The organism is Mesorhizobium sp. B2-4-1 (assembly GCF_006442185.1).
Taxonomy (GTDB): Bacteria; Pseudomonadota; Alphaproteobacteria; order Rhizobiales; family Rhizobiaceae; genus Mesorhizobium.
Genome location: NZ_VFVN01000009.1, coordinates 56014 through 165225, shown reverse-complemented (window position 1 = coordinate 165225; position 109212 = coordinate 56014). Strand labels below are relative to the sequence as shown.

Genomic DNA, 109212 nt, shown 5'->3' with positions numbered 1-109212 from the left:
CAAGCGCCTCGACGCCATAAGGTTTGAGGCCGAACGGCGCGCCTGCTTCGATGAGACGGCTCCAGGCCTGTTCGCCGGCGCTGGCGCCGACATAGATCTCGTAGGCGCGCTCGCCGGAATAGCTGAGGCGAATAACGCGCAGGGCCCGTCCGTCGAACCCGGCTTCGATGACGCCCATATGCGGCAGCGTCTCGTTGGAGACATCGAGCGTCGGAAAGGCGGCGGCAAGGACATCGCGGCTTCGTGGCCCGGCGGTCGACATCGCCGCCCACTCGTCGCTTACCGAAGAGACCGCGACACGCAAATCCGGCCAGGCGGTGTCGAGCAGGAATTCCAGCCGCGACAGGACATCGGCGGCCCTGGCGGTAGAGGTGGTCATGAAGAAGCGATTTTGCGACAAGCGCGTGGTGGTGCCGTCGTCGAAGACGACGCCGTCGTCGCGCAGCATGACGCCGTAGCGCGCGCGGCCAACCGGAAGCTTGGCGAAACCGTTGGCGTAGACACGGTCGAGGAATATGGCCGCGTCCGGCCCCTGCACGTCGATCTTGCCGAGGGTGGAAATGTCCATCAGCCCGGCGCCGCCGCGCACGATCCGCATCTCCGCGACATAGGCTTCATTCACGTCGCGTCCGGCATCGCGATAGAAATACGGACGCATCCAGAGACCGACCTCGAGCATCTCGGCACCGTTTGCCAGGTGCCAGTCGTGCATCGGCGTGCGACGGACCGGCTTGAAGTGATGACCGACGGCGCGACCGGCCAGCGCGCCGATCGCGACCGCCGCGTAGGGTGGGCGAAAGGTCGTGGTTCCGGTTTGCGCAATCGTTGCCCGGCGCAGCGCCGCCATGGCCGAAAGTGCTGCGAAATTGCTGGTTTTGCCCTGGTCGGTCCCCATGCCGAGCGTGGTGTAGCGCTTCAGGTGTTCGACCGATTCATAGCCCTCGCGATGGGCGAGCTCGACGTCCTTGGTGGTCACATCCATCTGTAGATCGACGAAGGCCTTGCCGCGCCCCGCGGAAGAGATCGCACGAAAGGGAGCGGCCGGGGCCCCTTCGAGATCGAGTTCATCCGGCGCCGGCATGGCCGCCGGTTTTCCACAGAAGCATGCCGCTTCGACGCCGGCGCGGTGGCCGTCCTCGATCGCGTCGGCGGTCGAGAAGCGCCCCATCATCGCGCCGGCGCCGAACTGGCCTGCCGGAAAGCCGCCCGAAACGAAGCCGTCGATGTCGTCGCGATAGACGGGCCTGACGCCAAGATGCGAGGTGAGATGCACGGTCGGCGACCAGCCGCCGGAGACGCAGACGAAATCGCAGGCGATTTCCGATTTGGCGCTCGGGCCGGCAAGCCGTACGGCCTTCACCGCATGGCTGCCGCGCAGATCGGCGATCCGGGTTCCGGAGCGGATCTCTACGTTCAGGCGTCCGGCTTCCGCCGCCAGATCGGCGGGCGGAGCGCCGCGCTGGTCCGCGACCGTCACTCGCGCGCCGGCGGCGGCGAGGTCGAAAGCAGCGCGATAGGCGCCGTCGTTCATCGTGGCCACGAGGATATTCTTTCCCGGCAGCACGGCGAAGCGGTTGAGATAGGTCCGGGCGGCGGACGCCAGCATGATGCCTGGCCGGTCGTTGTTGGAGAACACCAGCGGCCGTTCGATAGCACCGGCCGCAAAGATGATCGAGCCGGCGCGAAGCACGGTGAAAACCTGCCGCGCAGCGCCTTGCGCGACCTGGCCGTCATGCCGCTCGATCAGCCCCAGCGTGTTGCCGTCATAGGTGCCGAAGGCCATCGTCTTGCGCATCAGGGTGACGTTGGGCTGGCCTGCAAGCTCCGCCTCGATCTTTGTCAGCCAGGCTGCCGCCTTGCCATCGGTGCGCTCGGCAAGAAGTTGGCCACCGAGCAGAAAGTCCTGTTCGACGAGGACGACCCTGGCGCCGCTGGCTGCCGCGGCGCGCGCCGCCGACAGGCCGGCAGGGCCGCCGCCGACGACTGCAACATCGGCAAATGCATGCCGGGTCTCGTAACGGTCGGGATCGGGTTCGGTGCCGGCCCGGCCCAATCCCGCGGCTTTACGGATGAAATGCTCGTAGAACATCCAGGCGCGGCGGGTCGGACCCATGAAGGTCTTGTAGTAGAAGCCGGCAGAAAGAAGGGGCGCAAACAGGCCGTTGACGCTCTGCACGTCGAAGGCAAGGGACGGCCAGCGATTCTGGCTTTCGGCAGTCATACCTTCAGCCAGTTCCAGTGTCGTGGCCGGAAGGTTCGGTTCGCGCCGTCCACCGCTACCGAGCGTAACCAGCGCGTTGGGTTCTTCCGGGCCGGCCGAGAAGATGCCGCGCGGCCGATGGTATTTGAAGCTGCGGCCTGTCAGCATGAGCCGATTGGCAAGCAGCGCGGAAGCAAGCGTATCGCCTCGATAGCCGCCCAGCTCGCGGCCGTCGAATGTGAAGCGGAGCGGCTGCGTGCGGTCGATGCGGCCGCCGGCGGCCAGACGATTTCCAATCATTTTCATGCTGGCATTTTCCTGGCGAAGCCGACCGATGCGATAGCGTGGTTCCTCGTGTCGCGCTCGATGACCAGCCATTGCCGGCAGCCGGTCACATGCTGCCAGAATTCACGGTGCGGTCCCGCCGGGTTCTTGCGCACGTAGACATAGCGATACCACGCCTCCGGATCGGGATCGTCATGCGCCGGACGCACCGCGGAAGCGTCGCCGCCATAGCGGAACTCGTCATGGTCGCGCAGGCCGCAGCATGGGCAGTCGATGCGAAGCATTTCTCTCGTTCTCTATTGCAGCCAGGCCGAGGGGCCGGCGCCGGCTTCGTCGAGCGTGTGGCCGGTCCGGAAACGGTCGAGCGCGTAGGCGGCGGTCAGCGGATGCGGCTTGCCGGTGGCCAGCATATGGGCAAAGCACCAGCCGGAGGCCGGCGTCGCCTTGAAGCCGCCATAGCACCAGCCGCCATTGAGATAGAGCCCTTCTATCGGGGTCGGGCAGATGATCGGACTGGCGTCCGGCGTCATGTCCATGACGCCGCCCCAATGGCGCAGCAGCCTGACACGCGAGATGCAGGGCATCAGGGCTATCGCCGCCTCCGCCACTTCGCCCACGACGCCGAGATTGCCGCGCTGGGCGTAGGAATTGTAGCCGTCGAGATTGCCACCGAAGACCAGCCCGCCCTTGTCCGACTGGCTGACATAGAAATGGTCTGCGCCATAAGCGACGACGTGATCTACCAGCGGCTTGAGCGGCTCGGTGACGAAAGCCTGGAGCACGTGGCTTTCGATCGGCAGTTCCAGGCCGGCCCTGGCGGCGAGGAGCGAAGTATGGCCTGCGACGGCGAGGCCGACCTTGCCGGCGCCGATGCGGCCCTTGCTGGTCTCGACACCGACGATCCTTTCGCCGTCGCGGACAAAGCCGGTCACCTCGCAATTCTGGATGATGTCGACCCCGTGGCCGTCGGCAACGCGCGCATAGCCCCAGGCGACGGCATCATGGCGGGCGGTGCCTGCGCGGCCTTGCAAGATCGCACCATGGATCGGAAATCGCGCGGTTTCGGAGAAATCGAGATAGGGTACCAGCCGGCGCACAGCGTCGCGGTCGAGTATGTCGGCGTCGATGCCGTTCAGACGCATGATGTTGGCGCGATGGCTGAATGTGTCGAGTTGATCGACCGAATGGGCAGTGACGATCTGGCCGCGCTGCGAAAACATCACGTTGAAGTTCAGCGCCCGCGACAAGCCTTCCCACAGCTTGACCGAGAATTCGTAGAACTGGGTGTTGCCGTCGAGCAGGTAGTTGGAGCGGATGACGGTGGTGTTGCGGCCGACATTGCCGCCGCCGACATAGCCCTTTTCCAGAACGGCGACATTGCGGATGCCGTGGTTCTCGGCGAGGTAGAAAGCCGTCGCAAGGCCATGCCCGCCCCCACCGACGACGATCACGTCATAGGCGGGCTTCGGCTCGGCCGCGCGCCAGGCGCGCCGCCAGTTCTTCTGGCCGGAAAGGGCATTGCGGAAAATCGAAAACGCCGAATAGCGCGCCATGTTCATGGTCTAGCGGACGATCGGGCCGGCCGGGGTGCGGGTCAGCACTTCGGCCCCCGCATCGGTCAGCAGCACGGTGTTGGAGATGAAATGGTCGCCGCGGCCGGTGCCCATCAGCCAGGACAGGATGTGGAAGCTCATCCCGGTCTCGATTTCGAGATCGGAATCGTGCCTGAGGCCCGTCACCGAATTGCCGCCGGTCCATGAGGGCGGCTGGCCGATGCCGACGAGATAGCCGCAATGATGGCGGCGATAATGCGACAGGCCGGCCTCGTCGGCGACGCCTTGCCAGGCGGCGTAGACATCGCGCGCCCTGGCACCTGGCTCGAGCGCCCTGACGACGGCCTCGAATGCCTTGGCCGTGACCTCGGCCATGGCGGCATCTTCGTCCTTGATGTTGCCGATGCGGATCAGCCGGCCAAGCGGCGCGTGATAGCGCGAGACACAGCCCGACAGTTCGACGAAGACCGGCTCGCCGCTGCGATAGATGCCGTCGCCCCAGGTCGTGTGCTCCTCGCCGAGCCGGGCGGCGGGCCGGATGAACGGGCCGAAGCCCGGCGCGTGGCCGCCGGCGCGCACCATCGCCGCCACGCATTGGGCGGCAACCTCCTGCTCGGCGGCGCCGTCGGAGATGGCAGCGATGGCGGCACCTGCCGCAGCATCCGTGACCTTGGCGGCGCGGCGCATCAGCACCTGTTCCTCGGCGCTCTTCACCAACCGCATCTTGTCGACCAGTCCCGAGACGTCGCTCCACTTGGCGTCGGCCTGCGCCTCAAGCTTCAGGGCGAGGCCGTGGCTGAGGCCGGACGTCCAGTTTTCGATGCCGATCCGTTTGCCGGCCAGGCCGAGTTCGGAAATGACGCGCGCGGCGAGGTCGGCCGCGGTCTCGCTGTCGGAGTGACCGCGGAATTCTGCTGCCTTCACCTGATTCTCGATCGTCACCTTCTCCATCGACCGGGTGACCAGGATAGGACGCCGGTCGAGCGTGACGATCAGGAGGTGCGGCGCGAAATAACCCCAATGGTCGAGGCCGGTGAGATAGAAAACAGTCTCCGGCGAGGCGAAGACGGCGGCGTCGAGCTTGCGCTCTGCCAATGCCGTGCGAACTTTCGACAAGCGGCCGGCGATCTCGGCTTCGGAAAAGGGATTGCGGTCCATTGAGGTGTCCTTGAGTTGCCGGTCCTGGGCTGATGGTCAGTCGATGAAGATGGGATCGCGGGTCACGTCGCAGAGCCGCTCGCCGCCGCCTTCGCTGGCGCTGGGATCCTGGCAGATGATTGAGATCGAAGCCGGCCTTTGCCATGCGTTGCTTCACGTCGGCCAGGCGCCGCGCGTATTCCGCCTTGGTGGGCCCGCCCGACGCGTCCAAAGCCGTTTTCCTTCCTGCCCTCATCCAAAGGCGGTTCGTATCGCATCGAGAAAGCACACCTTAATTGTGCACAACTTGCGCATCACAAAGCCGCACAATCAAGCCCAATGGCGATTTTTCCAGATTCGTACAGTGCGTCTTGCGATATGTCCAGATGAGTTGTATACGTCTTAGTGCGCTTGACGCGATGGTGGAGAAACATCGTTCGAGCCCGATAATTATCGAAGAAGAAAAGGGGAAAGCATGTTCACGTCACAGATATCCCGCCGCGCGCTCGTGAAGGCCGCCGCCTGTCTTGCGCTCGCCGCGACCGCATTCACGTCACTGCCGGCCCATGCCGAAACGACGCTCGAACGCGCCAAGAAGGACGGCTATATCCGCGTCGGCTTCGCCAATGAGGCGCCGTTCGGTTTCGCCACGCCTGACGGCAAATTGACCGGCGAAGCGCCGGAAGTCGCCAAGGCGGTGCTCGCCAAGATGGGCATTGCGCAGGTCGACGGCGTGCTGACCGAATTCGGCTCGCTCATTCCGGGTCTCAAGGCCGGCCGCTTCGACATCATCGCCGCCGGCATGTTCATCAATCCCAAGCGCTGCGCCGAGATCAATTTTTCCGAACCGTCCTATGGCATCGGCCAGGCCATGCTGGTCGCGAAGGGCAATCCGAAAGGCGTGAAGGACTATTCGAGCATCAAGGACAATCCCGATCTCAAGCTCGCCGTGATGGCGGGCGCCGTCGAGGGGGGATATGCGAAGGACGCCGGCGTTGCCCAAGGACAAGTCGTTTCCTTGCCCGACCAATCCAGCCTGGTCGCCGCGGTCCAGTCTGGCCGTGCCGATGCTGCCGCGCTAACCGCGCTCTCGATCGCCGACATGGCCAAGAAGGCCGATGGCGTCGAATCGACCAAGCCCTTCGGTGAAGTTGCCGGCAAGTCGGTGAAGGGCCATGGCGGCTTCGGCTTCCGCAAGGAGGACACCGATCTGCAGGAAGCGTTCAACGCCGAACTGAAGAAGTTCCTCGGTACGCCGGAGCATATCGCGCTGGTCGAGCCGCTCGGCTTCGGCAAGGACTATCTGCCGAACAAGACGACTGCAGAGCTCTGCAAGGGCGAATAAATTCCCAACTGCTGGGCGGCGTGAAAACGCCGCCCTCTTTTTTCCTCGGAGAAGCAGATGGGTATCCGCACGCTCGTTGCCATGCTGGTCGTTTCGCTGGCCGTGATCGCGGTGCTGGCGACGCAGGAAACATACAGGCTGTTCCTACCGGGACTATTGCAGGGTGCCGTCCTGACGATCGAGATCGCCGTCCTCGGCAGCCTGCTGGCGGTCGTGATGGGGGTGCTCGCCGCGCTGGCGCGCATGTATGGTCCAGCGCCCCTCAGATGGCTGGCGACGGTCTATGTCGAAATCTTTCGCGGCACCTCGGCGCTGGTGCAATTGTTCTGGCTGTTTTTCGTGCTGCCGCAATTCGGGGTCACGCTCGACGCGTTTCCCGTCGCGGTGCTGGCGCTTGGCTTGAATGTCGGCGCCTATGGATCCGAATGCGTGCGCGGCGCAATCCAGTCGGTCGCGCGCGGCCAATGGGAGGCGGGAACGGCGCTCAACATGAGCCGCGCGCAAATGCTGCGCCGGATCATCCTGCCCCAAGCCTTCGTAGCCATGATCCCGCCCTGGGGCAATCTGTTCATCGAGCTTTTGAAATCGACGGCGCTGGTTTCGCTGATCACGCTCACGGACCTCGCCTTCAAGGCGCAGCAGATGAACCAGAACACCTTCAAGACCATTCCTATCTTCACGCTGGTGCTTTTGATGTATCTCGCCATGTCGCTCACCGTTTCTATCGGCATGCGGCTTCTCGAAAGGCGGGCCTCGCTCGGTCTGGCGCGGGGGAGGGCGGCGTGATCTGGGATTGGAGTTTTGCCGCCGAGATCCTGCCGGTGCTCGCACGCGCCGCCGTCGTCTCGATCGAGGCGACGCTGCTCGGCTTCGTCATCGCGGCTTTGCTCGGGCTGGTCCTCGCGGTAATCCGTATCGCGGTGCCCTGGACCGGCTGGACGATCTCGGTGCTGGTCGAACTGATCCGCTCGACGCCGCTGCTCATCCAGATCTTCTTCCTCTATTTCGTCTTTCCGAAATTCGGCGTCGTGCTCGACGCATTCACGGCCGGCGTTCTGGCCATCGGCATTCACTACGCCGCCTATTGCTCGGAAGTCTACCGCGCGGGCTTCGACAACATCCATCGCGGCCAGTGGGAAGCCTCGATCGCACTCAACCTCTCCTCCTGGACGACCTTTCGCGACATCATCATCCCGCAGGCGATACCGCCGATCGTGCCGGCGCTCGGCAACTATCTCGTCGCGCTGTTCAAGGAGACGCCGCTGCTGTCGGCCATCGCCGTGCTGGAACTCATGCAGACGGCCAAGATCATCGGCTCCGAGACTTTCCGCTACACCGAACCGATCACGCTGGTCGGCCTGTTCTTCCTGGCCATGAGCCTGGTTTCGGCCGCGCTCATCCGTGCCCTCGAACGCCTGCTCAACCGAAGGACCGCGCGATGACCGAACAACCGATGGTCCGTTTCGACAATGTCTCGAAGCGTTATGGCGCGCTCACCGTGCTCGACGGGCTGAACCTTGAAATCGCGCGCGGCGAGAAGGTTTCCGTCATCGGACCGTCCGGTTCCGGCAAGACCACGGTCTTGCGCATGCTGATGACGCTGGAGACGATCAATGACGGCGTCATCTGGGTCGAAGGCGAGCCACTGACGCATATGAAGCAAGGCGGAAAGCTGGTGCCCGCCAATCTTGCCCATATCCGCCGCATCCGGGCGAAGATCGGCATGGTGTTCCAGTCTTTCAACCTGTTTCCACACATGACGGCGATGGCCAATTGCATCGAGGCGCCGATGACCGTGCTTGGCATGAAGCGGGCCGATGCCGAGGCACGGGCGGCCGAGCTTCTCGACATGGTCGGGCTGTCGCAGAAGAAGGATCATTATCCTTCCCAGCTTTCCGGCGGCCAGCAACAGCGCGTCGCCATTGCCAGGGCGCTGGCGATGCGGCCCAAGATAATGCTGTTCGACGAGGTGACGTCCGCGCTCGATCCGGAACTTGTCGGCGAAGTGCTGCAAGTGATAAGGCAAATCGGCCGCGAGCATGATCTGACGATGCTCATGGTCACCCACCAGATGGGCTTCGCCAAGGAATTTTCCGATCGCGTCTGCTTCTTCTACCAGGGCAAAATTTGCGAGCAGGGGCCGCCAGCAGAGCTTTTCGGCGCACCCAAGAATGAGCGGACGCGGCAGTTCCTGCACGCTGTCCTGGAGGCTGGATGACGCTTGATACGGATGCCTCGGCCAAGACAGTGCCGCCTTCGCGTCCGCTTTCGGCGCGCGAACGGTTCGAACGCATCTACCTAATCCTGCGCGACCGTATCTGCCTGCTCGATTATCCGCCGGGGAGCCGGCTCTCCGAAGAAGAACTCGCCCAGGAATTCGAGATCAGCCGCACACCGGTCCGACGCGTGCTGGCGCGGCTCGAGGCCGAAGGCCTTGTGCAATCGGTTCACGGCGTCGGTACGATCGTCACCGACGTCGACATCGAGGAGTTGCAGCAGGTCTATCATCTGCGACTGGAACTCGCGCTGCTTGTCGGCAAGCTTTCGCCAATTCCCCGAACGGCGGTCGACCTCGATCGCATCCGAGCGCTCATCGCGCGCTGCGATTCCGATATGCTCAACCCGGATCAGCGTGCCTTTCTGCAGCTGAACATGGACTTCTTCACTGAACTATCCGGCATGACCGGGAACCAGCCCCTGCGCGAAATAAGCGAAAGACTGTATTTTCAGGTTGCGCGCGTAGTCCTCAAGATGATGCCGCAACTCGGCCTTGTGGAGGAGTTCACGGCCTTCCGGCGCGAAATGGAGGAAGTGCTGGCCGCCGCGGAAATCGGAGACTGGGAATCGATCGGGCACATCAGGCGAGCCCATATCTCGATGAGCTTTCGGCGCATGGTGCGCCATGCCGGCCGACATGATGAATTTGACGGCAAGACCTGACGGTCGTCCTTTGTCATGGTGACGTAGCTTGCGGCGCCGAGAAGCGCTGCTGCTCCGTCCTCTTATTTAGGGTGCCGCCGTTCAGCCACGGCATCAGGCACCACCACCAGCTTGCCGACGAAATCCTTGGCGATGAAATCGGCTTGGGCGCGGTGGAAATCGGAAAGCCTGTAGACGCCGCCGACCAGCGGCCGGATCTTGTCTTCCTCGATATAGCGCACGATACGGCGGAAATCCGCACGTGTGCCCTGGCTCGAGCCGTGGAGCTGAAGCTGCTTGAGATACATGGTCCTGAGATCGAGCTGGACGACCGGGCCGGCGATGGCGCCTGCGGTGGTGTAGCGGCCCTCGGGCCTCAGGATGCGCAACAGATCGTTGAAGATCGCGCCGCCGACAAGGTCGGCCACGACGTCGATGGGCTGGCCGCCGGTCACCTTGGCCACGGCTTGCGGCAGGTCGGCCACGCCACGGGTGATCACGGCTTCGGCGCCGATGTCGAGCACCGCCTGCTCCTTGCCCTTGCCGACGACGGCATAGGGAATGGCTCCGCGCGCCCGCGCCAATTGCACGATGCCGGAGCCGACGCCGCCCGAGGCGCCGGTGACCAGCACGCGTTCGCCGGCCTTGAGCCCTGCACGTTCCAGCATCTGCTCGCCGGTGAGATAGGCGCAGCAGAAGGTGGCGAGTTCGACATCGCTCAAGTCAGTGTCGACGACATGGGCGTTCTCGGCCGGTACAGCCTGGTATTCGGCGTAACCGCCGTCGCGGCCGTGACCCATATAGTCAATGTCGGCGAGCGAATCGTCGTCGCGATTGTAGATCGAGAAATCGACCATCACTCGTTCGCCGATGCGTTCCGGCGAGACCCCTGCGCCAACGGCAGCGACGGTGCCGACCGTGTCGGTGCCCTGGATACGCGGAAAGGTCAGGGTGTTGCCCTGGCGCCGCCATGTCGACACGGCCCCTGCGTCCTCCTCCGTGCCATAGGCGCCCTGGCGAACCCAGACGTCGGTGTTGTTCATGCCGCAGGCGCTGACCTTGACCAGCACTTCGCCGGCGGCGGGCACAGGCACTTTCACGTCGGTGCGGTAGACGAGCTTTTCCGGGCCGCCGTGGCCGGTAAGCTGCACGGCCGCCATGGTGGCGGGGAGGGTGGGATGAGAGGTCATCGCGTTCACTTCCGAATACTTTGTAGGTGGCGCTGCCCCTCACCTTTACCCTCTCTCCGTGAACGACGAGAAGGTGCCGGCAGGCGGATGAGGGGCAGCGCCGATCTCGGCAATTAGAGATTGGCGAACACGCTCTTCACGGCATCGGCGGTCTTGGCCACCACGGTGTCAGCCTCCTCGCGCGTCAGGCAAAGCGGCGGGGCGAAGCCCAAAATGTCGCCCTGCGGCATGGCGCGGCCGATGACCCCGCTTGCGGCGAGGGTCGTGGCGATCTGCGGTCCGATCTTCTGCGCCGGATCGAAGAACACACGGTCGTCCTTGTCGGCGACGAACTCGACCGCCGCCAGCATGCCGTCGCCGCGCACCTCGCCGACGTTTTTGTGGCCGCCGACGGCCTTGGTTAATTCGGCGCGGAAATAGGCGCCGGTCTCGCCGGCATTCCTCACCAGATCCATCTCATCGATCAGTTCGAGGTTGGCCACACCCGCGGCGACGCAGATCGGATGCGCCGAATAGGTCCAGCCGTGCCCCAGCGAGCCGAGCTTGTCGGAGCCCTGCACCAGAACCTGCCACATCTTGTCGGCGACGATGACGCCCGACAGCGGCGCGTAGGCGGAGGTCAGGCCCTTGGCAATGGTGATCAGGTCCGGCTTGATGCCGTAATGGTCGGAGCCGAACATGGTGCCCAGCCGGCCGAAGCCCGTCACCACTTCGTCGGCGACCAGGAGCACGTCGTACTTCTTCAGCACCGCCTGGATTTTCTCCCAGTAGCCGGCGGGCGGCGGCACGATGCCGCCAGTGCCGAGGATCGGCTCGCCGATGAAGGCGGCGACGGTCTCGGGGCCCTCGGCCAGGATCATCTCCTCGAGCTTGTCGGCGCAATGCTGCGAAAATTGCTCCTCGCTCATCGAACGGTCGGCGCGGCGGAAATAGTAGGGCGCCTCGGTGTGCAGGATCGGCGCGCGCGGCAGGTCGAAGGCATTGTGGAAGAGATCGAGCCCGGTCAGCGACCCCGTCATGATGCCGGAGCCGTGATAGCCGCGCCAGCGCGAGATGATCTTCTTCTTCTCCGGGCGGCCAAGCACGTTGTTGTAGTACCAGATCAGCTTGATGTTGGTTTCGTTGGCATCCGAACCGGAGAGGCCGAAATAGACCCTCGACATGCCCTTCGGCGCACGGTCGATGATCATCTTCGACAGCGTGATCGAGGCCTCGGTGCCGTGGCCGACATAGGCGTGGTAATAGGCGAGGTTCGTGGCCTGGGCGGCGATGGCGTCAGCGATCTTCTGGCGGCCATAGCCGACATTGACGCAGTAAAGGCCGGCGAAGGCATCGATACTTTTTCTGCCGTTGCTGTCCCAGACGGTGACGCCTTCACCGCCGGCCATGATGCGCGTCGGCGATTCACCGCGCGCGTGGGTGCCCATATGCGTCGAGGGATGGAAGAAGTGATCACGATCCCAGGCGGCGAGTTCATTGGACTGGTCGAGCATTCTTTTGACTCCTTGAGGAACGTGGACGCGGCTTAAGCGACGTCCAGGCAAAGATATTTGAGATCGGTGAAAGCTTCGAGCCCCTGACGCGAACCCTCGCGGCCAATGCCGGACTGCTTGACGCCGCCGAACGGGATCGGCGCACCGGTGATCTTGACGCGGTTGATGGCGACCATGCCGTAGTCCAGCGCCCGGCCCAGGCGCTGCTGGCGGGCGCCGTTCTCGGTCACGACATAGGCGACCAGACCATATTCAGTGGCGTTGGCGCGCGCGGTCACCTCGTCCTCGCTGTCGAACGGCGTCACGGCTGCGACCGGACCAAACGTTTCTTCGCGCATGATCAGCGCCTCGTCAGGCACGTCGGCCAGCAGCGTCGGCTGGTAAAACAACGGGCCGGCCTGGTGCCTTATGCCGCCAACGAGGCAGCGGGCGCCATGGGCGAGCGCGTCGGTGACCTGCTCCTCGACCTTCTTGACGGCGCGCTCATGCATCAGCGGGCCGATGTCGCTTTCGTCGGCAAGGCCATTGCCGGTCCGCAGCGCCTCGATGCGCTTGGCGAAGGCGGCGCAGAAACGATCATAGATCGGCCGCTGGACATAGATGCGGTTGGCCGCGAGGCAGTCCTGGCCGGACGTGGCGAATTTGGCGTCGACGGCGATGCGCACGGCCTTGTCGAGATCGGCATCGGCAAAGACGATCAGCGGCGCGTGGCCGCCAAGTTCCATAACCAGCCGCTTCATCGTCGGCGCGCTCTGGGCCGCGATCAGCCTGCCGATCTCGGTCGAACCGGTGAAGCTCATGGCGCGCACGCGAGGGTCCTCGCACATTCGCCCGACAATGATCGACGCTTTGCCTGTGACGACATTGAAGACGCCGGCGGGCAGGCCGGCGCGCTCGCCGAGTTCGGCCAGCGCCAGCGCCGAGAGCGGCGTTTCCGAAGAAGGGTGGGCGACGATGGTGCAACCGGCGGCAAGGGCCGCAGCCGCCTTGCGGGTCAGCATGGCGGACGGGAAGTTCCACGGCGTCACGACGCCGACGACGCCGAGCGGCTCGCGCCGCACCGTCATTTCCGCGTTCGCCAGATGGCTGGTTACGCTTTCGGCGTTGAGGCGCTTTGCTTCCTCGGCATACCATTCGACGAAGGAGGCGGCATAATCGATCTCGCCGAGCGATTCCTTCAAGGGCTTGCCCTGTTCCAGCGTCATCAGCAGAGCGAGGTCATCCTTCGCGGCGGTGATGAGGTCGAACCATTTGCGCAGGATTTTCGAGCGCTCCTGCGGCAACAGCGCCCGCCAGGCAGGGAAAGCGCGCGCCGCCGCGTCGATCGCACTTGCCGTCTGGCGGCCATCGAGCGCGGCGACGAAGGCCACCGTGGCGCCGGTCGCGGGATCGGTGACCTCGAAGCTCTCCGCCGCCTCGCTTGCCGTCCAGTGCCCGTCGACATAGGCAAGCTCGCGCAGCAGCCGGCGGTCGGCGAGGCGGTCGAGCGCCTCATGGCGGTGCGAACGGGCAAAGTGCGCGGACATCATCGATTGCTCCCGATTGGGGTGACGCCGCAAGACTAGGGGCGTCGGCGCGAAGGATGAGGCTGTTTAGGTGCAGCTATATAGAGAGATTCTCTCTATTCGGCCGGAGAGCAGGACGATCTGTCTAGCCGCAGGGGTGGGGCGGGTGCTTTCGCGCGTTCTCCGAGCGTACGGTGCCAGATGAACGCTGGTTTCGATCTCAGGACTGCACCGGCAACAGATCGGCAAGCGGTAGCACGGTCTCGTCCTTCACCGTCTTGATGACGATGTAGGTGAAGTAGCGATCGATGCCGATTTCGCGTTCGAGCAAGGCATCGACCAGCCGCTGATAGGTATCGATATCGCGCGCCATCACCTTAAGAACGTAGTCGACGCCGCCGCCCACCGACCAGCAGGCTACAATCTCAGGTATGTCGCGGATGACACGCTCAAAGCGGTCGAAATCGGCTTGGCGGTGGCTAGCCAGCGTCACCTCCATCAGCACGGTGGCGACGGGTGCGACGACGCGCATGGCAATCGAGGCATGATAGCCGGAGATGATGCCGGCCTTTTCCAGCTTGCGCAGCCGCATCCAGCACGGCGTCGGTGACAGGCCGACCTTGTCGGCCAGCGCCAGCTTGGTGATGCGCCCGTCACGCTGGATCGCGTCGAGGATTCTGAGGTCGATCGGGTCGAGTTTCGCGGCGGCCATCTGTATCCACTTTTTGGTCCCGCCGTACCATGACGGCGCATTATTTCGATTGTCAATTGCACTGATTTCGATCTCTAATAAGTCATGACATTATGGCAACCTGATCCCGCGCTCATCCGGCGGCCCGCCTACCAGTCGCTGGCCGACCAGTTCGCACGCGCCATTCATGATGGGCGGCTCGCCAACGGCGCGCGGCTGCCGACGCATCGCCGGCTGGCCGACGAGTTGAAACTATCGGTGCAGACGGTCAGTCGCGCCTATGAGGAACTGATTCGCCGCGGCCTGATCTCGGGCGAGATCGGCCGCGGCAGCTTCGTCCAGACGCAGCGGCGCGAGCCGGAGCCGCCCTATCTGCCGGAGCGGCTGGGCGAAGTAATCGATCTTTCGATCCTGAAGCCGGTCTGCGAGCCGATGCATCTGGAGCGGCTGAAGCAGGCTCTGGGCTGGCTGGCCGACAACCTGCCGTCGAGCTCGGCGCTGTCGTTCCGGCCCAACATGGTGTTTCCCCGTCACCGCGCCGTGGCGGTCGAGTGGCTGAAACTGTGCGGTCTTGATGCGTCGCCGCAGAATATCAGCCTTACCAATGGCGCTACCGCCGGCATGACGGTGGCGCTGATGAGCGTGGCGCCGCCCGGCTCGACCGTCGCCACCGAGGCGATCGGCCACCATACGCTGGTGCCGCTCGCCCGCTATCTCGGCTTCAACCTCGAAGGCCTGCCGATAGACGGCAATGGCCTTATCCCGGAAGCGCTGGACGAGGCCTGCCGGATCTCCGACATCCGCGCCGTGTTCGTGCAGCCTTCGGTGATCAACCCGACGGCGACGCTGATGGATGCGGCGCGGCGCGAGCAGATTGCGGCGGTTGCGCGCAGGCACGACATAGCCATCATCGAGAACGATGTGCTGGGGCCGCTGGTCGAGGACCGGCCGCCGCCGGTCGCCGCCTTCGCGCCTGAACGCACGCTCTACGTCACGTCCTTCACCAAGATCGTGGTGCCGGGCCTGCGCATCGGCTATCTCGCCGCCCCCGACCGCTATGTCGCCGCGGTCGCCAACCGGCATCTGGTTTCCAACTGGATGGCGACGCCGCTGGTGGCGGAAATCGCCACCAAATGGGTGACCGACGGCACCGCGATGGAACTGGTGCGCTGGCAACGCACAGCATTGCGGCGACGCCAGGACATCGTCGCCGAGGTGCTGGCCGGCGTCGACTATCGCACCCGGCGCGACGGACTGCATGTCTGGTTGCAGTTGCCGGCCGACCGTGCCGAGGAGAGCTTCGTCGCCCAGGCGCGCCTGCAAGGCGTGGCGATCGCGCCCGGCGCTTCCTTCCGCATCTCGCAAGCGCCCTGGCAACCGGCGGTGCGCATCTCGCTGGGTTCGACCACCGAGGGGGAACTGCGCGCCGGCCTCGGCGTTGTCACCAAGCTGCTGCTTGGCGACCCCGAGCATCTGCTGCTCGCAATCTAGCGAGATGTGCCGCTATCCAGACGATGCCGACCGCCAAAGGTGTCCCCGGTGCTTGATTTCGATCTCGGCACATTGCTAGGCACTGAATGTCCAAGAATTGTGCGGGATCAGAATAATTGTCATGATATTATTTTCCCAATTGACATGATTTGGCGGGTTCCGCATCGTTAAGGGCATAGGCTTCTCCAGCACGGGAAATTCGTTTGTCCGCATCCGCGCCTATCATCAAGGTCGATGGCATTTCGAAAAGCTTCGGCACTTTCAAGGTGCTGGACGGCCTGTCCATGCAGGTCATGCCCGGCGAGAAGCTGGCGCTGATCGGTCCGTCCGGCTCGGGCAAGACGACGATCCTGCGCATCCTGATGACGCTGGAGCGCATCGATGGCGGCCACATCCAGATCGACGGCGAGCATCTCTATCACATGGAGCGAAACGGCCAGCTGCTGGCCGCCGACGAGCGGCATCTGGCCAGGATGCGCCAGAAGATCGGCATGGTCTTCCAGCTGTTCAATCTCTTCCCGCACAAATGCGTCATCGACAATGTCACGCTGGCGCCGATGCTGACCAAGGGCACGCCGCGCGCTGCCGCCGAGAAGCGGGCGATGGAATTGCTCGACATGGTCGGCATGGCCGACAAGGCCAAGGCCATGCCGGCACAGCTTTCGGGCGGCCAGAAGCAGCGCGTCGCGATTGCCCGCGCGCTGGCGCTGTCGCCCCGGATCATGCTGTTCGACGAGGTCACCTCGGCGCTCGATCCCGAACTGGTCGAGGAGGTGCTCAACGTGATGCGCAAGCTCGCGGCCGAAACCGACATGACGATGCTGCTCGTCACCCATGAAATGGGCTTTGCCCACGACTTCGCCGACCGGGTGCTGTTCTTCGACCGCGGCCGCATCGTCGAGGAGGGCAAACCCGATGAGATTTTCCGCCATCCCAAACAGGAGCGCACGCAAGGTTTCCTGAAGAAGATCATCGCGGCCGGACATCGCGTCTGACCGCCATGCCAGAGGCGGCGACACCGTCCGCAAGGGCGGTATTGCCGTCCTGAAATGACTGCAACCAAGAACACAAACATGGAGTTGGGAACAATGAAAAAACTTGGCATTCTGGCCGGCGTCGCCGGTCTTGCGCTGACCGCGGTGCTCGCGGCCTCGAACATCGGATCGGCCGACGACAGCAAGCTCGAGCAGCTGAAGGCGCAAGGCTTCGCCCGCCTCGCCATCGCCAACGAGCCGCCCTACACGGCGGTCGCCGCCGACGGCAAGGTTTCGGGCGCCGCGCCCGACGTGGCACGGGAAATCTTCAAGCGGCTGGGCGTCGCCGACGTCGCCGCGTCGATCTCGGAATATGGTGCCATGATCCCCGGCCTGCAGGCCGGCCGTTTCGATGTCGTCACCGCCGGCCTGTTCATGAAGCCGGAGCGTTGTGCGGCGGTTGCCTATTCCGAGCCGGTGCTGTGCGACGCCGAGGCGATGCTGGTGAAGAAAGGCAATCCGAAGGGCTTCAAGAGCTACGAGGATGTCGCCAAGGACACCTCCGCCACCATCGGCGCGCCCGGCGGCGGCACCGAGGAGAAGCTCGCGCTCAACGCCGGCGTGCCGCGTGACCGCGTCATCGTCGTGCCCGACGGCCAGAGCGGGCTGAAGATGGTGCAGGACGGCCGCATCGACGCCTATTCGCTCCCCGTCCTGTCGATCAACGATCTGATGAAGAAGGCCAATGACCCGAGCCTCGAAGTCATAGCACCCGTGCAGGGCGCGCCCGTCTATTGCGACGGCGCCGCGTTCAAGAAGGGTGACGAGGCGCTGCGCGACGCCTTCGACGTCGAGCTCGCCAAGATGAAGAAGTCGGGCGAGTTCGCCAAGATCATCGAGCCCTACGGCTTCTCGGCGGCGGCGGCGATGTCGACGACGCGCGACAAGCTCTGCGCGGCGAAATAAGCTCTTTTCCTTCTCCCCGTCCACGGAGAGAAGGTGGCCCGAAGGGCCGGATGAGGGGCAGCGCGCGTTTCTCCGAGCTTGGAGCCGCCTCTCATCCGCCTGCCCGTCCTTAGCGGCAGCTGCGCTGCAGCTAAGGAGGGTGAACCTGCATCTTCTCCCCGTGAGAGGGGAGAAGTTACTAAAACCAAACGTTGGAAGCCTCTGATACATGACCCAGTGGTCCGGCTATCTCGGCCTGATATTGCAGGGAGCGCTTGTCACCATCGAGCTGACGCTGATGGGGTCGGTGCTGGCCCTCGTGATGGCCTTCCTGGCCGGCATGGGGCGGCTGTCGCGCTTCTTCGCGTTGCGGGCGCTCGCCACCGCCTATATCGAATTCTTCCGCGGCACATCGATTTTCGTACAGCTGTTCTGGGCCTATTTCGTGTTGCCCCTGGCGGGCGTCGAACTCACTCCGCTGCAAGCCGGCGTGCTGGCGCTGGGCCTCAATGTCGGTGCCTATGCGGCGGAAGTGGTGCGCGGCGCCATCCAGTCGGTCGGCGCCGAGCAATACGAGGCCTGCACGGCTCTCAATCTCGGCCGCTGGCAAGGCATGCGCCATGTCATCCTGCCGCAGGCGCTTCTGGTGATGCTGCCGACCTTCGGCAACAACGCCATCGAACTGCTCAAGGCGACATCCGTCGTCTCGCTGATTTCGCTCGCCGATCTCACCTTCCAGGCGCAGGTGGTGCGCTCGCAGACCGGCAGCACGCTGATGCCGTTCACCACCATCCTGGTGATCTATTTCGCGCTCGCGCTCGTCATCTCCTGGGGCGTGCGGTCGCTGGAGCGGCGCATGGCGCGCGGCCTCGACGGAGTGCGCGTCTGATGGATTGGGCCCTGTAATGGATTGGGACTGGGATTTCGTCCGGCAGACCCTGCCGACGCTGATCGAGGGGGTGAAGATCACCATCCTGGCGACGGTGCTCGGCTCGGTGCTGGCGGCAACCGTCGGGCTGGGCATCGCACTGGCCCGCCGCTCGCCGAACAAGATGATGTCGCGCACGGTCGGCTGGGCGGCCGAATTCATCCGCGGCACGCCGCTGCTGGTGCAGCTCTACTTCATCTTCTACGTGCTGCCCGATTTCGGCATCCTGCTGCCGCCGCTGGTGGCCGGCGTCATCGGGCTTGGGCTGCACTACGGCACTTATACGGCGGAGGTCTATCGCGCCGGCATCGAGAACGTGCCGCGCGGCCAGTGGGAGGCGGCCAAAGCCTGCAATCTCAGCGCTCGGCAGACCTGGACCCACATCGTCATACCGCAGGCAATCCCGCCGATGATCCCGGCGCTGGCCAATTATTTCATCGCCATGTTCAAGGAGACGCCGCTGCTGTCGGCGATCACCGTGCTGGAGCTGATGAACCAGGCCAAGAGCGTCGCCAACACCTATTACCGCTATGTCGAGCCGATGACGCTGGTCGGCGCCTTCTTCCTGATCATCAGCCTTTTCTCGGTTATGCTGCTGCGCTGGCTGGAACATCGCTACGGCAAGATCGAAAGGTAGTTCCCATGAAGCCGCTTCCCGAAATCAGGCTGATGCCGACAAGGCCCGCACTCGAGGTGCGCCCGTTGGAAAAGCGCGTCGGCCTGATCATCCTGGCCACCGACCACACCAGCGAGCCGGACTTCCGTCGCATGGTGGCGAGTGAGAGGATCGGCATCTATGTCGCCCGCATCCCCTATAAGAATCCGACCACGCCTCAGAATCTGCGCAAGATGCAGCCCGAACTGACGGCTGGCGCGGCGCTGATCCTGCCGGACGAACCGCTCGATGCCATCTGCTACTCCTGCACGTCGGCCTCCGTGGTGATCGGCGATGCCGAGATCGAGGCGGCGGTCCAGGCGGCCAAGCCTGGCGTGCCCGTGGTCACGCCGCCGATGGCGGGCGTGCGCGGACTGAGGGCTCTGGGCGCGAAGAGGATCAGTATTCTCACCCCCTACACCGTCGAGACGAGCCGGCCGATGGCGGCCTATTTCGCCGAACGCGGCTTCGAGATCGCCGGCTTCACCTGTCTCGGCTTCGAGGATGACCGCGAGATGGCGCGCATTGCGCCGGCAGCCCTCGTGGATCTGGCGCGCGAGGCGACTGACCCGCAGGCCGAGGCGTTGTTCGTGTCCTGCACGGCGCTGCGCTCGGCGCTGGCGGTTGCCGCGATGGAACAGGCTATCGGCCGCCCGGTCGTCACCAGCAACCAGGCGAGCGCGTGGAATTGCCTGCGACTGTGTGGCGATGATGTGCCGCGTCCGGAGTTCGGGCGGCTGACGACCTTGCCGCTTGGACAGTAAGGTCATGTCCTGCATGCACGAGCGACCCATGACGCACGCCGTCGCCCTTTCAGACATCCGCGCCGCGCGCCAACGCATCACCAGCAAGGTCGAGCCGACACCGGTCGTGCCGTCCGAGAGCCTGTCGGAGCGGCTCGGCCTTCCCGTTCACCTCAAGCTGGAGCACCGCCAGACCACGGGCAGCTTTAAGCTGCGTGGCGCCTCGAACGCCATTGCTTCGCTCAATGCCGAGCAGCGGGCACGCGGTGTTGTCGCGGCCTCGACCGGCAATCACGGCCGCGCACTCGCCCATGCCGCCAGGCTCGAAGGCATGCGCGCGGTGATCTGCATGTCGCGGCTGGTGCCTCGGAACAAGCTCGATGCCATCCGCCGCCTCGGCGCGGAAATCCGCATTGTCGGCGACAGCCAGGACGACGCGCAGCAGGAGGTCGAGCGGCTGGTGGCGCAAGAGGGTCTGGTGATGCTGCCACCCTTCGACCATCCCGACATCATCGCCGGGCAGGGCACGCTCGGGCTGGAGATCATGGAGCAGATTCCTGACGCCGCTCTGGTGCTGGTGCAGCTCTCCGGCGGCGGGTTGGCCTCCGGGATTGCCGCAGCGGTCAAGGGCGTCAGGCCGAGCACAAAGGTCGTCGGCATCTCGATGGCGCGCGGCGCGGCGATGAAAGCCAGCCTCGAGGCGGGGCGCCCGGTGCAGCTGGAGGAACTGCCGACGCTGGCGGATTCGCTCGGCGGCGGCATTGGCCTCGACAACCGGCTGACCTTTTCCATGTGCCGAGACCTGCTCGACGACGTCGTGCTGCTTTCCGAAGACGAGATCGCCGCCGGCATCCGCCATGCCTATGAACAGGAGCGCGAGATCGTCGAGGGCGCCGGCGCGGTCGGTATCGCTGCGCTGCTTGCCGGCAAGGTGAAGCCAAACGGACCGGTGGTCGTTCTGCTTTCCGGTCGCAATATCGATATGAGCCTGCACAGAAAGATCGTTTGCGGCGAAGTAGTTGCGGAGCGCGCCTGATGAGCCGGATGACCATCCTTACCGAGAAACAACTACGCGAGATCGTAGCTCTCGATCTCGACGCCGTCGCCTGCGTCGAAAACGCCTTCCGGGCGCTCGCTACCCTGCCGGTGGCGATGCCGCCCATCCTGCGGCTCGACATCCCCGAGCATCGCGGCGAGGTCGACGTGAAGACCGCCTATGTGCCTGGCATCGACGGCTTCGCCATCAAGATCAGCCCCGGCTTCTTCGACAATCCCAAGCTCGGCCTGCCCAGCGTCAACGGCATGATGGTGCTGCTGTCGGCAAAAACCGGTTTGGTCGAGGCGTTGCTGCTCGACAATGGCTATCTCACCGACGTCCGCACCGCAGCCGCCGGGGCGGTCGCCGCAAAACATCTGTCGCGGCCGGATTCATCCATTGCCGCGATCTTCGGCGCCGGCGTGCAGGCCGGATTGCAGCTCGAGGCGCTGCGCCTGGTGCGGCCGATCGAAGAAGCTCGCATCTGGGCGCGCGACGCGGCCAAGGCGCAAGCCGCGGCCGGCGCCTTGAGCGAAAAACTGGGCATCGTGGTGCGCGCAGAACCGGATGCGGCCAAGGCGGCCGCCGGCGCCGACATCATCGTCACCACCACGCCCTCGACAGAACCATTGATCAAGGCCGGCTTCGTCTCGGCCGGCCAGCACATCACCGCCATGGGCTCGGACGCCGAGCACAAGAACGAGATCGCACCGGCAATCCTGCGCATGGCCGATCTCTATGTCGCCGACAGTGCAAGGCAGACGCGCCGGCTCGGTGAATTGCACCATGCCATCTCCGCCGGCGTGATGGCGGCGGACACGGAGGTGGCCGAACTCGGTCAGATCATCGCCGGCGAACGGCATGGCCGGCGTGCGGCGGACGACATCACCATCGCCGACCTGACCGGCACCGGCGTGCAGGACACCGCGATCGCCACGCTAGCCCGTGACCGGGCCCGGGTCGCGAAAGCCGGAACCATTTTTGAAAGTTGATGCTGGCCGCAAGAGCATGATCCGGAAAAGTGGGAACCGGTTTTCCGAGGAGATCATGCTCAAACAAAAAATTACCTGGAGCCAGATTCAACGGAAGTTGAAGCGGGTTCCAGGGCCCAACAAACGAGGACCAACAAAATGCAACCGAATTTGAAATTCTCGCGAAGCGAGTATGCGGATCGCCTCGCCAAAACGCGGAAAGCCATGGCGGCGAAAGGCGTCGATCTGCTTATTGTCAGCGACCCCTCCAACATGGCCTGGCTCACCGGCTATGACGGCTGGTCCTTCTACGTGCATCAGGCCGTCATCGTGCCGCCGTCGGGCGAGCCGGTCTGGTATGGCCGCGGTCAGGACGCCAACGGCGCCAAGCGCACCGCCTATCTCGCGCATGACAACATCGTCGGCTATGCCGATCACTATGTGCAGTCGACCGAGCGCCATCCGATGGATTTCCTGTCGAGCGTGCTTGCCGATCGCGGCTGGGGCAAGCTGACCGTCGGCGTCGAGATGGACAATTACTGGTTCTCGGCCGCCGCCTTCGCCTCTTTGCAGAAGCACCTGCCCAATGCCCGTTTCGTCGACGCCACCGCGCTGGTCAACTGGCAGCGCGCTGTGAAGAGCCCGACCGAGATCGACTATATGCGCAAGGCCGCCCGCATCGTCGAGGCGATGCACCAGCGCATCGTCGACAAGATAGAGGTCGGCATGCGCAAATGCGATCTCGTCGCCGAGATCTATGATGCCGGCACGCGTGGCGTCGACGGCATCGGCGGCGACTATCCAGCGATCGTGCCGCTGCTGCCGTCGGGCGCCGACGCCTCGGCGCCGCACCTGACCTGGGACGACAAGCCGATGAAGTCGGGCGAGGGCACGTTCTTCGAAATCGCCGGGTGCTACAACAGGTACCATTGCCCGTTGTCGCGAACAGTGTTCCTCGGCAAGCCGACACAGGAATTCCTAGATGCGGAGAAGGCGACGCTCGAAGGCATGGACGCGGGGCTCGCGGCAGCCAAGCCCGGCAACACGTGCGAAGACATCGCCAACGCCTTCTTCGCGGTGTTGAAGAAATATGGCATCGTCAAGGACAACCGCACCGGCTACCCGATCGGCCTTTCCTATCCGCCGGACTGGGGCGAACGCACGATGAGCCTGCGCCCCGGGGACCGCACCGAGCTGAAGCCCGGCATGACCTTCCATTTTATGACCGGCCTGTGGCTGGAGACGATGGGGCTGGAAATCACCGAATCCATCCTGATCACTGAGACGGGCGTCGAGTGCCTGGCCAATGTGCCGCGCAAGCTGGTGGTGAAGAATTGAAACCGATGTCCGACCTTCGTCCGTCGCCGGTCTCGCCCTCGGTCGATTTCGATCGCGACGGCGCACAGCACGGTTTCCTGCGCCTGCCCTACAGCCGCGACGATTCGGCGTGGGGCTCGGTGATGATCCCGATCTGCGTCCTGCGCAACGGCAAGGGGCCGACGGCCCTTCTGACCGGCGGCAATCATGGCGACGAATATGAAGGGCCGCTGGCGCTCTATGATCTGGCGCGCACGCTCGATCCCGCCCAGGTCAGCGGCACGGTCATCATCGTGCCGGCGATGAACTATCCGGCCTTCCGCGCCGGCACACGCACCTCGCCGATCGACAAGGGCAACATGAACCGCAGCTTTCCAGGCCGGCCAGACGGTACGGTGACGGAAAAGATCGCCGATTATTTCCAGCGGGAGCTGCTTCCCCGCGCGGATATCGTGTTCGACTTCCATTCCGGCGGCAAGACGCTGGACTTCGTGCCGTTCTGCGCCGCCCATACGCTGCCGAACAAGGCCCTGGAGCAGAGGGCCTTCGCGGCGGTCGAAGCCTTCGCGGCGCCGTTCTCGATGCGCATGATCGAGATCGATGCCGTCGGCATGTACGATACCGCCGCCGAGGACATGGGCAAGGTGTTCGTCACCACCGAGCTCGGCGGTGGAGGTACGTCGAGAGCCGAGACGGTGCGGATCGCCCGGCGCGGCATGCTCAACGTGCTGAGGCATGCCGGCATCGTTGCCGGTGCGGTCGAAAAGACGCCAACCCAATGGCTCGACATGCCGTCCGGCGATTGCTTTGCCTTCGCGGAGGAAGACGGCATGGTCGAGACGATGGTCGATCTCGGCGAGCCTGTCGAGAAGGGCGCGGTGCTGGCGCGCATCCATTCCACCGGCCGAACCGGCATCGCCCCCCAGGAGATCCGGGCAAAAATGTCGGGCATGTTGGCGGCGCGGCATTTCCCCGGCCTGGTCAAGGCCGGGGACTGCGTCTCGGTGGTTGCCGCATTGGTCGACTAACGGAAGGGTCGGCCTGCACGGCGGGCAGGCTTGGACCTATCTCGCATTCTTCCACCCTGGATCCAGATAGCGGCCGGCGAGCCAGCCCGGCCGCGCTCACGGCTCCGGCCGGCGCGTCGCGGCGGCACGTGCCTTGCCATCGCCTCAGACATCCAAAGCCACCGTCATCGAAGAGGCGCCGGCGCGACGACTTGTTCCGGCGCGAACTCGGGTATCAAAGAGTATGACTTTGCTGCCATACTCGCGATAAAGAGGGTGTCGGAATGCAACAAAAATGGGATTTCTGGATCGACCGCGGCGGCACGTTCACCGATGTCATCGGCCGTGATCCCGAGGGCGGCCTGCATTCGCGCAAGCTTCTGTCCGAAAATCCCGAGGCCTATGCCGACGCGGCCATCCAGGGCATTCGCGACCTTCTCGGCCTGCGCCCCGGCGAGCCTATGCCCGCCGGGCTGATAGGCGACGTAAAGATGGGCACAACGGTCGCCACCAATGCGCTGCTGGAGCGCAAGGGCGACCGCGTGCTTTTGCTCATCACCAAGGGATTTCGCGATGCGCTGAGGATCGCCTATCAGGCGCGGCCCGACATCTTCGCCAAGGAGATCATCCTCCCCGAACAGCTCTACGAGCGCGTCATCGAGGTCAACGAGCGCGTGCTTGCCGACGGCTGTGTCGAACGGCTGCTCGACATCGCTGCCTGTCGCCCGGCGATCGAACAGGCAAAGGCGGACGGCATCGACGCGGTCGCCATTGTCTTCATGCACGCCTGGAAATATCCCGATCACGAAAAGGCAGTCGCAAAGGTCTGCCGCAAGCTCGGTTTCGGCCAGGTTTCGGTCAGCCACGAGGTGTCGCCGCTGATCAAGCTGGTCGGCCGCGGGGACACCACCGTGGTCGACGCCTATCTGTCTCCGATCCTGTCGAGATATGTGCAAAGGGTAGGCCAGGAACTCGGCGTTCTCTCCCCCCTCGAGGGGGAGATGTCAGCGAAGCCGGCAGAGGGGATCGCCGCAGAAGGCACCACCAAGACGTCGAACCCCGTCGATCCGACCCGACCCGGCGGCTTCGCCGCCACCCTCCCCTCGAGGGGAAGGGAAAATCCCCGCCTGATGTTCATGATGTCTTCTGGCGGGCTGACCGCCGCGGACCTGTTCCAGGGCAAGGATGCGCTGCTGTCTGGCCCGGCCGGCGGGGTCGTCGGCATGGTCGAGACGGCAAAGATCGCCGGCTTCGAAAAGGTGATCGGTTTCGACATGGGGGGCACCTCCACCGATGTCGCCCATTATGACGGCGAATATGAGCGCGCCTTCGATACCGAGGTCGCAGGCGTGCGCGTGCGCGCGCCGATGATGCGCATCCACACCGTGGCGGCCGGCGGCGGCTCGGTCCTGCACTACGAAGCAGGCCGCTTTCGCACCGGCCCGGACTCCGCCGGCGCCAATCCAGGCCCCGCCGCCTACAGGCGCGGCGGCCCGCTCGCCGTCACCGACGCCAACGTCATGCTCGGCAAGCTGCAGCCGGATTTTTTCCCGACCATCTTCGGCCCCGGCCAGAACGAGCCGCTCGATGTGGGCACCGTTCGCCAGAAATTCACCGCGCTCGCCGCCGAAATCGGCGACGGCCGCTCGGCCGAAGCGGTCGCCGAAGGTTTCGTCACCATCGCGGTCGAAAACATGGCGAACGCCATCAAAAAGATCTCGGTGCAGCGCGGCTACGATGTCACCGAATATCTCCTGAACTGTTTTGGCGGCGCAGGCGGCCAGCACGCCTGCCTGGTCGCCGACGCACTCGGCATGGAGGCGGTGCTGATCCATCCGTTTTCCGGCCTGCTGTCGGCCTACGGCATCGGCCTGTCTTCGGTCTTTGCCTCACGCCAGCAGGCCTTGCTTGCACCGCTGGCGGAAGAATCCAGACGGGCAATCGAAGGCCTGATCGCGGCCTTGCAAACCGCCGTTGTCGCGGAACTCGCCGCACAAGGCATCGCCGAGGACGCGGTGATCGCCAGACCGGCGCTGCAGATCCGTTATGACGGCACCGACACCGCACTTCCGGTGCATTTCGACCATGGCTCGATGTTGCGGGCGAGGGCCGATTTCGAGGCTGCCCACAAGGCGCAATTCGGTTTCGTCTATGAGGACAAGCCGATGATCGTCGAAGCTGTGAGCGTCGAGGGGACGGAGGCGGGCGGCGAGCAGAATACCGAAGCCTATGCGCAGGCGGGGCAGCCATCAAAAGCCAGGGCCGAGGAGGTCCGACGGATCTATACGGAAGGAAAATGGCACCAAGCCGACGTCTGTCGGCGCGAGGCGTTGCGGCCGTCCGATCGGGTCGCTGGCCCCGCACTGATCATCGAGCCCAACCAGACTATCGTCGTCGAGCCGGGCTGGCAGGCCGAGATCACGGCCAGGAATCATGTGCTGATGCGGCGCACCAGCAAGAAACGCCGGCAGGCGGCACTTGGCACCGAGGCCGATCCGGTGATGCTGGAAGTGTTCAACAATTTGTTCATGTCGATAGCCGAGCAGATGGGCGTGACGCTGCAGAACACCGCCTATTCCGTCAACATCAAGGAAAGGCTGGATTTCTCCTGCGCCGTTTTCGACCGGAACGGCGCGCTGGTCGCCAACGCGCCGCATATGCCGGTGCATCTGGGCTCGATGGACCGCTCGGTCGAGACCATCATCCGGCTGAACTCCGGCGACATTCATCCCGGCGACGTCTTTGCGCTCAATGCTCCCTATAATGGCGGCACGCATCTGCCCGATATCACGGTGGTGACGCCGGTTTTCGAGGAAGAGCAGCCGATTTCCCCGACAAGAGGGGAGATTGGCCAATCGCCCAAGATCCTCTTCTGGGTGGCCTCGCGCGGCCACCACGCAGACATCGGCGGCACCGCGCCGGGCTCGATGACGCCACTTGCCACCACGGTCGACGAGGAAGGCGTGCTGTTCGACAATTTCCGGATCGTCGATCGCGGAAAATTCCGCGAGACCGAGCTGCAGACGCTGCTCACCGATCACCGCTATCCGGCCCGCAATCCGCACCAGAATATCGCCGATCTCAAGGCGCAACTCGCTGCCAACGAAAAGGGCGTGGCGGAGCTGCGCAAGATGGTGGCGCATTTCGGGCTCGATGTCGTGGAGGCCTATATGGGCCATGTGCAGGACAATGCGGCCGAGAGCGTGCGGCGCGTGATCGAGCGGCTGCCGGATACATCGGCCTATGAATATCCCACCGACACCGGCCAGGTGATCAAGGTGAAGATATCGGTCGACCGGCAAAAGCGCGAGGCGACGGTCAATTTCACCGGCACGTCGCCGGTGATGAAGAACAATTTCAACGCGCCAGAGCCTGTCGCCCGGGCCGCGGTGCTCTATGCCTTCCGCGTCATGGTCGAGGACATGATCCCGATGAATGCCGGTTGCCTGAGGCCGATCAACATCATCATCCCGGACGGCTCGATGCTGAAACCCGCCTATCCCGCCGCCGTCGTCGCGGGCAACGTCGAGACCTCGCAGCACGTCACCAACGCGCTGTTCGGCGCCATGGGCGCCATGGCCAATGCGCAAGGCACCATGAACAATCTGACCTTCGGCAACAGCAAGTACCAGTATTACGAGACGATCTGTTCCGGTTCGCCCGCCGGCGAGATGAATTCCGGCCGCGGCTTTGCCGGCACGTCGGGCGTTCACACCCATATGACCAATTCGCGCCTTACCGATCCGGAAATACTGGAGCTGCGGTTTCCGGTGATGCTGGAGGATTTCCACATCCGCGAAGGCTCCGGCGGCAAGGGCAGGTGGAATGCCGGCGACGGCACGAAGCGCACCATCCGTTTCCTGGAGAAGATGGAATGCGCCATCCTGTCCTCGCATCGCAACCGGCCGCCGCAAGGGCTTGACGGCGGTGGCGATGGCGAGGCCGGCTCGACCAAGGTGCGCCGCAAGGACGGCAAGGTCGAGGTGCTGAAAGCCTGCGACCAGACGGTGCTTCAGGCCGGCGACGCCGTCATCGTGACGACGCCGACGCCCGGAGCGTTTGGAAGGCCGGAGCCAGGGCCGTCCAACGTTTGATAGAATCGCGGAACCGCTCTATCCATTTTTTGGAATCCGGATTTCCCTTGCCTTTCACACCGGGCCTTCGCCATGCCAAGCAAATCCCCATTGAAGACACTGGCGCCCGATGGACTCGGGCCGACCGTCACCGTCGGCGAGATCCTGGTGGAGATCATGGCCACAAGCCGTGGCAATGGCTTTCTCGAGCCCATCGAGCTGACCGGACCTTATCCGAGCGGGGCGCCGGCGATCTTCATCGACCAATGCGCCAGGCTTGGCGGGCGGGCCGGCATCATCGCCTGTGTCGGCGACGATGATTTCGGCAGGATCAATGTCGAGCGCCTGCGCCGGGACGGTGCGGATGTCACGGCCATCGCCGTCAGCCCCGACTATCCGACGGGCAGCGCCTTCGTGCGCTACCGCGAGGACGGTTCGCGCGACTTCGTCTACAATATCGGCAAATCGGCCGCGGCGCTGGTCGGCTTGACCCCTGAGGCCAGGGCGCTGCTGGCGCGTTCAGGCCACCTGCACGTCATGGGCACCGCACTCAGCATTCCCGCCATTTGGCAGGTGCTCGACCATGCCATCGATGTGGTCAAGGCGCGTGGCGGAAGCATCTCGCTCGATCCCAATCTTCGCAAGGAACTGCTCGGCCATGGCCAGACGCGCGAGCGCTTCGCGCGGCTTCTCGACATTGCGGATCTGATCCTGCCGTCGGGTGAGGAACTCCACACCGCTTCGGGCAACGACAATGAAGCCGACGCGCTCGCCTCGCTGTTTGCCCGCGGCGCCGGCGAGGTCGTCGTCAAGCGCGGCGCGTTGGGCGCGTCCCTGTTCGGCGCCGACGGCAGCCGCGTCGAGTCGCCCGGCTTCCTGGTCGAGGAGATCGATCCGACCGGCGCGGGCGACTGTTTTGGCGGTGCCTACATCGCCTGCCGCAGGCTCGGCATGCCTGCCGTGACCGCGCTCGATTACGCGAATGCGGCAGGCGCGCGCAACGTCACGCGGCAAGGCCCGATGGAAGGAGCCGGTACGCGCGCCGAACTCGATCTGTTCATTGCCAACACGCCGAGGCGACGCCCGTGACCGATCCATTGCTGAAACTTGCAAATTCCCGGCGGCGGGGCGCGGCGGAAGGCATCACCTCCGTCTGCTCGTCCCATCCGGTCGTGATCCGGGCCGCAGTGCGCGACGCCGCGCTGTTCTCGCGGCCGCTGCTGATCGAGGCGACCTGCAACCAGGTCAACCAGTTCGGCGGCTATACCGGCATGCAGCCCGCTGACTTCGTCGCGGCGGTGACCGCTATTGCAGGCTCCGAAGGCCTTGCCCCCGAGCGGGTCATCTTCGGCGGGGATCATCTCGGTCCCAATCCATGGCGAAAGGAAGATGCCGGCGCGGCGATGGCGAAGGCCGAGGACATGGTGTCCGCCTATGTCCGGGCCGGTTTCCGCAAGATCCATCTCGATGCCTCCATGGGATGTGCGGGCGAGCCGGCGGCGCTGGATGACGCTACGATTGCCAGGCGCGCCGCCCGCCTGGCGCGCAAGGCCGAGGACGCCGCCAGCGGGACCGACCGGCCACTCTACGTGATCGGCACCGAGGTTCCGCCGCCGGGCGGAGCGGATCATCTCATCGGCGAAATCAGCCCCACAAGCCTGTCCGCGGTCCAGCACACACTGGCGGTGCATCGGCAGATATTCCACGAGAACGGCCTCGCAGACGCCTTCTCGCGGGTCATCGCCGTGGTGGTGCAGCCGGGCGTGGAGTTCGGCAACGAGAACGTGGTCTTCTACGATCGCGCCAAGGCGCTGCATCTGCGCGAATTGCTCGAACAGGAAGCGGGCCTGGTCTACGAGGCCCATTCCACCGACTATCAGACGCAAGCGGCCCTGCGCGAACTGGTCGAGGACGGCTTTGCCATCCTCAAGGTGGGGCCGCAGCTGACCTTCGTCCTGCGCGAAGCGCTCTACGGGCTGGACCTGATCGCCTCCGATCTGTTGCCCGACTACGGCGCGCGCCCGCTTTATCAGACCATGGAAACGCTGATGACGGCCGATGCCAAGGACTGGCACAGCCACTACCACGGCTCTGCGGCGCAACAGCGCGTGCAGCGGCACTATTCGCTGTCGGACCGCATACGTTACTACTGGAACCATCAGGAGGCGATGGAAGCTGTCCAGCGATTGATGGCCGCTTTGTCCGGCAAGGCCGTGCCGGTGACGCTGTTCCATCAGCATCTGCCCGCGCTCGACCGCTTTGCCAGGCAGCCGCTCGATCCGGAGGCGGTGTTGGTGGCCGCGGTTCAGCAGGCGCTGGAGGGCTACCGCTTCGCCTCCAGCGGTTGAGGCGGACGATATCCGGGAGCGTGCAAACGGGGTCTGCGTCCGATCGTTCCGACGACTTGTCGGCTTCCTGCTTGAGGTGTGCCGGCGCCGGAGTAATAGTCGCGGCGGAATGGCGAGGAGGAGAAGATGACGCTGAACTTCGACCCGAGGGCGAAGGCCGCGACGCTCTACCATGGCGAATTCCGGCCGATGTTCATCGGCGGCAAGTGGGTCGCGGCGCAGTCCGGACAGGAGATGCAGGCGCTGAACCCGGCGACAGGGCAGGTGTTGGCGACGGTACCTCGCGGAGGCGTCGCCGACATCGACGCGGCGGTGGCGGCTGCGCGCACCGCTTTCGAAGGCCCGTGGTCGGGATTTTCTCCTTACGAGCGGCAGTGCGTACTGCTCAGGATTGCCGATCTCTTCGAGAAGAACTGGGAGGAGCTCTGCGTCTCCGACACGCTCGACATGGGCCTGCCGATCACGCGCACGCTCGCCAACCGGCGCCGCGTCATCGGCATGCTGCGCTTCTATGCCGGGATGGCGACCGTGCTGCATGGCGAATCAATCGACAATTCGATCCCGGGCGAGATCGTCACCTTCACAAGGCGCGAACCGGTGGGCGTGGTCGGCGCCATCATTCCCTGGAACGCGCCGACCGCCGCGTCGATCTGGAAGATCGCGCCGGCGCTGGCTACTGGCTGCACGATCGTGCTGAAACCTTCCGAGGATGCATCGCTGACGCCGCTTTTGATCGCGCGGCTGATGCAGGAAGCGGGCGTTCCCGACGGCGTTGTCAACATCGTCACCGGAACCGGGGCCGAAGCCGGCGCGCGGCTTGCCGAACATCCCGACGTCAACAAGATCGTCTTCACCGGCTCGACGCTCACCGGCCAGGCGATCGCCCGGGCGGGTGTTGCCAATCTAAAGCGCGTTTCATTAGAACTCGGCGGCAAGTCGCCGCTCATCGTGTGCCGCGACGCCGATATCGACAAGGCCGTTCCGATCGCGGCGATGGCCGTCTTCGTGCATTCGGGCCAGGTCTGCATCGCCGGTTCGCGACTGTTCGTGGCACGCGAAATCCATGACGAGTTCGTGCGCCGGCTCGCTGACTTCGCCGGCAGGCTGCGCATCGGCCACGGCATCGAAGCCGAAACCGAAATGGGGCCGCTCATCAATGCGCGGCAGGCCGGCAAGGTTGAGGGTTACATCAAGGCGGGCAGCGAGGAGGGCGCGGAACTGGTCGCCGGCGGATCGCGGCTGACCGGCGGCCTCTATGACGGCGGCAATTTCATCGCCCCAACCGTCTTCGGCGCGGTGTCCGACACGATGACCATAGCGCGCGAAGAGATCTTCGGGCCCGTTATCTCGGCAATGCCCTTCGATACGCTTGACGAAGCCGTCGCCCGCGCCAATGCGACGCCCTATGGGCTGGCCGCCGGCATCTTCACCACCCATCTCGGCACGGCGCACAAGCTTGCCCGCCGGGTCAAGGCGGGTTCCGTCTGGGTCAACATGTACCACGCCATCGACCCCGCCGTGCCGTTCGGCGGCATGAAAATGTCCGGGTATGGCCGCGAGGGCGGCATCGAACATCTGCACGAATATCTGGAGACCAAGTCGGTGTGGATCCAGACCGACTAAGGCTTTTGTCGGTTTGTCAGGCGAGCCGGCCTGCGCCGCCGGTTCTCACGCTGCCGCTCATGCACGCCGGCTGCAAATCAACCGGCGCCCGTTCTCAGGAACTTTTCTTTATCCGGCGATTTTTGGATATAAGATGAAATCCGGTTGGCCAGGAAGGTGTTGTCGATGACGACGAAACGCTTCGCGATCTGCGCTCTCGCCCTTGTGATGGGCTGCGGCATCGTCTCTTCGGCGTCCGCCGGGGCCAGGCACCGCCACCACCAGGGCGAACCCGAACGCTATGTTCCCGCTGACGGCGATATTATCGACATACTGTTCAGCGGCCCGCGCTACTATGACCGGCAGCTTGTCACGACGGCCGCCGGCGCCTGTTCCTACCACCGGGTGGGGCCGGATGCGAATGCGCTGAACAAGATCAACGATCACCATTGCGGAAAATAGCGGGCCGACCGCTCCGCAAGCAGGCTCATGACGCTTCCCATCCGGGAAAGCGGTCCGGCCGCAGCCATGTCTGGGCTGGGCTGCCATTGCCGGAAAACACGGCGTCAACCAGCCAGCGCGCGGTGGCGGGGGCGGCATGCATGCCGATGGAACCCATGCCGCCATGCACGAACAGGCCCTCGACGGCCGTCCTGCCAGCGACCGGCAAGCCATCGGACAGCATCGGGCGGTTGCCGGGATAGACGTTCCTGACCTGCGGCGCGCCGAGGCCCGGCAGCATGCGCAGCGTGCGGCTGGCGATGCGGCTCGCCATGTCGGTGTTGCGGACGAGATCGCGGAAGGCCGGCTGGACGGAGGCGCCAAGCCTGGCATCGCCGCCGCCCATCGGGTTGAGGCAGATGGCTTCCACCGCCGGCTGGTCGTCGCGCTGCGCGGCGACATCGGCAAGGCCGTCGAGCCTCATGCGCCGGCCGAGCTCTTCCTGATCCGGCCAGGTCAATTCCTCGACGATCCAGGGCAGCTCGAAGTCGAGTTTTCCCAACTGGATCAACCAGCCGCGGCCGGCGGTGAAGGCAGGCCGGGCAGCGGTCCGTCGCCGACGGTGCGGCGCAGAAGATCCGACATCCATAGACCGTTGGCGATGAAGATGAGATCGGCGGGAACGATGCCCTGGTCGGTCAAGATACCCTGGACCTTGCCGCCCCTGGAGAGATCTGGGCGACGCGCAGGCCAGTACGGATCGTCGCGCCGGCCTCACGGGCGGCGTGGGCGAAGGCATGTGTCGCGCCCATGGGTTCCAGCGTCCATGCACGGCCGACGGAATAGGCGCCTGCCACGTTGAAGCCGACACGCGGGTGGTCGCGCGCCAGTTCCTTGCCCGTGATCTTTTCCATTGCCACGCCGACTTCCCTGTAGCGGTCGGCCACGGCGGCAGCCGCCTCGAAACTCGCCTCGTCTTCGGAAATCAGCAGATGTGCGATGGAGGCGAATTCGAAGGGAACGGGTCCGTCGGCAAGCTCGGCATAGATCGCGACGCTGGCGTCCAGCAGTTCGACGACCTCTTTCTGCGGGCCGGTGAGCAAGGTGCCGGTGTTTCGTCCTGAGGACTCGGCGGCGATCATGCTCTGCTCGAGGATCGTCGTCTTGAGACCGTGGCGGGCCAGTTCATAGGCGAGCGTGCAGCCGGCGATGCCGCCGCCGATGACCACGGCATCCATTGGTGTCTGGACGCGAGTCGAGTTGAAGGACATGGAGCGCAGCCTCCTCCCGTATACTCGTATACGAGATGCTTTTCAAGTATGCCGCCCACGACTGCCGCAAGTGCCGCCACGATATCGTCTTCGGTCCGAGCCGGGCGCAGGCCAGTCGGCGATTTCCTCAGCAAAGGCGGGTAGCCTATTCAACGACTTGCGGCTGGATCCGCAAGTTCGGCACGAATCTCCGCACCATGTTCGTCGCGTGCCGGACTTTTCGCCGGTGCCTTTGCCGTCCGTTTGGAAAAACGGGGGGCGGAGGCAGCTTGGAGCGCGCCATTCTCGACCAACCAGGAGCCGCGTGCGGCCATGTGCGGATGCAGCGCCGCCTCATGCGGGCTGAGCACAGGCCCGACGCAGGCATCCGTTCCTTCGAACAATTTCATCCACTCGTCTCGGGATTTTTCGGCAAAGATCGCTTCCAGCCGGCTGCCGAGCTCAGGCCAGAGGCCGCGGTCGAACTGAGCGGCGAACTGCGGATCGCCGCCCAGACCAAGCCTGTCGAGGAACAGCGCATAGAATTTCGGCTCGACGCACTGGACGCTGATGAAGCCGCCATCAGACGTGCGGTAGACGCGGCACCAATGCGGTCCGTCCAGAAGGCTCCGGCCACGCTCGGCGGCAAGCCCGCCGGATGGTGCGAGCGACATCAACAGGTTCATCATATGGGCCGAGCCGTCGACGATCGCCGCGTCGACGACCGTGCCTTCACCACCGGCGCGGGCGTTCATGATGGCGGCCAGCATGCCGGTCACCAGATAGAGCGCGCCGCCGCCTATGTCGCCGACGAGCGTCGGCGGCGCCATTGGCGGCTCGCCCGGCAGGGAAGCATACCAGAGTGCGCCCGACACGCCGGTATAGTTCATGTCGTGGCCGGCGGTGCGGGCGAGCGGGCCTTCCTGCCCCCAGCCGGTCATGCGGCCATAGGCCAGGCGAGGGTTGGCGGCCAGACACACATCTGGACCAAGCCCGAGACGCTCCATCACGCCCGGCCGGAAGCCCTCGATCAGGCCGTCGGCGGTGGCGATCAGGCGCATCAGCACGGCAACGTCCCCGGCATCCCTGAGGTCGAGCGCGATAGAGCGCTTGCCGCGATCGAGCAGCGAGCGCTCGGGAAGGCCCGGCACGGATGCATGCTTGCGGTGGACGACGATCACGTCGGCGCCGAGATCGGCGAGCAGCATGCCGGCAAAGGGCGCCGGCCCCAACGCCTCGATCTCGACAATGCGGATTCCCCTGAGCATCCCACCCTCCACGGCATTCAAACTTTCGGTAAGGCACACTTTTGGTGTCACGCAGGGGCGACGGTGTGTAACCCTGCTCTTTTGGCATTGAAGCACGTGTCGCCGGTATATACGTCAGGGCCATGAAAAAAATCGGTTTCCTGTCATTCGGGCACTGGACGCCCTCGTCGCAATCGCAGGTGCGCTCGGCGTCGGACGCGCTGTTGCAATCCATTGATCTCGCCGTCGCGGCCGAGCAACTCGGCGCTGACGGCGCGTATTTCCGCGTCCACCATTTTGCCCGACAGCTCGCCTCGCCATTTCCGCTGCTGGCGGCGGTCGGCGCCAAGACCAGCCACATCGAGATCGGCACGGCGGTCATCGACATGCGCTACGAGAATCCGCTCTACATGGCGGAGGACGCGGGTGCCGCCGACATCATCGCAGGCGGGCGCCTGCAGCTCGGCATCAGCCGGGGCTCGCCCGAACAGGTCATCGATGGCTGGCGCTATTTCGGCTACGCGCCGCAGGAAGGCAAAAGCGACGCCGACATGGCGCGGCATCACGCCGAGGTCTTCCTCGACACGCTGCGCGGCGAGGGCTTCGCCCAGCCCAATCCGCGGCCGATGTTTCCCAACCCGCCCGGCTTGCTGCGCCTGGAGCCGCATTCTGAAGGCCTGCGCGAGCGCATCTGGTGGGGTGCCGCCACCAACGCCACTTCGGAGTGGGCGGCGAAGCTGGGCATGAATTTGCAGAGCTCGACCCTCAAATTCGACGAAAGCGGCAAGCCCTTCCATATCCAGCAGGCCGAGCAGATCCGGATCTATCGCGAGGCCTGGAAGGCGGCCGGCCATGAACGCGAACCGCGCGTCTCGGTCAGCCGCAGCATTTTCGCGCTGGTCGACGACCGGGACCGCGCCTATTTCGGGCGCGGCAATGAGGGCCGCGACCAGATCGGCTTCATCGAGGAAAACACGCGGGCGATCTTCGGGCGCAGCTATGCCGCCGAGCCGGACGTGCTGATCAAGGAGTTGGCCGAGGACGAGGCGATCGTCGAGGCCGACACGCTGCTGCTCACCGTGCCCAACCAACTCGGCGTCGACTACAACGCCCATGCCATCGAGGCGATCCTGACCCATGTCGCGCCGGCGCTGGGTTGGCGCTGACAGCCGAGCCGTGTAACCATCGCTGCTGCGGACAGTTCAGGAGGTTCACTGCATGGCAAAGAAGGCCTTGATTGCCTGGGGTGGGTGGGAAGGCCATACGCCCCAGCGCAGCGCCACTGTGGTGCGCGACATGCTGGAGCGCAATGGATACACGGTCACGCTCGGCGAGGGCACGGGGATGTTTGCCGATCCGGAGCTGAACTCATTCGATCTCATCGTGCCCGTCATCACCATGTCGAAGATCGAAAAGTCCGAGCTGCAGAATCTGACGCGCGCGGTTCGACAGGGAACGGGACTCGGCGGTTTCCACGGCACGATGGGCGACAGTTTCCGCAACGAGCCGGACTATCAGTTCATGACCGGCGGCCAATGGGTCGCGCATCCCGGCGACATCATCGACTATCGCGTGGTCATCACCAAACCGGACGATCCGATCACGAGAGGCATTAGCGACTTCGCCTACCGGTCGGAGCAGTACTACATGCATGTCGACCCGAGCAACGAGGTGCTGGCGACGACCACCTTCACCGACGAGCATTTCCCGGGCATCGGCGGCGTCGACATGCCGGTTGTCTGGAAGCGAAGATATGGCGCAGGCAAGGTCTTCTACAGTTCGCTCGGACACACGGCGGATGAGTTCGCGATGCCGGAAATGGCTGTCATCGTCGAGCGTGGTTTGCTCTGGGCCGCGCGGGGGTAGCTGCCCACTGAAACCGCGACAGCCTACCAATCGGCGACGCGATCGCCGCCTGTGAATTGCGCGCTCTTGCCGGTGTATTCGAACAGTTCGATCTTCACGCCGTCGGGGTCGCGCAGCCAAGCCTGATAGGTGTCGTCGCAGGCGAGTTTTTTCGCGGTGACCTCCACGCCCCTGGACGCGATATGCGTGATCGCGGCGTCGATATCCTCCACCTCCAGGCAGAAATGGTTGATCTGGTTCGTCTCGCTGAACCGCGCACCCTCTTTGTGAAAAACCTCGATATGGCTGCGGCCGCCGCAATTAAGGTAGAAACCGAAAATCTTTCCGTCGCGCAGGAAATTGAACTGGATATCAATGCCCAGGACATCCTCGTAGAAGCGCCGTGTCTCGTCCAGATCATTGGCGAAGATGCAGACATGGGCGAGTTGTTTGACCTTGATCATGGCTGGCTCCTCATAATTTCGCAGGTTCACATAGCCCGGCGCGAAATTGGCCCGCGTGGGCTCATCGTCATTCAATCCCGCCGGTGACCACATAGGCGCCCGCGCTGCGTCCATCCCGCAGCCGCATCACCGCCGTGACGATCGAGCCGTAGGGGCCGCGCCAGACGCTGTGGATCCGTTGATGCTCCGCGGCCGGGACAAACGCCCGGCCGGTCAGACGCGCGCCGGCTCGGCGCATCGCGACGGCATCTCCGTTGACGTGCACCTTGATGCTGGCGTGCTCCGTCTCGGTTGCGTCGACGGGGAGGTCGAGCGTGATGACGATCTCGTCCTGATCGCCGCTGTCGCGCGTCTCGGCCGCAAGCTTGATCGCGAGCGTAGGCGCCTTGCCATTGCCGGCTTGATTGGCCCGGCGCGAAAACACATCGTCTGCCAGTTCCGGCGTGCGCGGCGGCTGGGTGCGGCGCTGCGTGGAGCGTTCGAAGTCGCCGGCCATGCGCAACAGCCTTTCATCGTCATAGGCCTTGCCGGCGAAGGTCAGGCCGACCGGCATGCCGATGTCGGCCATGGTGCCCATCGGCACGGTAACGGTCGGGATGCCGAAATGCCGCCACACCAGATTGCCGTTGGCGACCCAGGTGCCGTTGCGCCAGGCAAGCGCCGCGGAGGCCTCAGTGATGTCGGCATCGGCGGGCCCGACATCGGCGACGGCAGGCAGCACGACGGCATCAAGCCTGTTCGCGTCCAGCCAGTCCTCGAAATCGAGCCGCCGCGTCGCTTCCAGCCCTTTCAGCCCGTCCTCCATCGTCGGAATGGCCCGGAACGGCGTGACGCCTGATTTCGCGCGCTCGACATACTGTGCCAAGTCGAAACCGCCTTCATAACGGTCGGGCAGCGTGCCCGGTGGCTGCGGAAAGATTTTCGGGCCGTCGACCGAAACGAGATCGGGAATGTTCAGATCATCGTTCGCGCGCAAAAAATCATCCCAGGCTGAGATGCAGAGGTCCCAGATCTCGCGATCGGCGAAGTCCGGCGGCACCAGAGCGCGGTCGACCATGGTGCGCGCGCCGGGGCGATCGCGCTCGTAGTTGGAGACGACAGGAAAATCGACCTCCATCACCTCGGCTCCAAGCCGTCTCAGGTCCGCCGCCGCTTGCTCCCAGAGATCAAGCACGGAGGCGCGGGTTTCGATCGGCCGGTCGGCGCCGCTGTCGCGGCCGATATACATTTTGGGCACGCCAAGCCGCATGCCTTGCAGCGACCCCGCTAGCACCAGATCGGTATAGCGCGGCGGTCGGATTTCGGAACTCTTCGGCAGCGCGATCCAGGGCTGCGCGCGCCAGAAATCGCCTCGCGTCTCGGGATCGTCGGCGACGATCACATCCAGCAATTCGAGCATGTCGGGCACGCTGCGCGTGTGCGGCACGACGACATCCATGGTCGGCACCAGGGGCCAGTTGCCGCGCACCGAAATGACACCGCGCGACGGCGTGTAGGCTACCAGCGCGTTGTTGGTGGCCGGCGCACGGCCGGACGACCAGGTTTCTTCGCCAAGCCCGAAAGCGCAGAAGCTCGCCGCTGTCGCGGTGCCCGAGCCATTCGAGGAGCCGGACGCGAAGGCGGCGGTCAGGTAATCGGCATTGTAGGGGCTTTCGGCGCGGCCATAGACTCCGCGCTGCATGCCGCCATTGGCCATGGGCGGCATGTTGGTGAGGCCGATTAGCACCGCGCCGCCGGCGCGCAGCCGGGCGACGGTGAAGGCGTCCTCGTTGGCGATGAGATGCTCGAAGGCCGGCGAGCCGGCGGCAACAGTCAAGCCGGACACCTGGTAACTGTCCTTGGCGGTGTAGGGAATGCCATCGAGCGGGCCGAGCGTCTTGTCCTGGCTGCGGCGCCGATCCGAAGCCGCGGCTTCCTCGAACATATCAGGATTGAGAACCGGCACCGCATTGAGGCTGATGCCGCGCCGGTCGAAATGCGCGATGCGCCTGAGATAAGCACCGACAAGTTCGACGCTGCTCACCGTGCCATCGTCGAGTGCGCGCCGCAACTGTTCGATCGTCGCTTCGACGATGTGAAAGCTGGCATCGGTCATCTTCTGGCCCCTGGCGATCGTTTCCAGGCATGGATGAGCGAGGCCGCCGGCTTCGGCAAGGGCCAATCGCGATTGACGGTGGTCCTGGCGCGGGTCAGGCGCGGTGCCGCGGTTGGATATCCTGGTTGGCAAAAAGCGGCTGACCGATGCAACCTCTAATAGAGACGGCGCGTCAGGTGCCCTCTGGAATGGCGAGGTCCGGATCCGGCAACGAGGAGTTGCGCCTCTGGTGTAGTCCTTGGGCAACTCTTCGCCAAATAGTGAATATCCGTCCCTCAAGGCGACTTGCAAGCTTAAGCTGAAGCTCGCAGAAGTTGCGGCAGAAGCATGCATTGAAGAAAACTCATGCCGCCGCCCCAGCATGAAAGGGGGATCATGCCTGACCAGAATGCCCTGATCCGCGCTGCCATTGGGCGGCTGCTCTCCGAAAAAACCGGGGTTGCCGCCCTTTCAATGAAGGAAAGCATTGACGAATTGCTGGAGCGAACCGGCGAGACGGTGACCGAGGACAGCCTGCAGGACCTGCTGCTCGAGATGGCCGAGGTCCGTGGAATGACGGTCGTTCTCGACGTTTAGCGAGCCATGCCACCACAGCCCGCGCGTGGCGTGCCGGCTCGCCCCGATCGGCCATCCGGCCTATTTCACCCCAGCAAGTTGCGCGCCGTGCGCATGAAGATCTTCGACCCGATCGGGATCAAATCGTCGGGGAAATCATAGTCGGGATTGTGCAGGGCAGGGTGGCGCTCGCCGGCGCCGAGGAAGAACATGGCCGACGTCGCGCTGTGGCCGAACAAGCCGAAATCCTCCGAGGCGCGCATCGGCAGGGCTTCTTGCGTGTGCGCGACGCCCTCTTCGTCGAGGGCGCGTTGCAGATGCTCCACCGCGTCCGGCGCGTTGACGCTGGCGACGAAGATCTCGTGGTAGTCCCAGCTTGCGGACAGGCGATGCTGGCCCGCGATTTTCGTGACCAGCGCTTCCGCGGCGGCGCACAGATCCGCCATGCGCTCGTCGCGCCTGGTGCGCAGCGTCGCCCATACCTCGGCATGGGCGGGCGCGATGCCGAACACGGCCTCGCCCATCTCGGCGTGGGTCACGGTGACCATGCCGAAATCGTCGTCGGCGAAAGTTCCGCGCCCGAGCGCGGGCAGGGCAGGCATCAACGCGCTGATCGCCGGCATCGGCGAAATTCCGGTCTCGGGCATGGAGGAATGCGCGGTCTTGCCCTCCAGCACGATGCGCATGCCGCGCGAGGCGCAGTTGACCACGCCGGGCTTGAGCCGCACCTCGCCGAACGGCACGCCGGGCAGATTGTGCAGCGAAAAGGCGAAATCGGGCGCGATCTCGCCGAAGCGGGGATCGGCGACGACGCCGGCGGCACCATTGCCGGTTTCTTCCGCCGGCTGGAACATCAGCACGACGCGACCGCTGGCGGGCCGCTCGCGCCCGAGCTGGCGTCCGAGCGCCGCCAGGATCGCGGTGTGTCCGTCATGGCCGCACATATGCGACTTGCCCGGCACGCGCGAGGCATGCGGCACGCCGGACAGTTCTTCGATCGGCAGCGCGTCGAGTTCCGAACGAAACAGGACGGTTGGTCCGTTTTTGCCGCTGTCGTAGACGGCCGCGACACCATGCCCGCCCAATCCGGTCAGCACCTTGTCGGGATTGGTATCGGCGAGGAAGTCGACGACGGCTTTTGCCGTCTTTTCCTCCTCGTTCGAGATTTCCGGCTGCTGGTGCAACTTGCGCCGCCATTCGGTCAGCTCGACGATGTCCCGGTTGGTGAGAGTCATGATTTTGGCCTCCGCTGTATCGCTCACGACGCGCCCGATCGACCGGGCGCGTCGGAAGGATAGCTAGCGGCAAATGGCTGAAACCGCCACCGTCTGGCCTATTGATTTATCTCGGGCTCGACGAGCTTTGCCAGGTTCCGCAGCGACTCCTGCCAGCCGAGATAGCAGGCCTCGACCGGGATGACGTCGGGAATGCCGGCCTGGGTGATGTCGATCTCGGTGCCGACAGATACTTTTTTCAGGGTTACGGTCACCTGGATCTCGCCCGGCAGATTGGGATCGTCGAACCTGTCGGTGTAGCGCAGGCGCTCACCGGGAACGAGTTCGAGATACTCGCCGCCGAAGGCATGGCTGTCGCCGGTGGTGAAGTTGCGGAACGACATCTTGAACGTGCCGCCCACCTTGCCCTCGAAGTGATGAACCGTGCAGGTGAAGCCGTTCGGCGGCAGCCACTTCGCCAGCGCGTCGGCCTCGACGAAGGCGCGATAGACTTTTTCCGGGCTGGTGGTGAGAACACGGTGCAAACGTACGGTGCCGGGCATATCATATCCTTTCATAATGCCTGTTCGATGCCCCAAGGACGAGCGGGGCCCGGCCAGTCCGACACCGGCTCCCGGAATTTTTTCAGAGCCTCGGCCGTGGCCTGCGCGATTGGCTTACGCCAGTTCAGCCTGGGTTGGGACTCGATTTTGCGGCGGCTGGCCCAATCGTCGAAAATGACGAACCGGATAGCCATTATGAGGAGACTGTTTATAACGGTCGCTGAGATCGCTGTGACCAAGGGGAGACGATGCGCTACATACGTCCACTTTCAATCGAAGATGCCGTTGGCCACTTGGCCGGATCGGCCGGAACGGCGGCCATTCTCGCCGGAGGCAGCGACCTGCTGGTGAGGATGAAGGGCGGCTTCATCGAACCCGAACTGATCGTCGACATCAAGGCGATCGCGGCCTTGAGCGAAATCAGGGAAACGGCCGACGGCTTCAGCATCGGTGCGGCGGTGCCCTGCGCGGTGCTGGGAGAGAACGCGGCCCTGAAGAAGGCCTGGCCCGGCGTCGTCGAGGCGGCCAAGCTGATCGGCTCGAAGCAGGTGCAGGGACGCTGCACCATCGTTGGCAATCTGTGCAACGCCTCGCCGGCGGCCGACAGCGTGCCGGCGCTGGTGGCCGCCGGCGCCAGGGCGGTGATCGTCGGGCCCGCGGGCAGGCGCACCATTGCGGTGGAGGCGGTGCCGACCGGACCGGGCAAGACGTCGCTCGCCAAGGGCGAGATCATCGAGGCGATCCTGCTCGACAGCCAAGCGCCGCGCTCGGGCGACGCGTATCTCAGGTTCATTCCCCGCACCGAGATGGATATCGCGGTGGTCAGCGCCGGCGTGAACCTGACGCTCGACGAGCAAGGTGTCGTCAAGGCGGCCCGCGTGGCGCTGGGCGCCGCCGCGCCCACGGTGCTTCTGGTGCAGGAGGCCGCCGAGGCCCTCATCGGCAGGACGCTGGACGAAGCCGCGCTCGAGCGGCTCGCCAAGGTCTGCTCCGGGGCCTGCCGGCCCATCGACGACAAGCGGGGCACGATCGAGTTCAGACGGAAAGTCGCGGGCGTGCTGGCCAGGCGGGCCGCCACGTCAGCCTACAAGCGTGCAGGAGGCAAGTGATGGCCGGTGTAGCAGTTTCAACCACGATCAACGGCGACAGCGTCGAATATCTCTGCCAGCCCGACGAGACGCTGCTCGACGTGCTGCGCGACCGGCTCGGGCTGACCGGCGCCAAGGAAGGCTGCGGCACCGGCGACTGCGGCGCCTGCAGCGTCATCCTCGACGACCGGCTGGTGTGCTCGTGCCTGGTGCTGGGCGCGGAGGCGCAAGGGCGCCGCGTCGAGACCGTCGAGGGCATGGCGCATGGCGAGCGGTTGCATCCGCTGCAGCAGAAATTCCTCGAGCACGCCGCGCTGCAATGCGGCGTCTGCACGCCGGGCTTCCTGATCGCGGCGAAGGATCTTTTGGCCAAGAACCCCGACCCGACCGAGGAGGAGATCCGCTTCGGCCTCGCCGGGAATCTCTGCCGCTGCACCGGCTATGACAAGATCGTGCGCGCCGTCCAGGACGCCGCAAGCGTGATGAAGGGAGCCTGACGATGAATTTCGATCCGCGTTTTTCCAATCGCAATTTCGCTTCGGTCGGCACGCGTCCCATCCGTCCCGACGGCGTCGACAAGGTGACCGGCCGCGCCCGCTACGGCGCCGACTTCAACATGGCCGGCCAGCTGGTCGGGCGTGTGCTGCGCAGCCCGCACGCGCACGCCAAAATCAGGAAGATCGACACTTCGAAGGCGGAAAAGCTCGCCGGCGTGAAGGCGGTGATCACCGCGGCCGATTTGCCCGACCTCACCGATGGCGATGCCGCCATGTACGACATCCTCGACAATTGCATGGCGCGCACCAAGGCGCTCTATGACGGCCATGCGGTGGCCGCGGTCGCCGCGATCGACGCCCGCACCGCCAGGCAGGCGCTGAAGCTGATCGAGGTCGACTACGAGGTGCTGCCGCATGTCACCGATGTCGACGAGGCGATGCAGCACCACGCGCCCCTGATCAACGACGCCATCTTCACCGAGGGGCTGGAGGAAAAGCCGGTCAAGCCGTCCAACGTCACCAAGCGCAGCCAGTTCGGCCATGGCGACGTCCATCAGGGTTTTGGGCAGGCCGACTTCATCGTCGAGCGCTCCTTCAAGACCGAGCAGACGCACCAGGGCTATATCGAGCCGCATGCCTGCGTGGCCAATGTCAGCTCCGACGGCACGGCGGACCTGTGGGTGTGCACTCAAGGGCATTTCGTCTATCGCCAGCATTGCGCCCAGCTGCTGGGCATGGAAGCCTCGAAGCTGCGCGTCACCTCCTCGGAGATTGGCGGCGGCTTCGGCGGCAAGACCCATGTCTGGGCCGAGCCGGTGGCACTCGCTCTGTCGCGCAAGGCCGGCCGGCCGGTGAAGCTGGTGATGACCCGCGACGAGGTGTTCCGCGCCTCGGGCCCGACCAGCGCCACCTCGATCGACGTCAAGATCGGCGCCCGCAAGGACGGCACGATCACCGCCGCGGAAGCGACGCTGCGCTACACCAGCGGCCCCTATGCCGGCACCTGGGCCGAGATCGGCGCCATGACGGCGTTTGCCTGCTACCGGCTGGAGAACGTCAAGACCGTCGGCTACGAAGTGCTGGTCAATCGGCCGAAGACGGCGGCCTACCGCGCGCCGTCGGCGCCGATGGCGGCCTTCGCGGTGGAAAGCGCCGTCGACGAGCTCGCCAAGGAGATCGGCATGGACCCGGTCGACTTCCGCATCAGGAACGCCGCGCAAGAAGGCACGCGGTCGTCCTACGGCCCGGTCTACGGCCCGATCGGCATCGGCCCGACGCTGGAGGCGGTGAAGAACCATGCGCATATGAAGGCGCCGCTCGGCCCGAACCAGGGCCGCGGCATGGCCTGCGGCTTCTGGTTCAATTTCGGCGGCCAGACCTGCACCGACCTCAACATCGGCATGGACGGCTCGGTCTCGCTTGCCGTCGGCACGGTTGACGTGGGCGGCTCGCGCGCGTCGCTGTCGCTGGTGGCGGCGGAGGAGCTCGGCATCGATTATGCCCAGGTCAAGGCCGTCGTCGCCGACACGTCCAGTCTCGGCTACAACGACATGACCGACGGCAGCCGCGGCACCTTCTCCTCCTCCATGGCGACCATCTCGGCCGCCCGCAACGCCATCAAGGTGCTGCGCGAGCGCGCCGCGCAGATGTGGGACATTTCCGTCGACGACGTGGTCTGGGAGCAGGGCCATGCGGTGGCCAAGGGCGAGAAGCACGGCAATCTCGGCAAACTGTCGCTGAAGGAGATCGCGGCGCAATCCGGCAAGACCGGCGGGCCGATCGCCGGCCATAGCGAGCTCGTCGCCGACGGCGCCGGCGTCTCCTTCGCCACCCATATATGCGACATCGAGGTCGACCCCGACACCGGCTCGACCAGGGTGATCCGCTATACGGTGGTGCAGGATGCCGGCAAGGCGGTGCACCCGACCTATGTCGAGGGCCAGTACCAGGGCGGTGCCGCGCAAGGCATCGGCTGGGCGCTCAACGAGGAGTATATTTACGGCAAGGACGGGCGGCTGCAGAACGCCGGCTTCCTCGACTACCGCATCCCGGTCTGCTCCGACCTGCCGATGATCGACACGCAGATCCTGGAAATCCCCAACCCCAACCACCCCTATGGCGTGCGCGGCGTCGGCGAAACCTCGATCGTACCGCCGCTGGCAGCAATCGCCAACGCCGTGTCGAACGCGGCCGGCGTGCGCATGACCCACATCCCGATGTCGCCTCCGCGCATCCTGGCGGCGATCGAGGCGGAACGGGAAGGCTGATGGTCCAAGTGACGCTCTGGGGGGCGCTTGCCGCGACCGCCGGAGGCCAGAGCAAGGTCGAGGTCGAGGCCAAGGACATAAGGGAACTGTTCAGGAAACTGGCTGAACAGTATCCCGGCCTCGAGCCGTTGATCGATAGGGGGATCGCGGTGGCGATCGACGGGGTGATTTATAGGGATACGTGGTCGAAGAAGCTGCCAGAGGGAGCGGAGATTTTTTTGCTGCCGAGATTGGCGGGGGGGTGAGGGGGACGGGCATCGCTTGGCCGATAGTGCGAACGTCTTTTTAGGGGCCGGGACCAGACTGTCAGGTCTTGGTAAGACTCGGCGATGAGCGGTCAGTTCGGCATGCACCCGGACGACCAGCTCGTCCGCCTTTTCGGCTCTCGAAGGAATCGCCGACATCACTCATATTCGGACGTCCCCACCCATGTTCTAAATCGGCTTTGGCCATACTTGTGCGCATGCTAAGCGTTGAAGCGCTAACGCCTCTGTTTATTGGATTTCGAAATAGCTTGCGGGAAATCATCGCTAGAATCCTTAACTTGCTTTGCCGCTCGAACGACGCGGTCGATGTACAATCAAAGTTTATCGATCTTGCGCCAACCGAGAAGGCAGACGAGGCAGGAGTATATTCCGATGCGCTCCTGTACGCGACGAGCAATCCCAGAGTTTCGAACATCGCTTTGACCGGGCCTTATGGCTCGGGAAAAAGCAGCATCATCAGGGCCTTCCTAAAAAAATACCGGCATCCAATTCTGCAGATATCGCTCGCCGCGTTCCTTCCTGAGGCAACCGCCTCCGGTGGCGCTGTGAGCAAACAGGAGATCGAGAGAAGCATCCTTCAACAGATGCTCTATGGCGCGGATGCGAACCAGCTGCCGCTCTCGCGATTTAAGCGAATTAGGTCGCCCAGTAGATGGTCGATCTTGCTTTCTCTGTACGTGATCCTTGGCGTCGTGGCCTGTTGGCATCTTTTCCAAAAACGCGATGACGTCATCAGTGGCAGCTTCTTCCTGCCTCTTTCGATAAGTAACTGGCCCACTTTTCTGTGGTTTGCCGTGGGAGCATCGTTCCTCTGGCTGACGGTCTACCAATTCTACAAGGTCAGCTTCGGCCTGTCTCTCAAGAGTATTTCTCTAAAAGATATTGAGATCACGCCTGTGGCGGCCAGCCAAGAATCGATTCTTAACCGGCATTTGGACGAGATTATATACTTCTTTCAGTCAACGAAGTATGATCTCGTCATTATCGAAGATCTCGACAGGTTCAACAACTCCGAGATATTCGTTACTCTCCGCGAGATAAATAGCCTCGTAAATGCGAATGCTGGCGTGAAGCGGACAATACGCTTCCTTTACGCATTGCGCGATGACATGTTCGCCAACACGGACAGAACGAAGTTCTTTGAGTTCATTATCCCCGTCATACCAGTCATCAACAGCTCGAACTCGATCGATAAAGTCCTGGAGCAGGGGAAGCGGCTTTCGCTGGACAGTCGACTTGATCGCCAGTTTCTGCGTGAAGTTTCGCGATATCTGAACGACCTGAGGCTCATACAAAACATTTTCAATGAGTATGCCATCTATGTCGCTAATCTGGAGACTGATGGCGACAATGTGCTGGACGCAAACAAACTCCTAGCGGTTCTGATATATAAGAATGTATTCCCGAGTGACTTTGAGAGCCTTCATCGTGGCAAGGGCAATCTCGCGCAGATCCTTGGCAAGCATGATGAGTTTATCGCTCGCGGTGAGGCAGAATATAAGGCCGCTATTGAGCGCATCGAGCATGAGGCCGACGTTGCCGAACGGCAAATTCCAGCCGATCTGCTCGATCTCCGCCGAATTTATGCGATGGCGTTGTTTGAGAAACTACCTGCTCAGGCGTCCCACATCGGTCAGAATGGACAGATCCAGATTGAGATTAGCACACTCGTGAGAAGTGAAAATTTCGACCAGATCATCAGTAGCCAGACTATTACCTATCGTAATCTCAACGGGTATCACCAGACCATCAACATCTCGAGCTTGCAGTCCGAGGTCGATAGTCTGAGGACGTTTGCGCAGCGCAAGGAAGAGGTTGAGCAGCGGACTGCTGAGTCTAGGAGCTCTACCTCTAGAAGGCTGCGAGCGCTGCGGGAGAAGATCGCCGCTCTGCGCTCCGCTAAATTCAATGAGGTTATTCGACTGAATGTAAAAGAAATGAGCGATCTTTTTGGCGCGTTCGGCGAAAATGGCGAGCTGCCTCGCTTTTTAGTAATGGAAGGCTATATCGACGACACCTACTACCAGTATACATCGCTGTTCCATTCGGGTCGACTGTCGCCCAACGACAACAAATTTCTCATTCAGATACGCGGCTTCATAAACCCGGACCCCAACTTCCTGATCGATAATGCGAAGGAAGTCGTGGCGGCGATGCGTGGCGAGGATTTCCGTCAGCACTACGTCCTCAACGTCAAGATCGTCGATTGCCTGCTGGGTGACGACGCCGCGTATGCGGACCAAGGGGCGAAGATGTTTGAGTATTTGGCTTCTGATTTCGAGAATTGCGGCGCCTTCTTCACTAGTTACTACGCAGCGGGAAAAGAAGTGCCCAAGTTGGTTGCAGGACTGCGAGCGGGGTGGCCAGGCTTCATTCCGGCTGTTCTTGCCAATCCCGGGCATCTCCCCCATGTTGGTCAGATCATCGCGCATTTGCCTGAGCCGGCCCTCAAAGCGCTGCCGGCCGCATATCCCGAGATTTCGCCATTCGTCTCCGAAAAGCTGGCTCAGATTCTCGCGCTCGGGACCAACATCGACCCGTCTCGTCTAAAGCCCCTTGGGATCGAGCTGGAAGACCTCAGAAGTATAGAAGGTTTTCCTGGAATTGCTCGCTTCCTTTTTGAAGAGGGTTCCTACACGCTCTCCGTTGAGAACCTAGAGTTCATCTTCCAAACCGTTCTAGGAGTTGACGATCTCGAGCCCTTGCGCACCCGGAATTACACGACGGTCACCGGAATCGGTAATGCGGTTCTGAGTTTAAGGATCGAGCGCGGCTTCGTTGACTATCTCAAGAACGTACTCCTGCGGCTTGAGGACAATTCGCGCGAGAGCGTGGCCACCATTCTGTCCATTATCGGTCGAGAGGATGTCGATTTTGACGATCTGAGTGCGTTCCTCGAAAGGCAGTCGGCTGCCATCTCTTCCCTCGGCGATGTGCCAGTCCGTTTTCACTCACTCGTTTTCCAGTTGAGCAGAATTGAGCCTTCCTGGGAGAATTGCCTCGCCTTCATGGGCAGCGAGGCCTTCGATGCGGCAACTTTAACCGGTTTTCTGGAGACGAAGGCAGCGCTGGCGGCACTTCCGCAGCAGGCTATTCCCTCCGACGATAAGGCAGCCGCCCTGCGCCAGTTCCTGATCAACGACGACGCCCTGCAAGACGCAACGTATCGAATCTATGTCCAAAGGCTACCGAGGACCTTCATTAAATTTCCGAGTAATCTTGGCCCTGGTAAATTGCGGGTACTGATCGAGAAAGCGAGGGTCAATTTTACGAAAGAGAATGTGGACGCGCTTAGAGAGCAAATTGACCTCCAAGTCCTATTCGTGGTCGAAAACATTGATGCATATTTACAAAACGAGGCGATGTTCGCCCTCGAAGACGATTTCCGTGAGTTGCTCCTAGGCGAGAATATCGGTGACGCCCGTAAACTGGCGATCATCCGGTCAATGGATCTCACCTTGCTCGGTGGCCTGCAATCTCGGGCGGGCAAAGTGGGCGCGATCTTGGAGAGGACTGGGGCGGACGTGAGCGCCCTGGGTGTCGAAGCCGCGCGCGCGGTCATCCTGAACTCGGCACCGATCCCGGTCCAGATTTCATTGTTCAACAAGTGCCAGAAAGTCTTGGGCGACGGTGATGTACGCGAGATCCTCGCCGCTCTCCCGGAACCATTCTCCGAGATCAAGACCGGCTATCATAGCCCGAGGATCGACAAAACAGACATCAACGTCGAATTTGTGAAGTGGCTCGATGAGCGCAACATCATTTCGTCCTGGGGCGAAACGTTCTTTGGTGATGCGATCCGTATCAACCTCTACCGCCGTGACACCAGCTCCTAAGTTATGTGGACAAAGATTGACGAGGTGATGCGCTTCTGCGCGCGTCCAACGCAGCCCGCGAACGAACGGCAGCTCTTAGGATGAAGTAGGAGTGCAGCGAACGGCCGAGATGAAGCGAAGAGGACTCACGCCTCGGCGATCATTGCTATCGAGACTTTCATATCCGGAATGCGGACCGGCATCTTCGCTCCCTGTCGAGCGGGTGGGTTGCTGGGAAACCACTTAAGCCACTCCTCATTGGCACCCGCGAAGTCTTCCTCGTCGGCCACAATCAGCGTTGCACTGACCGCCTTTTCCAAACTGCTACCCGCAGCCTCCAGGATAGCGGAGATGTTGCGAAGGCATTGCGCGACCTGGGCCTGAACCGGGCCCTTCACGAGTTGCCGGGTTGACGGATCAACGGGCGCAGTTCCGGACACGAAAACCAATCCTGCGGCCTTGACGGCTTGGCTGTAGGAAGGTGGTGCCGTTGGTGCGGCCCGCGTGGCGATGATCGTGCGCGACATAGGCCTATTCGGCGATCTGAGCTGTGCTGAGTAAGCTCGGCCAAACATAGCCAGAGTCAAGCATTTTCTCCACATGCGTATCAGTAGGCGCTTCGATGGTCGTACTGCTGTAGCTGTGGAGTCTCGAATACGTTTGCGGCACAAACGCGCCTGAAATTTCCGACGTAAGTAGACCGCTGCCATACATCGATCGGACGTCCGCTTGTGGAGCGAGGCCGCGATCAACTGAACGACCGACAAGCTGCGCATCTTGTCCATCAATCCTCAAACGACGAGGGGCAATGGCTGGCGGTGGGTCCACCCAAATTCGCAGGCCATTGCGTGCCGCCGCTCGGTGCGCTTCTATCCTGCCGGGTCATAACGGGGGGTAATCATTTGTCTGCCAGGAACCAAACGTCCACCGGCCACGAAGCGAGCGAGGCCGGTTGGCTCGACCTTCATTTCGAATCGTCGCGGCCTGAATATGAGGCGGCCTTGCTCGATGCAGGCATCCGCCCGGGCTGGCGCGTGCTCGATGCCGGTTGTGGCAGCGGCGGCTTCCTGCCGCTCATCGCCAGCGCCGTCGGCCCCTCCGGCTTCATCGCCGCGCTCGACCTCGCGCCCGAAAACATCGCCCGGGTCGAGGCGCTCGCGGGCACGCTGTCCGAGCCGCCGGAGATTGCCACGCATGTCGGCAGCATCCTGTCGCTGCCGTTCGCCGACGCATCGTTCGATTGCGTCTGGTCCGGCAATGTCATGCAGTATCTGACGCCGGCCGAGTTCGCGCTTGCCGTCGGCGAGGCCAGGCGCGTGCTGAAGCCGGGCGGCATCTTCGCGGTCAAGGACTTCGATTCGACCATCCTGCAGATCCTGCCGATGGACCGGGCGCTGCTGGCGCGCTTCATGGCGGCCAGGCTGCAGGGATTTCGCGACCGGGGCGTGCTCGGCACCGATTGCGGTTCGACCCTTCCGGCGCGCCTGCGCCAGGCGGGCCTGGAGGTCGTCAGCCGCAAGGGCTGGCTGGTCGAGCGCTGGGCGCCGGCGCCTCGCTTCACGCGCGACTATGTTCGCGACCTGCTGGCCTATTTTGCAAGCGTCGCGCCGGGCTATGCCCTGCCTGATGCCGACCAGGCCTATTGGCAGGATCTGAAGCAGCGGCCGGATCGCCTGCTCGACGATCCGGACTTCTGCTACCGCGAGTTCTTCGTCATGGCGGTTTGCCGGACATAGCGCTCCGCCGCGACGGCCGAAGCTGCGGCGCTGCGCGAGGCCCCAGGCAAACCCGGTTCCGAGAACGAGACTGAGCCAAGCCGCATTCGCCAGCCCTCCGCTCAAATGGCCGGCTTTCGAGCGAATTTCTTCGCGAACCGTTAATTCGGCCGTGCTGTTAATAAGCATCTGCTAATGAACTGGTTCGCGCGGGGGTACGCAATGACCAAGAATCTCGGCAATGCACGCTATATGCCGCCAAAGGAGCAGCAAGGCTCGGTCCTCGGCAAGATCGCGCCGGCCTTGTTCCCGCTGGCCGTGGTCGCGCTGGGCTATATGATCGGCTGGCAGTTCTTCGGCCTCTAGGCTCCGCCATCAGGCGCCGGTTTCGGCCGCGGCCTCGGGCCTTACTTCGGCGCGGATGCGGTCGCTTGCCACGAGCACGACCGGGCAGGGGACGGCGGCCAGCACCGCCATGGCGGTGTCGCCGAAGAACAGTTCCTCGCCCGGCCGCTGCGTGACGCCCATCACCACCATCGCCGCCCCCTTGGCCACTTCCCTGGCGATCGCCTTGTCGGGCGTGGCGCGGGCGCGGATGGCGGTGTCGACGGCGACGCCGTAGCGGTCGGCGAGGTCGACGACGTCCTTGAGCACCGCCTCCTCGCGGCGGTGCGAAACGGTGCCTTGCCAGGCGCCTTTGCGCGCCTGCGAGACATAGAGCACCTTGACCCGCGCCCGGTGCGGCCGTGCCAGCGCCAGGGCGAAATCGGCGGCGCGGCGCGACACTTCCGTGCCGTTGACGGGAACGAGGATGGTGGTTCCGGCGCGCAGCACCGGCATCTTGCCCCCGGCGCCGGCACCGTTCAGCACCAGGCAGAGCGGACCGTCGAAGCCGCTGGTCATGTCGTTCAGCGCTTCGGTGAATGATCCCTTCTCGGTCAACATGGCCTCGAGCCCGACCAGCAGCAGGCCATAGCCCTTGCGCGCCTCCTCGGCGATCGTCCGTGCGGTCGCTTCGCGTTCGCTGCGGGCGGTGAGATGCACCTTCTCGACCGGCGTGTCCTCGGCCTTGCTCACCGCCTTGGCGCTTCTGGCGGCACCCTTCTTGACCTCTTTCAGCGCGCGCTCCGGGCCCTTGTCGCGGGCCGGGCCGGCAAGCTTGCCGTCCTTGAGGTGGAGAAGCGTGGTCGGCATGCCGCTGCCGCCGCCGACCAGGCCGGCGAGATAGGCGGTGAACTTGCCGACCGGGCTGTCGTCGACCAGCAGCAGCAGCCGCTCCAGCTTGGAGACGAAGCCGCGCTCGTCGAGCAGCTCGCGGTCGACGCGCTGCTTCTCGGCGTCTTCGACGGGCAGCCGGCCGAGCGCCCAGCGCAGCATGGGCGGCATGGCGAGGGTGGTGATGACAGCCATGGTGACGATCATGGTGAACAGATTGTGGGAGAGGATGTTCATCGACAGGCCGATCGAGGCGACGATGACCTCGGTCGAGCCGCGCGCGTTCATGGCGCTGCCGACGGCGGTCGCCTCCTTCAGCGTCATGCCGGCGAAGCGGCCGCCGATGAAGGCGCCGCCGAACTTGCCGATGCTGGCGATGAGCACCAGCGCCAGCGTCAGCAGCGCCAGCGTCGGGTCGGCAAGCACGGTGAGGTCGGCCGAAAGCCCGGCCATGCCAAAGAAGATCGGCATGAAGAGCGCGGTGATGACGCCGCGCAACTGGCTCTCGATGTGGCTGGACAGGATCGGCGATTCGCCGACCAGTATGCCGGCGACGAAGGCGCCGAGCACGGTATGGACGCCGATCAGATTGGTGATCAGCGCCATCACGCCCATGATGATCAGGATGACCGATATGACGGCGTATTCGCTGCGGAAGGAATCGTTGCTCCAGCGGATCAGCGTGAACACCAGCCGGCGCCCGATGGTGAAGGAGAACACCATGAACAGCGCCACTTCGGCCACCGTTACCACCAGCGGCACGATTTGGAGGCTGCCATTGGTGGCGATGCCGAAGGTGACGGCGATGATCAGCCAGCCGATCGTGTCCTCGATGATGGCCGAGGAGATGATGACCTGGCCGAGATTGCGGCGCATGAAGTTCATCTCGCGCACCACCATGGCGACGATCTTGACCGAGGAGATCGACAGGGCCGTGCCCAGGAAAAGCCCGGCGACGACGCGCTCGCTGGGGTCGGGCAGCAGCGTGTCTGGCAGGAACTGCGCCAGCGCGAAACCGCAGGCAAAGGGCACGACGACGCCGGTGACCGAGATCGAAAAACACGCCGCGCCCACCCGGCGCACCAGGCGCAGGTCCGTCTCCATGCCGGTGAGCAGCAGGAGCAGCAGGACGCCGAGCTGGGAGACCGCCTCGATCATGCTCTTCTGCGCGGGGTCGGTCGAGAAGATCAGCTGCTGCGCGCCGGGCCAGAGCCAGCCGAACAGCGAAGGCCCGAGCAGGATGCCGCCGATCAGCTGGCCCATGATCGCCGGCTGGCCGTAGCGCTGGAAGATTTCGCCCAGGCCACGGCCGACCAGAAGCAGAAGCACGATCTCGGCGACGAAAACGCCCTCCGCCGAGCCGCCCATGCCCGCTGCGTGGCTGCTTGCCTGGGCGGCCCAGGCCGGGCCTGCTGAGGCAAGGACGGCGGAAGGGATGAGAATGGCAGGAAGAAATCTCGTTTGCGGCCAGTGCCTAATCATCCAACCCCTCAACGCGGATCAAGTCCGCTGCGCATAAACGTGCAATGCCGCGCAAGGTTGCGGCGGGTCGGGCCAATCTGTTCCGGCCGATCTGTTGGGGTAAGTGCCGACATAAAAGACAGCCCTCTTCTCCCCGTATAGTGACGGGGAGAAAGGCCCATACCGGCTGGGCGCCGCCCGCGGATTGCTTCGCCAATTGTCGGCGTAGCGGCCGCGATCGGCGATCTAGCCCGACTTCTTGGCGCCGCCCGGCAAAGCACCTTCAGGCGGCGGCTCCGGGCCGAAGACGCTGCGGCCGCCGAGCAGATGCGACTGGTCGAACTCGCCGGCGACGATCTCCTTCAGGCTCGGGCCGGTGACGTAGCGCTCCAGTCGCCGCGCCTGGCCGTCGAGCCGCTGCAAGGCGGCTAGCTCCTCCTCGCGGCCGAGCTTGGCCTTGGCGACTGCCGACTTCATGACGGCGATGGTTTCGTCATAGACCTTCAGCGGCACCGGAAAGGGATGCCGGTCCTTGCCGCCATGCGCCAGCGAGAAGCGCGCCGGGTCGGAAAAGCGGCACGGGGCGCCATGCACCACCTCCGCCACCATCGCCAGCGCCCGCACGGTGCGGGCGCCGACGCCCGGAACCAGCAGCAATTCGGGAAAGTCCGTCGGGCCGCTCTCGATGGCGGCGGAGATGTTGCCGTGCAGCCGGCGCATGACGATGTCGCTTTCGCGCACGTCATGGTGCGCCGGCATGACCAGATTGGGCAGCATTGGTTGTGCACTGTCGCGCTTTGCCGAAGCCGTCGCGGGCTCGATGGCGGCGAATTCGCGCACGATCCGGTCGGGACCAAGCTGGCGCAGAAGATCGAGCTGGCCGCTGCGCGAGGCCTCGGCGCGATGGTCGGTGAGGTTGACGATCTCGCCCTGCCGCTCGCCCTCGATGGCCGCGTGCGGCTGGTCGACGAAACTCTTCAACCCTTCCGACAACCAGTGGTAACGGCGCGCCTGCCTTCTGTCGCCGTTCATGCCTTGCTGGACGACCACCCAGCGGCTGTCGTCGGTGACGATGAAGCCGTGCAGATAGAGGTCGAAACCGTCCTGCACGGCGGCGCTGTCGACCTTGGCGACCAGGCGGCTGGCCGTGGCAAGGGCCGCGCCGTCGAAGCCCACGCGTTCGCCGATCATCTCCAGCTCATGCGGCGTCTTGCGCGAATGAGCGCCGCGTCCGCCGCAGACATGGATGCCGAGCTCGCCCGACAGCGGCGTCAGCCCGCGCTTCAGCGCGCCGATGACGCTGGTGGTGATTCCGGACGAATGCCAGTCCATGCCCATCACCGCACCGAAGGACTGGAACCAGAAGGGATGCGCCAGCCGGCGCAGCAGCTCGTCGCGGCCATAATGGTGGACGATCGCCTGGCACAGCACCGCGCCGAGCCGCGTCATGCGGTCGCCCAGCCATTTCGGGACCCGTCCGCCATGCAGCGGCAGGTCGGCGCTGCCGCTTCGCTGCGTCACTTGTTTCGATGCTCCGTGGCCGGCCGCCCGAGGACCGGATCTGTCCCTCTAGATGGCATCCATGCGGCTATTTTCCAAGCCGGCACGCAGGCGCTCATTCGCGGTTTGATTCAGGATGGCGCCTCACCCGGTTGTTCGCAAAGCGTTTTTGTCCATCGCGGACTAGACATGCACGTCTCCGAAGGAGAGTTCGCCGTTGTCGTCGGGCGTCAGTAAGGCGACGGCCAGCAGGCCGGCAAAGAGGATGGCGACCAGCGTGACGATGACCAGGCCGGGCACGGGACCCAGGGCGGCGGCGCTGACGGCCTCGCGCAATGTGCCGACGAAACCCACCGGCGCGGCCCGATCGAGCAGGCTCGGCGTCGATAGTTTGAGGATCCAGGCGAGCAGCAGGATCAGCATCATATGGATGTAGTTGCGGCGCAAACGGCGCGCCAGCGCCACCCGCTGCGAGACCAGGAATTTCGGCGTGCGCAGGCTTTCGCCGACGATCAGCAGCCAGTCCGAGGCGAAGTCCGGCTGCGGCGAGAAGATCTGCGCGAAATAGTGGCGCTCGAACTGGCGCACGCGGGCGCGGTAGACGTCGAAGAAGCGGTAGCGCCGTGCCTCGATCCACAGCAACAGCAGCACCAGCAGCATGGCGAACAGCAGCACGCCGTGATGGGCACTGGCCGTCGACAGCGACACCGACAGCATCGCGGCCACGACGGTGATCGCCCAATTGCTGGTCCTGTCGATACGGTCGCGCCATCCCGCCATGCGCGCAATCTCGGCGCGATGGAAATGCGACATCACGGTGACCATTTCGCTGGGCGAAAGCGTCCTGCCGATGGGCGTTGCCGGCGCATCGTTCATAGTTCCCTCCCAACCCAATGAAACGCGTGGAAGGCGATCTCGTTCCGCCGACGGCGGATGGCGCCGACCCAGGCGGACTTGCGGCCACTTCTGTCGCGACGGCGGTGCGCCGAGGCTTTTCAAACGCTTGGGCAGGTCCGCTCAGCTTCTGAGTCAGCGTCCGAGTGGCTCTGGCTCTTGAGAATCCCTTTGCCTTGGGCAACATGGCGGCAAGGCTGGAGTACGAAGATGAACAGTCCGATATCCGCCGCACGTTCACAGTCCACGTCGCGAACCGCGGCGATGGCGCTGACGGAGGCGCTGGTCGCCCGCACCTTGCGCGCGGTCGAGGATGCCGGGCCGACGCCGGGTATGGTCTACATGACCGATGCCGACTATGCGCGTTTCAGCGACGAAATCCTGGCCGATGCGCCGGCCGGGCCGCTGAAACTGTTCGCCTATGGCTCGCTGCTGTGGAAGCCGGCGGGCGAGGTGAGGGGAAGCGAGCGCGCGGTGGCGACTGGCTGGCACCGCTCTTTCTGCTTCACCGTGCAGCGGTTTCGCGGCACGATCGAGCAGCCCGGCCTGATGATGGCGCTCGACCGTCGTGGCCAATGCCAGGGCATGGTGTTCGAGATCGCGGAGCCGGTTGCCGACAATCTCGAGGCGCTGCTGCGCCGCGAGATGACCATCCTGCCCGCCGTCAACGTGCCGCGCTGGCTGCGGGTCAGGACCGAGGGCGGCATGTGCCGCGCGCTCGGCTTCGTCGTCGATCCCGCCAATGCGCGCTATGTCGGCAGGCTGGACAAACGGGCGATCGCGGCGACGCTGGCCCGGGCCGCCGGCCATTGGGGCTCGGGCGCGCAATATCTGTTCGAGACCATCCGCCACCTCGACGCCTGCGGCATTCGCGATCGCAACCTGTGGCAGTTGCAGGCATTAGTGGCCGAGGAGATCAACCGCGTCCACGCCCCGGTTTAGCGATCGGCGTTTCCAGCGCAGCGCGACCCGGAAGTTCCGGACGCTTTCCCGCCACTCCAAATCTTCCGCTTGACGAATACATATCCCGACGGTTATATGTTGATCAATAGCCAACGGGTTATCGATTAAATGCCGGATGCTCATGATGCGCTCTTCAGGACGCTCGCCGACCCGACGCGGCGCGCCATCTTCGAACGGCTGTGCCGCCAGGGAGAGCAGACGGTGGGAGCGCTGACGATCCAGTCGGGGGTCTCGCAGCCGGCCGTGTCGAAGCATCTGGGCGTGCTGAAGCAGGCCGGGCTGGTGCGCGACCGCCATGAAGGCCGCCAGACGCATTACAGCGCGCAGCTCGGCGCGCTGGCGCCGCTGATGGACTGGACGCGTGAGATGGCCGGGTTCTGGGAAAGCCGGTTCGACGATCTCGAGGATCTGCTCAAAAGGATGGACCAGTGAACGACAGTGCCGCCGACACCCGCACTGTCGTCGTCGAGCGGCAGATTTCGCATCCGCCGGAAAAACTCTGGCGCGCACTGACGCAACCGCATCTGATTGAGGAGTGGCTGATGAAGAACGATTTAAATCCGGTCGTGGGCCATCGCTTCAACCTCAGCACCGCCTGGGGCGGCGTGCTGGATTGCGAGGTGCTTGCCGTCGAGCCGCACAAGACGCTGTCCTACACCTGGAACCTCGCGCACCAGGACCCGGCCTTCGATCTCAGGAGCGTGGTGACCTTCACGCTCACCCCGACGCCCGCCGGGACCCATCTGCGCATGGAGCAGTCCGGTTTCCGGCCCGAGCAGAGGCGGGCCTACGGCGGCGCCAAGATGGGATGGCCGAAATTCCTGGAGAAGCTGGAAGAGCTCCTGGCACGGACGGACTGAGGTCGGTCGGCACGGTCATCGCAAGACTGTTCGAGGGCAGCCCGGAGCAAACGAACCTATGGAGGATATGCGATGAAGATCAAATTGACCCGCGTCTATGTGGACGACCAGGAGAAGGCACTTGCCTTCTACACCGACGTGCTGGGCTTCACCAAGAAGGCCGATTTCAGCAACGGTCCGTTTCGCTGGCTGACCGTGGCCTCGCCGGACGAGCCTGAGGGAACCGAGCTGCAGCTTGCGCTGAACGACAACCCCGCGGCCAAGGCCTACCAGCAGGCCCTGTTCAAGCAGGGCCAGCCGGCGCTGATGCTCTTCACCGACGACATCAAGGCCGATCACGAGCGCATCAAGGCGCGGGGCGGGGCCTTCGCCATGGCGCCGACCGAAGTGACCGGCTCGACAGTTGCGCAGCTCAACGACAGCTGCGGCAACCTCATCCAGATCACGCAGCTGGCGCGCTGGTAAGGCAGGCGTTCGTTTATTTCCAAGAGGAGGTATCATGGATTGGAACAAATGGGTCCGGCAAACGCATCGCTGGCTATCGATCATTTTCACGGGGACCGTCCTCGCCAACTTCGTCGCCATGGGCTTGGGACAGCCGCCTGCCTGGGTGGTATATTCGCCGCTGCTGCCGCTTTTCCTGCTGCTGTTCAGCGGCCTCTACATGTTCGTGCTGCCATACGCCGCCAAGCGGCTTAACGGGCGGCAGCGCGCGAGCCAGTAAGGACGGGATGGATGGCGAAGAGGCAGGGGCAATCAGCTAAAGGCGCCGCCAGGCCAGCAACCGCCGGTCCGGTCCTGCTTTCTGGCGGCAACCCGCAGATCGCCAAGGGCGAAGGCAACGCCCCCGTGCAGGCCTATATCGCAGCCATGCCGGACTGGAAGAGCGAGGTCGGCGGCCGCCTCGACGCGCTCATCGAGCGTGCCGTGCCTGATGTGCGCAAGGCCGTCAAATGGAACTCGCCCTTCTATGGCGTGGAAGGCGAGGGCTGGTTCCTCAGCTTTCATTGCTTCACGAAATACATAAAGGTAGCCTTCTTCCGCGGCATGTCGCTGGACCCGGTGCCGCCTGGCCAGTCCAAAAGCAAGGACACGCGTTACCTTGACATTCATGAGGACGACCAGTTCGACGAGGCCCAGTTCACCGAGTGGGTGAAACAGGCGAGCCGATTGCCCGGCGAACGAATGTGAGATTTGTACGCCGGGCCCGGATTTGCCGCCCGCGACAGAGCGCCTATGATCGGGCGGACGGGGCGGTGACCGCCCTCAAGCCTGAAGGAGAACGGACATGACGAAGAGCGGGTCGCCAGAAGGCAGGTCTCCTTCGCAGCTCATAGACGGCAGGATCGAGGAACTCGGCGACTGGCGGGGCGAGATGCTGAGCCGGCTGCGCGGCCTGATCCGGCAGGCCGACCCCGAGATCGTGGAGGAGTGGAAATGGCGCGGGGTCCCGGTGTGGGAGCATGCCGGAATGATCTGCACCGGCGAGACCTACAAGAACGTCGTCAAGCTGACCTTCGCCAAGGGTGCGGCGCTGCCCGATCCGTCGCGCCTGTTCAACTCCAGCCTGGAAGGAAACACCAGGCGCGCCATCGATTTCCAAGAAGGCGAGGAGGTCGACGAGGAAGCGTTCAAGGCGCTTATCCACGCCGCCGTGGCTCTGAACAAGTCAAAGGCCCGGCGATAGGCTCCGTGTGACTGGCATCGAAGAATGCGGCGGGCAGAACGAAGCCTGTCGCCTCCTTCGCGCCCTTCTGGCCTCATCCGTCCCTCAGCCACACCAGCATCTCGCCGGGCTCGCGGTTGTCCCAGGCGAAATAGGGGATGGCGGTCAGCCGCGTCTGTCTGGCAGCGGGCGGGTCGGTGCGGTAAAGCCCGTTTTGCCAGCCCTCATCGGTGTCGGCCAGCGCTGTGGTCGAAAGCGCCACCACGCCGCCCAGCAGGTCCGGCTCGTCATGCGCCTCGATGCTTGCGGTGCGCGGCAATGCGATGCGGTGCAGGCTGCCGTCATTGTCGGTCGCCTCGACGCAGTAGATCAGCGGGCCACGCGACAGCGCGACGCGGCCGGCGTCCTGGCGCACCTGCGGGTTGGCGTAGAGCCGTTCGATCGGCATTTCGAGATCGAGGCGGACGCTATCGCCCTTCTTCCATGTGCGCCGGATCGCCGCGTAGCCATCGCTGGTGACGTCCTCGAGCTTCACCGTCTCGCCATTGACCTTGAGCGCCGCGCCGGCGCTCCATGCCGGCACGCGCAGATGCAGGGTGAACGCGACCGGCGCCTGCGGCTCGATGGTGATGGCGACCGCGCCGTCCCAGGGGTAGCGGCTCGCCTGCGTCAGTGCCACCGGCACGCCCGCTATGTCGAAACGAGCGGTGGAATCGCCATAGAGATGGACGGCAAGCGCGTCGTCCGCCAGGCTGTAGAAATAGCTGCCGATGGAGGCCACCATGCGCCCGATATTGGGCGGGCAGCACGGGCAGCGGTGCCATTTCCATCTGTTGTGCCGGCCCCGGCTTTCCAGCGGGTTTTCGTAGAAGAACAGCGAGCCGTCGAGCGACAGGCCCGAGATCGAGCCGTTGTAGAGCGCCCGCTCCATGATATCGGCGTAGCGGGCGTTCGGCCCCATGCCGAGCATGCGGCTGGCCCAGAACACCAGGCCGACGGCGGCACAGGTCTCGGCGTAGGCGCTCTCATTGGGCAGGTCGAAATCGCTGGTAAAGCCCTCATTGTGCGCCGACGGCCCGAGCCCGCCGGTGATGTAGAGGTTCTTGCTGGTGAGATCGTCCCACAGCCGGTCGAGCGCCACCCGCAAGCTGTCGTCGCCATATTCGGTGGCGATGTCGGCCATGCCGGAATAGAGATACATCGCCCTGACCGCATGACCGACGACCTTGTCCTGCTCGCGCACCGGAATGTGCGACTGGCTGTATTCGTAGGTCTTGAAATGATAGGCCTTGGGATCGGTGCCGCGGGCGCGCGCCTCCTCGTCGAAATAATGCGGTTGCTGGCCGCGCTGGTCGATGAAGTATTTCGCCAGCTCCATGTATTTGTTCTCGCCAGTCACGCGCGCGAGCTTCACCAGCGCCAGCTCGATCTCCTCATGGCCGCAATAGCCTTTCTTCTTGCGCGGCTCGGGCCCGAGCACCGAGGCGATATGGTCGGCATAGCGGCACATGACGTCGAGCAGCTTGCGCTTGCCGGTCGCCTGGTAATAGGCGACGGCGCCCTCGATCAGGTGGCCGGCGCAATAGAGCTCGTGGCAATCGCGCAGATTGGTCCAGCGCAGGCCGGGTTGGATGCGCTGGTACCAGCTCGAGAGATAGCCGTCCGGCTGCTGCAGCTTTTCGTAGAGGTCGATGACGGCGTCGATCTTCTTCTCCAGCTCCGGGTTCTTGGCGCGGTAGAGCGAATAGGCCGCCGTCTCGATCGTCTTGCCCCAATCGGAGTCCCAGAACATCTGCGTCGTCACCGTCGAGCCGGTGAAGCCGGGGGAAGCCGCCTCGTCGGGCGATGGGGAATGGAACGGGATGACGACGCCGGGCGAGGGCCGGTCCGGATCGATCTGCTCCAGCATGCCCGCCTCGACGCAGCGGTCGTAGAGGATATCGGCGGTGCGCGCGGCGACGGCATCGGCACGGTCGCCCCAGAAGCCGTGCACGTCGACCTGCGGCACTGGTAGCGGCCGGAAGGCGAGTTTGGGCCTGGAGGCGCTGGCAGGCCTGGCGGAAGACGATGCGGTCATGAACTTACTCCATTCGGTCGATTACTTGACGGCCCCGGCCATCAGGCCGCGGATGTAGAAGCGCTGCAAAGCCAGGAACAGGATCAGGCACGGCACCATCATCACGGTGACGCCCGCCTGCACCGCGCCCCAGTCGATGGCGCCGAAGCGGCCGGACTGGAGTGCGGTCATCATCACCGGCAGCGTGAACTTGGACTGGTCGGTCATCAGCACCAAAGCGGCGAGGAACTCGTTCCAGGCGCCGAGAAAGGCGAACAGCGCGATGGTGACGACGCCCGGCCAGACCAGCGGCAGCATCACCTTCAACAGCATGGTGGGGTTTCCGGCGCCGTCCATGCGCGCGGCCTCCTCGATCTCGCGCGGCACCGCGTCGAAGGCGTTGCGCATCATGAAGATCGAGAACGGCAATTGCAGCGTCACATAGACGCCGACCAGCCCGGTCAGCGTGTTGTGCAGGCCAAGCTTGGTGAGCACCAGGAAGATCGGCGTCAGGATCGACTGGAATGGAATCATGATCGTCGACAGGATGAGGACGAAGAACAGGTCCTTGAGAGGAAATCGGAAGCGCGAGAAACCGTAGCCGGCGAGCACGGAGACAACGACGGAGACCAGCACCGTCATGACAGAGACGTAGATGCTGTTCTGCGCCGAGACCCAGAGCCCGTCGCCGAACGTGTTGAGCGTGGCGTAGTTTTCCAGCGAGAAGCCTGTCGTCGGCCAGGGCGGCAACGGCGGCTGGCGCGCCTCCTGCGCCGGCTTGAAGGCCGACAGCGCGGTCCACACGATCGGCGCCACGAACAGCACCGAGGCGATGATGCCGGTGGAGTGCCTGACGACGCTGGCGGCGAGCTTGCCTTGAGCGGACATTGCCTGCGCCATCAGTCGAGGCCCTCGGGCTTCCTCAGCAGCCAGAGCTGCACCAGGCTGAGCGCCACCAGGATCACCAGCAGCACCATGGAGAGCGCCGCGCCATAGCCGAGCTTGAACGACACGAAGGACTGGTTGAAAATCCAGTACACCGCCGTCAGCGTCTGGTTGCGCGGGCCGCCGCGCAGGATGATGTAGAACTGGTCGAAGGCGAGGACCGAGCCGGCCACCGACAGGATCAGCGCCAGCGCCAGCGTGCGGCGCATCAGCGGCAAGGTGATGGCCCGGAACCTCGCGAACGGGCCGGCGCCGTCGATGACGGCGGCCTCCTGCAAATCCTGCGGGATCGATTGCAGGCCGGTCATCAGGATGATCATGGTGAAGCCGGCGACCTTCCACACCACCATGGCGATGATCGACCAGAAGGCCGGCTGGAAGGTGGCCAGAAGGTTGAATTTCCTGTCGATCAGGCCGAGGTTGTAGGCGGCCGGGCTGAACAGGCCGGAATCGACGTTGAGCAGCCATGACCAGAGCAGGCTCGCAGAGGCGAAACCGACCACCGCCGGCATGAAGAAGGCGGTGCGGTAGAGATTGGTCAGCGGGCGCGGCCGTTCGATGAAGATGGCCAGCGGAAAGGCGACGGCGAAGATCGCGATGGTGACGATCACCGTGTAATAGCCGGTGAATTTCAGCGCATTCCAGAACCTGGTGTCGCGCAGGATCGCGACGTAATTGTCGAGGCCGATGAAGGAGTGCCCGCCCATCAGGGGCCAGTTGTGCAGCGACATCCACGCCGTCATGCCGAGCGGGATGACGAAGAACACCATGACCAGCGCCACGGCCGGCGCGACGTAGATGAGACCGATCCATTGCCGGCGACCGGCACCGACGAGTTTTCGGGCGCGGGGCGGGGCGGTGGTTGCTGTGATGGTGGTCATGGCTGGCCCGCTTTTCCTTCTCCCCTTGTGGGGTGAGCGGCCGGTTCGCCGGAGGCGAATTCATCGTGCCAGTGGCACGATGAAAGGCCGGCGAACACCGGGACGCTGCGAAGCAGCGGGGACCCGGCAGAGTGGATCGGCCACCACCCGGCCCTTCGCAGGCTCAGGGCGTTCGAAGCTCGAAAAGCCAAGCAGTTGGCTTTTCGTCCGCTGCGCGGACCGCTTCTCACCCCACAAGGGGAGAAGGGGAGGCGAAGTGCGCTAGGTCCCAAGCTGTCGATGCTAGTGAGTCTTCTCAACGCGATAGCCCTGTATCTGAACCAAACAGTATCCGGCCACCCGCTCAGGGAGACAGGCGGGCGGCCGGCAGGCGCCTATTTCTGCGGCGCCTGGTCTATGATCGACTGCATGGTCTCCTGCGCATTGGCGATGGCGCCGTCGACGTCGTCGCCGAAGAACACCTCGTTGACCATCTGCGTCCACGGGCCGTTGGCGGAGTTGATCAGGTCGTTGAACACCACCGAATAGGGCGTCTTGCCCTTGGCCATGGCCTCGGCTGCGACCTGGTAGCGCGGGTCGAGGTCCTTGAGCGCGTCCTTGGCGATGTCGCCGCGCACCGGCAGGCTGCCATATTTGGCCAGGATCGTCTGGCCCTCCAGCGAATAGGCGAAGTCGAGGAACTCCTTCACCACATCGATCTTCTTGGTGCCCTTGGTGACGACGAAATTGTCGCCGCCGGCAAAGGACGACCAGCCGCCATCCTTGCCCGGCAGGAAGGTGATGCCGTAGTCGATGTCGGGATACTGGGTGTTGAGCGCGCCGATGGCGAAGGCGCCCGAAGGCGAGATGCCGATGTTGCCGCCGGCGAAGGCGGCGAAGAAATTGGCGCCGGTGTCGGTCTGGGCGCCTTCCGGCACCAGGCCCTTCTTGACCATCGAGCGGTAGAGATCGATGGCGCCACGCAGCTGCGGGCTGTCCAGCGTCGCCTTGGAGCCGTCCTGTGAGAGAATATCGCCGCCCGAGGCCCAGACCAGCGGCGTGAAGGTGAAGATGTTGCAGCCGCCGCAATTGCCGGAGAAGTAGAAGCCCTTGATGTTGCCGCCGAGCGCATTGACTTTTTCGGCGTCGGCTTCGATCTCGGCCCAATTGGCCGGGCCCTTTTCGGGGTCGAGGCCGGCCTGCTTGAACAGCTTCTTGTTCCAGATCAGCACCGAGGCGTCGGCGGAGAAGGGCAGGCCGTAGATGCGGTCCTTGTACGTGCCGGTCTTCACATGAGCCGGCGACAGGCTGGCGAAATAGGGGAGCGACTTGGCCCAGTCGGTGATGTCCTCCAACTGACCGGCGGCAGCAAAGGAGGGCGTGTAGATCAGGTCGAGCGACAGCGCGTCGGGCGCCGTGCCGCCGGCGGCGGCAGCACCGTATTTCGGAATGATCTCGGCGTTGGGGATGATGTCGAGCTTGATCTGGTTGGTGTGGCCCTTGTTGTAGGCATCGACGATGCGCGGCATGAAGTTCGAGCCGTCGGCGCGCACCCAGATGTTGGCGGTCTCGGCGGCGGCAAATTGCAGCCCGCAGCCGAGTACGGCGGCCGTCAAGGCCAGCTTGGCAATCAAAGTCCTCATATTCTCCTCCTCCACGTTTTGGCCGCGATGCGCGGCTTGCCGCCGATTGCGGCGTTTGGTTCTTCAGCCGTCCGGCAGGCGGCCGCAGGACTGACGCACCACCAGCCGGCACGGCAGTTTCCGGATGCCTGGCGCGGCGGGCTTGCCGCCGACCAGGGAAAGCAAGGTCAGCCCCGCTTCGCGGCCGAGCGCAGCCAGGTTCATGTCGACCGAGGTCAGCGGCGGGCGCGTCGCTTCGGCCACGATCTCCCAATTGTCGAAACCGATGACGCCGACATCGCCGGGCACGTCGAGACCGCGTTCGCGCAAGGCATCGATGACGCCGCGCGCGATCTGGTCGTTGCCGCAGAAGACGGCGTCCGGTCTTTCGCTTGCGTCGTCGTCCGCGCCGTCGAACAGCCTCGCCACGGCTTCGTGTCCCCAGGCCTCCGACCACGAGCCGAGCAGCGGCTCGGTGACCCACAGGCCGTTCTCGGTCAGAACATCGCGATAGGCCTGCGCCCTGGCGTGCACCACGGCAAAGCTCGCCGGTCCCGAGACATGGGCGATGCGCCAGCGGCCGAGCCGACAGAAATGCTCCACCGCCAGCCGCGCGCCGCCAGCGTCGTCGGAGACGAAGGCGACGGCGTCGGGATCGGGCTGGGTGAAGGCATAGATCACCGGAATGCGCAGATTAGACAGGTCGACCGGCAGATGACGGTCGATGCGCTTGCCGGTGGCGATGATGCCGTCGACGCGCTTGTCGAGCATGGCCTCGACATGGAGCTGGCCGAGACGCGGATCCTCCTCGACATTGCACAGGAACACCGAGACGCCGGCGTCGACCAGCGCGTCGGAAATGCCCGACATCAGCGGCAGCGAGAAGCGGCCATAGGTATCGTTGGTGAGCAGGCCGACGGTGAAGGAGCGTCGCCGCAGCAGACTCTGCGCCAGGCTGTTTGGCCGAAAGCCGAGGCGCTGCGCGGTCTCGCGAATGCGCTCGCGGGTCTCGGCGGTCATGCGGCCCTGGTCGTTGAGCGCCTTCGAGGCGGTGGCGACGCTGACGCCAGCCTCGGCCGCCACGTCACGCAAGGTGACGGGCTTGGGAAAGGCTGGCTGATCGTCCAATGCCATTGCGGCGAAAATCCCGATTGGGAAAAGGTTTTCTCTTACAGGCCGGAATGACCCGGCCAATGGCCGAGCCCGCTCGGAAATGTTTGGAAAAACCTTTTCTCAACCCAAGCTAGGCCAGATCCAGAGGCTGTTCAAGAGGAAAAGTGGCTGGTCCTCCGGTGGTGCGAAGCGGCCGCCGGAGGGCGGGCTCACGGGCTCGGCGAGTTCATATCAGGCGCCTAATCGGCAGTCGTCAGTGCTGCCATGGCGCGAGCCAACCAAAGCGGCAATCGGCGACATGTCTACAAACGACTCTTCGGTCTTAACGCTTGCGCAAATATTATCGGTTAGTTCGCTAGTCATGGCCTCGTGGCGGAGCGGCTACGCTGGAGACGGCAAATCTCTGAAGCCTCGGTTCGATCCCGAGGCGAGGCCTCCAAAAATCATATGACGTAGAGCCTGCGTCGGACCATCAAGGGCGATGGGTCTTGCCAGCTTGCATTTGCGGCCTGGGCCGGACAGGTCCTCGTCTTCGTCGTGACGCTGACGCGCCGGCAAGAAGACTGCTACCCAGCCGCCTTGCGCGCTTTCAGCATCTGACGATCGGGGTCACGTGGCATGCGGCCGGCGTTAAAGCAGCCTATTTGCATTTGGCATGCAGGGCACTCGCCAAAAGAGTGCTATGGAAGGGCGAGAGCTTGCCCGCTCCGACTTTCCCCGACATTCGAGGCCATTTTCGTGCGTGAACCGTCGCTGTTGCCCGTCTTTGGAAAACTTGGCGCCAAGGGACCCCGTGTCGTCGCGGTGGAACCGGTCCCGTCGGCAGGTATCGCCCCGCGGCTGCGGGAGGCTCTGGCCGCCCATGGCGGCATGGTGTTGAAGCTGTCGGTCGTCGCCTGGACGATATCGGTCCTGGGCATGGTCTTCTTCATGTTGCAGGGCTGAGGCAAATGGCCAACCGCTACGCACTGCGCATGGACTTGCCCCAAAGCTGGGCCATCATCGACGTCTTCACCGGCCAGCCCGTCGTCGTCAGGCAAAGGGCGATGGTCGGCATGAGCCCGAGCGACGCCAACGCCATGGTCGATCAGATGAATGTCCGGGACGTCAAGCGCCGGGAGAAGGCGGAGCGTAAATCCTGATCCAGCGCCGTCCGCCTGTCGTCTCAGCGGAAGTCGTCGGCCGTCAGCACATACATGCTCTTGCGCGTGCGGTCATAGGCCTTTGACGCTACGTCGCGGATGACACTGCTCTCGGTGTCGAAGGTGGCGAGATAGCCGGCTTCATTGGCTGCCGTCGCCGGCTGCATCCTGGTCATGGCATCGGCGGCGACCGAGAAGGAAATCTGAAACATGCCGTCATAGCCGACGAACCGGATGCGCTTGCCGGCCTCGTCGTAGCTGCGGCTGCGATTGGGGAAGGTCAGGCTCATGATTTTGCCTCCGTCGTTTTCTTCACCGCGCGTTTCTTCTTCGGCGTCGGGTTCAGGGCCTCGGCCACGCGGTCGGCCTCTTCCTTGGCCAGCCGCAATTGCCTCAGCCTTGCCGTCTTGATCTCCCTGGCCCTCGCTTCGGACATATATTCGGCGGTTGCCTTGTTGCGCTCCGCCGTCTTCTTCTGCTTGTCGACAAAGCGGGCTTCAGCTTTTTCCATGATCGTCTGGTTGCCGTCGGCCATCGAGGAAATCTCCCTTGCGTCTGAAATCGTGAAAATGAACTTGTCCGATAAATAGGCACTCTGCCGGGAAAATTCAAATTTTTGAAATATTTGGTCGTTTTCCGACCCGATGAAACCGGGCGCCGAAATAATACTACGATTATTCAATATACGCTCGGAATAAATTTTGGCACTCCTATCTATCGAGTGCCAAAGAGCCTATAGAAGGGGGCGGCCGCCTATGCCGGCCCCAGAAAGAAGTTCTCATGAAATTTCGGCCACTCCACGACCGCGTCGTCATCCGGCGCGCCGAAGGCGATATCAAATCCAAGGGCGGCATCATCATTCCCGACAATGCCAAGGAAAAGCCGCAGGAAGGCGAAGTGATCGCGGTTGGTCCCGGCGCCCGCGACGAAAACGGCGCACTTGTTCCGCTCGACGTCAAGGCCGGCGACTTGATCCTGTTCGGCAAATGGTCGGGCACGGAGGTCAAGATCGACGGCGAGGATCTTCTGATCATGAAGGAAGCCGACATCATGGGCGTTATCGAAAAGAGCATCGAAGCCAAGAAGGCCGCCTGACTGAAGCGCCGCGCCTCTGCGCGGTGACGGCTCCACTCCAAATGCGAACTGGATAAAATCATGTCTGCCAAGGAAATCAAATTCTCCACCGATGCGCGCGACCGTATGCTGCGCGGCGTCGAGATCCTCACCAATGCGGTCAAGGTCACGCTCGGCCCCAAGGGCCGCAACGTCATCATCGACAAGGCCTATGGGGCGCCGCGCATCACCAAGGACGGCGTCACCGTCGCCAAGGAAATCGAGCTTGCCGACAAGTTCGAGAACATGGGCGCGCAGATGGTGCGCGAAGTGGCCTCGAAGACCAACGACCTCGCCGGCGACGGCACCACCACTGCCACGGTGCTGGCCGCCTCGATCCTGCGCGAAGGCGCCAAGCTGGTTGCCGCCGGCATGAACCCGATGGACCTCAAGCGCGGCATCGACCAGGCCGTCGCGGCCGTCGTCGTGGAAATCAAGGCGAAGGCCAAGAAGGTCAAGTCGTCGGCCGAGATCGCGCAGGTCGGCACAATCGCCGCCAATGGCGATGCCAGCGTCGGCGAGATGATCGCCAAGGCGATGGACAAGGTCGGAAATGACGGCGTCATCACCGTCGAGGAAGCCAAGACCGCCAACACCGAGCTCGACGTCGTCGAAGGCATGCAGTTCGACCGCGGCTATCTCTCGCCCTATTTCGTCACCAATGCCGACAAGATGCGCGCGGAGCTGGAAGAGCCCTATATTCTCATCCACGAGAAGAAGCTCGGCAATCTGCAGGCAATGCTGCCGATCCTGGAAGCGGTGGTGCAGAGCGGCAAGCCGCTGCTGATCATCTCCGAGGACGTCGAAGGCGAGGCTCTGGCGACGCTGGTCGTCAACAAGCTGCGCGGCGGCCTCAAGGTCGCGGCCGTCAAGGCGCCGGGCTTCGGCGACCGCCGCAAGGCGATGCTGGAAGACATCGCGGTGCTCACATCCGGCCAGATGATCTCCGAGGATCTCGGCATCAAGCTGGAGAACGTCACCATCGAGATGCTCGGTCGCGCCAAGCGCGTGCTGATCGAAAAGGACACCACCACGATCATCGACGGCGCCGGCACCAAGGCGACCATCCAGGCGCGCGTCGCCCAGATCAAGGGCCAGATCGAGGAAACCACCTCCGACTATGACAAGGAGAAGCTGCAGGAGCGGCTGGCCAAGCTCTCCGGCGGCGTTGCCGTCATCCGCGTCGGCGGCGCCACCGAGTCGGAAGTCAAGGAAAAGAAGGATCGCATCGACGACGCGCTGAACGCCACGCGCGCGGCGGTCGAGGAAGGCATCGTGCCAGGCGGCGGCGTGACTCTGCTGCGTGCCAGGACGGCGCTTGCCGGCTTGGGCGGCGCCAACGCCGATGTCACCGCCGGCATCTCGATCGTGCTCAGGGCACTCGAAGCGCCGCTCCGCCAGATCGCCGAGAATTCGGGCGTTGAAGGCTCTGTTGTCGTCGGCAAGCTCTCCGACAGCAAGGACCACAACCAGGGTTTCGATGCCCAGAACGAGGCGTATGTCGACATGATCAAGGCGGGCATCGTCGATCCGGCGAAAGTGGTGCGCACCGCGTTGCAAGATGCCGGCTCGATCGCCGCGCTTTTGATCACCGCCGAAGCGATGATCTCGGACATTCCGGCCAAGGATGCCGCGCCTGCGGGCAGCGGTGGCGGCATGGGCGGCTACTAGGATTCGACCGGCTCGCGAAGATGGTTTCATAAAAGCCGTCTTTCAGGCCTGATCCTTATCTCGCCGAACCGGCCTTTGCCGCAGGCGAGACGACTATCGCCGGGGGATTCTCCCCCGGCGCGCAGGCCTCTGGCCCAGGAGATCGATCCATGATCGTGTTCGTGCAGAAGCCACAGACGGTCGTCACGACCGAAACGACAGAGGAAAGCCGCTTCGACCGCATCCGCAGGATTGCCGCCGACAAGCACAAGAAATCCGAGCCCGATCCGGCAACGCCACAAAACGGCGAACCCAAGCGTCCGATGTAATAGCGGCGCCGCCGCCGCTACATTCCGCTCAACCTCAGCACCACATCGCGCGTCAGCGGCGCGAGTTCGACGGAATTGGTCGAGCCGGGCTCAAGCCAGATGATCTCCTCGATCTCGGCGGCGGCTATCGGCTGGCTGTCGATGGAGAGCGCGAACAATTCCGCCTCGACCGTGCTGTCCGGCTCGTTGGCGGCCTTGGCCGAGAACAGGCCGAGCCGGGAGGTGGTGGCGGGGTCGATCGCCAATCCGAGTTCCTCGCGCAGTTCGCGCATCAGGGTGTCGAGCGGCGCCTCGCACGGCTCGATCTTGCCGCCGGGCTGCATGAAGGCGCTGGTGCCGCGCTTGCGCACCAGAAGCAGCCGGCCCGACGCATCCGCGATGACGCCGGCGGCGACCCTGATCTTGCGGCTTTCGTGGCGGGTAGGATTCACGGTAGACTGTTCCGGTGGTCGTTTGGTGCAGAGCCTGCGGAAAACGGAACCGCGATTCTCAGTTCGGAGACAAGCCATGTTCGCAGCCAAGGCCATCGACACTTCGGACAAGGCCGCGTTCTACCGCGATCTTGCCGCGCAACTGAAGGCGCTGCTCGAGGGCGAGGGCGACTCGATTGCCAATGCCGCCAACACCGCGGCGCTGATCTTCCAGATGGTGCCCGATCTCAACTGGGCGGGCTTCTATTTCCTGGCCTCGGACGAGGAATTGGTGCTGGGTCCGTTCCAGGGCAAGCCGGCCTGCGTGCGCATTGCCGTAGGCAAGGGCGTATGCGGCACGGCGGTCGAACTCGGCACCTCGATGCTTATCAAGGACGTGCACGATTTCCCCGGCCACATCGCCTGCGACGCCGATTCGCGTTCGGAACTGGTCGTGCTTCTCGAAGACGATGAAGGCGTCTTCGGCGTGCTCGATCTCGACAGCCCGCTGCCCGGCCGCTTCGACAAGGCGGACCAGGCCGGCATCGAAACGCTGGCCGCGATCTATGTCGCGGCCAGTTCGTTCGAGGATTAGGCGCTTTCCTGCCGGACAAAGGGGGCGCGTAGAGCGCCGCCTTTGAGCCCTAGGCGAACTTCACCAGCATCAGACTGAAGCCGCCGATGAACAGGAAGGCGGAGAAGGCGAGCGCCAGCGGGCGCAGGCCGCGCGAGCGCAGCTGCGAGATATCGGCCTGCAGGCCCATGGCGGCCAGCCCCATGGTCAGCATGATGGTGGTGGCGAGCGCCATCGCCGATTTCACGTCGGCGGGTATCGCGACAAGGCTGTTCAGAGCCGCGACGGCGACGAAGGCGGCGACGAACCATGGCATGGGCGGGCGCGCCGCCTGCTGGTCGCTGCTGCTCTTGCGGCGCGCCATCAGGCCCAGCGCGATGACCATCGGCGCCAGCATGGCGACGCGGGTGAGCTTGGCGACGGTGGCGATCTCGCCCGACTGGGTGCCGTTCTGGAAGCCGGCGCCGATGACCTGCGCCACCTCATGGATCGAGGCGCCCGCCCACAGGCCGAAAGCATGCTGGTCGAGGCCGAGCAGCGGCGCCAGCAGCGGGAAGCCGAGCATGGCGACGGTGCCGAACAAGGTGATCGAGGCGACGGCGTAGGTGACGTCCTCGTCGCGCGCGTCGGTGACGATGTTGGTGGCCACGATTGCCGAGGCACCGCAGATCGAGGTGCCGGCGGCGATCAGCTGCGCCAGTTTCGCGTCGACGCCGATCAGCCGGCCGAGCGTGATGGTGAAGACGAAGGTGGCGCCAAGGGTGGCTGCCACGATGCCGACACCGCCGGCGCCGATCGATACCACCTGGCCGAGCGTCAGCTGGAAACCGAGCAGCACTATGGCGAAGCGCAGCAGCCGGCGCTGCGAAAACGCGATGCCGGCCTTGGCGTGCCCCGGCGTGCCGAGCACGTTGGAGTAGATCATGCCGGCGACGACGGCTATTATCATCGGGCTGAACAGGGCAAAGCCGGAGACGTTGCGGGCCGAGAAGGCCACCGCAGTGATCATCGCGACCAATATCATACCGGGCACGGGTCCGGCCTTGGTCGAGTCGAGCGCCTTGCGGCGCTGCGCGGGTTCGGCGGAAATCAGGCTTTTTGGAATATCGTTCGCAATGTGGGATAAGGAAGACAACGTCATGCTCCAGGCGACTTCGCCCGGGGAATGCCATTCCCCGACTAATCTTTCCAATGAATTATTTTCGTTAGAATGATCGATTTTCCAGGACGGTTTTCCGGCTTACGTGACCAAAATGCGGTCGTCGGCCAAGGGCCGATACGGCATGCCTCTAATCAGGGTTGGTGAGGCAGCGCGGTAAAGAGGCTGGGGCACCGCCAGAAGGTGGCTTGGCGTCGGCTTGACGGGCCACTCATGCTGCGCCAGCTTGGCGCCATGTTCGTTCTTCCCCGCGCCAATGTCATGCGACGCCGAACCTGTACACTGCGAGGCGGCATGATTGCGCGACGACGAGGAGTGGCCCGTTAATTCCGGTTCGTTCTTCCCAGCCCCGCCCGCGCAACCGTCGGCGGGCTGTTCATGTCTGGAGCCCTCGATGAGCATCAATCCTTCCATCCAGTTCCGGCAGGCCGGGCCGGCGGACGCCGCAGCCATCCGGGACATCGTGCGCTTGGCCTATGCCAAATGGGTGCCGCTGATCGGCCGCGAACCGCTGCCCATGCGCGCCGACTACGACATAGCGGTTGCAGAGCATGAGTTCGACCTTGCGACCGACCAGGGCGAAATCGTCGGCGCGATCGAAACCATGCCAGCCGACGATCATGTCTGGATCGAGAATGTCTGCGTGGCACCGCATGCGCAGGGAAGGGGGATCGGCCGGCTGTTGCTGGAGCGGGCTGAACGCAAGGCGGCCGAAGCGGGCCGCAACGAACTTCGCCTGCTGACCAATGGCGCCTTCGCGGCCAATGTGTCGCTTTACAAGAGGCACGGCTATAGGATCGACCGGGAGGAGCCGTTCATGAACGGTACGACTGTCTATATGAGCAAGAGGCTCGCTGGATAGACCGCAATCGGAGTTCGACAATGGCTGCCAAAATCAGGCTGAAGCAACTGCCCGGGCTGTACGCGATTTCGCGGCTCGAGCCTGGAGCGAGCGTTCCCGGTTGGGCGGACGGGCCAGGCTTCGTCAGCATCACCAGAACCGAGGATGAACTTTCGATCGTCTGTCTGCAGGATCGCGTTCCAGATGGCGTCAAGCGGGATGACGAGTGGGTCGCCTTCAAGCTCCAAGGACCTTTCGCTTTCGATGAAACCGGCATCGTGTTGTCGATCATCAGGCCACTGTCGGAAAACGAGCTGGGCATTTTCGTGGTGTCGACTTTCGACGGCGATCACCTGCTGGTGAAAGCCGCCGATCGGGTCGCGGCGACACGGCTTCTGGGCGAAGCCGGGCATACTCTGCTTTAACTCGTTCTATTCCAGCTATCGCCCGCCCGGCTGGTTCAACCGGTCGCGGCTCGCTCACCAGTTCGGGGTTGCGTTTGACACCGCCATTCGCGCATCGTTATTTCTAACCAGATATCACGCCGGACGGCTGTGCGGCGCCCCTCAGGAGAAATCATGTCACACAATCTGCAGTTCTACATCGATGGCGCGTGGGTCGATCCTGTCGTGCCCAACACGATCGATGTCATCGATCCGTCGAACGAAGATAGCTTCGCGCAGATTTCGCTTGGTTCCAAGGCCGACGTCGACAAGGCGGTGGTCGCCGCGAAGCGGGCCTTCGGCACATTCGGCTTCACCTCGGTCGAGGAACGGCTCGACATCCTCAACCGCGTCATCGAGGTCTACAAGAAGCGCAGCCAGGACCTTGCGCTCGCCGTGTCACGCGAGATGGGCGCGCCGCGCCGGATGGCGCTCGACAGCCAGGTCGGCATCGGGCTCGCGCATCTGGCCAAGATGGCGGAAGTGCTGAAGAGCTTCCAGTTCCGGCAGGTCAAGGGCTCCTCGCTGATCGTCAAGGAGCCGATCGGCGTCGTCGGCCTGATCACGCCATGGAACTGGCCGCTGAACCAGATCACCTGCAAGGTGGGTCCGGCGCTTGCCGCCGGTTGCACCATGGTGCTGAAGCCATCCGAGATCGCGCCGCTCGACGCCATCATCTTCGCCGAGATCTTCGACGAGGCCGGCGTGCCGAAGGGCGTGTTCAACCTCGTCAATGGCGACGGCCCCGGCGTCGGCCAGGCGCTGTCCAGCCATCCCGATATCGACATGATGTCGTTCACCGGCTCCACCCGGGCCGGCATATTGGTGGCCAAGGCCGCCGCCGACACCGTCAAGCGCGTGCACCAGGAACTTGGCGGCAAGTCGGCCAACATCCTGTTCCCGGATGTCGACCTCGCCACCGCCGTGACCAAGGGCGTCGCCGGCTGCTTCAGCAACAGCGGCCAGTCCTGCAACGCGCCAACCCGTATGTTCGTGCCACGCGACCGTCATGACGAGGCGGCTTCCTACGCCAAGGCGGCGGCGGAAAAGTTCGTGGTCGGTCCGGCCGACGCTCCCGGCACCAAGCTCGGCCCTGTCGTCAGCCAGGCCCAGTTCGACAAGATCCAGGACATGATCCAGAGCGGCATAGACGAGGGCGCCACGCTGGTCGCGGGCGGCCCCGGCCGTCCGGCCGAACTCAACCGTGGCTACTATGTCAGGCCGACCGTGTTCGCCGATGTCACCCACGACATGCGCATCGCGCGCGAAGAGATTTTCGGGCCGGTGCTGGCCATCATGCCCTACGACACGGTCGAGCAGGCGGTCGAGCAGGCCAACGACACCGTCTACGGCCTTGCCTCCTATATCCAGGCCAAGGATATCCAGAAGGCGCGCGACGTCGCGGCGCGCATGCGCTCCGGCAACGTCTACATCAACTATCCCCAATGGGACGCCGGCCTGCCCTTCGGCGGCTACAAGCAATCCGGCAACGGCCGCGAATACGCCGAATACGGGCTGGAGGATTTTCTGGAGATCAAGGGTATCGCGGGGTATGAGGCGGCGGAGTAGGCGGACAAGAGCCGCCCTCACAGAACGTGGGTTCCTCGGCCCCGCAAAGCGGGGGAGAGGTGGCGGCGAAGCGGTCGGAGAGGGGGCTGCGGCGCTGGAAGGTTTTCACGGCATATCCACGCCGCGCCATTCCCCCGCTCCGTCTCGGCTTCGCCGAGCCACCTCTCCCCCACCTTTGTGGGGGCGAGGAACCCTGGTCTGTTATGCCGCGCCACCTTTTTAGGTGGCCGCTCTGGTCCTGTTTCCTTGCCAATTGGCAAATACATGCTATATGTCTGCCAATAGCGGGAGCAGAAAATGCAGCTTCAGTCCATCGTCACCACGCCGGCCGCGGTCGGCAGCGCCATCTCGGATGAAGAGGCGGGCGCCCTGGCGCGCACCACGGTCAACCTGTTCAAGGCGTGGGGCCTCACCGACCTCGAGGCCTGCATCCTGCTCGGCGGCATGTCGGCGCGGACCTGGGCGCGCTGGAAGGAAGGCGGCATCGGTCGGATCGACCGCGATCTGCGCACCCGCATGGCGCATCTGATGGGCATCCATAAGGGCTTGCGCTATCTCTTCACCGAGCCGGCGCGCGGCTATGCCTGGATCCGAAAACCCAACGCCACGTTCGGCGGCCAGTCGGCGCTCGACCTGATGCTGCGCGGCGAAATCTCCGACCTTGCCGCGATGCGCGAATGGCTCGACGCGGAGCGTGGTGCATGGTGAGTGGGCTCGCGGTCCGGCGCCGCGTCCACTGGCCCCAGACCTTCCGCATCATCCGCTCCATCCATCCGCCGATCGACCTCTTCGAGGACATTGCCGACCCACGCGATTGGGAAGCGCTGGCCGCCGTCGAGGAGAAGACCAATCCGCGCATCCGGCTGGAACTCGGCGACCTCGGCAAGGTTCCTGCCGAAAGGCGGGTGTCCGGACCCGGCGCAAGTTTCGTGATGGCGCCCTTCGTGCATTGCTCGACCTTGCGGCCCGGGCGGTTTTCCGATGGCAGCTACGGCATCTACTATGCCGGCGACAGCGAGGAGGTGGCGCTGGCCGAAACCATCCACCACCACCAGAATTTTATGCGCGCCACCAAGGAGGAGCCGGGCTGGACCGCGGATTTCCGCGTGCTGATCGGCAGCGTCGATCGCGACCTCGATGACGTCAACGCGGTGCCCGGCGCGCTTGACCCGGACGACTACACCACCTCGCAGGCCGAAGGCCGCGCCTTGCGCGCGGCCGGCAGCGACGGGCTGGTGTGGAGCAGCGTGCGCATGCCGAGCGGGCAGTGCATCGGCATCTTCTGGCCGGATGCAATCACCGTTCCCGTCCAGGGGAGGCACTACAGCTATCACTGGGACGGCCGCCGCGTGGATTTCGTGCGCCAGCACGATACAGGCAAGGTGCTGGCGGTCACTTGAAGGCGGCGGCGCCGGTCAGTGCCGCAGGATCTTGCTCAGGAAGGCGCGGCTGCGATCGGTCCTGGGGTGCGAGAAGAACTCGTCGGGCGTGCCGCTTTCGACGATGGCGCCGGCATCCATGAACACCACGCGCTGGGCGACCTTGCGGGCAAAGCCCATCTCATGCGTCACCACCATCATGGTCATGCCTTCCTCGGCAACCGCGACCATGACGTCGAGCACTTCCGAAATCATCTCGGGGTCGAGCGCGGATGTCGGCTCGTCGAACAGCATGATCTTGGGGCGCATGCCGAGACAGCGGGCGATCGCCACGCGCTGCTGCTGTCCGCCTGAAAGCTGCGCAGGATAGGCGTTGACCTTGTCGGCAAGCCCAACCTTGGCCAGCAGTTCGCGGCCGGCCTGCTCGGCCTCGGCGCGCGGGATCTTGCGGACATGGATCGGCGCCAGCGTGACGTTTTCGAGCGCGGTCTTGTGCGGGTAGAGGTTGAAGGACTGGAAGACGAAGCCGATCTCGGTGCGCAGCTTCGTCATGTTGGTGGCGGGGTCGCCGAGCCGCTGGCCGTCGACGACAAGGTCGCCGTCCTTGATCGTCTCCAGCCCGTTGATGCAGCGGATAAGCGTGCTCTTGCCCGACCCGCTCGGGCCGCAGACGACGACCACTTCGCGCGGCTCGACGCTGAGCGTGATGTCCCTCAGCACGTTGAGCGGGCCGAACCATTTGTTGACGCCGCGAAAATCGATCATGCCCGTTTTGGTCATGTGGTCAGAACCTTTGGGTTCGATGTCATATCTGCACCTCGCCATGGGCGGCACCCATGCGCCGTTCGAGCCGGCGGGCGAGCATGATCAGCGGATAGCAGACGATGAAATAGCCGACGCCGACGAGGAAGAACACCAGCAGGCCGTTCGGCACGCGCTGCACCACCAGCCAGCCGACGCGGGTGAGGTCGGTCAGGCCGATCGCCGACACGACCGAAGAATCCTTGATCAGCAGCACATATTGCCCGACCAGCGGCGGCAGCACGATGCGCATCGCCTGCGGTAGCACCACCTGGCGCATGCGCTGCCAGCGCGACAGGCCGGACGCCAGTGCCGCCTCGACCTGGCCCGTCGGAACCGAACGGATGCCGGCGGCGACGATCTCGCAGATGAAGCAGGCGGCGAGGTTGGTCAGCGCGATGATGCCGGCGGTGAAGGCGTCGAGCTCGATGCCCAGCTCCGGCAAGATGAAGAAGATCAGGAATATCTGCACCAGGAACGGGGTGCCCCGGATGAGGTCTACCCAGGCACCGATCACGCCGGCGATCAACCGGTTGCCGCCAGTCCGCAAGATGCCGAGGCCGAAGCCGAGCAGGGTGCCCAGCACCAGGCTGATCAGCGACAGCACCACGGTCATGCCGAGGCCGCGCAGCGCCAGCGGATAGCTGCCCGCAAGGCTTTGCAACTGCTGCCAGATCATATGCGCGCTCCCGCCGAGCCGAGCCAGCGGCCGGAGAGAACCGCCAGCCCCTTGAGGCCGTAATAGAGCATGAGGTAGAAGGCGGCGATGGTGAGAAATCCTTCCGCCGGCATGAAACGGTCGGAGGCGAGCAACTGGCCGGCGCGCGTCAGCTCGGCAACCGAGATCAGCGACAGGAGCGCCGAATCCTTGACCAGCACGATCGCTTGTCCCAGCAGCGGCGGGATCGTCACCTTGAACGCCTGCGGCAAGACCACCAGGCGCATGCGCTGGACATAGGTCATGCCCGAAGCAACACTGGCCTCAACCTGGCCGCGCGGGATCGACAGGATGCCGGCGCGAATGATTTCAGCGACATAGGCGCCGCTGTTCAGTGACAACGCGAGGATGCCGACGACGAGTTCGGGCAGCACGAAACCGAGGCGCGGCAGGCCGAAATAGAGAAAATAGAGCTGCGCCAGCAAGGGCGTGGCGCGTACGGCGTCGATATAGGCCTTGGCCGGCACCCGAAACAGCCAGCCGCGCTGCAGGTTCATCGCGCACAGCAGGATGCCGACCGCGAGCGCGCCGAAAAAGGACAGCGCCGACAGCCACACGGTCGTGACCAGGCCCTGCCCGAACAGGGGCAGGTATTCGACGATGGTGCGGAAGCTGAAATTCTCGAGCATGGGCGTGAATGGTGGGTAGGGAATAGTGAGTAGTGAGTAGTGAGTAGGCAGGCGGATCCGGAATTCCCTATCCACTACTCACTAATTCGCTACTCACTAATCCCTAATTCCTAATCAGTGATCTTTCTTCCAGTCTTCCGAATTGACCCAGTAGTCGAGGTTCTTCTGCAGGCGGCCGTCGATGGTGACCTGGTTGAGGAACAGGTTCATCCAGATCAGGAGATCCGGCTCGTCATAGCGGGTGGCGAAGGCAAGCGGCTCCTTCGAGAGGAGGTCCGGCATGATTGTGAAGGTGCCGGCCGGATAGGCCGTCGACTGGCCCTTGACCGCCGAGACATCGTTGAAAGTCGAGGAAGGTGATCTTGACGCCCATTTCCTTGGCCATCAGTTCGGCCAGTTCCACGGAACTGCCGGTGCGTTCGCCATTGGCGCCGACCAGCGAGAAGGGCGGTCCCTGCGTCTGCACGGCGACACGCAGTTCGCCGCGCTTGGTGATGTCGTCGAGCGATCCGGCGCTGGCGGCGGCGGTGAGACCGGCCAGTGCGAGGCCGGCGATGAAAAGCTTGGCAATCTTCATTGGTTTCATTGGGCATTCCTCCTTTTGTCGTCTTGTTGTCTACCCTACAGGGTGCTTTTTGCGCGGCGGCGCCGTTGCCAGCGGCGGCCACCGTTCGAAAATCCGTCTCCTCAGTGCCGGGCCGCCGTTTCGGCGACCGCGATGCCGCGCCTGGGCAACGCGCCGAAGAAAGGCGCGTCCGGCACATGCAGCAGCGGGTTGAGCAGGCCGAGGCTCTCGAGAACCGCTATCCTCATGCCGGCTCCTTGCGAATGCTGTCGTCCGACCAGCAGCCTTCCGGCAGACTGACCCATTTGTTGCAGGACGCCATGACCACGAAGGTCTCGCTGCGCACGACCTCGCCCGGCTCGCCGGCGCCCGGGATCAACTCGCTGGTGACGCGGTAGAGATCGGCGACGTCGCCGGCCACCGTCACGTCGACGATGATGTCGAAGCGCCCGGTGACGACCGAGGCCGAGTTGACGAAGGGCAGTTCGGAAATGCGCTGCGCCAGCTCGCGGGCGCGGCCGCGCCCTTGCGCGTTGATGCCGACGATGGCCGAGATCAGTTCGGGCCGCTCCGTCAGGTTCAGGAGCCCGACGATCTTGAGCAGGTTGCGGTCGAGCAGGTTGCGCAGCCGCGTGCGCACCGTCGGCACCGAGATCGCCAGAATCTCGGCAAGGCGGTTGATGCCCGGCTGCGCGTCCTGCGACAGCTGTTTGACCAGCCGCCGATCGGTCAGATCGAGATGTTCCCGCAAGTCCCCCGTCTTTCATAAAACGAAAAAAGCTAGGCGACTTTTTTTGCCTATGTGCAAACAAGCTATTTCATGGATTCCTCAAAGGCAAGGCATGATTCCACGCGAATTCAGCATGTGGCGGCGGCTTCACACCAGCGCGGTCACCAACAGCTTGGCCTGCGGCGTCAACGTGTCGAAGCGGCGGGCGCAGAGATTGAGCTGGCGGGTTCCCCAGTCGTCCGTCAGCCGCAGGCTGCGCAGGCTGGGCGCCGAGCGGCGCACCGTGCTTTCCGGCACGATGGCGACGCCCGCGCCCTGCGCCACCAGCCTGCAGACATTGTCGAGGCCGGGCACGCGGATGCGAAAATGCAGATGACCGCCCAGGCGCGCGGCTTGGCGGGAGATGTGCTCCTGCAAGGGATGGCCGGCGCTCAGGCCGACAAAGGTTTCACCGAGAATGTCGGCGAGGCCGGTCGCGCGGCCTTCGAGGCCGGGGCGGTTGCGCGCGGCGATCACCACCAGCCGGTCAACGAAGAACGGTTTCTGTTCGAGATGGGAAAGGCCGGCCCAGGTCGCAGCAATGCCAAGATCGGCGGCGCCGCTCGCCACCGCCTCGGCGATCTCGTGGCTGGGGCGCTCATCGAGGTCTATGTCGACGCCGGGATGCGCGACCAGAAAGGCCGGCAGCCTGTCGCGCAGAAGTTCGCTGGTGGCGGCCGTGTTGGCGAGCAGGCGGACCCGCGCGCGCAGGCCCGTGGCATAGGCGCCGAGCTCGCCGGCCATCGCCTCGATCTGATTCTGCACCGCGCGCGCGTGGTGCAGCAGCGCCTGGCCGGCGGCGGTCGGCACCACGCCGCGCCGGCGGCGCTCCAGAAGCGGCGCGCCGAGCCTGTCCTCCATGCCCTTGATACGGGCACTGGCCGAGGCCAGCGCGAGGCCCGCGAGCTCGGCGCCATGGGTTATGCTGCCGCGCTCGGCAACCAGTAGGAACAGCCGGAGATCGACGAGGTCGAAGCGCATCTTTTTCCTCCCGCAAGACAGCCCGGGCGATGGCGCTATCACGCGATCGATGGCGCAGCGGGCCGACCGGCTTGCGGCGCCAGCCTTCGCCTCAGCCGAAGGCTGGTGCCGCGATTTCCACATTGTGGGTGACGGCGAATTTCGTCAAACAGTTTCGGTGGAGGTCCAGGATGAGAAAACCAGCATCGAACCGGCAAGGGCTCGGCATCGCTGAAAGCGCGGCGATGCTGCTGGCGGTTGCCGTCGCCCTTCTGGCCGTGGCGCGCTCGGATTCCGGCATGCCAGGATGCGCCATGACATCCGCCCCTGTCAGCAGTGCCGCCGGACCGGCGGGGCCGGCAGCGGGGATCGACGCCGCCGACATGCTGCTCCATGATTGAGCCGCTGAGCGCCGCCGCCGTTGCCTGGATCTGCGCCGTCTTCCTTGCCGCCGGCTTCGTCAAGGGCGTGGTCGGGATGGGCCTGCCGACGGTGGCGATGGGCCTGCTGGCGGTGACCATGGCGCCGGCCGAGGCGGCCACGCTTCTGCTGATCCCGTCGCTGGTTATCAATCTGTGGCAATTGTCCACCGGTCCTTCGTTCGGCGGGCTCGTCAGGCGGCTATGGACGATGATGGCCGGCGTGGTGATCGGCACCGTTGCTGGCGCCGGCCTGCTCACCGGCGCGCATACGGCGGCCGCGTCCGGCGCGCTCGGCGTGGCACTGATGCTCTATGCCGTTCTCGGCCTCGCAAAGGCCGGCTTCTCAACGCCGCCACGCCACGAGGCCTTGCTATCGCCGCTGGTCGGGGTGGCGACCGGTCTGGTCACCGGCGCCACCGGCGTCTTCGTCATTCCGGCGGTGCCCTACCTGCAATCGCTGCGGCTGGGCAGGGAAGAGCTGATCCAGGCGCTCGGCCTGTCCTTCACCGTGTCGACGGCGGCGCTGGCCATCGGGCTGTTCAGGGCCGGCGCCCTGGCCTCGCCCACGGCCGGGCTGGCGGGTTCGATCGCGGCGCTGGCGCCTGCGCTCGCCGGCATGGCTGTCGGCCAGGCGCTGCGCCGGCGCATGAGCGTCGAGACTTTTCGCAAAGTGTTCTTCGCCGGGCTCTTGGCGCTTGGATTTTATCTCATGGCCGAGGCGGCGTTCTGAGCGCCGCTTGCAGAGCGCCGACTGGCCGGACCCGGCCTACCGCACCACCAGGACCGGGATTTCGCTGTAGGATACGACTTCCGCCGTCTGGCTTCCCAGAAGCAGCCTGCCCAATCCGCGGCGGCCGTGCGAGGCCATGACGATCAGGTCGCAGCGTTCGGTCTGCGACAGTTCCAGGATCGCCTCGGCGGGCCTTCTGTCCTCGATGTGCACGACCTTGGCCGACACGCCCAGCCCCTCGGCGGAAGCCTTGCATTTGTCGAGCACCTCCTTGCCGTATTTGCGGGCTTCTTCCTGATAGGCGGCCAGCTCATCGCCCGCGGCGTAGCCGGCCATGGCGCCGCCCCAGGCGAAGATCGGGAATTGTTCCGAGACGGTGACGAAGGTCACGGCGGCGCCGAGGCCCTTTGCCAGCCCGAGGCCGTGGGCAACGCCCTTGTCGGCCAGTTCCGACCCGTCGGTGGCGATGAGCAGATGTTTGTACATGATGATCGTGACCTATCGTGCTTGGTGAACTATGGACCACACATAGTTATGCCCGGCGCCCAGTCATTGTGCCAATGCGGCGGGGATCAGGGCCAGGGAATGTGGTGGGCATTTCATGGACCGCACCCAAACGTTCCACCCCGGACTTTCGCGCCAGCTGGATTCCCCTTCGCCGCATCGTCCTCTAAGGTGCGGCAACTTCGAAAGGCCCGTCATGAGCAGTGCGTTTCCTCAAATCCATCTGGTCCGACATGGCGAGACGGCGTGGAGCCTGTCGGGCCAGCACACCGGCCGCACCGACATGCCGCTGACGGCAGCCGGCGAGGCGGCCGCGCGGGGTGTGGCGGATCGGCTGAAAGGCCTGCCGTTTTCGGCCGTGTGGTCGAGCCCCTCGCAACGCGCCTACAACACCAGCGTGCTTGCCGGATTCGGGGCGCAAAGCGTCAAGATGGACGACCTGCAGGAATGGGACTACGGCGCCTATGAGGGGCGTACCACCAGGGAAATCCTGGCCGAACGACCGGGCTGGAACGTCTTTCGCGACGGCTGCCCGCAAGGCGAAACGGCGGCCGATGTGGGCGCCCGCGCCGACAGGATCATCGATCGCCTGCGCGAGGCAAATGCCGACATGCTGATCTTTTCCAGCGCGCACTTCCTGCGCGTGCTCACCGCCCGCTGGCTCGGCTTGCCGCCGCAGGACGGCGCGCTGTTCGTGCTTGATACGGCCAGCATCAGCGTGCTCGGCTACGAGCATGACCTCGGCGAGCCGGTGGTGCGCAAATGGAACGGGAAGTAGGGCGGCCTAACTGTCGAACTTCCGGATCGCCTCGGCGGTTACAGGCGTGAAGAAATTCACCAGATTGCAGTCGGGGTCGCGGAACAGCAGCGAGCGGTTGCCCCAGGGCATGGTGGTAGGCTCCTGGACAATTGCGCCCTTGATGGTTTCCGCCAGCCTGGCAAATTCGGCATCGACGTCGCCGACTCGGAATTCGATGATGGCCGTGCGGTTGTCGCCTGGGCGGGCGATGTCGCTGCCGAACAGCATCAGGGTGCGCGTGCTGCCGATCGCCAGCGTGCAGGCCGGCGTCGCCAGTTCGGCGAAGTCCTCCGTGTACATCGTCACCGGCATGCCGGTGATCTCGCCATAGAAGCGCACGAGGCGCTGGACATCGGACGTGATGATGCGGACAGAGACGAAATTCATCGCATTGGCTCCCTGATCGTCGAAGCCGCGGCTGGGCTCCCGGCCTTCTATAGGCCGGGGCTCCTGACAGCTTTCCGTCAGGAGCCGGAAGTGCCGGCCGATTTTCAGATCTGCCGAACGACAGTGCCGACCTTGCGCCTATTCATCCCGCCAGCAGCGCCAATTCGTCGGGCGTCAAATGCCTCGCAGTACCCTTGGCGAGGTCGCCGAGCGGCAAGCGGCCAATGGCCACGCGGATCAGGCGCTTGACCTCAATGCCGTGGGCGGCGAGCAGGCGCCGGATGTGGCGATTGCGGCCCTCGTCGAGCACGATCTCCAGCCAGGCGGTGCGGCCGCCGCTGCGCAGCAGCCCGATCGAGTTCGCAGTCAGCATTTCACCCTCGACGGTAGCGCCGGCGCGCAGCGCTTCCAGCTCCGCCGCGTCGGGCACCGTGCCGATCTGGACATGGTAGGTCTTGGGCAGGTGCGAGGCCGGGTCCATCAGCCGGTTGGCAAAGCGCGTGTCGTTGGTCATCAGCAGCAGGCCCTCGCTCGCCTTGTCGAGCCGGCCGACGGGGGAGACGAAAGGCAGGTCGAGCCCTTCGAGGCAGGCATAGACGGTGTCGCGCTCGAGCGGGTCGTCGCGGGTCGTGACCAGCCCGCGCGGCTTGTTGAGCATGAGATAGACCTTGCGCTCGGCAACGATGTCTTCGCCGTCGACGACGATACGGTCGCGCTTCATATCGACGCGCAGGGAAGCATCGCGCGCGACCTTGCCACCGACGCGCACGCGGCCCTCGGCGATCAGCCGCTCGGCCTGCGTGCGCGAGCACAGGCCGAGCTTCGACAGCGCGCGGTTGAGGCTGACGCCGGGTCGTGGTGGTCGTGGAGTCATGCCGCTTCGGATCGATCCGTTGTACCGGACCAGATGCCATGGCCGGCGACGGTTGCGCAAGCCGCCGCCGAGGTCGGGACCTTGCCGGACAGCGGTGCCGCCCGGCAAGCGCTAGTCGCGCCGGCTCAGGCCGCTTGCTCGGTCTCGTCCGCGATCCCGTTCAGCACGGAAAGCGCGTCGGCTGGCAGCTCCAGCTCCGCCGCCGCGATGTTTTGCCTGAGATGCGCAATGGACGAGGTGCCGGGGATGAGCAGGATGTTGGGCGCGCGACGCAGGAGCCAGGCGAGCGCCACCTGCATGGGCGTGGCGCCGAGTCTTTGCGCGACATCGGCCAGCGTGCTGGATTGCAGCGGCGTGAAGCCGCCGAGCGGGAAGAACGGCACATAGGCGATGCCGGCCGCGGCAAGCTCGTCGATCAGTGCGTCATCCTCGCGATGCGCGATGTTGTACTGGTTCTGCACGCAAACAATGTCGACGATGCCGCGCCCCTGTGCGATCTGGGTTGATGTGACGTTGCTCAAGCCGATATGGCGCACCAGACCCTGACGCTGCAGTTCGGCGAGCGTATTCAGTTGGGGTTCGAGCGAGCCTTCGGCCGGGCCGTGTATGCCGTGCATGGAGCGCAGGTTGACGACCTCCATCGTGTCCAGTCCCAGATTGCGGAGATTGTCGTGCACGGCCTGCGTCAGTTCCTGCGGCGACATTGCGGGGATCCACGATGCATCGGCGCCGCGCCGGGCACTGACCTTGGTGACGATGGTGAGGTTGGCGGGGTAGGGGTGCAGCGCCTCGCGGATGATCAGGTTGGTGACGTGCGGACCGTAGAAATCGCTGGTGTCGACATGGTCGATACCGCTCGCCACCGCCTCGCGCAGCACGGCGAGTGCACCGTCATGGTCTTTCGGCGGGCCGAACACGCCGGGTCCGGCCAATTGCATGGCGCCGTAGCCCATGCGCTTCACGATGCGGTCGGCAAGCTTGAATGTTCCGGCCTTGCTGATGTCAGTCATGGTCTCAATCTCCTGTGGATCGGCCAGATATAGACAATGCACGCTTGCGCGATAATATGGCGCAATCGGCACAGGCTGTGCGAAAAGGCGAACAATGGCGGATCTGGGCGACCTCCAGGCATTCATGGCGGTGGCGAGCGCCGGCGGCTTTCGCGAGGCGGCCAGGGTCAGCGGCGTCAGTGCCTCCAGCCTGAGCGAAACGGTGCGGCGGCTGGAGGCCGGGCTCGGCGTGCGGCTCCTCAACCGCACCACGCGCAGCGTCGCCCCGACTGAGGCCGGCGCGCGCCTGCTGGAGCGGTTGGGCCCCGCGCTCGGCGAGGTCGAGGCAGCACTCGATGTCGTCAACGGCTTTCGCGGCCGCCCGGCCGGCACGCTGCGGCTCAACGTGCCTGTCGTGGCGGCGAAACTGGTTCTGCCGCGCCTTCTGCCGCCCTTCCTTGCCGCCTATCCCGACATAAGACTGGAGGTGACCGCCGAGGACAGTTTCGTCGACATACTGGCGAGCGGCTGCGATGCCGGCATTCGCTATGACGAGCGGCTGGAGCAGGACATGATCGCCGTACCGATCGGCCCGCGCCGGCAGCGCTTCGCCACCGCTGCCGCAACGGTCTATCTCGACCGGCGTGGCCGGCCCGACCATCCGCGCGACCTCCTCGATCACGCATGCCTGCGCGGCCGCTTCGCCAGCGGCCTGACGCCGCCCTGGGAGTTCGAGCGCGACGGCGAGATAGTGAGCGTCGAGCCGACCGGGCCGCTGCTGGTCAGCACCGGCACCGCTATGGCGCTTGCGCTCGATGTGGCGGTCGCCGGCGGCGGCATCGTCTCGCTGTTCGAGGACTGGCTGCGCCCCTATTTCGACGATGGCCGGCTCGAACCGGTACTGGAGCCCTGGTGGCAGGAGTTTTCCGGCCCGTTCCTCTATTACCCGGGCCGCCGGCTCATCCCGGCGCCGCTGCGGGCATTCATCGACTTTGTCGGCGGGATGCGGTGGTAAGGCGCCCCGATGACGGTTTCATGGGACGCATGGCAGGACGCAACCCGCTGCGCATTTCTGGAATGTTCCAGGAACGAGCAGGGATCATCGCGGCGGGTCCAATGACACCTTGGCGCGCTTCGCCAGCTCGCGAATCCGCTCCGCGACCGCGCTGTCGACCGGATTGTAGACGGTCAGGCTCAGATCCGGGCGGCCGTCGACCGCGAATCCCGAATATTCCAGCTCGATGTCGCCGAGCACCGGGTGCTTCAGTCGCTTGGTTCCGTCGCCATGGCTGAGCACGTCATTCTCGCGCCACAGGGCGGCGAATTCGGGGCTGGCGCTGCACAGTTCGTCGACGAGTTCGCGTACCTCGGACACCGCGCCGGCACGCGCCGCGTCGGCGCGGAAGGTGCCCACCACGAAACGGGCGAGGTTTTCCCAGTCGTGCTGCTTTTCGCGGATGGCCGGGCTGCGGAACATGAAGCGCAAAATGTTGCGCTGGTCTGCGGGCAGGGCGCTGTAATCGGTCAGCACGACCTGGGCGGCGCGGTTCCAGGCAACGACATCCCAGGTAGCGGTCCTGACCAAGGCGGGGCTCGCTTCAAGCGTGTCGAGGAGGCGCTGCAGCCGGGGGCTGATGCCTTCCGCGCCGATATAGCGGACCTCGGGCGGGCGTCCGAGCCCGAGCATGAAAAGGTGCTCGCGCTCGGCCTCGGTCAGCATCAGCCCCTTGGCGATGCGGTTCAGCACATCGGCCGAAGGCGCGCCGCCACGACCCTGCTCCAGCCATGTGTACCAGGTCGGGCTGATGTTGGCGCGCTGGGCCACCTCCTCCCGGCGCAGCCCCGGCGTGCGCCGGCGCCCTGAAAATCCGAACGAGGCCGGATCGAGCCGGGTGCGCCGGTCTCTCAGAAACGCCGCGAGCGAACCGGCGGAATTGGTGGGCATCCTGTTAGCCATTATACCACGATAAGATCACTACTTTAATGGAATAATAGACCGGCGATACTGCGCAGGCAATCGTGCAGGAGAATCGCATGCGTATCTTTTTGACCGGCGCGACCGGTTTCATCGGCTCGGCGCTCGTGGCTGAGCTCATCAAGGCGGGCCATCAGGTGGTCGGCGTCACCCGCTCCGAAGCGGGGGCCGAAGCGCTGACGGCGGCGGGCGCCGAAGTGCATCGGGGAACGCTCGAGGATCCCGAGGGCCTGCGCGACGGCGCGGCAAAGGCGGAAGCGGTGATCCACACGGCGTTCGACCATGATTTTTCGCGGTTTGCCGAGAATTGCGAGAAGGATAGCCGGGTCATCGCGGCACTCGGCCAGGCATTGGCCGGATCCGACCGGCCGCTGGTGATCACTTCCGGCGTCGGCGTGGGCAGCCCCGGACATGGCGAGCTTGCCAGCGAGGACGTCTTCAACGCCAGCCATCCCAATCCGCGCATCGCCTCGGAGCTCGCCGGCAATGCCTTGCTGGAAGCCGGCGTCAACGTCTCGGTGGTGCGGCTGCCGCAGGTTCACAACCCGGTCAAGCAAGGGCTCATCACGCCGCTCATCGAAATCGTGCGCCAGAAAGGCGTTTCGGCCTATGTCGGCGAGGGCCGCAACCGCTATGCGGCGGGCCATCTCCTGGACGCGGCGCGCCTCTACCGGCTGGCGGTGGAAAAGCGGCAGCCCGGCGCGCGCTATAACGCGGTCGGCGAGGAAGGCGTCGAAGTGCGCGCGATCGCCGAGGTGATCGGGCGGGGCCTCAACGTACCGGTGGTTTCGATCGCTCCGGAACAGGCGGCGGAGCATTTCGGCTGGATGGCAATGTTCGCCCCGATGGATCTACCGGCCTCCAGCGCGCTCACCCAGGCGCGGCTCGGCTGGCATCCGACCGGCCCGACGCTGATCGCCGATCTCGGGGCCATGCGGTACGACGTATGATGCGCCGATAAAGCGTCGTCAGCCGACGGCGTAGCGCAAATGGACGAGCCCGTGGGCGAGGGCTTCGCAGCTTTTGAGCGACAGTTGCATCTTGCCCGCGAGGCCGGTTTCGCCGAATTCGACGAAACCCTGGTTCGCCGCCCGCCCATCAAGAGCGGGAGCGACGAGAAGGCTGAGCTCATCGACAAGGCCGGCCGCGAAGAAGGAGCCGTTGATGCCGGCGCCGCCCTCGAGCAGCAGCCGGCGAATGGCGAATTCGCGGTTGAGAACTTCGAGCATCCGGCCGAGATCCATGTCAGCCGTTTCCGCCACGATATAGGACACGCCGTCGGCAGCGAGCTCGGCCAGGTGGCTGTCGGCGACATCGTGCCCAAGCAGCACCACGACATGGTCGCCGCCAATGTCGGGTTTGGAAAAGTGGAGCTTGCCCGATGGATCGAGCGCCACCGCGTAGCTTCCCGTACCGGTTTGCGCGACATGATAGGGTCGGTCGACCTTGCCCGCATCGGCCGGCGGGTGCGCGCCGGCCTTGCTCATCTCGGCCATGGTGACGCGGCCGACGATCCAGCCGTCGCCCGCAAAATCATTATGGATATACTCGTAGAGGCTCGACCATTCGGCCCGGGTTCCGTCCGGGCTGGCCGTGTAGCGGCTCGGGTGGAGACTGCCGTCCAGCGACGCGATCATATGGCAGATGATGTGCGGTTTCATGCGGGTGTCTCCAGGGAATGGGCTCAGGCGCGGTTCAAACTAGGGCCAGCGCCGGAGAATGGAAGCTGGGCACCCGGCTCATCCAAATTCCGACCATTGCCGACTGGGCCTGTTATATCGATGTTGCACAAATGGTTGAGCCTGGGCTAGCATCCGTTTGCTGGTGCCGACGGGAGGCAGTTTTTGCAACGGCGATCAGCTGGAGCGGCATGCGTTAGCAAACGCAAGGAGGATGCTCCAACACTTTGAACCGACGCATGATCCTTCCTGAAACCGTCCCGGTTTCCGGGGCCGTGCGTTCTTGTGGAGGAGGATCCCATGAACAGACGTGAATTCCTGATGACGTCCGTGGCCGCGGGCGCGATGGTGCTTGCCGCGCCCTCGGTATTTGCGCAGGACAAGCTCACCATTCTCGGCTCGGTGCCCAGTCTCGGCTTTCCGTTCTTCGTGCACATGCTGAACGAGATCAAGGCGGAAGCCGCCACGCAAGGCGTCAACCTGACCGAGAGCGATGGCCAGAACTCGGCCACCAAGCAGACCGCCGACATCGAGGCGGCCCTGGTGCAGAAGGTCAACGCCATCGTGATCTCGCCGCTCGACGTCAACGCGCTGGCGCCGGCCATCGAGGAAGCGGTCAAGGCCGGCGTTCCCGTGGTGACGATCGACCGCCGCGTCGACGGCGTCGAGGGCATCCTCGCCCATGTCGGCGCCGACAACGTCAAGGGCGGCGAGGCGGAAGCGCAGGCCGTGGTGGCGGCGTTCCCCAACGGCGCGAAACTGTTCCACCTCCAGGGCCAACCCGGCGCCGGGCCGGCGATCGACCGCAACAAGGGCGTGCACAATGTGCTCGATCCCTTGAAGGACAAGTACCAGATCGTCTTCGAGCAGACCGCCAATTTCGCCCGCGCCGAGGCGCTGTCGGTGACGGAAGCCGGCCTTGCCGCCAACGGCAAGCCGGACGCGATCGTCTGTGCCAATGACGACATGGCGCTGGGCGCGCTCGAAGCCTGCGCGGCGCGCAACTTCACCGACGTCAAGATCTACGGCTTCGATGCGCTGCCGGAAGCGCTGGTCGCGGTCCGCGACGGCAAGCTCGCCGGCACGGTCGAACAGTTCCCGGGCCAGCAGTCGCGCACCGCCGTGCAGATCGCCGTCGCCTACGCCAGGGACAAGACGGAGCCGAAGGAGAAGCTGGTGCTGTTGACGCCGATCGTCATCGGCAAGGACAATCTCGACAAGGCCGAGAGGCTGAACGAGACGAAGTGAGCTCGCATGGAGAGGTCGGCGGGGCAGCACCCCCTCTGGCCTGCCGGCCATCTCCCCCGCAAGGGGGAGATGGGCAGTGTCGATGACCGCATTCTCATTGCGGCGTTGAAAATTGGCGAATGCGGAACAGACAGCCAATCTCCCCCCTTGCGGGGGAGATGTCCGGCAGGACAGAGGGGGGTGTTCACGCGCCGACGGGTCCGGAAACTGCATCGAGGGAAGCACCCATTCCATGGCTGAAGCCGCACCCGTCCTGCTCGCCGTCGAGGGCGTCACCAAGCGTTTCGCCGGCGTCACCGCGCTGAACGATGTCTCGCTCGACGTCAGGCCCGGCGAAATCCTCGGCCTGCTCGGCGAAAACGGCGCCGGCAAATCGACGCTGCTGAAAATCCTGTCGGGCGTCATGCCGCCGTCGGGCGGGCGCATCAGCTTCGACGGCGCCGACTACCGGCCGTCGAGCCCGCAGGATGCCAAGCGGCTCGGTATCGTCACCATCTACCAGGAGCTCAGCCTGATCCCGACGCTGACGGTGGCGGAGAACATCTTCATAGGCCGCGCCCCGACCGGTCCGCTCGGCCTCATCTCCTGGCGCAAGATGGAGCAGGACTCCCGCACCATCATCGCCCGCGTCGGCCTCACAATCGATCCAATGACGCCGGTCTCGGCGCTTTCGGTGGCCGAGCAGCAGCTTGTCGAGATTGCTCGGGCGCTGTCGCTGAAGAGCCGGCTGATCATCATGGACGAGCCGACATCAGCGCTGACCGAGACAGAGGTGCAGCGGCTGCTGTCGATCATGGACAGGCTGCGCAAGGACCATGTCGCCATCATGTTCGTCACCCATCGGCTGGAGGAGGCCGCCGCCATCTGCGACCGCATGACGGTGCTCCGGGACGGCAGGTTGGCCGGCAATCTCGACCGCGAACGCGGGCCGATCCGATTGCCGCGCATCATCGAGAAGATGGTCGGCCGCGCGGCGTCCGAGCTCTATGCGCGGCCGGCGCAGCGCACGGTGGCCGGCGACGTCGTGCTGTCGGTGCGCGGGTTGCGCACCGTGCGCGACCCCGAAGCGCCGCACGCCATCGTGCTCGACGGCGTCGATATCGACCTGAAGGCCGGCGAGATCCTGGGTGTCGCCGGCCTCGTCGGCTCGGGTCGCACGGAGCTGGCGCGCGCCATCTTCGGCGCCGACCGGATCGCGGGCGGCACGATCACGCTCGACGGCAGGCCCATCGCGCCGGCCTCGCCGGCGGATGCCATAGCGCTCGGCATCGGCCTTGTGCCTGAGGATCGCAAGCATCAGGCGATCTTCGCCGCGCTCGGCATCCTGCCGAATTTCTCCGTCGCCTCGCTCGGGCGGTTCAGCAATGGCTTCGGCTTCATGGCCGAGCGGCGCGAGCGCGATGCGCTGGCGGGGTTCCGGAAAATGCTATCGATCCGCATGGCGTCGGCCGAGCAGGCGATCGAGGGCCTGTCAGGCGGCAACCAGCAGAAGGTGATCCTGGCGCGCTGGCTGGCGCGCGACCCCAAGGTGCTGATCGTCGACGAGCCGACGCGCGGCGTTGATGTCGGCGCCAAGGCCGAGGTGCACCAGATCCTGGTGCAATTGGCAGCGCGGGGCATAGCGGTGATGATGATTTCGTCCGAGCTGCCCGAAGTGCTGGCTGTGTCGGACCGGATCGTGACCATGCGCAAGGGGCGCATCACCGGGCAGATGCCGGGCATCGAGGCAAGCGAGGAAAAACTGATGGAACTGATGGCGCTCGACCAGCCGGGAGCGGTTGAGGAGGAGGCACGATGAGCGTGGCCGAGGAGCAGAGCCGGCGTGGCGGCATCAGCATTGCGCGGCTCTTGATGAATTTCGGGCCGCTGCTGTTCCTGGCGGCGCTGGTGGTCGTCTTCACCGTGCTGAAGCCGAGCTTCATCGATCCGATCAATCTGTTCAACATCACCCGCCAGATATCGATCACCGGGTTGATCGCGCTCGGCATGACCTTCGTCATCCTTACCGCCGGCATCGATCTCTCGGTCGGCTCGCTGCTCGCCTTCTGCGGCATGGTGGCGGCCGTGGTCGCCAAGGGCGGTACTGCCAACACGCTGTCGCTGTCGACGTCGGGAACGCAGGGCTATGGCTGGTTCGCGGCGCTGCTCGCCGCCGTGGTGGTGGGGGCGGTGGCCGGCGGTGTTCAGGGCTTTGCCATCACCAGGCTGAAAGTGCCGCCCTTCGTCGTCACGCTTGGCGGGCTCACCGTGTTTCGCGGCCTGACGCTGACCATCTCCAATGGCGGCCCGATCTCGGGCTTCGACGGTTCTATGCGCTGGTTCGGCACCGGGCTGATCGGCCCCGTGCCGGTGCCGGCGATCATCTTCGCGGCGGCCGCCATCCTGTGCCACATCGTGCTGCGCTACACGCGCTATGGACGCGCCGTCTACGCCGTCGGCGGCAATGCCGAGGCCGCACGGCTGTCGGGCTTGCGCGTCGACCGCATCCTGGTCTCGGTCTATGTCATCGTCGGCTTCTTCGCCGGGCTCGCCGCCTTCGTGCTGTCGGCCAGGCTGAATTCGTCCGAAGCGGTGGCCGGCATCGGCTACGAGCTGACGGTCATTTCGGCCGTCGTCATCGGCGGTACCTCGCTGTTCGGCGGCATCGGCTCGGTGGGCGGCACCGTGGTGGGCGCCGCCCTGATCGGCGTGCTGCAGAACGGGCTCCAGTTCAACAACGTCTCGTCCTACACGCAAAGCATCGTCATCGGCCTAATCCTGATCCTGGCGGTGGCGTTCGATCGCTGGCTGAAGTCGCGGGTGAGGCGCTAATTCTTTCTCCCTTGTTGTCGGAGAAGGGGAAATCGCCGCTCTGGCAGGAGAGCTCGCCACCTTTCTTGCAAAACAACCCCCCTTTGCTAGAAGGATTTCGGGCGGGTGGCATTCTGAGAGAACCTCATGTTTGCCGATATCATCAGACCGATCAGCTTGAGTTTTTCGCTGCTGCGGCGGTTCTGGCCGCAGCTCGTCGTGCTGGTGCTGGCCGGTGTTCTGGCCGGCGATCTCTTGCTGCAACTGGCGGCCAAGGTGGCGCTCGCAAACCATTTCGCCGGGCTCGCCATGCTGACGCTAGTGGCGCTGGCGCAACTGGTGGTGACGGTGGCGATGTTCCATGTGCTGCGTCCCGGCTTGCCCCATGTGCTGGCCGCGCAGCGTGGCGCGGAAAAGGCCACGGTCGCCGAGGGGCAGGGAACCGCGGACCGGCGCGGTTCGCGGCTGGTGCGCATGATCACCATCGCGCTGTTACCCTTCTTCGCCTATTACGCGGCCTGGGGGTTCCTCGGCGACATCGTGCGGCAATATTCGCGCGAAACGCTCGACCGGGCCGGCTTCGGCCAGAGCGCCAATGTTCTGGACGTGCTGGATTCGCGCTGGCTGCTGGTCTCGGTGGCGGTGTCCTGGCTGGTGCGCCGGCTGGCCAAGTTCATGCAGGCGAAAACGGGCGCCGCCTCGTTCTGGCAGATCGTGGTGGTGATCTGCGAGACCAACTGGATCTTCGTCGGCCTCTACGTCATCAGCCGCTGGAAGGACAGCGCGCTGCAATGGCTGATGAGCCGCAATTTCTGGTCGGTTCTGCAGGCGTCGGCCGACGGGCTGGCGAGCCCGGTGCCGGCGGCGACGGCCGCGCCGATGGTGCCGGTCGAGATCACCTCGATCGCGCCCTCGACGATCGCCGTCAACCTGTTCTTCTACATGCTCTTGCCGCTGATCTGGCTGGTGATGGCGGCGCTGATCTATGGCTATGATGTGCGCGACGATACGGCACTGATGCGCGTGCACGGCCGGCTGGAACGCGTCGGCAAGCGCTATGCCGGCCTGCCGAAATTCCTGCGCGATTTCGTCGAGCATTTCGTCGCCGGCTACCGCTCGCGCTATCTGCCGATCGCCAATGGCGTGCGGCTGACGGTGAGTTCCAGCCTCGTATTGCTGTGTACGCTGATCGTCGGCTATCGCCTGCTCGACTGGGGCGCGGCCTGGCTGTGGCTCGGCGCGACGCGGCTGATCGGCCCGCACGAGCTCGACGTCTGGCAGATCCTGTCGCATGGCGTGACGCTGTTGTTCGGCAGCCCGTTCCAGGATTCCTCCACCGGCATCCTGGTCGAGCCGCTGCGCATCTGCTTCCTCGCCGCGGTGCTGGAGACGGCGTTCTCGCTTTCGAAGGGGGGCGGTCGTTCCCGGTAGCGACGGGAATGACCGTAGCGTATCCTTGTCGCGCCTTGCCATGTACGTGTGATGGGGCGAAAGTGCGATCTTTCCTGGTCTCGTAAACAGACCGCCTGTTTGTACTCGCAAGATCGAAGAGAATGCCATGACTTACTTCTTCCGCCGTCGAAGTGAGGCAATGACCTTCGGCCTGCCTGTTGTCTGCTGCGCGCTGGCGTTAATACTGCAATCGAACATAGAGCCGATCGAAGATTACCGGACGGCGATTGTGGTGATCGTTGCCGGCATATCGATCGTTCTTACCTTGGCAACCGTCTTTGCCGTGTTGCGACATGCGGAGGCGATAGCCCGACGTGTCGGACAGCCGTACGGCACCCTAGTTCTTACCTTGGCTGTAACGACCATCGAAGTGTCGATTATCGTTTCGATGATGCGGCATGGCGCCAACAATCCGACCTTGGCGCGAGAGTCCGTGTTCTCCACGGTCATGATCGTTTGCACCGGCATTGTGGGCATGTGCCTGACACTTGGCGGGTGGCGGCACCGCCACCAGGACGTCCGAAGGCAAGGGACAAGTTCCTTTCTCTCGGTGCTGACCGCGATCACGGTGCTGACGATGGTGCTGCCGAACTACACGCTTGCCACCAGCCCCGGGACATTTTCTCCCACGCAACTGGCCTTCGTCGCACTGCTGTCGCTCTTGCTCTACGGCAGTTTCGTTTTCGCCCAGAGCTACAGCCAGAAAGAGGACTTCCTGGAGGTGCAGGTCCGTGAAAGCGCTCCGGAAAGCCATTCTCCGCAGGTTCACGGCGTGCCAACCCATTTCGTCTTTTTGCTTCTGGGACTGGTCGGGATCGTTCTGCTGACGGAACGGGTCGCGGCTGGCGTTGAAGATGGCCTTACCTACCTGCAGATCCCGCAATCGGATGCGATCGTCGGCGCGATGATTGCGTTTGTCGTGCTGCTCCCCGAGGCGATCTCCGCCATCAAGGCATCGTGGGGGAATGAGCTCCAGCGCGCATTGAACGTCGCTTTGGGCTCGGCGTGCGCGACCATCGGACTGACGATCCCGGCAGTGGCGGCGGCCAGCCTCATCACCGGAAAGTCGCTCAACCTCGGTCTCGGTCCGAGCGACGTGATTTTGCTGGTTCTGGCCCTTGCGGTGAGTGTCGTAAGTTTCAGTACCGGACGCACGACGGTTCTCACCGGACTTGCTCACCTCGTCGTCTTCGTTGCCTACGTCCTGTTGATCGCCGTGCCGTGACTCCGGACTGCCGGCGCTGTCGCTACTTCGGCGGCCGTTGAAACCGCAGGTACCACGGCCGCCCGCTTCCCAGCCCAATGGCGGGACGGATAGTCTTGATGGCATCCTCGGGCACGATGAAGGTGTCGCCGATGGTGATGACGTCGCCTGTCTTGGCGCCGGAGAAGATCGCCGAGGTGCAGTTCATCACGCCGTCCGGCCGTCTGACGCCCGAAATCACGTCGGGGAGCCAGCGGCGGCCGGCGGCATCGGTCAGCATCAGCTTGCACCCCGGCCATTGCTTCTGCAAGTCGGGATCGCCGACGGTCACGGAGAAGGTGGCGATGACGGCGAAGGCCTGATCGGGCAAGCGGCCGGCCTTGCCGCCGCGCAGGTCCGCCAGTTTCCAGTCGCTGCCGCCGAAGTGCGCGGACTGGCCAAACTCGACATCCCTGGCGATGAGGTCTTCGCCGCCCAGCCATTCGCGCAGGCTGTCATGGCTGGTTTCTGCCAGCGCCAGCGGCAGCAGGATGACAAGCGCCGCCAGGCTGCGCCTGCGCCATTTTTTCTCGGCCTGCCGCTCGGCGGCCGGCCCCATGTCGGTCGCGACGGCGCTCATGGCTTGCCCTGCGGTGTCTGGCCCGGAGAAGTCTGGCCCGGTGGTGCATCCAGATCGTATTGCGGCAGGATGCCGGCCGGTTGTCCATCGGCGCCGGCAGACAACCCGTCGAAGCTGATGCGGGCCTGCGCGTCGAGCGCGCCAAATTGGCGTTCCGAGACCAGCAGCCTGGCGCCGCCGATCTGGTCGGGCGGTACTTCGAAGACGAACAGGCCGCGTTTTTGCAAGCCGGGATCGACGCCGTGCGGCGGCATGTCCTGGCGATAGCCCAGCCGCTCCGTCTGGCGGTAGCGCAGACCGGTCGGACCTTGCCAGATGCCGTCCGCGACCGTGATGGAGGCGTCGGTCGCGGTGAGGCTGGTCGTCACCACCGCCCACACGCCGCTCGTCGTCAAAAGCTTTTGCTGCCCGAACTGGTTGGTCTTCAGCGCGCGGGCAAAGACAACCTCGTCAAGCCGCACGTCGAAGCTGCGTGCCCGCACCGTGTCGTGCATGGCGCCGTCGACCGGGATGGGCGCGGTGAGGTCGGCATAATGCGGCTTGGAAAGCTGCATACCGTAGCTCAGCGCCACGGTGGCGGCGAGAATCGCGAGATTGCCGAGGACCCGCATCCTCATGAGCCGGCTCCCGGCGTGTCCGTTGCCGGCATATCGGCGAGCGGCAAGGTCACGGTGCCGAGACGGTAGGGATTGTACCAGCCGGGCGTGCCGTAGAGATTGTCGCGCGGCTTGAAGATCTCCGCGGTGACGCCGAAGGCGAGCGTCGGCGGCACGGCGGCGTCGCCGGCCAGCGGCCAGACATAGGCCAGGCGCTCGGTCATGCCGGGGTGCAGTTCCGGCGCCAGGGTCGAATCGCGTATCAGGGCGATCATCGGCATCGAGTCCGGCAGGGTGATTCCCTCCGGCTTGAAGACAGCGAAGTAGGCCTTGTTGGATTCGGCCGTGCGGTTGGTCATGTCGGCCTCCAGCACCAGTGCCTTCTGGCCCGGTTTCAGCGGCACGCCATGGATGTCGGCATGGCTGACATAGGCACGCACCGGTTTGATGCGCCAGCGGCCGGCATCGATGGCGGCATCGGACGGCAGTTGCGGCGGAGGGTGAGCGGGCAGGGCGCCAAAGGCGCCCATGAGGCCGGCCGCCAACAGCGCGGCGATGGTTCCCGCGCCTGCCGTCATCCAGGCCTGGACTCTTGAACGGGCAGTCTTGAACATTCCCTGATATGCACGTCGAACGATCAGCCACCCGCAGGCAATCTAGGAAGAAAACGCGCGGATGGGAACCCGCAAATGGCGGCATTGCCCAGCTCTTCTCGTGGCTGCGTCTCTCTCGTGGCGCAGTGTGGTCGCCGACGGCTTGGCGAGCCCGCCTATGCCGCCTCCAAGGCCCAAATGCGGTGGCCGTAGCGGCGGAAGAAGCGCGCCAGCAGGCGTTGTTGCCTGGCCCTGGCGAGGTCCGCCAGGCGCCGTTCCTGGCGCCAGCGCGGCATGTTGCGCCAGAAGGCGATGAAGCGGGCGGCGTCCTCGATGGCTTCCTGTGCCGATAGCGCCGGGCCGATCGCCGCCAGGAAAAGTGCTTCCGATTGTTTCAGCGCGTCGACGACCGCCTTGCGCCTGAAATGGCCGAGGCGCGCCTGGCGGATGCCGTGTTCGCGGATTCTCACGAAAGCCTCGATGAGAGCGTGACTGTCGCCGCCATAGCCGCAGGCGTGAGCGAAATCGGCGGCAAGGGCGTCCATCGTCTCTCCCGGGGTGCTGCACGCGCGCCGACTCGGCTTTGCAAGCTATATAGAAGCATAACTCAAAAATTAGCGAAAGAGAAACTTTTGCGGAGCCCTGAAAGATGCGACTCGACTCTCGTTTCAAAACGCAGGAATATGTGAACAAACAAGGAACAAAAGAGGCGAGCCGCGATGGCATTGACGGGCAGGGGATCAGTGATTGCGGATGTCGTTTCGATATCGGTCGAATGCGCCGATTGCGGCCGCAACAGGTGGTGGAAGCCCGATCAGCTGCGGCGCTTCGGCGTGACTGGCAATACCCCGCTGGCAGCGCTTTCGGGCCGGCTGGTCTGCTCGGCCTGCCGCGCCGACGGGCTGCCGGGCACGGCGATCCAGATCCGGGCAGCGTTTATCGACGAGCGCCAGCGCGTGCGCAGCGAGGCGCTGATGCTGAGCGAGCGCGAGATGCCGCTGGAGGGATCGGGGCGGGCGTGAGGGTGGCATCGACGCTGGGTTTTGCCTGCTCTCCTTGTGGGAGGAAGAATTGCCCCGTCGCCCTCAATAGCCCAGCAATTCCTTCAACGGAATGACCCGCCAGACCTGCTTGATGGCGTAGCGGTTGAAGGTCAACGTCTTCGGCGGATTGTACTGTTCGACCACCAGTTCGGCGGCGGTGCGCTTGACCAATTTCTTGATGAAGGCCTTGCCGTTGCGTTCGTTCTCTTCCGGGAAGGTTTCGATCACCACGTGATCGCCCGGGACGGCATCGCGGCCGCCGCAATAGATCAGGTCTCCGGGCTCGTAACGGGGTACCATGGAATCCGAGAGCACATGCAGCGCGAACACCTTGGCCAGGTTGCGGATGCCGGGTGGGCGCTGGACGTAGCCGGCGGGCTCGCCGTTGAAGGTGAAATCGCCGTCGTCGCCGCCAACGGCGGCGCCCAGCACCTGGATGTCCATCGGCCCGGCGGGGGGCGGCCCGGCGTCGGTGACGATCTCGGCGTCGTTGACCGGTCCGGCATCGTCGAGGAAAACCACCTCGCCCTTGCCGAGCGCGACCGGGTCGACACGCAGAAAGGCGGCAGTCTTCAGGAGGTTTTCCGTCTTGGGCAGGTTGCGACCGGTTTCCCAATTGCCGACGGCGGCGACGTCGGTGTCGTTGTGCTCGGCGATGTGGCGCATGACCAGGCCGCGCTGCTTGCGCGCCTGGCGGATTGCCGCCCCGACCTTGATCGACAGTTGCGTTTTCACCATGGCGCCCATGTGACCAACAAGCGCTGCTTTCGTCCATGAAAGAATGGCTTGCATAAGTTTTTGAGTTATGCTTATATCCGTTCATGCAAAAGCTCAACCCCTTCCGAGTCGAAAGCGCCCTCAGGCCAGCTTCACGCGAGCCGGCCAGCGCTCATTCCCTTTCGCCCCGGCTGTCCTCCTCCCCGGCCAGGGCGAAGCGTGAGGCTGATTGCCCCGATGCATCAGCCGCACGTCCGGTCCGCCCGTCACCGGCGGCCGGAACGGCCGGAGCCGCCGCTCCCCGCGGCTCCGGCCCCCAATTCAGCGCGGTGCGGATCCGCTCCCTGATCCGCACCGAGGACGGCACCGTGATCCTGCTCGACAGGCTGACGGGCAGGGCGGTTTTCGCACCCGACCGGGTGACGGCAGAGGCGCGGCTGGCGCGCCTCGCCGCGCTGGGCGGCCGGCCGGGCTGAGGCCGCCAATCCAACGGCCGACAGGCCGGATCCAACCCAACAATGCCCACCGCCTGCGGCGGGCCGACACCGATACTCGCCGGCGGCGTCGCGCGCTGCCGCGGCCGCGCAATGGACGGAGACCAGATATGGCACTTTACGGCGACAAGGAATTGCAGGCGATCGCCGGCTGGCTGACGGACGGACTTTCCGCCTCGCGCATCGCGGCTCGGTTCAGCGCGTCGCGAGGCAGCCCGGTGTCGCGCGACGCCATCATTGGCATCGTTCACCGCAACGCCATGCTGAGTTCTATCGGCTTTGCCAACAGCAAGCGGATCGCGGCAGCCGAGAGGGCGAATGACAAAGCCGCGGACCGCGCCGCCAAGGCCGGACACAAGCGCGTGCCGAAGGGTGAAGGTGCGGAACGCCTCGCAGCGCGCGAGGCCGGCGTGCTGATCGCGGACGGGCAAGCCTACCGCCTCGAGGTACCGGTGCCGCACCGAAGCCCGATCGGCCGCCAGCCGCATGGCGTGGCAATGCGCTTCGTCGACTGCCTGTTCGGCCGCTGCCGCGCTCCGCTCGACCTGGCGCTGGAGCAAAATCCGGAAAACGACGCGCCCGGCGGCCGGCCGGGCGTCCACATGCTGTGCTGCGGCATGCGCACAAGGGCGATGAAAAGCTACTGCACCTATCACCAGGCGCGCTTCCGCCGGCGTGTCTGCGAGGCGGGGTGAGCTTCCTCCCGTTCTGGAGAGAAGCTAACGGCAGGCGGGCGGCGCCGGGTGCAGGATTGGGAACGGCATGAATTCGGGAGGGAGATTGAGTCAGATGCAAGGTATCGAAACGGTGGCGCCGCCCCTCATTGCCCTGCCGGGCATTTCTCCCCGTAAAACGGGGAGAAAGAGACTAGCTGCAACGCTGGCTTTTCTTCTGCAATGGTGGCGATCTGGCGGGAACGGCGGCCACGCAACGCCTTTATTTTGGCAGATCGTGGCCCTGCTTTGGCATTCGCACGCTCATTGCATCAGGCATCGCTGGCCGGCCGTCGTCGCCGGCCAATATACGGGTAACCCGGGCGAAGCCGGTGAACGCTTTCATCGCGTCGGCGTGCGAAATCTGCGCCGCGATGGCTGCGCTGCACGCGTTGAGCGCACTGCGGTAGACATGACCACGCCGTTCAATCGGCCAGCGCTGCAGGAAGTCGGCTGCCTCAGCGACGCCGTCGATCACCTCGACATGCCCGTCCAGGCATACTTTGAGCGGAGATCCTGTTTTCATGGTACCCACGGCGGTTACCTTGGCGTTGCGCGCGGCTCGGAAGCCAGCCCCTATCAACGTGCAAGGCGGCGGCGCGGTTGCATCACGTTTTCAGCCACCTCACGGGCCCGCGGCGGCGTCGAGCCATTCATGGGCGCGGCTACGCGGCTTAGCCACCAGCAGCCCCTGCTGCCCGGCCGCCTTGGTGAAAGCCTCGAAGGCGACGCGCTGGCGGCAGCTGCCGTCGATGGCGAGCCTGACCAGCCTTGCCGCATCCAGATAGGCGGTGGCCGTCTTGTCAGGCCATTGCCGGCGAAGCGCGGTCGCCGCCTGGGCGATAGAGCCCACCAGCATGGTCTTGTTGTCGCAGAAGCGCAAGGTCACCGGCATGAAGGCGGTCATGGGCATACCTCCTGTTGGTTTGGTGCGGCACAACGCCCAGCCTCGCCGCTGGTTCCGGCGCACGCAGCCAATTTCGCCAGGGATCGCTGCCGCGCCAGCCAGCACCTCAATCCACTCCCCACAAGGACGCAGCCATGAGCAAGAAAGCCGCCAGATCAGCCAAACCGCAGACGCCGAAGCTGCCGAAGGGCGAGGCCGAGCAGGTGCGCATCCGCCGCGAGGTCGGCCATGATTTCGCGTTGCGGGACGATGAGTTCGGCCGCAAGCGGCTCGCAACCGGCACGTCGGAGGCGCGGCGCGTCTATGAGGTGTCCAATGACGGCCATACCTCCACCGGTGGTATCGTGCGGGTGCGCAGCATCGATCCGCTGCTGGGCATCACCTCGCTGTCGCGCCAGCAGCGCGAAGCCGGTCTGCGCTACCGCGAGGATTTCCGCGCCAGCCAGCAGGCTGATATTAAGCCGATGCGCTGGAGCGAACGCGTCGACGGCGACAGGACAAGCGGCGGCATCACCGACAGCGTGCTCAATGCCGGACGGTCGCACGCCGCCGCGACCCGCGCGCTCGGCCATTGGGAGGTGGTCGACGTGGTCCGGAAGATCGTGTGCCTGGAGCAGTCGGTCAGAGGCGTGGCGGGAGAGATGAGCGAGGGCAGGGACGTGGCGGCAAAGCTGTTGAGAATCGGGCTCGATCTGCTGGCGATGCACTACGGGATGATGATGCGAAAATAGTAGCCGGATGACAGGCGTAGCGCGCACGGCAGTGGCGCCATTCCTGGGCATGGGCTGGGCACGACAATCCGGCCGGCGCGATGCCGGCCGGATTGTTGTCAGGTCAACGCCTGCAGACGCGGACTCTCTCGATGACCCGATGGTGATGACGCCAGTGTTTGATCACCTCGGTGTGGCAGCGACGATGACCGTAATAACGCGGACGGTAGCTCTCGTCATACATGCTGTAGCGGCGATAGTAGCCGTCATCGTCGGAATAATCGCGATAGTGGTGACGATATCTGGGAACATAATAATCGTCGTCATAGCCGTTGCCGATGCCAAGGGTGATGCTGGCGGCATTTGCCGGGGCGATCACGGCGACCGCCGAAGCGACGGCAATCACGGATGCGAGCAAGAGTTTCTTCATGGCAACCTCCTCTTTAAGGCTCATCTAATAAACGCTGCCCTCGCGGCCCTGTTCCCATAAAGCCGGTAAACCAATGTTTCGTGCCCGCGCGCGCTGTGAGGGGGCGGCGCCTTGGCAGCGCGCCTTTGAAGAAGGGACGCTAACCCCTTCTAAAACAGCGCTTTCTCCAGCGGCTTCTCCAGCGTCTCGGCGAAAGCGGTCGCCAGATGGTGGCGGTCGCGGAAGGCGATCTTGCCGCCGATGAAGACATGGCAGGTGGTCTGGTTGCAGAACTGGTCGGTCATATCGACATAGCGGGCGTTCGGAATGCTGCGCACGACGTCGCGCTCCACCGCGGCCATGGCGTCGTTGGCGGCATAGGCGCGCGTCTGATCACAGAGCGAGGGCGTGTCGCGGCGCCACAGCGCACGCGCCACGCAGGTGTCGACCTGCTCGTCGTTGAAGGGCACGTCGCGGATGAAGGCGACTTTCAGCCCGGCCTTGCTGAACGTCTCCAGTGTCGAACGCAGGCCAGCCTTCCACTCCGCGTCCTGACTGTCGGGCTCATCCTTGCCGGCGGCCATCTTGCGCGAACTGGTCAGGGCGATTTCCGAGATCACCACCAGGGCCGGCCTCAGCGCCAGGATCTCCTTGATCGACTGCTCGCGCCACTGGTCGCATTCGGCGTAGTCGCGCTTCAGCTTGCTCGACCATGTCGACAGCCGGGACGCCCGGCACGAGGATTTGAGCCAGGTAACCACCCGGTAATCGCGCTTTTCGGCCGCCTCGATCAGCGGCGTCGACCAGTGGTCGGCATGTGAATCGCCGAACAGCGCGATCGTGCCTTTCGCATCCTTGGCGCCAAACACGCAGGGCTTCGGAGTGACGGTCTCGTAGTCGAGCACGCAGCCGCCCCTGGCACGCGCGGTGGACGGACGCGCCGCACTTTGGGCGATGACGCGCTGCTCCGGATCGAGTTCGTGAACGGCAAACTTGGCATTGGCGTAGGCCGCGACCACGCCGGCGCCGGTCAGCAGCGCCGCGGGCACGAGCGCGCGGGCGGCGCTTGCCATCAGCCAGCCGTTGCGGCGCACGGGGTTTTCGATGACGTGATAGGTGAAGATGGAGAGCATCAGCGTCAGTGCCAGGCAGGCAAACCTGTCCAGCCCGGAAAGCTCCGCGGTGACCATTCCCGCATAGACGATGACCGGCCAGTGCCAGAGATAGAGCGAATAGGAGAGCCTGCCAATCGATTGCATGGGCGGCAGCGACAGGACAGCCGTGGGGCCGCCGGCCAGCTTGCCACCCGCTTGGCGCTCGCCTGCCCCGCTGACCAGCAGCAGCACCGTGCCGACGACCGGCAGCAGCGCCAGCAGGCCGGGGAAGGGCAGCGCCTCGTCCAGCAGCAGATAGGCGGGCACGATCAGCGCCAGGCCGAGCCAGCCTTGCGCGGCGCGCAGCCGCGGGTGGTACTGGAGGAAATTCGCCGGCACCATCGTAGCAAGCCCGCCGGCGGCGAACTCCCAGGCCCTCAGCGGCGAGAAATAGAAAGCCCAGGGCGGCGAAACGCTGGTCAGCCAGGCGCAGGCCACGAACGAAACCAGGCCGGTGACGCCGATGACCACGATAGCCGCGCGCCGTCCCGGCCGCAGCCATGCGGCGAGAACAAGCAGCGCCGGCCATGCGAGGTAGAACTGCTCCTCCACCGACAGCGACCAGAAATGGATGAACGGGTTGTTGGCGGCATCGGAGGCGAAATAGTCGAACGACCAGCGGATCAGCCACAGATTGATCATATAGGCCGAGGCAAACATCGCGCCCTTCGAATAGAGCGCCTGTTCCTCCGGCGACAGGATGAAGGCGCCGGCCAGCAGCGTGGCGAGGATGACGAACAGCGAGGCCGGCAGCAACCGCCGGGCGCGGCGGGCATAGAAGCGCCACAGGTTCAGCCGGCCGCTCTCGCCGATCTCCTGCAAAAGGTGTCTTGTGATGAGATAACCGGAGATAACGAAGAAGATGTCGACGCCGGCAAAACCGCCGGGCAGGGCGGCGAGGCCGAAATGATAGGCGACGACGCCTGCTACCGCCAGTGCGCGCATTCCCTCGATATCGGGTCGGAACGATGCTGCCACGACAAATCCTTCGTGCAAGCCCAACCCGCGACCATTGTTAGTCGGGGCGGATCGTATCGCAATGCAACAAATCTTTCGCAACGCAACATGGCAGGAAAAAGGACAGCGGCAGAAACGGAGATGACGGTGACGCGAGGCATGGATGACGCCTGCCGCCGGACGCCTCACATCTTATGTTTCCGGTAAATGGTGCCCGCCCTATTTACGACTAACATGTTAGCGTGATAGCACTGCCTGCGAACTGCTCTTTTGGAGACTCGCTGGTGACATCGCGCTTTGGTCTTTCGGTTGCCCTGGCCACGCCTTTCGATGCGTCGGGGCAGATCCTCATTCCCCCGATGGTGGCCCTGGCGCGGAGTTGCCTGGCGCAAGGCTGCGGCAGTGTGACGCTCTTCGGCACCACCGGGGAGGGCGCTTCGGTCGGCACCGAGGAGCGGCGGGCTGTCACCGAGGCGATGCTGGCGGCCGGCATCGCGCCGGATCAGCTTGTCGCAGGCGTGCTGGTCGATGCGGCCGAGGATGCAGCCGAGCAGGCTCGGCATGCCTTGCAGCGCGGCGCCCGCAACATCCTCCTTGCCCCTCCCAGCTATTTCAAGAATATCGGCGACGATGGGCTTTTCGGCTGGTTTTCCGCTGTCTTTGCCGCTCTCGGTCCGCTGGCCCGCGGCGTGCTGCTCTACAACATTCCCTCGGTCACCACGGTGCAGCTTTCGCTGGGGCTGATCGGCCGGCTGCGCCAGGCGTTTCCGGACGTGGTCGCCGGCGTCAAGGATTCCGGCGGCGACTGGACCTATAGCGAGGCGCTGCTCGGCGCCCATGGCGATCTGGTGATCCTGATCGGTGACGAGCGGCATCTGGCGCGGGCGGTCAGGATCGGTGGCCAGGGCGCGATTTCGGGCATGGCCAATTTCGCCGCCGGCGAGGTCCTCGCCATGGCGCAGACGGGGCAGGACGATGCGCGGGTCGAGCGTCTCGTGCTCGAGCTGCTCAAGCACCCGGTCATTCCTGCGGTCAAGGTGATGGTGGCGCGCAAAACCGGCGACGAGCGCTGGCTGGCGGTGCGGCCGCCGCTCGAGCCGATCGCGGCGCCGGGGCGCCAGCAGCTTGGCGCTGCCTACGACACTCTTTTCGCGGCCGCGGCGGCCTGACGGGAAGGGAAGCGCTGAAATGGCCAATGGCGGCGACCAGACAAATCTGCGGGAGCAGGCCTATGCCAGCTTCACGCGGCATTTGCTGGCACGCGACCTCAAGCCGGGCCAGTTCGTGTCGCAGCGCGAACTCGTCGCCTTCACCGGCCTGCCGCTCGGCGCCATCCGCGAGATCGTGCCGCGCCTGGAAGCCGAGGGGCTGCTGACGACGATCCCGCAGCGCGGCATGCAGATTGCGCATATCGACATCAGCCTGATCCGCGAGGCCTTCCAGTTCCGCCTGTTCATGGAGCGCGAGGCGGTGGCGCTGTTCACCGTCAGCGCCTCCGACGACGAACTCGCGCGCTTGCGCCGCGAGCATGAGGACATGCTGGCGCAGGCGCTGGCGCAGACCCCGACGCCGGAGATGGAGGCCAGGGCTCAGACCATCGACTGGGCCATGCACGATACTTTCATCGATGCGCTCGGCAACGAGATCATTGCCAAGGCCTATCTGGTCAATTCGGTGAAGATCCGCCTGATCCACCAGGAACGGTTCCGCATCGACGGGCGCGTGGTGCCGGTGATGCGCGAGCATCTGAGCGTGATCGAAGCCCTCGAAAGCCGCAATCCACAAAAGGCGGTCGAGGCGATCAGCCAGCATATCGACAATGCGCGCCGGCTGGCGCTCCATATCTGAGGAAGCAGGCCGCGCCGTGCCTGTCGCGGCGCAATCGACAACGACAGCAACCGGGAGGAAGAAATGCCGTCCAATCCATTCAACCCAACCAGAAGACAGCTCCTTGCGGGCGCCGCCATGCTCGCCGGCGCCGGCCTTGCCGGTATCCGCCCGAGCCTTGCCGCCGGCGTCGACTGGAAGCGCTTCGCGGGCACGACGCTCGACGTCAATCTGGTGAAAAGCCCGCGCAGCGACACGCTGATCAAATATCTCGCCGAGTTCGAGGATCTGACGGGCATCAAGGTCAATGCCGAGGCGACGCCCGAGCAGCAGCAGCGCCAGAAGACGGTGATCGAGCTCAGCTCCGGCAAACCCAGCTTCGACGTCGTGCATCTGAGCTACCATGTGCAGAAGCGGCAGTTCGAGAAGGGCGGCTGGCTTGCCGACATATCGGGCTACCTTGCCGACCCGACGCTGACCGATCCGAGCCTGGTCGAAAAGGACTTTGCCGATGCCGGCATGCTGTTCGCCAAGGACGGCCAGGGCGTGCTGCGCTCGCTGCCGTTCTCGGTCGACTACTGGATAATCTACTGGAACAAGGAGCTGTTCGAGGCCAAGGGCCTCAAATACCCCGAAAGCTTCGATCAGCTCGTTGCGGCCGCGGAGGCGCTGACCGACCCGTCGACCAATACCTACGGTTTCGTCGCGCGCGGCCTCAAGAACGCCAACACGCCGGTCTGGACCTCGCTGATGCTCGGCTACGACATGACGCCGCTCGACGACAAGGGCAAGCTGCGCACCACCGCGCCCGAGGCGGTGGAGGCGGCCGCCCTCTACCAGCGGCTGATGACCAAATCCGCGCCGCCCGGCGTCACCGGATTCAACTGGGCCGAAGCGCAATCCGCCTTCCTGCAAGGCAAGATCGGCATGTGGTTCGACGGCGTCGGTTTCGCGCCGCCGATGGAAAATCCGGAGAAGTCGAGGGTGGTCGGCAAGGTCGGCTACGGCGTCATGCCCAAGGGCCCCAAGGCGCATGCCTCGGGTACGTTCGGCGACGGGCTCGGCGTGACAACGGCCAGCGAGAAGAAGGAAGCCGCCTATCTCTTCTGCCAATGGGCGGTGTCGGTCGGCATGGGCGCGCGGCTGCTGCAGGCAGGTGCCGGCGTGCCGTTCCGCAAATCGGTGCTGGAAGACCCCAAGGTGCGCGAAGGCGTGACCATGCCGGCGAGTTGGCTCGATGCCGTGGTCGGCTCCGGCAATGTCAGCCGGCTGGCGCTGCCGGTCATCATCCCGGTCACCGAATTCCGCGACATCTACGGCGTGGCGCTCAGCAACCTGCTCGCCGGGGCCGACCCGGCGGAGGAACTGAAGAAGGCGACGGAACAGTTCCAGCCGGTCCTCGACAGGAGCGAGCAAGGCTGATGTCCGCAACTGCCCCAGAGCGCGCCGAGGCGACGACGAGTCGCGCCGGGGCGACGACGGAT

117 protein-coding genes and 1 pseudogene (2 of these 118 cut by a window edge) are annotated in these 109212 nt (G+C 64.5%); 66 read left to right on the top strand and 52 right to left on the bottom strand.

Annotated features, from left to right (window positions below):
- The 4 genes in view from FJ949_RS22560 to FJ949_RS22545 are tightly spaced (at most 12 nt apart) and all read right to left on the bottom strand, a layout consistent with a single transcriptional unit that may run on beyond the window.
- A protein-coding gene (locus FJ949_RS22560; protein WP_348642175.1) for a sarcosine oxidase subunit alpha family protein crosses the window boundary here: on the bottom strand, positions 1 to 2506 show its 5' portion. The gene continues 443 nt to the left of window position 1, outside the view; only the first 2506 of its 2949 coding nucleotides appear in the window; its start codon is at positions 2504 to 2506; its stop codon lies beyond the left edge, outside the window.
- Positions 2503 to 2769, bottom strand: coding sequence for a sarcosine oxidase subunit delta (locus FJ949_RS22555; protein ID WP_140499288.1), 267 nt, complete (start codon positions 2767 to 2769; stop codon positions 2503 to 2505). Before FJ949_RS22555 ends, FJ949_RS22560 begins: the two co-directional genes overlap by 4 nt.
- Positions 2770 to 2781: 12 nt before the next feature.
- Complete coding sequence (locus FJ949_RS22550; RefSeq protein ID WP_140499286.1) at positions 2782 to 4038, bottom strand: sarcosine oxidase subunit beta family protein; 1257 nt, start codon at positions 4036 to 4038, stop codon at positions 2782 to 2784.
- A 9-nt stretch (positions 4039 to 4047) separates the two neighbouring features.
- Positions 4048 to 5196 carry a Xaa-Pro peptidase family protein gene (locus tag FJ949_RS22545; protein WP_140499284.1) on the bottom strand — a complete coding sequence of 383 codons (1149 nt, stop codon included), beginning with the start codon at positions 5194 to 5196 and terminating at the stop codon, positions 4048 to 4050.
- A 454-nt stretch (positions 5197 to 5650) separates the two neighbouring features.
- On the opposite strand from FJ949_RS22545, the gene ehuB (FJ949_RS22540) reads away from it, so the two are divergent.
- From ehuB (FJ949_RS22540) to FJ949_RS22520, 5 genes are read left to right on the top strand one after another with little or no spacing between them, the layout of a single operon-like run.
- The gene (gene ehuB, locus FJ949_RS22540) at positions 5651 to 6520 is read left to right on the top strand and encodes an ectoine/hydroxyectoine ABC transporter substrate-binding protein EhuB (RefSeq protein ID WP_140499283.1); all 870 of its coding nucleotides are present in this window, start codon (positions 5651 to 5653) and stop codon (positions 6518 to 6520) included.
- 57 nt (positions 6521 to 6577) lie between these two features.
- Positions 6578 to 7306, top strand: coding sequence for an ectoine/hydroxyectoine ABC transporter permease subunit EhuC (ehuC, locus tag FJ949_RS22535; RefSeq protein WP_140499282.1), 729 nt, complete (start codon positions 6578 to 6580; stop codon positions 7304 to 7306).
- Positions 7303 to 7962 carry an ectoine/hydroxyectoine ABC transporter permease subunit EhuD gene (gene ehuD / locus FJ949_RS22530; RefSeq protein ID WP_140499281.1) on the top strand — a complete coding sequence of 220 codons (660 nt, stop codon included), beginning with the start codon at positions 7303 to 7305 and terminating at the stop codon, positions 7960 to 7962. The genes ehuC (FJ949_RS22535) and ehuD (FJ949_RS22530) overlap by 4 nt, the downstream gene beginning before the upstream one ends.
- Positions 7959 to 8738 carry an ectoine/hydroxyectoine ABC transporter ATP-binding protein EhuA gene (gene ehuA, locus FJ949_RS22525; RefSeq protein WP_140499280.1) on the top strand — a complete coding sequence of 260 codons (780 nt, stop codon included), beginning with the start codon at positions 7959 to 7961 and terminating at the stop codon, positions 8736 to 8738. Before ehuD (FJ949_RS22530) ends, ehuA (FJ949_RS22525) begins: the two co-directional genes overlap by 4 nt.
- Entirely contained in the window at positions 8735 to 9460 is a 726-nt protein-coding gene (locus FJ949_RS22520; RefSeq protein WP_140499279.1) for a GntR family transcriptional regulator, read from the top strand. Before ehuA (FJ949_RS22525) ends, FJ949_RS22520 begins: the two co-directional genes overlap by 4 nt.
- Positions 9461 to 9522: 62 nt before the next feature.
- Here the strand turns inward: FJ949_RS22520 and FJ949_RS22515 are convergent, their stop codons facing one another.
- From FJ949_RS22515 to FJ949_RS22500, 4 genes are all read right to left on the bottom strand, one after another.
- On the bottom strand, positions 9523 to 10629 hold the full coding sequence (locus FJ949_RS22515; RefSeq protein ID WP_224646819.1) for an alcohol dehydrogenase family protein: 1107 nt from the start codon (positions 10627 to 10629) through the stop codon (positions 9523 to 9525).
- A 113-nt stretch (positions 10630 to 10742) separates the two neighbouring features.
- A complete protein-coding gene (locus FJ949_RS22510; RefSeq protein ID WP_140499277.1) occupies positions 10743 to 12122 on the bottom strand; it encodes an aspartate aminotransferase family protein in 1380 nt (459 codons plus the stop codon).
- Positions 12123 to 12154: 32 nt separating this feature from the next.
- Positions 12155 to 13648, bottom strand: a complete 1494-nt coding sequence (locus FJ949_RS22505; protein ID WP_140499441.1) for an NAD-dependent succinate-semialdehyde dehydrogenase — start codon at positions 13646 to 13648, stop codon at positions 12155 to 12157.
- A 199-nt stretch (positions 13649 to 13847) separates the two neighbouring features.
- The gene (locus FJ949_RS22500) at positions 13848 to 14339 is read right to left on the bottom strand and encodes an Lrp/AsnC family transcriptional regulator (protein WP_140499276.1); all 492 of its coding nucleotides are present in this window, start codon (positions 14337 to 14339) and stop codon (positions 13848 to 13850) included.
- Positions 14340 to 14423: 84 nt separating this feature from the next.
- Here FJ949_RS22500 and FJ949_RS22495 point away from each other — a divergent pair, with 84 nt between their 5' ends.
- The 15 genes from FJ949_RS22495 (at position 14424) to FJ949_RS22425 (ending at position 32870) form a co-directional block, all read left to right on the top strand.
- Positions 14424 to 15809, top strand: coding sequence for a PLP-dependent aminotransferase family protein (locus FJ949_RS22495; protein WP_140499275.1), 1386 nt, complete (start codon positions 14424 to 14426; stop codon positions 15807 to 15809).
- A 203-nt stretch (positions 15810 to 16012) separates the two neighbouring features.
- Positions 16013 to 16804 carry an ectoine/hydroxyectoine ABC transporter ATP-binding protein EhuA gene (gene ehuA, locus FJ949_RS22490; RefSeq protein WP_140499274.1) on the top strand — a complete coding sequence of 264 codons (792 nt, stop codon included), beginning with the start codon at positions 16013 to 16015 and terminating at the stop codon, positions 16802 to 16804.
- A 93-nt stretch (positions 16805 to 16897) separates the two neighbouring features.
- Entirely contained in the window at positions 16898 to 17749 is an 852-nt protein-coding gene (gene ehuB / locus FJ949_RS22485) for an ectoine/hydroxyectoine ABC transporter substrate-binding protein EhuB (RefSeq protein ID WP_140499273.1), read from the top strand.
- A 208-nt stretch (positions 17750 to 17957) separates the two neighbouring features.
- The gene (ehuC, locus tag FJ949_RS22480) at positions 17958 to 18617 is read left to right on the top strand and encodes an ectoine/hydroxyectoine ABC transporter permease subunit EhuC (RefSeq protein ID WP_140499272.1); all 660 of its coding nucleotides are present in this window, start codon (positions 17958 to 17960) and stop codon (positions 18615 to 18617) included.
- A 16-nt stretch (positions 18618 to 18633) separates the two neighbouring features.
- A complete protein-coding gene (gene ehuD, locus FJ949_RS22475; RefSeq protein ID WP_140499269.1) occupies positions 18634 to 19293 on the top strand; it encodes an ectoine/hydroxyectoine ABC transporter permease subunit EhuD in 660 nt (219 codons plus the stop codon).
- 5 nt (positions 19294 to 19298) lie between these two features.
- The gene (eutA, locus tag FJ949_RS22470; protein ID WP_140499267.1) at positions 19299 to 20075 is read left to right on the top strand and encodes an ectoine utilization protein EutA; all 777 of its coding nucleotides are present in this window, start codon (positions 19299 to 19301) and stop codon (positions 20073 to 20075) included.
- Between the two features lie 28 nt (positions 20076 to 20103).
- Positions 20104 to 21090 carry a hydroxyectoine utilization dehydratase EutB gene (gene eutB, locus FJ949_RS22465; RefSeq protein ID WP_140499265.1) on the top strand — a complete coding sequence of 329 codons (987 nt, stop codon included), beginning with the start codon at positions 20104 to 20106 and terminating at the stop codon, positions 21088 to 21090.
- Entirely contained in the window at positions 21090 to 22082 is a 993-nt protein-coding gene (eutC, locus tag FJ949_RS22460; RefSeq protein WP_140499263.1) for an ectoine utilization protein EutC, read from the top strand. Before eutB ends, eutC begins: the two co-directional genes overlap by 1 nt.
- A gap of 138 nt (positions 22083 to 22220) precedes the next feature.
- A complete protein-coding gene (doeA, locus tag FJ949_RS22455) occupies positions 22221 to 23399 on the top strand; it encodes an ectoine hydrolase DoeA (protein WP_140499261.1) in 1179 nt (392 codons plus the stop codon).
- A 5-nt stretch (positions 23400 to 23404) separates the two neighbouring features.
- The gene (gene doeB, locus FJ949_RS22450) at positions 23405 to 24406 is read left to right on the top strand and encodes a N(2)-acetyl-L-2,4-diaminobutanoate deacetylase DoeB (RefSeq protein ID WP_140499259.1); all 1002 of its coding nucleotides are present in this window, start codon (positions 23405 to 23407) and stop codon (positions 24404 to 24406) included.
- A 263-nt stretch (positions 24407 to 24669) separates the two neighbouring features.
- A complete protein-coding gene (locus FJ949_RS22445; RefSeq protein WP_140499257.1) occupies positions 24670 to 28479 on the top strand; it encodes a hydantoinase B/oxoprolinase family protein in 3810 nt (1269 codons plus the stop codon).
- A gap of 72 nt (positions 28480 to 28551) precedes the next feature.
- The gene (locus FJ949_RS22440; RefSeq protein WP_140499255.1) at positions 28552 to 29547 is read left to right on the top strand and encodes a sugar kinase; all 996 of its coding nucleotides are present in this window, start codon (positions 28552 to 28554) and stop codon (positions 29545 to 29547) included.
- Positions 29544 to 30806 carry a D-tagatose-bisphosphate aldolase, class II, non-catalytic subunit gene (locus FJ949_RS22435; RefSeq protein ID WP_140499253.1) on the top strand — a complete coding sequence of 421 codons (1263 nt, stop codon included), beginning with the start codon at positions 29544 to 29546 and terminating at the stop codon, positions 30804 to 30806. Before FJ949_RS22440 ends, FJ949_RS22435 begins: the two co-directional genes overlap by 4 nt.
- A 126-nt stretch (positions 30807 to 30932) precedes the next feature.
- Positions 30933 to 32429, top strand: coding sequence for an aldehyde dehydrogenase family protein (locus tag FJ949_RS22430; protein WP_140499251.1), 1497 nt, complete (start codon positions 30933 to 30935; stop codon positions 32427 to 32429).
- A gap of 165 nt (positions 32430 to 32594) precedes the next feature.
- A complete protein-coding gene (locus tag FJ949_RS22425) occupies positions 32595 to 32870 on the top strand; it encodes a hypothetical protein (protein ID WP_140499249.1) in 276 nt (91 codons plus the stop codon).
- Positions 32871 to 32895: 25 nt separating this feature from the next.
- Here the strand turns inward: FJ949_RS22425 and FJ949_RS30785 are convergent, their stop codons facing one another.
- From FJ949_RS30785 to FJ949_RS22415, 4 genes are all read right to left on the bottom strand, one after another.
- Positions 32896 to 33411, bottom strand: a complete 516-nt coding sequence (locus FJ949_RS30785) for an FAD-dependent oxidoreductase (RefSeq protein ID WP_224646817.1) — start codon at positions 33409 to 33411, stop codon at positions 32896 to 32898.
- A 5-nt stretch (positions 33412 to 33416) separates the two neighbouring features.
- Positions 33417 to 33551: a hypothetical protein gene (locus tag FJ949_RS31010; protein WP_263496555.1), complete on the bottom strand. Its 135-nt coding sequence runs from the start codon at positions 33549 to 33551 to the stop codon at positions 33417 to 33419.
- Positions 33548 to 34120 (bottom strand): FAD-dependent oxidoreductase, encoded by a 573-nt coding sequence (locus FJ949_RS30780; protein ID WP_224646816.1) that lies wholly within the window; start codon positions 34118 to 34120, stop codon positions 33548 to 33550. The genes FJ949_RS31010 and FJ949_RS30780 overlap by 4 nt, the downstream gene beginning before the upstream one ends.
- A 149-nt stretch (positions 34121 to 34269) precedes the next feature.
- The gene (locus FJ949_RS22415; RefSeq protein WP_140499248.1) at positions 34270 to 35367 is read right to left on the bottom strand and encodes a CaiB/BaiF CoA-transferase family protein; all 1098 of its coding nucleotides are present in this window, start codon (positions 35365 to 35367) and stop codon (positions 34270 to 34272) included.
- Between the two features lie 122 nt (positions 35368 to 35489).
- Between FJ949_RS22415 and FJ949_RS22410 the strand changes: the two genes are divergently transcribed.
- Positions 35490 to 36512 carry an LLM class flavin-dependent oxidoreductase gene (locus FJ949_RS22410; RefSeq protein ID WP_140499246.1) on the top strand — a complete coding sequence of 341 codons (1023 nt, stop codon included), beginning with the start codon at positions 35490 to 35492 and terminating at the stop codon, positions 36510 to 36512.
- Positions 36513 to 36564: 52 nt separating this feature from the next.
- Complete coding sequence (locus FJ949_RS22405; protein WP_140499244.1) at positions 36565 to 37212, top strand: ThuA domain-containing protein; 648 nt, start codon at positions 36565 to 36567, stop codon at positions 37210 to 37212.
- Positions 37213 to 37235: 23 nt separating this feature from the next.
- Here the strand turns inward: FJ949_RS22405 and FJ949_RS22400 are convergent, their stop codons facing one another.
- Positions 37236 to 37655, bottom strand: coding sequence for a VOC family protein (locus FJ949_RS22400; protein ID WP_140499242.1), 420 nt, complete (start codon positions 37653 to 37655; stop codon positions 37236 to 37238).
- Positions 37656 to 37722: 67 nt separating this feature from the next.
- Complete coding sequence (locus FJ949_RS22395; protein WP_140499240.1) at positions 37723 to 39750, bottom strand: amidase; 2028 nt, start codon at positions 39748 to 39750, stop codon at positions 37723 to 37725.
- A 375-nt stretch (positions 39751 to 40125) separates the two neighbouring features.
- Here FJ949_RS22395 and FJ949_RS22390 point away from each other — a divergent pair, with 375 nt between their 5' ends.
- The gene (locus FJ949_RS22390; RefSeq protein WP_140499238.1) at positions 40126 to 40326 is read left to right on the top strand and encodes a hypothetical protein; all 201 of its coding nucleotides are present in this window, start codon (positions 40126 to 40128) and stop codon (positions 40324 to 40326) included.
- A gap of 65 nt (positions 40327 to 40391) precedes the next feature.
- On the opposite strand, the gene FJ949_RS22385 is transcribed toward FJ949_RS22390, so the two are convergent.
- Together FJ949_RS22385 and FJ949_RS22380 are read right to left on the bottom strand one after the other, a co-directional pair.
- Positions 40392 to 41540 carry an amidohydrolase gene (locus tag FJ949_RS22385; protein ID WP_140499236.1) on the bottom strand — a complete coding sequence of 383 codons (1149 nt, stop codon included), beginning with the start codon at positions 41538 to 41540 and terminating at the stop codon, positions 40392 to 40394.
- Between the two features lie 98 nt (positions 41541 to 41638).
- Positions 41639 to 42082 (bottom strand): SRPBCC family protein, encoded by a 444-nt coding sequence (locus tag FJ949_RS22380; protein WP_140499234.1) that lies wholly within the window; start codon positions 42080 to 42082, stop codon positions 41639 to 41641.
- Between the two features lie 248 nt (positions 42083 to 42330).
- On the opposite strand from FJ949_RS22380, the gene FJ949_RS22375 reads away from it, so the two are divergent.
- The 5 genes from FJ949_RS22375 (at position 42331) to FJ949_RS22355 (ending at position 50036) form a co-directional block, all read left to right on the top strand.
- On the top strand, positions 42331 to 43191 hold the full coding sequence (locus FJ949_RS22375; RefSeq protein WP_140499232.1) for a xanthine dehydrogenase family protein subunit M: 861 nt from the start codon (positions 42331 to 42333) through the stop codon (positions 43189 to 43191).
- Positions 43191 to 43667 (top strand): (2Fe-2S)-binding protein, encoded by a 477-nt coding sequence (locus tag FJ949_RS22370; RefSeq protein ID WP_140499230.1) that lies wholly within the window; start codon positions 43191 to 43193, stop codon positions 43665 to 43667. The genes FJ949_RS22375 and FJ949_RS22370 overlap by 1 nt, the downstream gene beginning before the upstream one ends.
- Positions 43668 to 43669: 2 nt before the next feature.
- Positions 43670 to 45934, top strand: coding sequence for a xanthine dehydrogenase family protein molybdopterin-binding subunit (locus tag FJ949_RS22365; RefSeq protein WP_140499228.1), 2265 nt, complete (start codon positions 43670 to 43672; stop codon positions 45932 to 45934).
- A complete protein-coding gene (locus tag FJ949_RS22360) occupies positions 45934 to 46179 on the top strand; it encodes a MoaD/ThiS family protein (RefSeq protein ID WP_140499226.1) in 246 nt (81 codons plus the stop codon). Before FJ949_RS22365 ends, FJ949_RS22360 begins: the two co-directional genes overlap by 1 nt.
- 269 nt (positions 46180 to 46448) lie before the next feature.
- On the top strand, positions 46449 to 50036 hold the full coding sequence (locus tag FJ949_RS22355; RefSeq protein ID WP_224646803.1) for an ATP-binding protein: 3588 nt from the start codon (positions 46449 to 46451) through the stop codon (positions 50034 to 50036).
- Positions 50037 to 50161: 125 nt separating this feature from the next.
- On the opposite strand, the gene FJ949_RS22350 is transcribed toward FJ949_RS22355, so the two are convergent.
- The gene (locus FJ949_RS22350; RefSeq protein WP_140499224.1) at positions 50162 to 50542 is read right to left on the bottom strand and encodes a Rid family hydrolase; all 381 of its coding nucleotides are present in this window, start codon (positions 50540 to 50542) and stop codon (positions 50162 to 50164) included.
- 375 nt (positions 50543 to 50917) lie between these two features.
- Between FJ949_RS22350 and FJ949_RS22345 the strand changes: the two genes are divergently transcribed.
- Entirely contained in the window at positions 50918 to 51751 is an 834-nt protein-coding gene (locus tag FJ949_RS22345) for a methyltransferase domain-containing protein (protein ID WP_224646792.1), read from the top strand.
- A gap of 201 nt (positions 51752 to 51952) precedes the next feature.
- Positions 51953 to 52096: a hypothetical protein gene (locus FJ949_RS30415; RefSeq protein ID WP_181172137.1), complete on the top strand. Its 144-nt coding sequence runs from the start codon at positions 51953 to 51955 to the stop codon at positions 52094 to 52096.
- 9 nt (positions 52097 to 52105) lie between these two features.
- On the opposite strand, the gene FJ949_RS22340 is transcribed toward FJ949_RS30415, so the two are convergent.
- The 3 genes from FJ949_RS22340 to FJ949_RS22330 form a co-directional block, all read right to left on the bottom strand.
- On the bottom strand, positions 52106 to 54313 hold the full coding sequence (locus FJ949_RS22340) for a cation:proton antiporter (protein ID WP_224646790.1): 2208 nt from the start codon (positions 54311 to 54313) through the stop codon (positions 52106 to 52108).
- Between the two features lie 339 nt (positions 54314 to 54652).
- A complete protein-coding gene (locus FJ949_RS22335; protein ID WP_140499221.1) occupies positions 54653 to 55927 on the bottom strand; it encodes a DUF763 domain-containing protein in 1275 nt (424 codons plus the stop codon).
- 162 nt (positions 55928 to 56089) lie between these two features.
- Positions 56090 to 56782, bottom strand: a complete 693-nt coding sequence (locus FJ949_RS22330) for a DUF2270 domain-containing protein (protein WP_140499219.1) — start codon at positions 56780 to 56782, stop codon at positions 56090 to 56092.
- Positions 56783 to 57010: 228 nt separating this feature from the next.
- On the opposite strand from FJ949_RS22330, the gene FJ949_RS22325 reads away from it, so the two are divergent.
- From FJ949_RS22325 to FJ949_RS22295, 7 genes are all read left to right on the top strand, one after another.
- The gene (locus FJ949_RS22325) at positions 57011 to 57742 is read left to right on the top strand and encodes a gamma-glutamylcyclotransferase (protein ID WP_140499217.1); all 732 of its coding nucleotides are present in this window, start codon (positions 57011 to 57013) and stop codon (positions 57740 to 57742) included.
- Positions 57743 to 57871: 129 nt separating this feature from the next.
- Complete coding sequence (locus tag FJ949_RS22320; protein WP_140499215.1) at positions 57872 to 58195, top strand: metalloregulator ArsR/SmtB family transcription factor; 324 nt, start codon at positions 57872 to 57874, stop codon at positions 58193 to 58195.
- On the top strand, positions 58192 to 58623 hold the full coding sequence (locus FJ949_RS22315) for an SRPBCC domain-containing protein (protein WP_140499213.1): 432 nt from the start codon (positions 58192 to 58194) through the stop codon (positions 58621 to 58623). Before FJ949_RS22320 ends, FJ949_RS22315 begins: the two co-directional genes overlap by 4 nt.
- A gap of 72 nt (positions 58624 to 58695) precedes the next feature.
- Entirely contained in the window at positions 58696 to 59088 is a 393-nt protein-coding gene (locus FJ949_RS22310) for a VOC family protein (RefSeq protein WP_140499211.1), read from the top strand.
- Between the two features lie 34 nt (positions 59089 to 59122).
- On the top strand, positions 59123 to 59347 hold the full coding sequence (locus FJ949_RS22305; RefSeq protein WP_140499210.1) for a hypothetical protein: 225 nt from the start codon (positions 59123 to 59125) through the stop codon (positions 59345 to 59347).
- A gap of 11 nt (positions 59348 to 59358) precedes the next feature.
- A complete protein-coding gene (locus FJ949_RS22300; protein ID WP_140499208.1) occupies positions 59359 to 59814 on the top strand; it encodes a DUF1801 domain-containing protein in 456 nt (151 codons plus the stop codon).
- Positions 59815 to 59911: 97 nt separating this feature from the next.
- The gene (locus FJ949_RS22295; RefSeq protein ID WP_140499206.1) at positions 59912 to 60310 is read left to right on the top strand and encodes a DUF1801 domain-containing protein; all 399 of its coding nucleotides are present in this window, start codon (positions 59912 to 59914) and stop codon (positions 60308 to 60310) included.
- A 73-nt stretch (positions 60311 to 60383) separates the two neighbouring features.
- Here the strand turns inward: FJ949_RS22295 and FJ949_RS22290 are convergent, their stop codons facing one another.
- The 5 genes from FJ949_RS22290 to FJ949_RS22270 all read right to left on the bottom strand — a co-directional run bounded on the left by FJ949_RS22290 (position 60384) and on the right by FJ949_RS22270 (position 66906).
- A complete protein-coding gene (locus FJ949_RS22290) occupies positions 60384 to 62366 on the bottom strand; it encodes a glycoside hydrolase family 127 protein (protein ID WP_140499204.1) in 1983 nt (660 codons plus the stop codon).
- A gap of 21 nt (positions 62367 to 62387) precedes the next feature.
- Complete coding sequence (locus FJ949_RS22285; RefSeq protein ID WP_140499202.1) at positions 62388 to 63245, bottom strand: carbohydrate ABC transporter permease; 858 nt, start codon at positions 63243 to 63245, stop codon at positions 62388 to 62390.
- A complete protein-coding gene (locus tag FJ949_RS22280) occupies positions 63245 to 64171 on the bottom strand; it encodes a sugar ABC transporter permease (protein WP_140499200.1) in 927 nt (308 codons plus the stop codon). Before FJ949_RS22280 ends, FJ949_RS22285 begins: the two co-directional genes overlap by 1 nt.
- A 374-nt stretch (positions 64172 to 64545) precedes the next feature.
- Positions 64546 to 65793: a sugar ABC transporter substrate-binding protein gene (locus tag FJ949_RS22275; RefSeq protein WP_140499198.1), complete on the bottom strand. Its 1248-nt coding sequence runs from the start codon at positions 65791 to 65793 to the stop codon at positions 64546 to 64548.
- 63 nt (positions 65794 to 65856) lie between these two features.
- Positions 65857 to 66906, bottom strand: a complete 1050-nt coding sequence (locus tag FJ949_RS22270; RefSeq protein ID WP_140499196.1) for a LacI family DNA-binding transcriptional regulator — start codon at positions 66904 to 66906, stop codon at positions 65857 to 65859.
- A 717-nt stretch (positions 66907 to 67623) separates the two neighbouring features.
- On the opposite strand from FJ949_RS22270, the gene FJ949_RS22265 reads away from it, so the two are divergent.
- The gene (locus FJ949_RS22265) at positions 67624 to 67830 is read left to right on the top strand and encodes a hypothetical protein (protein WP_140499194.1); all 207 of its coding nucleotides are present in this window, start codon (positions 67624 to 67626) and stop codon (positions 67828 to 67830) included.
- A 5-nt stretch (positions 67831 to 67835) separates the two neighbouring features.
- Positions 67836 to 68027 carry a hypothetical protein gene (locus FJ949_RS22260; protein ID WP_140499192.1) on the top strand — a complete coding sequence of 64 codons (192 nt, stop codon included), beginning with the start codon at positions 67836 to 67838 and terminating at the stop codon, positions 68025 to 68027.
- Positions 68028 to 68050: 23 nt separating this feature from the next.
- Here FJ949_RS22260 and FJ949_RS22255 read toward each other — a convergent pair whose 3' ends face one another.
- The gene (locus FJ949_RS22255; protein WP_140499190.1) at positions 68051 to 68317 is read right to left on the bottom strand and encodes a DUF1488 domain-containing protein; all 267 of its coding nucleotides are present in this window, start codon (positions 68315 to 68317) and stop codon (positions 68051 to 68053) included.
- Positions 68314 to 68562, bottom strand: coding sequence for a hypothetical protein (locus FJ949_RS22250; protein ID WP_140499188.1), 249 nt, complete (start codon positions 68560 to 68562; stop codon positions 68314 to 68316). Before FJ949_RS22250 ends, FJ949_RS22255 begins: the two co-directional genes overlap by 4 nt.
- A gap of 245 nt (positions 68563 to 68807) precedes the next feature.
- Here FJ949_RS22250 and FJ949_RS22245 point away from each other — a divergent pair, with 245 nt between their 5' ends.
- From FJ949_RS22245 to FJ949_RS30410, 3 genes are all read left to right on the top strand, one after another.
- Positions 68808 to 69122 carry a co-chaperone GroES gene (locus FJ949_RS22245; protein ID WP_140499186.1) on the top strand — a complete coding sequence of 105 codons (315 nt, stop codon included), beginning with the start codon at positions 68808 to 68810 and terminating at the stop codon, positions 69120 to 69122.
- A gap of 60 nt (positions 69123 to 69182) precedes the next feature.
- Positions 69183 to 70811 carry a chaperonin GroEL gene (groL, locus tag FJ949_RS22240; RefSeq protein WP_140499184.1) on the top strand — a complete coding sequence of 543 codons (1629 nt, stop codon included), beginning with the start codon at positions 69183 to 69185 and terminating at the stop codon, positions 70809 to 70811.
- Positions 70812 to 70960: 149 nt separating this feature from the next.
- Positions 70961 to 71119 carry a hypothetical protein gene (locus FJ949_RS30410; protein ID WP_181171590.1) on the top strand — a complete coding sequence of 53 codons (159 nt, stop codon included), beginning with the start codon at positions 70961 to 70963 and terminating at the stop codon, positions 71117 to 71119.
- Positions 71120 to 71136: 17 nt separating this feature from the next.
- Here FJ949_RS30410 and FJ949_RS22235 read toward each other — a convergent pair whose 3' ends face one another.
- On the bottom strand, positions 71137 to 71550 hold the full coding sequence (locus tag FJ949_RS22235; protein WP_224646788.1) for an NUDIX domain-containing protein: 414 nt from the start codon (positions 71548 to 71550) through the stop codon (positions 71137 to 71139).
- 76 nt (positions 71551 to 71626) lie between these two features.
- On the opposite strand from FJ949_RS22235, the gene FJ949_RS22230 reads away from it, so the two are divergent.
- Positions 71627 to 72124 (top strand): GAF domain-containing protein, encoded by a 498-nt coding sequence (locus FJ949_RS22230; RefSeq protein WP_140499180.1) that lies wholly within the window; start codon positions 71627 to 71629, stop codon positions 72122 to 72124.
- A 49-nt stretch (positions 72125 to 72173) separates the two neighbouring features.
- On the opposite strand, the gene FJ949_RS22225 is transcribed toward FJ949_RS22230, so the two are convergent.
- Positions 72174 to 73238: a YeiH family protein gene (locus tag FJ949_RS22225; protein WP_140499178.1), complete on the bottom strand. Its 1065-nt coding sequence runs from the start codon at positions 73236 to 73238 to the stop codon at positions 72174 to 72176.
- A 418-nt stretch (positions 73239 to 73656) separates the two neighbouring features.
- Here FJ949_RS22225 and FJ949_RS22220 point away from each other — a divergent pair, with 418 nt between their 5' ends.
- From FJ949_RS22220 to FJ949_RS22200, 5 genes are all read left to right on the top strand, one after another.
- Positions 73657 to 74124, top strand: coding sequence for a GNAT family N-acetyltransferase (locus tag FJ949_RS22220; protein WP_140499176.1), 468 nt, complete (start codon positions 73657 to 73659; stop codon positions 74122 to 74124).
- Between the two features lie 20 nt (positions 74125 to 74144).
- On the top strand, positions 74145 to 74528 hold the full coding sequence (locus tag FJ949_RS22215) for an ACT domain-containing protein (RefSeq protein WP_140499174.1): 384 nt from the start codon (positions 74145 to 74147) through the stop codon (positions 74526 to 74528).
- Positions 74529 to 74681: 153 nt separating this feature from the next.
- A complete protein-coding gene (locus FJ949_RS22210; protein WP_140499172.1) occupies positions 74682 to 76115 on the top strand; it encodes an aldehyde dehydrogenase family protein in 1434 nt (477 codons plus the stop codon).
- Between the two features lie 297 nt (positions 76116 to 76412).
- Complete coding sequence (locus FJ949_RS22205; protein ID WP_140499170.1) at positions 76413 to 76823, top strand: MbcA/ParS/Xre antitoxin family protein; 411 nt, start codon at positions 76413 to 76415, stop codon at positions 76821 to 76823.
- Positions 76817 to 77515: an RES family NAD+ phosphorylase gene (locus FJ949_RS22200; RefSeq protein WP_140499168.1), complete on the top strand. Its 699-nt coding sequence runs from the start codon at positions 76817 to 76819 to the stop codon at positions 77513 to 77515. Before FJ949_RS22205 ends, FJ949_RS22200 begins: the two co-directional genes overlap by 7 nt.
- Before the next feature lie 15 nt (positions 77516 to 77530).
- Here FJ949_RS22200 and FJ949_RS22195 read toward each other — a convergent pair whose 3' ends face one another.
- The 8 genes and pseudogenes from FJ949_RS22195 to FJ949_RS22170 form a co-directional block, all read right to left on the bottom strand.
- Complete coding sequence (locus FJ949_RS22195; protein WP_140499166.1) at positions 77531 to 78274, bottom strand: amino acid ABC transporter ATP-binding protein; 744 nt, start codon at positions 78272 to 78274, stop codon at positions 77531 to 77533.
- A 25-nt stretch (positions 78275 to 78299) separates the two neighbouring features.
- Positions 78300 to 78974: an amino acid ABC transporter permease gene (locus FJ949_RS22190; RefSeq protein WP_140499164.1), complete on the bottom strand. Its 675-nt coding sequence runs from the start codon at positions 78972 to 78974 to the stop codon at positions 78300 to 78302.
- A complete protein-coding gene (locus FJ949_RS22185; protein ID WP_140499162.1) occupies positions 78971 to 79642 on the bottom strand; it encodes an amino acid ABC transporter permease in 672 nt (223 codons plus the stop codon). Before FJ949_RS22185 ends, FJ949_RS22190 begins: the two co-directional genes overlap by 4 nt.
- Positions 79643 to 79756: 114 nt before the next feature.
- Positions 79757 to 79930: pseudogene (locus FJ949_RS30775) on the bottom strand (amino acid ABC transporter substrate-binding protein); the annotation flags it as partial.
- Positions 79875 to 80219 carry a transporter substrate-binding domain-containing protein gene (locus FJ949_RS22180; RefSeq protein WP_348642176.1) on the bottom strand — a complete coding sequence of 115 codons (345 nt, stop codon included), beginning with the start codon at positions 80217 to 80219 and terminating at the stop codon, positions 79875 to 79877. The gene FJ949_RS22180 and the pseudogene FJ949_RS30775, both read right to left, overlap by 56 nt.
- A 110-nt stretch (positions 80220 to 80329) precedes the next feature.
- Positions 80330 to 80455 (bottom strand): hypothetical protein, encoded by a 126-nt coding sequence (locus tag FJ949_RS31005; RefSeq protein WP_263486587.1) that lies wholly within the window; start codon positions 80453 to 80455, stop codon positions 80330 to 80332.
- Positions 80452 to 80958, bottom strand: a complete 507-nt coding sequence (locus FJ949_RS22175; RefSeq protein ID WP_140499160.1) for an Lrp/AsnC family transcriptional regulator — start codon at positions 80956 to 80958, stop codon at positions 80452 to 80454. Before FJ949_RS22175 ends, FJ949_RS31005 begins: the two co-directional genes overlap by 4 nt.
- A 126-nt stretch (positions 80959 to 81084) precedes the next feature.
- Complete coding sequence (locus tag FJ949_RS22170; RefSeq protein WP_140499158.1) at positions 81085 to 81957, bottom strand: LysR substrate-binding domain-containing protein; 873 nt, start codon at positions 81955 to 81957, stop codon at positions 81085 to 81087.
- Positions 81958 to 82127: 170 nt separating this feature from the next.
- On the opposite strand from FJ949_RS22170, the gene FJ949_RS22165 reads away from it, so the two are divergent.
- The gene (locus tag FJ949_RS22165; protein ID WP_140499156.1) at positions 82128 to 82337 is read left to right on the top strand and encodes a hypothetical protein; all 210 of its coding nucleotides are present in this window, start codon (positions 82128 to 82130) and stop codon (positions 82335 to 82337) included.
- On the top strand, positions 82330 to 83088 hold the full coding sequence (locus FJ949_RS22160) for a sulfite exporter TauE/SafE family protein (protein ID WP_140499154.1): 759 nt from the start codon (positions 82330 to 82332) through the stop codon (positions 83086 to 83088). Before FJ949_RS22165 ends, FJ949_RS22160 begins: the two co-directional genes overlap by 8 nt.
- Positions 83089 to 83124: 36 nt before the next feature.
- On the opposite strand, the gene FJ949_RS22155 is transcribed toward FJ949_RS22160, so the two are convergent.
- Complete coding sequence (locus tag FJ949_RS22155) at positions 83125 to 83574, bottom strand: universal stress protein (RefSeq protein ID WP_140499152.1); 450 nt, start codon at positions 83572 to 83574, stop codon at positions 83125 to 83127.
- 214 nt (positions 83575 to 83788) lie between these two features.
- Between FJ949_RS22155 and FJ949_RS22150 the strand changes: the two genes are divergently transcribed.
- On the top strand, positions 83789 to 84370 hold the full coding sequence (locus FJ949_RS22150) for a histidine phosphatase family protein (protein WP_140499150.1): 582 nt from the start codon (positions 83789 to 83791) through the stop codon (positions 84368 to 84370).
- 6 nt (positions 84371 to 84376) lie between these two features.
- Here the strand turns inward: FJ949_RS22150 and FJ949_RS22145 are convergent, their stop codons facing one another.
- From FJ949_RS22145 to FJ949_RS22135, 3 genes are all read right to left on the bottom strand, one after another.
- A complete protein-coding gene (locus FJ949_RS22145) occupies positions 84377 to 84778 on the bottom strand; it encodes a VOC family protein (RefSeq protein ID WP_140499148.1) in 402 nt (133 codons plus the stop codon).
- A 142-nt stretch (positions 84779 to 84920) separates the two neighbouring features.
- Complete coding sequence (locus FJ949_RS22140; RefSeq protein ID WP_140499146.1) at positions 84921 to 85652, bottom strand: pseudouridine synthase; 732 nt, start codon at positions 85650 to 85652, stop codon at positions 84921 to 84923.
- Positions 85653 to 85777: 125 nt separating this feature from the next.
- Positions 85778 to 86662, bottom strand: a complete 885-nt coding sequence (locus tag FJ949_RS22135; protein WP_140499144.1) for an aldo/keto reductase family oxidoreductase — start codon at positions 86660 to 86662, stop codon at positions 85778 to 85780.
- A 94-nt stretch (positions 86663 to 86756) separates the two neighbouring features.
- On the opposite strand from FJ949_RS22135, the gene FJ949_RS22130 reads away from it, so the two are divergent.
- Complete coding sequence (locus FJ949_RS22130) at positions 86757 to 87656, top strand: LysR family transcriptional regulator (RefSeq protein WP_140499142.1); 900 nt, start codon at positions 86757 to 86759, stop codon at positions 87654 to 87656.
- 84 nt (positions 87657 to 87740) lie between these two features.
- Here FJ949_RS22130 and FJ949_RS22125 read toward each other — a convergent pair whose 3' ends face one another.
- Positions 87741 to 88586, bottom strand: coding sequence for a helix-turn-helix transcriptional regulator (locus tag FJ949_RS22125; RefSeq protein WP_181172136.1), 846 nt, complete (start codon positions 88584 to 88586; stop codon positions 87741 to 87743).
- An 89-nt stretch (positions 88587 to 88675) separates the two neighbouring features.
- Here FJ949_RS22125 and FJ949_RS22120 point away from each other — a divergent pair, with 89 nt between their 5' ends.
- A complete protein-coding gene (locus tag FJ949_RS22120; RefSeq protein ID WP_140499139.1) occupies positions 88676 to 89566 on the top strand; it encodes an SDR family oxidoreductase in 891 nt (296 codons plus the stop codon).
- 18 nt (positions 89567 to 89584) lie between these two features.
- Here the strand turns inward: FJ949_RS22120 and FJ949_RS22115 are convergent, their stop codons facing one another.
- Positions 89585 to 90277 carry a RibD family protein gene (locus FJ949_RS22115; RefSeq protein ID WP_140499138.1) on the bottom strand — a complete coding sequence of 231 codons (693 nt, stop codon included), beginning with the start codon at positions 90275 to 90277 and terminating at the stop codon, positions 89585 to 89587.
- Between the two features lie 318 nt (positions 90278 to 90595).
- Between FJ949_RS22115 and FJ949_RS22110 the strand changes: the two genes are divergently transcribed.
- The 5 genes from FJ949_RS22110 (at position 90596) to FJ949_RS22090 (ending at position 97010) form a co-directional block, all read left to right on the top strand.
- Complete coding sequence (locus FJ949_RS22110) at positions 90596 to 91543, top strand: substrate-binding domain-containing protein (protein WP_140499137.1); 948 nt, start codon at positions 90596 to 90598, stop codon at positions 91541 to 91543.
- Between the two features lie 232 nt (positions 91544 to 91775).
- Positions 91776 to 93341: a sugar ABC transporter ATP-binding protein gene (locus tag FJ949_RS22105; RefSeq protein ID WP_140499135.1), complete on the top strand. Its 1566-nt coding sequence runs from the start codon at positions 91776 to 91778 to the stop codon at positions 93339 to 93341.
- Positions 93338 to 94354, top strand: coding sequence for an ABC transporter permease (locus FJ949_RS22100; protein WP_140499133.1), 1017 nt, complete (start codon positions 93338 to 93340; stop codon positions 94352 to 94354). Before FJ949_RS22105 ends, FJ949_RS22100 begins: the two co-directional genes overlap by 4 nt.
- A gap of 126 nt (positions 94355 to 94480) precedes the next feature.
- Positions 94481 to 95764, top strand: a complete 1284-nt coding sequence (locus FJ949_RS22095; RefSeq protein ID WP_140499131.1) for a hypothetical protein — start codon at positions 94481 to 94483, stop codon at positions 95762 to 95764.
- Between the two features lie 127 nt (positions 95765 to 95891).
- Complete coding sequence (locus FJ949_RS22090; RefSeq protein WP_140499130.1) at positions 95892 to 97010, top strand: ionic transporter; 1119 nt, start codon at positions 95892 to 95894, stop codon at positions 97008 to 97010.
- A gap of 22 nt (positions 97011 to 97032) precedes the next feature.
- Here FJ949_RS22090 and FJ949_RS22085 read toward each other — a convergent pair whose 3' ends face one another.
- From FJ949_RS22085 to FJ949_RS22070, 4 genes are all read right to left on the bottom strand, one after another.
- Complete coding sequence (locus FJ949_RS22085) at positions 97033 to 97608, bottom strand: hypothetical protein (RefSeq protein WP_140499128.1); 576 nt, start codon at positions 97606 to 97608, stop codon at positions 97033 to 97035.
- A complete protein-coding gene (locus tag FJ949_RS22080; protein ID WP_140499126.1) occupies positions 97605 to 98225 on the bottom strand; it encodes a hypothetical protein in 621 nt (206 codons plus the stop codon). Before FJ949_RS22080 ends, FJ949_RS22085 begins: the two co-directional genes overlap by 4 nt.
- Positions 98222 to 98782, bottom strand: coding sequence for a hypothetical protein (locus tag FJ949_RS22075; RefSeq protein ID WP_224519033.1), 561 nt, complete (start codon positions 98780 to 98782; stop codon positions 98222 to 98224). The genes FJ949_RS22080 and FJ949_RS22075 overlap by 4 nt, the downstream gene beginning before the upstream one ends.
- A 191-nt stretch (positions 98783 to 98973) precedes the next feature.
- Positions 98974 to 99342: a hypothetical protein gene (locus FJ949_RS22070; protein WP_140499122.1), complete on the bottom strand. Its 369-nt coding sequence runs from the start codon at positions 99340 to 99342 to the stop codon at positions 98974 to 98976.
- A gap of 174 nt (positions 99343 to 99516) precedes the next feature.
- On the opposite strand from FJ949_RS22070, the gene FJ949_RS22065 reads away from it, so the two are divergent.
- A complete protein-coding gene (locus FJ949_RS22065; protein WP_140499120.1) occupies positions 99517 to 99819 on the top strand; it encodes a hypothetical protein in 303 nt (100 codons plus the stop codon).
- A gap of 63 nt (positions 99820 to 99882) precedes the next feature.
- Here the strand turns inward: FJ949_RS22065 and FJ949_RS22060 are convergent, their stop codons facing one another.
- Positions 99883 to 100587 (bottom strand): helix-turn-helix transcriptional regulator, encoded by a 705-nt coding sequence (locus FJ949_RS22060; protein ID WP_140499435.1) that lies wholly within the window; start codon positions 100585 to 100587, stop codon positions 99883 to 99885.
- Positions 100588 to 100886: 299 nt separating this feature from the next.
- Here FJ949_RS22060 and FJ949_RS30770 point away from each other — a divergent pair, with 299 nt between their 5' ends.
- A complete protein-coding gene (locus FJ949_RS30770) occupies positions 100887 to 101033 on the top strand; it encodes a hypothetical protein (protein WP_224618688.1) in 147 nt (48 codons plus the stop codon).
- A gap of 128 nt (positions 101034 to 101161) precedes the next feature.
- Positions 101162 to 101746 carry a GcrA cell cycle regulator gene (locus tag FJ949_RS22050; protein WP_140499116.1) on the top strand — a complete coding sequence of 195 codons (585 nt, stop codon included), beginning with the start codon at positions 101162 to 101164 and terminating at the stop codon, positions 101744 to 101746.
- Between the two features lie 241 nt (positions 101747 to 101987).
- On the opposite strand, the gene FJ949_RS22045 is transcribed toward FJ949_RS22050, so the two are convergent.
- Positions 101988 to 102290 (bottom strand): DUF982 domain-containing protein, encoded by a 303-nt coding sequence (locus tag FJ949_RS22045; RefSeq protein ID WP_181165274.1) that lies wholly within the window; start codon positions 102288 to 102290, stop codon positions 101988 to 101990.
- A gap of 99 nt (positions 102291 to 102389) precedes the next feature.
- The gene (locus FJ949_RS22040; protein ID WP_140499114.1) at positions 102390 to 102671 is read right to left on the bottom strand and encodes a DUF982 domain-containing protein; all 282 of its coding nucleotides are present in this window, start codon (positions 102669 to 102671) and stop codon (positions 102390 to 102392) included.
- A gap of 134 nt (positions 102672 to 102805) precedes the next feature.
- Between FJ949_RS22040 and FJ949_RS22035 the strand changes: the two genes are divergently transcribed.
- Positions 102806 to 103402, top strand: a complete 597-nt coding sequence (locus FJ949_RS22035; protein ID WP_140499112.1) for a DUF6456 domain-containing protein — start codon at positions 102806 to 102808, stop codon at positions 103400 to 103402.
- A gap of 103 nt (positions 103403 to 103505) precedes the next feature.
- Here FJ949_RS22035 and FJ949_RS22030 read toward each other — a convergent pair whose 3' ends face one another.
- Positions 103506 to 103811, bottom strand: a complete 306-nt coding sequence (locus tag FJ949_RS22030; RefSeq protein ID WP_140499110.1) for a hypothetical protein — start codon at positions 103809 to 103811, stop codon at positions 103506 to 103508.
- A gap of 149 nt (positions 103812 to 103960) precedes the next feature.
- Positions 103961 to 105922: an acyltransferase family protein gene (locus FJ949_RS22025; RefSeq protein WP_140499108.1), complete on the bottom strand. Its 1962-nt coding sequence runs from the start codon at positions 105920 to 105922 to the stop codon at positions 103961 to 103963.
- A gap of 263 nt (positions 105923 to 106185) precedes the next feature.
- Between FJ949_RS22025 and FJ949_RS22020 the strand changes: the two genes are divergently transcribed.
- The 4 genes from FJ949_RS22020 to FJ949_RS22005 form a co-directional block, all read left to right on the top strand.
- Positions 106186 to 107070, top strand: a complete 885-nt coding sequence (locus tag FJ949_RS22020; RefSeq protein ID WP_140499106.1) for a dihydrodipicolinate synthase family protein — start codon at positions 106186 to 106188, stop codon at positions 107068 to 107070.
- 19 nt (positions 107071 to 107089) lie between these two features.
- Complete coding sequence (locus FJ949_RS22015) at positions 107090 to 107749, top strand: GntR family transcriptional regulator (RefSeq protein WP_140499104.1); 660 nt, start codon at positions 107090 to 107092, stop codon at positions 107747 to 107749.
- Between the two features lie 63 nt (positions 107750 to 107812).
- Positions 107813 to 109150, top strand: a complete 1338-nt coding sequence (locus FJ949_RS22010; RefSeq protein WP_140499102.1) for a sugar ABC transporter substrate-binding protein — start codon at positions 107813 to 107815, stop codon at positions 109148 to 109150.
- Positions 109150 to 109212, top strand: the beginning of a protein-coding gene (locus tag FJ949_RS22005; protein ID WP_224646786.1) for a sugar ABC transporter permease. It continues 939 nt past the right edge of the window; 63 of the gene's 1002 nt are visible here — the first part of the coding sequence; its start codon is at positions 109150 to 109152; its stop codon lies beyond the right edge, outside the window. Before FJ949_RS22010 ends, FJ949_RS22005 begins: the two co-directional genes overlap by 1 nt.

What these genes read in the sequence shown, in the direction of transcription:
- FJ949_RS22555 (WP_140499288.1), bottom strand. Translation starts at nt 2,769, where the DNA reads ATGCTTCGCATCGACTGCCCATGCTGCGGCCTGCGCGACCATGACGAG.
- FJ949_RS22550 (WP_140499286.1), bottom strand. Translation starts at nt 4,038, where the DNA reads ATGGCGCGCTATTCGGCGTTTTCGATTTTCCGCAATGCCCTTTCCGGC.
- FJ949_RS22545 (WP_140499284.1), bottom strand. Translation starts at nt 5,196, where the DNA reads ATGGACCGCAATCCCTTTTCCGAAGCCGAGATCGCCGGCCGCTTGTCG.
- ehuB (WP_140499283.1), top strand. Translation starts at nt 5,651, where the DNA reads ATGTTCACGTCACAGATATCCCGCCGCGCGCTCGTGAAGGCCGCCGCC.
- ehuC (WP_140499282.1), top strand. Translation starts at nt 6,578, where the DNA reads ATGGGTATCCGCACGCTCGTTGCCATGCTGGTCGTTTCGCTGGCCGTG.
- ehuA (WP_140499280.1), top strand. Translation starts at nt 7,959, where the DNA reads ATGACCGAACAACCGATGGTCCGTTTCGACAATGTCTCGAAGCGTTAT.
- FJ949_RS22520 (WP_140499279.1), top strand. Translation starts at nt 8,735, where the DNA reads ATGACGCTTGATACGGATGCCTCGGCCAAGACAGTGCCGCCTTCGCGT.
- FJ949_RS22515 (WP_224646819.1), bottom strand. Translation starts at nt 10,629, where the DNA reads ATGACCTCTCATCCCACCCTCCCCGCCACCATGGCGGCCGTGCAGCTT.
- FJ949_RS22510 (WP_140499277.1), bottom strand. Translation starts at nt 12,122, where the DNA reads ATGCTCGACCAGTCCAATGAACTCGCCGCCTGGGATCGTGATCACTTC.
- FJ949_RS22505 (WP_140499441.1), bottom strand. Translation starts at nt 13,648, where the DNA reads ATGTCCGCGCACTTTGCCCGTTCGCACCGCCATGAGGCGCTCGACCGC.
- FJ949_RS22500 (WP_140499276.1), bottom strand. Translation starts at nt 14,339, where the DNA reads ATGGCCGCCGCGAAACTCGACCCGATCGACCTCAGAATCCTCGACGCG.
- FJ949_RS22495 (WP_140499275.1), top strand. Translation starts at nt 14,424, where the DNA reads ATGACATTATGGCAACCTGATCCCGCGCTCATCCGGCGGCCCGCCTAC.
- ehuB (WP_140499273.1), top strand. Translation starts at nt 16,898, where the DNA reads ATGAAAAAACTTGGCATTCTGGCCGGCGTCGCCGGTCTTGCGCTGACC.
- ehuC (WP_140499272.1), top strand. Translation starts at nt 17,958, where the DNA reads ATGACCCAGTGGTCCGGCTATCTCGGCCTGATATTGCAGGGAGCGCTT.
- ehuD (WP_140499269.1), top strand. Translation starts at nt 18,634, where the DNA reads ATGGATTGGGACTGGGATTTCGTCCGGCAGACCCTGCCGACGCTGATC.
- eutA (WP_140499267.1), top strand. Translation starts at nt 19,299, where the DNA reads ATGAAGCCGCTTCCCGAAATCAGGCTGATGCCGACAAGGCCCGCACTC.
- eutB (WP_140499265.1), top strand. Translation starts at nt 20,104, where the DNA reads ATGACGCACGCCGTCGCCCTTTCAGACATCCGCGCCGCGCGCCAACGC.
- eutC (WP_140499263.1), top strand. Translation starts at nt 21,090, where the DNA reads ATGAGCCGGATGACCATCCTTACCGAGAAACAACTACGCGAGATCGTA.
- doeA (WP_140499261.1), top strand. Translation starts at nt 22,221, where the DNA reads ATGCAACCGAATTTGAAATTCTCGCGAAGCGAGTATGCGGATCGCCTC.
- doeB (WP_140499259.1), top strand. Translation starts at nt 23,405, where the DNA reads ATGTCCGACCTTCGTCCGTCGCCGGTCTCGCCCTCGGTCGATTTCGAT.
- FJ949_RS22445 (WP_140499257.1), top strand. Translation starts at nt 24,670, where the DNA reads ATGCAACAAAAATGGGATTTCTGGATCGACCGCGGCGGCACGTTCACC.
- FJ949_RS22440 (WP_140499255.1), top strand. Translation starts at nt 28,552, where the DNA reads ATGCCAAGCAAATCCCCATTGAAGACACTGGCGCCCGATGGACTCGGG.
- FJ949_RS22430 (WP_140499251.1), top strand. Translation starts at nt 30,933, where the DNA reads ATGACGCTGAACTTCGACCCGAGGGCGAAGGCCGCGACGCTCTACCAT.
- FJ949_RS22425 (WP_140499249.1), top strand. Translation starts at nt 32,595, where the DNA reads ATGACGACGAAACGCTTCGCGATCTGCGCTCTCGCCCTTGTGATGGGC.
- FJ949_RS30780 (WP_224646816.1), bottom strand. Translation starts at nt 34,120, where the DNA reads ATGTCCTTCAACTCGACTCGCGTCCAGACACCAATGGATGCCGTGGTC.
- FJ949_RS22415 (WP_140499248.1), bottom strand. Translation starts at nt 35,367, where the DNA reads ATGCTCAGGGGAATCCGCATTGTCGAGATCGAGGCGTTGGGGCCGGCG.
- FJ949_RS22410 (WP_140499246.1), top strand. Translation starts at nt 35,490, where the DNA reads ATGAAAAAAATCGGTTTCCTGTCATTCGGGCACTGGACGCCCTCGTCG.
- FJ949_RS22405 (WP_140499244.1), top strand. Translation starts at nt 36,565, where the DNA reads ATGGCAAAGAAGGCCTTGATTGCCTGGGGTGGGTGGGAAGGCCATACG.
- FJ949_RS22400 (WP_140499242.1), bottom strand. Translation starts at nt 37,655, where the DNA reads ATGATCAAGGTCAAACAACTCGCCCATGTCTGCATCTTCGCCAATGAT.
- FJ949_RS22395 (WP_140499240.1), bottom strand. Translation starts at nt 39,750, where the DNA reads ATGACCGATGCCAGCTTTCACATCGTCGAAGCGACGATCGAACAGTTG.
- FJ949_RS22390 (WP_140499238.1), top strand. Translation starts at nt 40,126, where the DNA reads ATGCCTGACCAGAATGCCCTGATCCGCGCTGCCATTGGGCGGCTGCTC.
- FJ949_RS22385 (WP_140499236.1), bottom strand. Translation starts at nt 41,540, where the DNA reads ATGACTCTCACCAACCGGGACATCGTCGAGCTGACCGAATGGCGGCGC.
- FJ949_RS22380 (WP_140499234.1), bottom strand. Translation starts at nt 42,082, where the DNA reads ATGCCCGGCACCGTACGTTTGCACCGTGTTCTCACCACCAGCCCGGAA.
- FJ949_RS22375 (WP_140499232.1), top strand. Translation starts at nt 42,331, where the DNA reads ATGCGCTACATACGTCCACTTTCAATCGAAGATGCCGTTGGCCACTTG.
- FJ949_RS22370 (WP_140499230.1), top strand. Translation starts at nt 43,191, where the DNA reads ATGGCCGGTGTAGCAGTTTCAACCACGATCAACGGCGACAGCGTCGAA.
- FJ949_RS22365 (WP_140499228.1), top strand. Translation starts at nt 43,670, where the DNA reads ATGAATTTCGATCCGCGTTTTTCCAATCGCAATTTCGCTTCGGTCGGC.
- FJ949_RS22360 (WP_140499226.1), top strand. Translation starts at nt 45,934, where the DNA reads ATGGTCCAAGTGACGCTCTGGGGGGCGCTTGCCGCGACCGCCGGAGGC.
- FJ949_RS22350 (WP_140499224.1), bottom strand. Translation starts at nt 50,542, where the DNA reads ATGTCGCGCACGATCATCGCCACGCGGGCCGCACCAACGGCACCACCT.
- FJ949_RS30415 (WP_181172137.1), top strand. Translation starts at nt 51,953, where the DNA reads ATGACCAAGAATCTCGGCAATGCACGCTATATGCCGCCAAAGGAGCAG.
- FJ949_RS22340 (WP_224646790.1), bottom strand. Translation starts at nt 54,313, where the DNA reads ATGGGCGGCTCGGCGGAGGGCGTTTTCGTCGCCGAGATCGTGCTTCTG.
- FJ949_RS22330 (WP_140499219.1), bottom strand. Translation starts at nt 56,782, where the DNA reads ATGAACGATGCGCCGGCAACGCCCATCGGCAGGACGCTTTCGCCCAGC.
- FJ949_RS22325 (WP_140499217.1), top strand. Translation starts at nt 57,011, where the DNA reads ATGAACAGTCCGATATCCGCCGCACGTTCACAGTCCACGTCGCGAACC.
- FJ949_RS22320 (WP_140499215.1), top strand. Translation starts at nt 57,872, where the DNA reads ATGCCGGATGCTCATGATGCGCTCTTCAGGACGCTCGCCGACCCGACG.
- FJ949_RS22310 (WP_140499211.1), top strand. Translation starts at nt 58,696, where the DNA reads ATGAAGATCAAATTGACCCGCGTCTATGTGGACGACCAGGAGAAGGCA.
- FJ949_RS22305 (WP_140499210.1), top strand. Translation starts at nt 59,123, where the DNA reads ATGGATTGGAACAAATGGGTCCGGCAAACGCATCGCTGGCTATCGATC.
- FJ949_RS22300 (WP_140499208.1), top strand. Translation starts at nt 59,359, where the DNA reads ATGGCGAAGAGGCAGGGGCAATCAGCTAAAGGCGCCGCCAGGCCAGCA.
- FJ949_RS22295 (WP_140499206.1), top strand. Translation starts at nt 59,912, where the DNA reads ATGACGAAGAGCGGGTCGCCAGAAGGCAGGTCTCCTTCGCAGCTCATA.
- FJ949_RS22290 (WP_140499204.1), bottom strand. Translation starts at nt 62,366, where the DNA reads ATGACCGCATCGTCTTCCGCCAGGCCTGCCAGCGCCTCCAGGCCCAAA.
- FJ949_RS22285 (WP_140499202.1), bottom strand. Translation starts at nt 63,245, where the DNA reads ATGGCGCAGGCAATGTCCGCTCAAGGCAAGCTCGCCGCCAGCGTCGTC.
- FJ949_RS22280 (WP_140499200.1), bottom strand. Translation starts at nt 64,171, where the DNA reads ATGACCACCATCACAGCAACCACCGCCCCGCCCCGCGCCCGAAAACTC.
- FJ949_RS22275 (WP_140499198.1), bottom strand. Translation starts at nt 65,793, where the DNA reads ATGAGGACTTTGATTGCCAAGCTGGCCTTGACGGCCGCCGTACTCGGC.
- FJ949_RS22270 (WP_140499196.1), bottom strand. Translation starts at nt 66,906, where the DNA reads ATGGCATTGGACGATCAGCCAGCCTTTCCCAAGCCCGTCACCTTGCGT.
- FJ949_RS22260 (WP_140499192.1), top strand. Translation starts at nt 67,836, where the DNA reads ATGGCCAACCGCTACGCACTGCGCATGGACTTGCCCCAAAGCTGGGCC.
- FJ949_RS22255 (WP_140499190.1), bottom strand. Translation starts at nt 68,317, where the DNA reads ATGAGCCTGACCTTCCCCAATCGCAGCCGCAGCTACGACGAGGCCGGC.
- FJ949_RS22250 (WP_140499188.1), bottom strand. Translation starts at nt 68,562, where the DNA reads ATGGCCGACGGCAACCAGACGATCATGGAAAAAGCTGAAGCCCGCTTT.
- FJ949_RS22245 (WP_140499186.1), top strand. Translation starts at nt 68,808, where the DNA reads ATGAAATTTCGGCCACTCCACGACCGCGTCGTCATCCGGCGCGCCGAA.
- groL (WP_140499184.1), top strand. Translation starts at nt 69,183, where the DNA reads ATGTCTGCCAAGGAAATCAAATTCTCCACCGATGCGCGCGACCGTATG.
- FJ949_RS30410 (WP_181171590.1), top strand. Translation starts at nt 70,961, where the DNA reads ATGATCGTGTTCGTGCAGAAGCCACAGACGGTCGTCACGACCGAAACG.
- FJ949_RS22230 (WP_140499180.1), top strand. Translation starts at nt 71,627, where the DNA reads ATGTTCGCAGCCAAGGCCATCGACACTTCGGACAAGGCCGCGTTCTAC.
- FJ949_RS22220 (WP_140499176.1), top strand. Translation starts at nt 73,657, where the DNA reads ATGAGCATCAATCCTTCCATCCAGTTCCGGCAGGCCGGGCCGGCGGAC.
- FJ949_RS22215 (WP_140499174.1), top strand. Translation starts at nt 74,145, where the DNA reads ATGGCTGCCAAAATCAGGCTGAAGCAACTGCCCGGGCTGTACGCGATT.
- FJ949_RS22210 (WP_140499172.1), top strand. Translation starts at nt 74,682, where the DNA reads ATGTCACACAATCTGCAGTTCTACATCGATGGCGCGTGGGTCGATCCT.
- FJ949_RS22205 (WP_140499170.1), top strand. Translation starts at nt 76,413, where the DNA reads ATGCAGCTTCAGTCCATCGTCACCACGCCGGCCGCGGTCGGCAGCGCC.
- FJ949_RS22200 (WP_140499168.1), top strand. Translation starts at nt 76,817, where the DNA reads ATGGTGAGTGGGCTCGCGGTCCGGCGCCGCGTCCACTGGCCCCAGACC.
- FJ949_RS22195 (WP_140499166.1), bottom strand. Translation starts at nt 78,274, where the DNA reads ATGACCAAAACGGGCATGATCGATTTTCGCGGCGTCAACAAATGGTTC.
- FJ949_RS22190 (WP_140499164.1), bottom strand. Translation starts at nt 78,974, where the DNA reads ATGATCTGGCAGCAGTTGCAAAGCCTTGCGGGCAGCTATCCGCTGGCG.
- FJ949_RS22185 (WP_140499162.1), bottom strand. Translation starts at nt 79,642, where the DNA reads ATGCTCGAGAATTTCAGCTTCCGCACCATCGTCGAATACCTGCCCCTG.
- FJ949_RS22180 (WP_348642176.1), bottom strand. Translation starts at nt 80,219, where the DNA reads ATGAAGATTGCCAAGCTTTTCATCGCCGGCCTCGCACTGGCCGGTCTC.
- FJ949_RS31005 (WP_263486587.1), bottom strand. Translation starts at nt 80,455, where the DNA reads ATGAGGATAGCGGTTCTCGAGAGCCTCGGCCTGCTCAACCCGCTGCTG.
- FJ949_RS22170 (WP_140499158.1), bottom strand. Translation starts at nt 81,957, where the DNA reads ATGCGCTTCGACCTCGTCGATCTCCGGCTGTTCCTACTGGTTGCCGAG.
- FJ949_RS22165 (WP_140499156.1), top strand. Translation starts at nt 82,128, where the DNA reads ATGAGAAAACCAGCATCGAACCGGCAAGGGCTCGGCATCGCTGAAAGC.
- FJ949_RS22160 (WP_140499154.1), top strand. Translation starts at nt 82,330, where the DNA reads ATGATTGAGCCGCTGAGCGCCGCCGCCGTTGCCTGGATCTGCGCCGTC.
- FJ949_RS22155 (WP_140499152.1), bottom strand. Translation starts at nt 83,574, where the DNA reads ATGTACAAACATCTGCTCATCGCCACCGACGGGTCGGAACTGGCCGAC.
- FJ949_RS22150 (WP_140499150.1), top strand. Translation starts at nt 83,789, where the DNA reads ATGAGCAGTGCGTTTCCTCAAATCCATCTGGTCCGACATGGCGAGACG.
- FJ949_RS22145 (WP_140499148.1), bottom strand. Translation starts at nt 84,778, where the DNA reads ATGAATTTCGTCTCTGTCCGCATCATCACGTCCGATGTCCAGCGCCTC.
- FJ949_RS22140 (WP_140499146.1), bottom strand. Translation starts at nt 85,652, where the DNA reads ATGACTCCACGACCACCACGACCCGGCGTCAGCCTCAACCGCGCGCTG.
- FJ949_RS22135 (WP_140499144.1), bottom strand. Translation starts at nt 86,662, where the DNA reads ATGACTGACATCAGCAAGGCCGGAACATTCAAGCTTGCCGACCGCATC.
- FJ949_RS22130 (WP_140499142.1), top strand. Translation starts at nt 86,757, where the DNA reads ATGGCGGATCTGGGCGACCTCCAGGCATTCATGGCGGTGGCGAGCGCC.
- FJ949_RS22125 (WP_181172136.1), bottom strand. Translation starts at nt 88,586, where the DNA reads ATGCCCACCAATTCCGCCGGTTCGCTCGCGGCGTTTCTGAGAGACCGG.
- FJ949_RS22120 (WP_140499139.1), top strand. Translation starts at nt 88,676, where the DNA reads ATGCGTATCTTTTTGACCGGCGCGACCGGTTTCATCGGCTCGGCGCTC.
- FJ949_RS22115 (WP_140499138.1), bottom strand. Translation starts at nt 90,277, where the DNA reads ATGAAACCGCACATCATCTGCCATATGATCGCGTCGCTGGACGGCAGT.
- FJ949_RS22110 (WP_140499137.1), top strand. Translation starts at nt 90,596, where the DNA reads ATGAACAGACGTGAATTCCTGATGACGTCCGTGGCCGCGGGCGCGATG.
- FJ949_RS22105 (WP_140499135.1), top strand. Translation starts at nt 91,776, where the DNA reads ATGGCTGAAGCCGCACCCGTCCTGCTCGCCGTCGAGGGCGTCACCAAG.
- FJ949_RS22100 (WP_140499133.1), top strand. Translation starts at nt 93,338, where the DNA reads ATGAGCGTGGCCGAGGAGCAGAGCCGGCGTGGCGGCATCAGCATTGCG.
- FJ949_RS22095 (WP_140499131.1), top strand. Translation starts at nt 94,481, where the DNA reads ATGTTTGCCGATATCATCAGACCGATCAGCTTGAGTTTTTCGCTGCTG.
- FJ949_RS22090 (WP_140499130.1), top strand. Translation starts at nt 95,892, where the DNA reads ATGACTTACTTCTTCCGCCGTCGAAGTGAGGCAATGACCTTCGGCCTG.
- FJ949_RS22085 (WP_140499128.1), bottom strand. Translation starts at nt 97,608, where the DNA reads ATGAGCGCCGTCGCGACCGACATGGGGCCGGCCGCCGAGCGGCAGGCC.
- FJ949_RS22080 (WP_140499126.1), bottom strand. Translation starts at nt 98,225, where the DNA reads ATGAGGATGCGGGTCCTCGGCAATCTCGCGATTCTCGCCGCCACCGTG.
- FJ949_RS22075 (WP_224519033.1), bottom strand. Translation starts at nt 98,782, where the DNA reads ATGACGGCAGGCGCGGGAACCATCGCCGCGCTGTTGGCGGCCGGCCTC.
- FJ949_RS22070 (WP_140499122.1), bottom strand. Translation starts at nt 99,342, where the DNA reads ATGGACGCCCTTGCCGCCGATTTCGCTCACGCCTGCGGCTATGGCGGC.
- FJ949_RS22065 (WP_140499120.1), top strand. Translation starts at nt 99,517, where the DNA reads ATGGCATTGACGGGCAGGGGATCAGTGATTGCGGATGTCGTTTCGATA.
- FJ949_RS22060 (WP_140499435.1), bottom strand. Translation starts at nt 100,587, where the DNA reads ATGGGCGCCATGGTGAAAACGCAACTGTCGATCAAGGTCGGGGCGGCA.
- FJ949_RS22050 (WP_140499116.1), top strand. Translation starts at nt 101,162, where the DNA reads ATGGCACTTTACGGCGACAAGGAATTGCAGGCGATCGCCGGCTGGCTG.
- FJ949_RS22045 (WP_181165274.1), bottom strand. Translation starts at nt 102,290, where the DNA reads ATGAAAACAGGATCTCCGCTCAAAGTATGCCTGGACGGGCATGTCGAG.
- FJ949_RS22040 (WP_140499114.1), bottom strand. Translation starts at nt 102,671, where the DNA reads ATGACCGCCTTCATGCCGGTGACCTTGCGCTTCTGCGACAACAAGACC.
- FJ949_RS22035 (WP_140499112.1), top strand. Translation starts at nt 102,806, where the DNA reads ATGAGCAAGAAAGCCGCCAGATCAGCCAAACCGCAGACGCCGAAGCTG.
- FJ949_RS22030 (WP_140499110.1), bottom strand. Translation starts at nt 103,811, where the DNA reads ATGAAGAAACTCTTGCTCGCATCCGTGATTGCCGTCGCTTCGGCGGTC.
- FJ949_RS22015 (WP_140499104.1), top strand. Translation starts at nt 107,090, where the DNA reads ATGGCCAATGGCGGCGACCAGACAAATCTGCGGGAGCAGGCCTATGCC.
- FJ949_RS22010 (WP_140499102.1), top strand. Translation starts at nt 107,813, where the DNA reads ATGCCGTCCAATCCATTCAACCCAACCAGAAGACAGCTCCTTGCGGGC.